The organism is Phenylobacterium sp., from assembly GCF_041691455.1.
Lineage (GTDB): Bacteria > Pseudomonadota > Alphaproteobacteria > Caulobacterales > Caulobacteraceae > Phenylobacterium.
This window is the reverse complement of sequence record NZ_JBEPUO010000002.1, coordinates 275,453-385,715: the sequence shown is the minus strand read 5'-3', so window position 1 is coordinate 385,715 and position 110,263 is coordinate 275,453. Positions and strand designations below refer to the sequence as shown.

Sequence of the window (110,263 nt, the reverse complement as noted above, 5' to 3'; positions counted from 1 at the left end):
CCGGCTTGAGGTTCTCGGCCGCGTCGGTCAGGTCCTTGAAGAGCGGCGCCCAGGCCGCCTGGCCGAGGTCGTTGGCCCGCGCCAGCGGGAAACCCTGCGCCGCCAGGTGCAGCTCGGCGAGCCCCGCGCCGGCCTCGCGGCAATGGGCGGCGGTGGGCCGGCGGACCGAGAGGCCGGAGAGGAACGAGACGATGGCGCAGGGCTTGCCGCGCACGGTCTTCAGCAGTTCGCCGTTGCGGTCGGCGATCGGCCGGGCGCTCGGAAAGCCGTGCTCGGCCAGCCAGCGCAGCAGCTCCAGGAAGAACGGCAGGTCGGCCGCCCGCACCCGGCGCTCATAGACCGTCAGGAAGAACCGCCCCTGCTCGGTCTCCAGCAGGAAGTTGGAATTCTCCACCCCCTCGGCGACGCCCTTCAGGCTGAGCGCCTGGCCCAGGTCGAAGTCGGCCAGCAGCCCTGCCACCTCCTCGTCGGTGATGTCGGTATAGACGGCCATGGCCCCGGAATGCGGTAGCTCGCCCGGAGCGTCAAGGCGGCGGCGACACTGAAACGAGACGGCAAAGTCCCGCAGCTACGCTTGGTGAGGCGCCGGCGAGGCGGGCTGACAGGCGGGGGCTCGGATGACTGGAACCCAGGATCAACTCCCCTTGGCGCGCGGTCCGGTCCTGCGCCGGACCTTGCTGGCGGCGCTGCCCGCCCTGGCCATCGCCTCGCGAGGCCTGGCCCAGACGCCGCCGGCCCCGCTGATCGGCGTCTGGGACGGCCTCCTGCAGCTGCCGGGCGGGCGGCTTCGGCTGGCGCTGGAGATCAGCGAGGCGGGGGACGGCTACGGCGTCGTGCTGCGAAGCCTCGACCAGGGCGGCGGCCCGATCCCCGCGACCATCAAGACGGCCTCTGGAAAGATCGCCATCGAAGCCGCCTCGATCAACGCGCGCCTGGACGGCGCGATGGCGGCCGACGGCCGGCTGGTGATGACCTTCACCCAGCTGGGCGCGCCGAGCCAGATCGTCTTCTCCCGGCGCCCCGGCGGCGCTGCTCCGCCGCCCTTGCCGCGGACCCTGCTGGGTCCCGTCCCCTCCGACGCCGACATCCTGGCCGAGCTCAAGTCGCGGATCGACGTCGAGAAGCGCGGCGTCGGCCTGGTGGTCGGCATCGTCGACGCCGCCGGCAAGCGCCGGATCATCGCCTACGGCGCCCGCGCCAAGGGCTCGGTCAAGCCCCTCGACGGCGACACGCTTTTCGAGATCGGCTCGATCACCAAGACCTTCACCAGCCTGCTGCTCGCCGACGCCGTCCGCCGTGGCGAGGTGAAGCTGGACGACCCGCTGGTCAAATACCTGCCGCCGGGCAGCAAGGTCCCGGAGCGCGGCGGCCGCCAGATCACCCTGATCGACCTGGCCACCCACACCTCCGGCCTGCCGCGGATGCCGGCGAACTTCGCGCCCGCCAACCGGGCCAATCCCTATGCGGACTATCCGGCCGAGCGGCTCTACGCCTTCCTCGCCGACTATCAGCTGCCGCGCGATATCGGCGTGACCTGGGACTATTCGAACTACGGCGTGGCCCTGCTGGGCCAGGCGCTCGCCCGCCGGGCCGGGACGGACTACGACACCCTGGTCCGCACCCGCGTGCTGCGGCCGCTCGGCATGACCTCAACGGCCATCAAGCTGACGCCGGCGCTCGCCGAGCGCTTCGCGACGGCCCACGACGCCGAACTCAACGCGGTTTCGGAGTGGAACCTCGACGGCTTCGCGCCGGCCGGTGCGCTCCGCTCGTCCGCCAACGACATGCTGACCCTGCTGGCCGTCGAGAGCGGCGCCAGACAAAGCCCGCTCAGCGCCGCCATGGCCGACCAGCTTCGGGTGCGCCGCCCCCGGGCCGTCCCCAACCAGGCCCAGGCGCTCGGTTGGCAGGTCGCCAGCTACCTCAATGGCGAACTGGCCAGCCACGGCGGCGCGACCGCGGGCTTCCAGACCTTCGCCGGCTTCGACCGGGGACGCAGGCTGGGCGTCGTGGTGCTGTCCAATACGGCCAATCCCGTCGAGGATATCGGCCTCTATGTGCTGGGCGGCCCGCATCCCGCCACGCTCGCCCCGCGGCCGCCTAGGCCGTCGTCGCGGCCGGCGATCGCCATCGATCCGGCCATCCTGCCGGCCTATGCCGGGGTCTATCGGCTGGGCCCCAAGTTCACGGTGACGGTGACGGTCGAGGACGGGAAGCTGATGGTCGGCCCCACCGGCCAGGCCAAGCGCGCGCTGATTCCGGTCGGCCGTGACGAGTTCGTGGTGACCGGCGTCGAAGCCCTGGTCACCTTCCACCGCGACGTCGAGGACAAGGTCTTCGGCCTCGCCCTGGCCCAGAACGGCCAGACCAGCAACGCGCCGCGCGAGCCCGACCCTCGCTAGCGGAGGTTCGAGGTCGATGAGGCCGCCGAGGTCACCATCGAGCTGATCTTTTCGGCGTCCGCCGGGGTCGCGGGATTGTAGATCAGCAGGCTGAGGTCCGGCCGGCCGTCCACCGCGAAGACCGAATACTCGAACGCGATCCGGCCGAGTTCCGGATGGCGGATGTGCTTCACCGCCTCGCCGTGGGTGAGGACCTCGTTGCCGCGCCACATCGTCTTGAACTCGGGGCTGAGCTGGCAGAGCTCGTCCACCAGGGGCTCCACCTCCGCCGCGGCCCCCGCGCGCGCCGCGTCGACCCGGAATTGGCTCACCACGAACCGCGCCACGCCGGCCCAGTCGTAGTGAGCGGCGCGGGCCCGCGGATCGAGGAAGATGAACCGCAGCGCATTGCGTTCCTGCGGCGGCACGGCTCCGTAGTCGAACAGCATCACCGTCGCCGCCCGGTTCCAGGCGACGACATCCCAGGTGGCGGTGCGGATCAGCGCCGGCGTGGGCTCCAGGGTGTCGAGGACCCGCTGCAGCCGCGGCGTGACGCCCTCGTCCTTGCGGTAGCGGGCCTCCGGCGCCCGGCCGAGGCCCAGCAGGAAGAGGTGCTCGCGCTCGGCGTCGGTCAGCATCAGCGCCCGCGCGATCCGGTCGAGCACATCGGCGGAGGGCGCGCCGCCGCGGCCCTGCTCCAGCCAGGTGTACCAGGTCGGGCTGATGGCGGCCCGCTGGGCGACCTCCTCGCGGCGCAGGCCCGGCGTGCGGCGGCGCTCCGGCGGAAATCCAAACGTCGCCGGATCGAGCTTGCCGCGGCGGTCCTTCAGATAGCTCCCGAGCCGCCTGTCGTGCCCGCCGCGCCCGCTCATCCTGTTAGTCTCTATACCCTGATAAGATCACTACTTTACCAGGATACCTCACTCGCCGACATTTGTCGCCGGTCGGGGTTGTGGAGGTCTTGGCGATGCGTGTGTTTGTCACTGGAGCGACGGGATTCGTCGGTGCGGCGGTCGTTGCGGACCTGATCGGGGCCGGCCATCAGGTGCTCGGCCTCACGCGGTCGGACGCCGGCGCGAAGGCGCTGGCCGCCGCCGGGGCCGAGGCGCACCGGGGGTCGCTGCAGGACCTGGACAGCCTGAAGCACGGCGCCGAGCGGTCGGACGGGGTGATCCATCTGGCCTTCAACCATGACTTCTCGACCTACATGGCCAACTGCGAGGACGACCGGCGGGTGATCGCGGCCCTGAGCTCGGTGCTCGCCGGATCCGACCGGCCGCTGCTGGTGACCTCCGGGACGGGCATGAGCTCGCACGGTCCGGATCAGCCGGCCACCGAGGACGACCGGCCCGCCAGCTCCGCCATGGTGCCGCGCGCCGCCTCGGAAGAGGCCGTGGACGCCGCGGTGTCCGATGGCGTCAACGCCTGCGTCGTGCGCCTGCCGCAGGTGCACGACCCGGAGCGCCAGGGCCTCATCAGCCTTGCGGTCGACATGGCTCGGGAGAAGCGCGTCTCGGCCTATATCGGCGACGGCGCCAACCGCTGGGCGGCGGCGCACCGGCTCGATGTGGCGCAGCTCTACCGCCTGGTCCTGGAGAAGGGCGAGCGCGGCGCGCGCTACCATGCGGTCGCGGAGGAAGGCGTGCCGATGCGCGCCATCGCCGAGACCATCGGCCGGCGGCTGGGTGTGCCCGTGCGGTCCCTCACGCCGGAGGAGGCGCCGGAGTTTCTCGGGTTTCTCGCCATGTTCGCCGGCCGCGACGGCTCGGCCTCGAGCGCCCTCACCCGCCGGCGGCTCGGCTGGAGCCCGACCGGGCCCGGCCTCATCGCGGACCTCGAGCAGTTGCGCGTCGACAGCTGAACGCCCGGAGCCGCCCACCCTCCTCTCTCGAAGCAAGGCCGGCGCTCTCCCTTCACGGATCAAGACCAAGGGCGTGATGGAGTTCTGCGTCGCCGAGCGACATGGCCATGTCTCTCGCCGAGACGCCGGCGTGGTTCTTCCGCTCCAGGCTGGCTCCGCGGCGGCGCAGGAGGGCGGCGGCGGCAGGCTGGTCGGCCTGGATCGCCTTCATCAGGGCGGTTTCGCCCTCGTCATCGGGGGCGTCGACGGGGGCGCCGCTGGCCAGCAGGGCGGTTACTTCGGCGGTCCGGCCAGCGGCGGCCGCGTCGCGCAGCCTCGTGGACCGCTCGGCCGGCGAGCCCGGGGACGACCTCACCGCGAGCGACGCGGCCGGGGCGGGCACGCGCTCGCCCGTCACGACGACAAGTTCCGACACCTCGGTTGAAGGCCCCGCCGACACTGCGGGAGGAGGGCCGGGCGCCGGCGCGATCTGCGGCGCCGGCGAGGGCGCGGCCCGCGCGGGGTCAGGTGACGAGGGCGTCGCGGCGCGCCGGGCGACGGTGAGGGCGGGGGCCGCCTGCGAGGGCGCCCTGGCGGCGGGCGCCGGCGAGGCTGCAATCCCTGGAGCCGCAATCCCCGGAGTCGGTGGGGCTGGGACCGCCGTCGCCGGCGGCGCGGGCCGCTGCCGGTTCGAAGCCGGCGAGTAGACCTGGGTAGCCAGGAACACGCTCAGTCCCGCCACGCTGGCCGCCGCCAGCCAGCCGCCACGCCCCCAGGCGGATCGCCGTGGCGGTAGAGAGGGCGCGGCGGGCGCCGCCGGCTCGCGCGCGACGGCGGCGAGGACCCGCGCGCGCCGCGCGGCGCGGGCGGCATCGTCGTTCAGGACCGCTTCGGCCTGGGCGTAGGCCTTGTCCATCGGATCGGGCGTGGCGTCATGATCAGACATAGGCCGACCTCTCACCAGCGAGCGACTGTCGAAGTTTGGCGCGCGCATAGCGCAACCTGCTCTTGGCCGTCTCCACGGTGACGCCGGTGACCTGGGCGATCTCTTCCAGCGAGAGCCCGGCCTGGGCGAACATGACGAAGACCCCGCGCTGCTCCAGGGGCAAGGCCTCGACCGGGCTGATGATCTCCTGGGCGAGTTCGCGCGATTGCACCTGCTCCAGAGGCGTCTGACCCGGGTCGGGGACCATCATCGCCGCATCGTCCTGAGCCGACGAAAGGACGGCGACCTTTTGCCGGCGGAAGTGGTCCCAGGTCTTGTGGCGCGCGATGGTGAAGAGCCAGGCGGGAAAGCTCGCCTTGCCGGGGTCGAAGGCGGCCGCGGTCTTGGAGATCGCGATCCAGGTTTCCTGATGCAGGTCCTCGGCGGCGTCGCCGTGCGCGGCGCCCAACAATCTGCGGATGAACTGGAAGCATGGACGATCATATCGGTCATAGAGCCGCGCGAAGGCATGTGGATCGCCGGCGCCGTGGGCGCGCAACAGGTCAGCGTCGTCCGCGGCGTCCGGCTCCATCAAGGCCAAGCCTAGTCCCTGCGCGGCCGGGCGCGCAAAGGCCTTAGGGCCTGCCCGGCGGGTCTGGCGCATATCCGGCCCCGTCGGAATTCGAGGGGAAGGGGCGCGGCCGGTGACCCCAATCCCGCGCGGGTCGGATCACGCCGCTGGCGACCAGGTTGTCGTAGGTGTCGTATTCGATCCGGCGGATGAGCTGGGGATAGGGCGTCGCCCGCTCGAACGGCACGTTGTAGGTGACCGACCATTCGCGCGCGCCGTGCCCGGTGCCCAGCTTTTCCGCGCGCCGCTCCGCGGTCACCACGATATCGGAGGGGTCGGTTGCGGGCGCCCCTGACCGCGAGGGCGGCGCTGGCGCCACGACCGGTGAAGGAATGCGCTGACCGGTGACGACCATCTCGGAAACCTCCGAGTTGGAGCGGTTCCGACCGTCAGACCTGGCCTCGGCCGGCTGGACGGGGAGCGGAGCGGCGACCCGTTCCTTGAAGGCGGCGATGCCGATGACGCCCACGTCGCCGGGCCGGCCGGTGCGCGCGGCGTAGGATTGCGGGAGCGGCGCGAAGACGAACGCAGCCACCTCGGTGTCGGACTTGCGCCACCCGCTCAGGTCATAGGACTGATAGGGGCTGAGCACATAGCCTGTCTGGCCATAGCCGGCCGTTTCGCCGCTGATGATATTGACGCCGTCGACCGACAGGACCACCAGCACGCGGCCGCCGCTGTGGTTCACGACGCGCAGGCTGTAGCGCGCGCCCGGCTGGCCGGCGACGAACAGGCGCCTGTCGTGAGGCCAGACCCGCAGCGCCTGGCCGGTTTCACGATCCACCACCTGCAGATCCACGAGATCGGGGCCGGCCTGGGCTTTCGCCGCGCCGGAAAATCCGATCGCCGAGATCGCCATCGCCAGAACCGTCCGACGTCGCAGGGACGCCATCGTTCTTTCCGCGGTCGTCATGTGAGCCTCCTGAGCCATACATGACGACCTACGCGGCCGGCCGGCGGACGGGGTTGGCGCCGCGCGATTTTTCTGACGGGGCGGTCTGAACCTCTACACCGCTGGAGCGAGCGCCCTCACCCGCCGGCGGCTCGGCTGGAGCCCGACCGGGCCCGGCCTCATCGCGAACCTCGAGCAGTTGCGCGTCGACAAATGACCGCTCGAAGCCCTGACCGGCGCTGAGGGCCGCGGGGAGGGACTCCCGCACCTCCCACGGGTTCCGGTCCGCCGCCGCATGGGCTAGGTCTTTGCGCGATGAACCTTCGAATCCTCATGGCCGCGGCTGCGGCGGCGCTCTGCCTGGGCGGGGTCGGACCCGTCCTGGCTCAGGCGCCCGACGACCCGCTTCCGCCCGGCCCCGGCAAGGACGCCGTCGTGCGCGTCTGCACGGCCTGCCATGACGCGACGCAGTTCGCCTACGCGCGCCACACGCCCGACGAATGGGACAATGAGATCGCCAAGATGCAATCGGCGGGCGCCGAGATGACCGCCGAAGAGCAGACCGCCATCTCGGCCTACCTGGCCAAGAACCTCCCGAAGCCCGCGCCGGCCCCTACGCCAGCACCCGCGGGAGCTTGAAGCTCACGGTCTCGCGCTCGGCGTCGATCTCCTCGACGGAGACCGCGAAGCGCTCGGCCAGCCGGTCGATGACGCCCTGCACCAGCACCTCCGGCGCCGAGGCTCCGGCGGTGACGCCCACCACGCCGACGCCTGCCAGCCAGCTGAGGTCCAGCCCGCCGGCGTCGTCGATCAGATAGGCCCGGGCCCCGGCCCGGCGGCCCACCTCGGCCAGCCGCACGGAGTTGGAGGAATTGGCGCTCCCCAGCACCAGCAGCACCTCGCTCTTCGCCGCCACCTGTTTCACCGCCTCCTGGCGGTTGGTGGTGGCGTAGCAGATGTCTTCCTTGTGCGGCGCGGCGATGTCGGGGAAGCGGGCCCGCAGCGCCGCGACGATCTCCGCCGTGTCGTCGACCGACAGCGTCGTCTGGGTGACGAAGGCGACATTGGCCGGGTCCCGCGGCGCGAACGTCCGCGCGTCCTCCACGGTCTCGATCAGCGCCACCGCGCCCTCCGGCAGTTGGCCCATGGTGCCGACCACTTCCGGGTGGCCGGCGTGGCCGATCAGCACGATCTCACGGCCCGCGTCGAAGTGGCGCCCGGCCTCCACATGCACCTTGGAGACCAGCGGGCAGGTGGCGTCGAGGTAGAGCATCTTGCGCTGCCTGGCCTCGGCCGGCACCGCCTTGGGCACCCCGTGGGCGGAGAACACCACCGGCCGGTCGGCGGGGCACTCGTCGAGCTCCTCGACGAACACCGCGCCCAGCGCCTTCAGCCGCTCCACCACATGGCGGTTGTGGACGATCTCGTGGCGCACATAGACCGGCGCGCCGTACTTGCCGATCGCCCGCTCGACGATCTGGATCGCCCGGTCGACGCCGGCGCAGAAGCCGCGCGGGGTGGCGAGCAGGACGGTCAGCGGCGGGCGGGCGGCGGGCGGGGGCGACATCGCCGGCAAGGTAGGGCCTCCTTCCTGGCAAGGTAAGGGGGCGTGGCCGCCAGCCGCGTTGCCGCCGCAATCTCCAGGCTGTACTAGGACGGCATCTTCACGCGAAGCTTTCGCGCCCACCCGTTCACGGACGCCCGCCATGCGCCGCCTCATCCTGCTCGCCGCCTCGGCCTTCATGGTCGCAGCGCCCTTCGCGGCCCACGCCCAGTATCCGGGCGGCGGCGGCGGCGGCTATCCGGGCGGCGGCGGCGGCGCGGGGGGCCGCGGCGGCGGCGACCAGGACAAGCAGTCGCAGGACGACGCCAAGAAGAAGAAGCGCGACAAGGACTGGGGCGACAACCAGGCCGCCCTGCCGCAGCTGCGCAACGCCGGCCCCTGCCCGTTCGTCAAGTCGCTCTACGACGCCAGCCGCTACGTCGAGTTCAAGGATGACCGCGAGGCCTCGGCCAACGTCGGCTTCTCCGGCGAGATCCAGGGCATCTCCGCGGGCTGCCAGTACAAGGACGACCAGCCGATCAGCGTCTCGATGGATGTGCTGTTCGAGCTCGGCAAGGGCCCGATGGCCCAGGGCGGGTCGAAGACCTACCGCTACTGGGTCGCCGTCACCGACCGCAATCGCGAGGTGATCGCCCGCCAGGAGTTCGATCTGCCGGTGAACTTCAACGGCAAGGACCGCGTCTACATCACCGATTCCATCGCCAACATCATCATCCCGCGCGGCACCACCACCACCTCCGGCGCCAATTTCGAGATCCTGGTGGGCTTTGACGTGACGCCGCAGATGGCGGCGTTCAACCGCCTGGGCAAGCGCTTCCGGGTGAACGCCGGGACGACCGCGGTGGCGTCCGGGGACACGACAAACCGCCGATGAGCGACCTCAAGCGGGGCTTAGGCGAAGCGGTCGAGGCCGCCTTCGCCGACCTCGGCCTGCCGCCCGAACTGGGCCGCGTCACCGCCTCGGACCGCCCCGACCTCGCCGACTTCCAGTCCAACGGCGCGCTGGCTGCCGCCAAGCGCGTGGGCAAGAACCCGCGCGAGATCGCGACCGCGGTGGCCGAGCGCCTGGCCGGCGACCCCCGCCTGGCCGCCGTCGAGATCGCCGGCCCCGGCTTCATCAACCTGAAGCTCACCGACGCCGCCCTGTCCGAGCGCGCCCGCGCCATCGCCGCCGACCCGCGTCTGGGCGCCGAGACGCTCGCCCATCCGCGCCGCGTGCTGGTCGACTACGGCGGCCCCAATGTCGCCAAGCCCATGCACGTCGGCCACCTGCGCGCCTCGATCATCGGGGAGTCCATCAAGCGGCTCTACCGGTTCCGCGGCGACGAGGTGAAGGGCGACGCCCACTTCGGCGACTGGGGCTACCAGATGGGCCTCCTGATCGGCGCGGTGATGGACGAGACGCCCGCGATCGCCGCCGCCGTCGAGGCCTTGAACGCCGGACAATCCGGTGGCGCCCCGCTTCCTGACGTCGGCGCCTTCGAGACCGTCAGCCTGGCCGACCTCGACCGGCTCTATCCGCTGGCCGCCGCCAAGGGCAAGGACGACACCGCCTACCGCGACCGCGCGCGCAAGATCACCGCCGGCCTGCAGGCCAAGCAGCCGGGCTACTACGCGCTCTGGCAGCGGTTCCGCGACGTGACCCAAGTGGCGCTGGAGCGCGACTTCCATGCGCTGGGCGTCGACTTCGACCTCTGGAAGGGCGAGAGCGACGTCGAGGACCTGATCGCCCCAATGGTGGAAGAGCTCGACGCCAAGGGCCTGCTGGTCGACGACCAGGGCGCGCGGATCATCCGCGTGGTCCGCGACGGCGACAAGAAGGAGCTGCCGCCGCTGCTGGTGGTCTCCTCCGAAGGCTCGGCCATGTACGGCACCACCGACCTCGCCACCATCCTCGACCGCAAGCGCGAGTTCGCACCCGACCTGGTCATCTACTGCGTCGACCAGCGCCAGGCCGACCACTTCGAGATCGTGTTCCGCGCCGCCTACCTCGCCGGCTACGCGACCGAGGGCCAGCTCGAACACGTCGGCTTCGGCACCATGAACGGGACCGACGGCAAGCCCTTCAAGACCCGCGAGGGCGGGGTCCTGAAGCTCAACGACATGATCGAGATGACCCGGACCAAGGCCCGCGAGCGCCTGCACGAGGCCGGCCTCGGCGAGGACCTGCCGCCGGCCGAGTTCGAGGACATCGCCGGCAAGGTCGCGGTCGCCGCGCTGAAGTTCGCCGACCTGCAGAACTTCCGCGGCACCTCCTACGTCTTCGACCTCGACCGCTTCACCAGCTTCGAGGGCAAGACCGGCCCCTACCTGCTCTACCAGGCGGTCCGGGTGAAATCCCTGCTGCGCCGCGCGGCCGACGAGCAGGTCGAGCCGGGCCCGATCACCGTCACCGAACCGGCCGAACGCGAGCTCGTGCTCACCCTCGACGCCTTCGAGAGCGCGCTCGCCGAGGCCTACGACCGCTGCGCGCCGAACGCGGTGGCCGAGCACGCCTACCGCCTCTCCCAGGCCTTCTCCAGGTTCTACGCCGCCTGCCCGATCCTCCAGGCCGAGCCCGCCACCCGCGCCTCGCGCCTGGCCCTGGCCCGCACCACGCTCGCCCAGCTCGAACAGGCCCTCGACCTCCTCGGCATCAGTGTTCCGGAGCGGATGTAGCGCCGCCGAACCTCTGTCTGCATCCCGACACAGCCCTGGCGCGTTGTCTGTCCACAGAACAAGGACATGAGACCCACGCCATGCGAAACCTGCTCGCCCTCACCGCCCTCGCGGCGGGGATATCCCTGCCCCTGATAGCGGCTCCCATGTCGGCCAGCGCCTCCTGCGAGAGCCGCAAGAACACCGGGACCCTGGTCGGCGGCGTCGCCGGCGCGCTGGTCGGCAACTCGATCTCCCACCGCGGCGCGGGCGGCGCGATCATCGGCGGCCTCGGCGGCGCGGTGATCGGCCACGAGATCGCCAAGAGCGGCTGCGGGACCTATCGCCACGCATCCCGCCGCGGCCGCGGCGCGCCGCCGCAGCAGGCCGCCGCCCCGGCCGGCCGGATGTACTACGACCAGTACGGCAATGCGGTGGTCAGCCCCGCGCCCGCCGACTATCGCCGCTGACCCCGCCGCCCAACCAAGGTGCCAATCCCCATGACCCGCCACGCCGCGACGGCCGCTCTGGCCCTGGCCGTTCTCAGCCTCGCCGCCTGCGACAGCCGCCACGACATGGCGACCAACGCCAAGCTCTGCGCCGACTTCAAACAGGCCAAGCCCGCCCCGATCGTCGCCGGCGCCGAGGGCGCGGCCCCGGTCGACGAGTGCGTGCGCCGCTGGGCCTATAGCCTCGCCCCCAGCCACGATCCCGCGGCCACCGTCGCCGAGGCCGTCGTCGCGGCCTGCAACGTCCAGCTCGCCCGCTGGAACCAGCAGACGCTCAGCCAGCCGGGCGCCGACTTCGAGGCCAACTCCATCACCACCGGCCAGCCGACCACCCCGATCGCCGAGCACGGCGTCTTCGCCGCCGGCCGGGCGCTCTTCTACGTGGTCCAGGCCCGGGCCGGCGCCTGCCCCGCCCCGCCGATCACCAACGGCGTCCCCGACGGGATCACCTAGCCCCGCCGAACCGCACTTGCCCCGCGCCACGGTCCCGCTAGGCTCGCGCCAACGGAGCGCGCCCCGCCTTGACCTCGCCGCCGCCAGCCGCCGTCCCGCAAGCCTCGGCCCTGAGAGCCGCCATCCAGGCGATGCCCGGCGCCGGAGGCTCGCCGCTCGCCCTGCCCTCGGCCCGAGGCGTGACGCTCTGGAAGGTCATGGGCAGGATGTTCGCCATCCAGACCGACGCGCCGAAGAACCAGTCGGTGATCCTGAAGTGCGACCCGCACCTGGCGGAGATCCTCAAGCAGCAATACGCCGGCGTCGGCCACCGCAGCCACCTCGACCGCCGCTTCTGGATCAGCGTCACCCTCGACGCCGACGTCCCGCTGGCCGAGACGCAGCGCCTGGTCGCCCACTCCTACGACCTCGTCCGCGCCGGCCTCACCCGCAAACAGAAGGCGGAGCTGGAGGCCTTGGCGACATGACACCGATGTTCAATGGGTTTGCGGAGGGGGCCGGGGCATGAGGATCTTGATCGGCGTCGTCGGGGGCCTGGCGCTGGCGCTGGGGCTCTTGTGGCTGCTGCAGGGCCTTGGCCTGGTGCACGTCAAGCCGATCCTTTGCGCCGCCGACTGCGCCGGGATCGAGGGCCGCTCGACCCTCTGGGCGGTCATCGGCCTGGTGACGGCCGCGGCCGGCGCGTGGGGCGTCGTCTATGGCTTCTTCAGGCGCCGGCGCTCTTAGGCCGAGCCGCGATGGCGGGCCCGCCCCGGGCGCGGCGCGACGCCGCGTCGGACAAAAAGCCACTTGATCGGCGGCCCTTCGGATGAGAAGCCAAGCTCAGTCGCCGAACGAGGGTAGGAGATCGCTGTGATGAAATGGGCTCTGGTCATTGCGGCGAGCCTCGCCGCCGGCGCAGCCGCCGCGGCGCCCTCGGAGGCCCCGCCGCCCCCGGCGACCACCGTCTCGCCCGCCACGGCGACGGCCCCGCCGGCCTCGACCCTGACCTATGCGCCGCCCAAGGCCGCGGACCAGAAGGACGACCAGCTGGTCTGCCAGAGCCAGGCCGTGCTCGGCTCACGCCTGCCGGTCCGCCGGTGCCGAACGGTGGCCGACATCAAGGACCGCCAGAGGAACGACCGGGAGATGGTCGAGCACGCCCAGTCCAATCTGCAGATTCGCAGCAACTAGTTTCCCCATCACCGCCTCCGCCGCCCGGCCGCCGCTGACGCCCGCGGGCTCAGCGCTGCGGAAAGCCATGTCCGGCGGGCTCGAACGCGCATCGGTCCGGCGCAGACATCCGCTTAACAAAGGTGGTGTGTGTTCAGTAAGATTCGCTCGCCGGACCTGTCTTCAACGTTCGCCGGTCAGTGAAGGGAACCTATTAACTTAGGCGTGTCACTATTCGGCTCATGTGGGGCGAGAGGTCCTGCCGGTGACGCATACGTTTCGCTCGTATCGCAGCTTGGACGGCCTGCACCGCACGGCTTCGACCAGCCGCGTCCTCAACCTGGCCGCGGTCGCCGACGAATATCAGAGCGACGCGCTCTATTTCAGCGCCCCCTTCTTTGAATCCACCGCCCTCAACACCGCGGTCATCGTCAAGCATCGCCTGCGCCCCGATGAGGTCGGCCTGCTCGAGTGGGACAGGCGCAGCGCCACCAAGGTGATCATCCCCTTCGAGCGGCGCGACCTGGCGCTGGGCGGGCGCTCGCTGTTCGTCGGCCAGCGCGGCTGGCTGACGCTGCTCGAGGAACTGCGCGGCGGCCAGCCCGGCGGCGAACGCGACAAGGCCGTGCTCGAGGCCCTGGATGAACTGCCCTCGCTCGATCCCTTCCTGCTGCGCGAGCACCTGCGCCGCCGGAAGTTCAGGATCGCCGAGTGCTATTTCGCCTTCTCGCGGCCCGACACCGAGCGGATGCAGCACTTCGTCTCCCACGAGATCTCCAAGCTGGTCGACCTGGCCTATGACCGCGACGGGGAAGGCGGGTCGAGCATCTCCAAGCTGGTGGCCGCGCTGCTCTCCGGGGAAGACAGCGACCGCCTGGAGCCGCTGCGGCTGACGCTCGGCCGGGAGAGCATCTTCAGCTGGAAGGGCTTCCTCTATTACAAATGGGTGCTGGCCACCCTCCTGCCCGAGCTCTCGGACCTGCTGGCCGAGCTCAACCGGATCGAGGTCGGCGGCTCGCGCGACCAGCACAAGCTCTCCCGCATCCACGACTGGCAGCGGCGCGTGAACCAGGCGATCGGCGTGCAGGTGAAGCGGGTCCGGCAGGCCCTGGAGGTCTACGACGAGGCGTTCGAGGAGCTGACCAACGCCGGCCGGCCCAAGGCCTTCCGCGACTTCCTGCTCCACGCGCCGGAGATGTTCCTGTCGCTGGGTGAACGGGCCGGCATCCTGTCCCACATCGCGAGCTTCTGGCGGTTCAGGTTCCCCGCGGGAGCGCCGCTGAAGATCGACCTCGACGAGTTGATCGACATCCTCACCGACTTCTACGACGGCCTGGGAACCGAGGACGACGTCGCCACCATCGCCCGGCCGCAAATCCGCCTGGCCCGCTGAACGGCCCGCCCGCTGAACGGCCTGCCCGCTGAACAGCCTGGTCGGGCGTCAGCGCCCCGGAATGGACTTCGGGGACTCCCGCTCCACCTGGCCGGTCTCCGGGTTCGGGCGATAGGACACCACGCTTCGCTTGCCGGTCTCCGGGTCCACCTCGACCTCGAAGTGGCGGACCGAGATCGTCTGGCGCTTCAGCGGCGGCTCCGGCTCCACGGGCTTCAGCCGATAGACCCGCGGCGCCATGATCCCGGTCATCCAGCGCAGGTGCGTCAGCCGCACGTGGGTCAGGTAGGCGGTCTCCGGCGTCGCGGCCTGCGCCATCTCCCAGCCCAGGTCCACCGCCCGCTCGGCCTGGATCTCCTTGCCCAGCCGCACCTGGTCCTCGAACTCCGCGATCCGCCGGCGCCAATAGAAGATGGTCGACAGCGACGGCATGGTCGGGTCCTTGCCGATCGAGGTCAGGCTCTCGCCGTCGCACAGCCGCTCGAACAGCGCCTCGCCCGTCGCCTCGCAATAGGTCGAGACCCCGCCGCGCCGCCCGCTCGGCCGCCCACCGGCCCGCCGCGCCTCGTCCAGCGCCGCCCCGAAGTCGGCCTTGGCCAGCGCCCACTTCCGCACCGCCTCGGCGCTCGGCATGCCCGGCTCGCGGCAGATCGCATAGACCAGCTCGCCCGCCGCCACCCGCTGACAGAGCCGCGCCCCCAGCGCCACCGACCACCGCACCGGCGCCCGCCGCCGCGGTCGCGCCACCGCCGAACCCTGCGCGTCCTCAGCCATCGAAAATCTCTCAGGAAGAAAAGGAGGAATGCCCTCCTCTCCCCCGCGCAGCGAGAGGGAGAGGGCAGGGAGAGGGCGGCTCATGAGAACGTCGGACGCCCGCAATCAATCGAGGGCCATGGGTCGAACGCTCGAAAGGCGGCAAAGGCCAGCCGCCCTCTCCCTACCCTCTCCCTCCCTCGCGACGCTCGGGGGAGAGGAGACGGCCCGGCGCCCCCATCCCTCCTCTTTAGGGGAGGGACAGATCGCGAAGCGATCAGCGTGGGGGACTCGCGTTCAAGCGCGGACGCCGGAGCCCTGGCCCCCGTACCCCCACCCGTCCGAGGCTCCGCCTCGTCCACCCTCCCCTAAAGAGGAGGGATGCGGGCGCAGTCCGTCACGCTGCCCGAAACGTCCCACAAACGCGCGCCAAAGTCAAGAACAAATGAGGAACAGAGATTCACGCAGCAGCGTCGGACTGCCCTCCCTCAACGGGGAGAGACAGATCGCGAAGCGATCCGGCTTTGGGTAGCAGACGCACCTAGCCCGCAAAATGCGGGTTATCGTTGCAAAGATTTGGACATCATCGACGACAACCAGTTTACAAATCTCTACAAGCAAATCTCGTTTAAGCGCTGGCGTTCAAAGGAACCTTACGACGATCCGAATATTATTCGTTTGGAAAATCCGCGACTACTGGGTCGAGCAATTCAGCTTGTTTTGGATGCCGGAAAAAAACATCCAGACGAAATATGCGCGGAGCTTCCGATGAGTCCACGATTAATTGAATCGTTCCTAAATCTGCCGCCGGGACACCTCACCGCTCCGACACCAATCGCGGATGTGTGTCCCACCTTGAAGTGATGCCGGGAGCTAGCCTCTACCAGATCGCGCCGGCGCGTGCGGACGAGCCCGGCTACATCGGATTGTGTGACGGCCGAGTGATCGCTAAGGGCGCCGATCGCGTCTCAGTGGCTCGCCTATTGTTGGCGTCTACCGCAAAGCGCTACTCGATTCCGGTCGCCGCGCCGGTGGGTTGAGCCAACCGGCGTCGAGATCGGCCCGCGTTACAGGCCTCAGCGACTAGCGGCTCCGCCAAGACCAAAATATGCTGCGTCGGAAACCCGACCAACTTCTGAGCGTTGGCATCCTAGCCGGGGGAATGCCATTGACGGAAGCAGCACTTAGTCGAGTCGTCCTGCTGGTCGAGGACGAACCGATAATCCAAGAGTTGATGCTGACCGCGCTCGAAGAAGCCGGCTTTGAGGTCGAAGTCGCGGCCGACGACAACGAGGCCGTTGCAGCCTTGCAGGCAGAACGGGATTGCAGTTTTGCGGCCCTCGTCACCGACGTGAACCTAGGCGGTCCAATGACCGGTTGGGACATTGGGAAGATGGCCCGCGAGCAGAACCCTGCAATTCCGGTGGTCTATATGAGCGGCGCCGCCGGCCACGAATGGCCCTCCCACGGCGTTCCGCACAGCACCCTGCTGGTGAAGCCCTTCGCGCCTGCGCAACTTATCGTGGCGCTCTCCACCCTCATGAACAAGACAGACACCGATGGGTGACGCCAAGCGACCTTCTATGCGATGGGCTCAGGCTCGCCTTTCTCCACCTTGTCGAATACCTCCAGCCCCTCCGGCCGTGGCAGGGACTCGTCGCCCGCCAGGTGGTGCAGCAGGTAGTTCACGGCCTTGACGACATCCATTGGGCTGTAGGGCTTCGGCAACGAGCCGACTGCCGCTGTGTTTGCCGACCGCGCGCGGCTGACCTGCCCGCTGATAAACAGAACCGGGATACCCATCGCCTTCAGTTCGCTGGCCAGCGCGATCCCGTCGTCGCGCCCTTCAAGCTCGATGTTCACTAGGGCGAAATCGGGGTGGCATTCCTTGGCGGCAGCGACCGCCTCCTGATGGCGGCCGGTTAGGTCGAGCACGTGAAAACCGCAGTCCTCAAGTTCGTCCCTGAGCGCCATTGCCGGGAGTAGATCGTCCTCGACGATCAGCAGGGTCACGCCCGGCTGCGCCACGTTAGCCGTGTCCATTGAAGTCTCGTTTCTCAAAACGCCACGCGCCCTCTTTTGGCCTAAGCGGCAGGTCGCTCAACAACGAGTGCGGGGCGCGGCGGCTTCGCGTCGTCGTCAACGAGCGCGATCTGAGTGTGCTCGATCGAGACCTTCGTTCCGGGGTGGGCCGGCTCCACCTCGACGCTTGCCTGTAGCTGCTTAGCGAGCGCCTGGACGATGCTCGTACCTAGGCCGGTGTGAACGAGTGCCGGGTCGCTAGGCATTCCCACGCCGTTGTCACAGACGCAGAGGGTCCAATTCGGACCCCGGAACTCGTAGTCCACCGTGATTTTACCGCGCCGCCCCTCCGGGAAGGCGTGCTTCAGTGCGTTGATCACCAGTTCGGTGACGATCAGCCCGAGGCTCACAGACACCCTCGCCGGGACCACACCATCCCCGCCCTCGACCGCGAGCGAGAGTTGATCTGGGTCGGCGATCATCGAGGACGCGATGCTCTCGCAGAGCCGCGTGAAGTAGGCGTGCAGCGGCACGTCTTCGTCGCCATCGTCGGCGGCGGAAAGCTGACGCTCCAGTGCGGCCACCGACATGACCCGATTGTGTGCGTCTCTCAGATGCGTCCGTGTCTCCTCGGAGGGCGTGCGCCGGGCGTTTTGCAGCAGGACGCTGGCGATGATCTGGAGGCTGTTAGCGACCCGGTGGCGGACCTCCTGGAGGAGCACCCTATTTTGCGCCAGTGCCTCGTCTTTGGACCGCTTGTCGGCGCGCGCCTGGGTGACGTCCGAGACCGCCACGAGCAGCCATGTGTGCTCAAGGTCGAGGTACGCAAACCGCTGCGCCTGGATGACCAGACAGCGGTCCTCGCATCCCGGCCGCCGGAGTTCCATTTCGTAGGAGTCGACTTTCGCCGCGTCGGACACCGTGGCGTCGAGCAGCGACCTGAGTTGGGGGATATTCCACTCCCCGGCGCCCAGCGCGAAGACATCGCTGCCGGGCGCGGTGGCGGGATCAATTCCGAACGCTGCGCAGAACGAGGTGCTGGCGGCGACAATGTTCAGCGTACCGTCGAGCATCAGCAGCGGCGCCGGCGACGACGCGACCACCGCCATGGTCATGCTTAGGGCTGCGTCTTCGGACTCGGTTGGCGGTTGGGCAGCCATGGCTGACCCCTTAAATGAAACCGGAGGCTCGCGGGGCGAAAGCCGATGCCGGGTAGGTTTTAAGAGAGTGGCGCGCCAGCGCTATAACTGAACGACGCCTTAGCATAACATGGATCAACCGATTTCGTTGCGCACTATCGACATGAAGTGACGCTTAGGCACTTACGCTGAAGGCCGAACCACGAGATCGGAGACGCCGCAGTCCAGCCCGACCGCGATCCGCACCAGCAGCCCGACGCCTGTTCGTCTCATGCCGTTTTCGCACGCTTGTATTTGATCCACGCTCACACCCACCGCCTCGGCGAGCGCCGCCTGGGTCACCCCGCGCGCCTTCCGCCTTGCGCGGATCACGAGAGCGATGTGAACGTCGATCTCCATACTGGTTCAGCGCGCCAGAGCGATGCCAGCACTACCCGAAATGCCGACTAAGCGTCTCGTCCAGCGACGCCAGCCGAATGAGAATAAGCGGTTGCGCTCCCAGAACGCGCATGGCGATCAACGGCTCGCCGCGCACGCCCGCGCCACAAATGAACCAGGAGCGCCCATCGGTCCGGTTCTCGAACCACAGGCTTTGAGCGAATGGCTTCGATGTCGAAGTCCGGGTTGAGTATCTGCCGCCTCAACGCTCAGACGGCTGAGACCCGAAATGCTGTTGGTCAGCACCTAGGAAAGATGACACGAGTTGGGACAGTTCATAAGAAGTCGCAGCTGGCCACGGCCATAGTGGCCGGTTGCTCCCCACCCCCTCCCGCATTGACTCCCCGCCCCCGCTCCCTCACGTTCCGCCTCGACTCTCGCGGGAGAGATCGGGACCCTGCCGACCATCGCAGACACCCCGGAGCCGAAGGCGCAACCGCCCCGGAAACGCTCAGGCAAACGGACCGCGAAAGCTGATGCACGCTGGAAAGTGGCGTCCCTCCTAAAGGGCGTCCGCCGAAGGAGCAGGGGACCGCGCAAGCGACCGCGCCGTCCGAAATCTCTCAGGCCCAAGGACAGCGGGGGCGCGGGATGCCAAGGGGTCACCCTCGGCGGACCGCCCCATCGTCAGCCGGAGTCGCCGCCTTGTCCGCCCCCACCCCGAATACCGAAGAGGGCGCGCCCCTCAAGACCACCCCGCTGCACGAGGCCCACATCGCGCTGGGCGCGCGGATGGTGCCGTTCGCGGGCTACGACATGCCGGTGCAGTACACCGAAGGCGTGCTGAAGGAGCACCTCTGGACCCGCGAGCACGCCGGCATCTTCGACGTCAGCCACATGGGCCAGGCGCGGCTGCGGGGCGTCTCACCGCTCTTCGCCTTCGAGGAGGTGGTCCCCGGCGACTTCATCAACCTGAAGCTCGGCCGCCAGAAATACTCCGTCCTCCTGAACCGCGCGGGCGGGATCATCGACGACCTGATGGCCAGCCGGCCGGTCAACTCCGAGGGCACCGGCGACGACGGCCTCTTCGTGGTGGTCAATGGCGCCTGCAAGGAGAACGACTTCAAGGTCATCGAGGGCGAGCTCGCCGGCCAGGTGGCCATCGAGCGCCTGGAGGACCGCGCGCTGATCGCCCTGCAGGGCCCCGAGGCCGCCGCGGTCTTCCAGCACTATGTGCCGGAAGCCGCGTCCCTGGTGTTCATGGACGTCCGCCTGATGACCGGCTTCGGGGTCGACCTGATCGTCTCGCGCTCCGGCTACACCGGCGAGGACGGCTATGAGATCTCGGTCCCGGGAGCGGCAGCCGACGACGTCTGGATCAAGCTCCTCTCCGACCCCCGGGTGAAGCCGATCGGCCTGGGCGCGCGGGATTCGCTCAGGCTCGAGGCCGGCCTGCCGCTCTACGGCCACGACCTCGACGAGACCGTCAGCCCGGTCGAGGGCGACCTCGCCTTCGCCATCAACAAGAACCGCCGCGAGCAGCGCGACTTCCCGGGCGCGGCCAGGATCGCCAAGGAGCTGGCCGAGGGCCCGGCCCGCGTCCGCGTCGCCCTGCGCGTGCTCGAAGGCGCGCCGGCCCGCGAAGGCGCCGAGATCGCCGACGCCTCGGGCGCGGTGATCGGCGTCGTCACCTCCGGCGGCTTCTCGCCCAGCCTGAAACAGGCCATCGCCATGGGCTTCGTCCCCCCGGCCCACGCCGCGCTCGGCGCCAAGCTGCAGGTCATCGTCCGCGGCAAGCCCCAGCCCGCCGAGGTCGTGAAAGCCCCCTTCGTCCCCCACCGCTACGTAAGGAAGGCGTGACGATGGCTGCGGCCGACGCGCCCCAGGCGCCCCTATCCAACCGCCAAGCACGCCAAGATCGCCAAGCGGCCCCGGCCGGTCTCGACCGCCTTGGCGATCTGGGCGTCCTTGGCGGTTCATTTCGCGGCGCTGACGCGCCACCAGCCCTCTAGGAGAGCCCGCCCATGCGCTTCACCAAGGATCACGAGTGGGTCGAGGTCGACGGCGACGTCGCCACCGTCGGCATCACCGCCTACGCCGCCGAACAGCTCGGCGACGTGGTGTTCGTCGAGACCCCCGACGTCGGCAAGACCGTCAAGGCCGGCGACGGCTTCGCGGTGGTCGAGAGCGTCAAGGCCGCCTCGGACGTCTACGCGCCGGTCTCCGGCCAGGTGGTCGAGGCCAACGGCGCGCTGGGCGACGCGCCCGAAACCGTCAACGCCGCTCCGGAAGCCGCAGGCTGGTTCGCCAAGGTCAAGCTCGCCAACCCGGCCGAGGTCGATGCCCTGATGGATCGCCACGCCTACGAAGCCTACCTGCAGACGCTCTGAGACGCGGCGCGGGCGCAAGAAAAACGACCACGGAAAACACGGAAAGGGCACGGAAAGAGGGTTCGATTTCGAGGCTGCGGGATGGATCGATTGCGCGCGAAACGCGCGATTCAACCTGGCTCGAACGACGGGAGCCCTAGCCCCTTTCCGTGCTCTTTCCGTGTTTTCCGTGGTTCCCCCTCTCCTCTTGGATTGACCTGAATGCGCTACCTGCCCCTGACGCCCGACGACCGCGCCGAGATGCTCAGCGTCATCGGCGTCCCCGACATCGACGCGCTGTTCGCCGACGTGCCGGCCGCCGCGCGGAAGACGGCGCTCTTCGACCTGCCGCTCAGGGCCGGCGAGCTGGAGGTCGAGCGTGAGCTGGGCCAGCTCGCCGCCCTCAACCGGCCGGCCGGCGCCGGGCCGTTCTTCTGCGGGGCCGGCGCCTATCGCCACCATGTGCCGGCCAGCGTCGACCACATCATCCAGCGCAGCGAGTTCCTGACCAGCTACACGCCCTACCAGCCGGAGATCGCCCAGGGGACCCTGCAGGTGCTGTTCGAGTTCCAGACCCAGGTCGCCGCGCTCACCGGCCTCGAGGTCGCCAACGCCTCGATGTACGACGGCTCCACGGCCTGCGCGGAAGCTGTGATGATGGCGAAACGCGTCAACCGCCGGAAGAAGGCGATCCTCTCCGGCGGCGTCCATCCGCACTATGCGGCCACCACCCAGACCATCGCCCACGCCGAGGGCATGACCATCGTGCGCCAGAAAGCGGCGATCGACGCCGAGGCCGCGGTGATCGAGGCCATCGACGCCGACACCGCCTGCGTCGTCGTCCAGACCCCCAACGTCTTCGGCGTGGTCACCGACGTGACCAAGATCGCCGAGGCCGCCCATGCCGCCGGCGCCCTCTTGATCGTCGTCACCACCGAGGCGGTCGCCTTCGGCCTGCTGAAGCCGCCCGGCGAGATGGGCGCCGACATCGCCGTCGCCGAGGGCCAGTCGATCGGCAATGCGCTGAACTACGGCGGCCCCTACGTCGGGCTCTTCACCTGCCGCGAGGCGCTGGTCCGCCAGATGCCGGGCCGGCTGTGCGGCGAGACCGTCGACGCCGACGGCCGCCGCGGCTTCGTCCTGACGCTGTCGACCCGCGAGCAGCACATCCGCCGCGAGAAGGCGACGTCGAACATCTGCACCAACTCCGGCCTCTGCGCGCTCGCCTTCACCATCCACCTGTCGCTCCTGGGCGAGGTCGGCCTGCGCCAGCTCGCCGCCCTGAACCACAGCCGCGCCCGCGAACTGAAGGCCGCGCTCGACGGGGTGGTCGAGATCCTGACGCCGCGCTTCTTCAACGAGATCGCCGTGCGGGTGCCGGGTGACGCCGCCGCGCTCGTCGAGGCCCTGCTGGCCGACGGCATCGTCGCCGGCGTCCCCTACTCCCGCCTCGACCCGCACGCGGGCCTCGACGACGTCCTGCTGCTGGCCGCCACCGAGACCACCACCACCGAGGATATCGCGGCGCTGTCTGCCGCCCTGACGCGGAGGATCGGCCGATGAGCGGGATGAGCAGCGTGGGCCGCCCCACCCAACCCGGCGCCGGCGGCGGCGCCTCCGGCCACGCCTCGCTGACCGGCGGCCGCGGCCTCCTGCAGGACGAGCCGCTGCTGTTCGAGCTCGGCGGCTGGGACAAGACCGGCGTCGACCTCGACCCCGCCCAGCACGACGCCTCCGACCTCGGCGGCCTGGTCCGCGACATGCCGATCGGCCTTGCCGGCCTCTCCGAGCCGGAGACGCTGCGCCACTACGTCCGGCTCTCCCAGATGAACCACGCCATCGACCTGGCGCTCTATCCGCTCGGCTCGTGCACCATGAAGCACAACCCACGCCTCAACGAGAAGATGGCCCGCCTGGCCGGCTTCGCCGACCTCCACCCCCTGCAGCCGCAGTCGACCGCCCAGGGCGCGCTGGAGCTCATGGACCGCCTCGCCCACTGGCTGAAGACCCTGACCGGCATGCCCGCCGTCGCCCTGACGCCCAAGGCCGGCGCCCACGGCGAGCTCTGCGGCCTGCTGACCATCAAGGCCGCGCACGAGGCCGCCGGCCACACCGACCGCCGCCGGGTCCTGGTGCCCACCTCGGCCCACGGCACCAACCCCGCCACCGCCGCCTTCGTCGGCTACTCCGTCGAGGAGATCGCCCAGACCGCCGACGGCCGCGTCGACCTGGCCGACCTCGCCGCCAAGCTCGGCCCCGACGTCGCCGCGATCATGGTCACCAACCCCAACACCTGCGGTCTTTTCGAGTGTGATATACTTGAGATCTCCCGCCTCACGCACGACGCGGGCGCGTACTTCTATTGTGACGGAGCCAACTTCAACGCGATCGTCGGCAAGGTCCGTCCGGGCGACCTCGGCGTCGACGCCATGCACATCAACCTGCACAAGACCTTCTCGACCCCGCACGGCGGCGGCGGTCCGGGCGCCGGGCCGGTGGTGCTGTCGAAGGCGCTCGCCCCCTTCGCCCCGGCCCCCTGGATCGTCCATGGCCCGGACGGCCTGGCGCTGGTCGAGGAAGCCAAGGACGAGGCCGCCCAGGCCTTCGGCCGGATGTGCGCCTTCCAGGGGCAGATGGGCATGTTCGTCCGCGCCTACGCCTATATGCGCAGCCATGGCTCGGACGGCCTGCGCCAGGTCGCCGAGGACGCCGTGCTGAACGCCAACTACATCAAGGCCCGCCTCTCGGCCGAGATGACCCCGGCCTTCCCGAATGGGCCCTGCATGCACGAGGCGCTGTTCGACGACAGCTGGCTGGAGGGAACCGGGGTGACCACGCTCGACTTCGCCAAGGCGATGATCGACGAGGGCTTCCACCCGATGACCATGTACTTCCCGCTGGTGGTGCACGGCGCGATGCTGATCGAGCCCACGGAGACCGAATCAAAGCGCGAGCTCGACCGGTTCTGTGAGGCCCTGTTGGCGCTGGCCAAGGCCGCGAAGGCCGGCGACGTCGAGCGTTTCAGCGGCGCGCCCTATCTCGCGCCCCTGCGCCGGCTGGACGAAACCCAGGCCGCCCGGAAGCCCAAGCTGACATGGCGGCCCGAGGGCGCAAACGCCTGAAAGCCGTGTTACAGATTCGTGGCGGAGTTGCATCGGACTGTGGCGCCGGCGCCATCCCTGAACGAATAGCTGGACCTGAGAGAATTTTAACCCGCTGGCGCCTTTACGACTCCTAGTGTCGTTCGCATATCAGGCTCGTACGGCGGCGGCTCGACCTCCCCTTGGGCTTGCCGCGTGCTTCCAGGTTTGCTCCCAGTGACTTTCGCCATGCCTTACTTGCGCGTGCAGCGCGCCTCCGACGAATTCGCCCGCGAACTGGCTTCGCGCGTGGGTCGCTGGCTGCTGCTTGGGCTTGGCGGGATCATCATGGCCGCAGGCTTGGTGCTGGCCCCGCTGCCGGGCCACATCGGCCTGCCGCTGCTGGTGATCGGCCTGATGATCGTCCTGCGTAACTCCTTCAAGGCCAAGCGCCAGTTCCTGCGCATGCAGCGGGCGCACCCGAAGATGGTGTTCCCGATCCGCCGCCTGATGCGCCGCGACCCGGAGATCATCCCGGTGTTCTGGCAGCAGTATCTGCGGCTGGAACGGCTAGTGCTGCCCAGGCGTGCCCGGTTCGCCGCGCGTTGCCGCCGCTATCTCGGCCGGCGGCTGCGGACCCGGACGGCTTAACCTCGGCTCATCCCCGCGAAGGCGGGGATCCACTCCGGGTCGCAATAAGAAACGCCCCGGGGACAGCCTCCGGGGCGTTCTCAATCTATGAGTCCGTGGTCGCCGCCCTCGCGGGATGAGCGGATTTTGACCTACTGCAGCTTGCCCGCGAGCTGGCCGATGGCGGCGTCGATCAGGGGATCGGTCTTGGCGCCGGCGATGCGGGCGGTGAGCACATGCTCGGCCATCTGGGCGGCGAGGTCGCCGGCGGCGGCCTTCACTTCCGCTGCGGCCTGGGCCTCAGCGGTGGCGATCCGGCGTTCGGCCAGCTGGCCGCGGCGCTCGATCTGTTCGGCGAGCCGCTCCTGGGCCTCGACCTGCATCCGCTTGGCCTGTTCCTCGGCGTTGGCCAGGATCTCGGCGGACTGCTTCTCGGACTGCTCCCGTTCCGACTGGATGCGCGCCAGCAGGGCCTGGGCTTCTTCACGCAGGCGATTGGCTTCGTCGAGTTGCGCCCGGACCTTGTCGCCCGCATCGCCCAGCGCCTTCCAGGCGAACTTGTGCACGCCGGCCATGATCAGGATGGCTAGGAAGACGACGAAGGCGATGCCGACCCAGAAGTGGGCGTCGGTTAGCAGGTCCATCTTCCTATCCTCTCGCCGCGGTGAGTTCCGCAGCCGTCGCGGCGCGTCCGGTCAGCTTGCCGACGATGGCGCCGGCCGCATCGGCGGCGATGCCCGCGACATTGGTCATCGCCGCGTCACGCGCCTTGGCGATCCGGGCCTCGGCCTCAGCGCCCTTGGCGGCGAGCTTGTCTTCTTCCTCGGCCAGGCGCGCGGCGACCTCGGCCTGAGCCTTGGCGCGGGCTTCAGCAGCCACGCGCTGGGCCGCGGCCCGCGCCTGGGCGGTTTCCGTCGCGGCGGCGGCGGCCTGGGCCTCAGCCTCGTCTTTAAGCCGGCGGGCGTCGGCGATGTCGCCGCTGATCTTATCCTCCCGCGCGTCGATCGTGCCGCCGACGCGGGGAGCCGCGAACAGCCGCACGAACAGCAGCACCACCAGGAACGTGATCAGGAACCAGGCGATCTGGCCCGGCCACCACTGGAAGTCGAACTGCGGCAGGCCGCCGGACTCGTGTTCCGCCGGAGCCGTGCCTTCTTGGGTCTCGGTCGCCATCGGCGATCAGCCTCTTGGGCTTAGGTGAAGAGGATGATCAGCGAGACCACGAAGGCGAACAGGCCCATGGTTTCGGTCAGCGCCATGCCGAGGAACAGCATGGTCTGTTGGCTGGACGCGCCCGCCGGGTTGCGGATTGCGGCTTGCAGGTAGCTGCCGAACAGGATGCCGAGGCCAACACCGGCCCCGATCATGCCCATGGCGGCGAGGCCGGCGCCGATGAGCCGCGCGGACTTGGCGAAGTCGATGACGGTGGCGGCGGTAGCGTGCGGATCCATAGAAGTCGTCCTTTGTAGAGAGCCGGGTTGGATTAGTGGCCGTGACCGAAGTTCACGACCTCGTTGAGATAGACGGTGGCCAGCGCCGCGAAGACGAAGGCCTGAAGGATCGCCACCACCAGCTCAAGGCCGGTCAGCAGCACGATCATCGTGAAGGAGAGCACACTGGGAATGAAAGCCAGCGTCGCCAGGCCGCCGGCCAGGCCGACGATGCCGAGCGCCACGACGAAGGAGCCGAACAGGCTCATCACCACGTGGCCGCCCAACATATTCCCGAACAGACGCATCGCCAGCGTCAGCGGGCGCACGAAGTAGGAAATCATCTCGATGAACACCATGGCGATGCCGCCGAAGACACCCATGCCCGGCACCCAGAAGAGGCTCAGGAACTTGGGGCCATGCTTCACGAACCCCAGGGTCAGGACGCTGACGAAGGTCAGCACCGCCAGCGTCGCGGTGACGGCGAGCTGAGAGGTCACCGCAAAGGTCAGATCCAGACCGCCGATGTTGCCGACCGCCAGGACCACGCTCATCAGGTTCAGCACCAGGATGACCAGGAACAGCGAGAAGATGTAGGGCACATAGGGCTTGCCATCGTGGCCGATGATCGGGCCGACCAGCACGCGGTCAATGATGTTGTAGAGGCTCTCGGCCATGGCCTGGCCGCGGTTGGGCACGATCTCGCGCCGGGCGGTCAGGGCGAAGAAGACGATCAGGATCGCCGCGCCGGCGATCATGCTGGCCACCGAGTTGGTGATCGACATATCGACGGTCACACCACCGACGTGGAAGACCGGTCCCTGCATGATCTTGTGGATCAGGAACTGGTGCATCGGTGCGATGGCGGGTTGTTGCGCCATGGTGGCCTTAGTCCTCGTCTTCGTCGTCGGGCGCGCTAGGCAGGGGCCCGAGCGCATCCAGTTCTTTTTTGCTCGACCTCGCCGCGGCGGTGACCGCGGTGAAAATCGAAAACCCCGTACCGATCAGCAAACCGCCGACCACGCCCCAGGGCTGGGTATGTGCGAAACGATCCAAGAGCCAGCCTAGGCCGACACCCCCGAGCACCCCGCCAACCACTTCCCCCACGAAGCGGTAACCCTGCGCCATGGCCGCGTGAGTATCGGGACTCACCTTGCGGGCTTGCGCCGCCTCGGCCGCTCCCAAGCGCTGATCGAGGCTCCGAAGGGCCTCATCTGGCGGGTCGTTGGGATGTGGCATACGTCGAAGGCCTAATGACCGCGACGTCGCCGCCACGGCTGGGGCTTCAGGTCGCGCGGAACCTATAGACCGTGCTGCGGCGCGTCAAGACTAGGCGAATGCTGTTTAGGGTGTTGTTTTTGCACGATATTTGTGAGGTCGCGACACATAGTCCGGGGCCCGGCCTCACCGCCCGCATCATTGCGCCGCCATGGCCTCGGCCTGGTGCAGATCGACGGAGACCAACTGGGAAACGCCGCGCTCGCCCATGGTGACCCCGAACAGCCGGTCCATCCGGGCCATGGTCACCGGGTTGTGGGTGATGGCGATGAAGCGGGTCTCGGTGCGCCGGCGCATCTCGTCGAGCATGTTGCAGAAGCGGTCGACGTTGGCGTCGTCGAGCGGTGCATCCACCTCGTCGAGCACGCAGATCGGCGCCGGCTGAGCCAGGAAGACGGCGAAGATCAGGGCGGTCGCCGTCAGCGCCTGCTCGCCGCCGCTCATCAGGCTCATGGTCGCCATCCGCTTGCCGGGCGGGCAGGCGTAGATCTCTAGGCCCGCCTCCAGCGGGTCCTCCGATTCGACCAGCCGCAGCTCCGCCTGACCGCCCTGGAACAGCGCCTGGAAGAGCGTCTTGAAGTGCTCGTTGATCACCTCGAAGGCAGCCAGCAGGCGCTCGCGGCCTTCGCTGTTCAGCTCGTTGATCCCCTCGCGCAGCCGGGCGATGGCGCCGGTCAGGTCCGAGCGCTCGATCTGCATCGTCTCGAGGCGGCCGGCATGTTCGGCGGCCTCGTCCTCGGCGCGCAGATTGACCGGGCCGATGGCGTCGCGCTGGCGCTCCAGGTTGTAGAGGTGCGCCTCCACGCCGCCGGCGTCGGTTGGGATGGCGACGGCCTCGTCGGCCAGCTTACGCGCCAGGTCTTCGGGCTCGATCCGGGCAGTCTCGCGGATCTGGCCGCTGACCTCGGCGAGGCGCGCGGCAGCGGCTTCAGCGTGGGCGGCCAGGCTGGCGCGAAGTTCACGGGCTTCGGAGGCGGTAGCCTCAGCGGCCCGCAGGGCGCGGTCGGCTTCGGCCCGCTCGTGCTCGGCCGTCGCCAGAGCGTCGGAGGATTTCGTGCGCCGGGCTTCGGCGACCGAGAGTTCGTCCAGCAGGGTCGCGCGGCGGGCGTAGAGTGTTTCCGGCGCGGCCTTGGTCTTGGCGAGCTCGGCTTCGGACTTGGCGCGGGCGGTCGCCAGCGTCTCAAGCCGCTTGGCGGCGGCCTGGGCGCGACGGGCCCAATCCTCGCGGTCGCCGGTCAGGAGCTCCAGGCGGCGCGCGCGACCGTCGCGGTCGCGAACCTCGACGTCGAGGGCTGAGCGGGCAGAGGCGGCGGCCTCGCGGGCCGGCCCGGCGGCGGCGCGCGCGGCGGCCAGTAGCTCGGCGAGATTCTCAGTCCCGGCTTCGGCGGAGGCGGCGACCTGGACCGCCGACAGCGCAGCCTCGAGCTCGGCGAGCTCCGCCTCGAAACGGCCGATGACGTCGTCGAGGGAGGCCGCGTGGGCCTCCTTGCGGGCGGCCTCGCGGTCGAAGCGCTCCAGGGCGGTGCGGGCCGCCAGCGCCCGCTGCTCGGCGGTAGGCGTCTCCCGGCGGGCGGCGCGCAGGGCCTCCTCGATCGCCGCGACCTTGGCGGCTGCGGCCTGGTGGGTCTGGCGGGCGGTGAGGGCTCTGGGGGTCAGGGCCTCGATCTCGGTCTCGACCTCAGCCAGCCGGGTCTTCTGCTCCAGGCGCACGGCGGCGGGCTTCGGCGCATCGGCGCGCGCCGTGAAGCCGTCCCAACGCCAGAGGTCGCCTTCCCGGGAGACCAGGCGGCAGCCGGGCGCGAGGCCGGCCTGCAACCTGTCGCCGTCGGCGCGGTCGACGAGGGCGGTGAAGGCCAGGCGGGCGGCTAGCGCGGCGGGCGCCTTCACCAGGCCCAGCATTGGCGTTGCGCCCGGCGGCCAGGCCGGCGCCTCTGCGTAGCGGCCGCCCCAGAAGGCCGGCGCTGAGCGGTCGAGCGCCGCATCGAGATCGTCGCCGAGCGCGGCGGCCAGGGCCTTCTCGTAGCCGCGGTCGGGCGAGACGTCGTCGAGCACGGGTGTGAAACCGCCGCGCTTCGCCTGAGCCACCAGGGCGGCGAGCGCCCGGGCTTCGGCGGTCAGGCGGCCCAGTTGTTCATCGAGCTTGCGCGCGGCCTCGCGGGCGGCGGCCTCGGCGCCTTGCGCGGCGGCGCGGTCTTCCTCGGCGGTCTCCAGGGCGGCGCGGGCGGCGGCGAGCGCGGTCTCGGCGGCCTCCAGCTCCGCCTTGGCCTGGGCGGCCTGCGGATTGGCGACGGCGCCCAGCGCCTCACGTTCGCTCCGCGCCTGGTCGAGGGCGCGGCGGGTGCGCGAGAGCCGGGTCTGGGCCTCCTCGACGCGGCTGCGGGCGGCCTGGCGCTGGGCCTCCTCGGCAGCGGCCCGGGCGGCAAGGCTCTCGACCTCGGCGTCGGCGGCGGCGCGGGCGGCTTCGGCGGCGCCGGCCGCGGCTTCCAGCTCGGGGATGCGTTCCGGCGCCGAGCGGATCGCCGCTTCGAGCGCGGCCAGGTCGTCAGCCAGCCGCCCCAAGGCCGCCCCGGCGTCCTCGACGATGTGGTCTTCTCGGGCGCGGTCGGCGTCGATGCGGGCGAGGTCGCCGTTCAGCCGCTCCAGCTCCGCGGCGTGGGCCTCATGCTCGCGGTCAAGCCGGTCCTTGTCGATGGCCAGCTTGTGCAGGATGGCCGCGGCGATGGTCTCCGCCTCGCGCAGCGGCTTGATCGCCTCCTCGGCCTCGGCGGCGCGGGTGGTGGCGGAGGCAGCGGCGCCTGCGGTTTCCTCGACGGCGCGGATGGCGGCGGCGGCCTCAGCGCCCAGGCGCTCGGCGGCCGTGCTGGCCTCGGCCCAGCGCGCGTAGAGCACCGCGCCCTGCAATGAGCGGATTTCAGCGGAGAGCTTCTTGTAGCGCTCAGCCTGCCGGGCCTCGCGCTTCAGGCGGCCCAGCGTCGCCTCCAGCTCGCGGGCGACGTCCTCCAGCCGGCCGAGGTTGGCCTCGGCGGCGCGCAGGCGAAGCTCCGCCTCGTGGCGGCGGGAGTGCAGGCCGGAGACGCCCGCGGCCTCCTCCAGGATCATTCGCCGGTTCTGCGGCTTGGCGGCGATCAGCTCGGAAATCTGCCCCTGGCGCACCAGGGCCGGCGAGTTGGAGCCGGTGGAGGCGTCGGCGAACAGCAGCTGCACGTCGCGGGCCCGCACCTCGCGGCCATTGATCCGGTAGGTCGAGCCCTCGCCCCGGTCGATGCGCCGCACCACCTCCAGCACCGGGTGGTCGTTGAAGGCGGCCGGCGCGCGGCGGTCGGAGTTGTCGATGGTCAGCGAGACCTCGGCGTGGTTGCGCGAGGGCCGATTGGCCGCGCCGGCGAAGATCACGTCGTCCATGCCACCGGCCCGCATGGCCTTGGCGGAATTGGCGCCCATCACCCAGCGCAGCGCTTCCAGCAGGTTTGACTTGCCGCAGCCGTTCGGCCCGACGACGCCCGTGACGCCGGGCTCGATCCGGAACTCGGTCGGCTCGACGAAGGACTTGAAGCCCGTAAGGCGCAGACGCTGGAATTGCACGGAGGGTCTAGCGGCCTCCCTTGAGGGCGGCGGCCATGACGGCGTCGAGGTCGGCCGGGGTCAGGGGCACGGTCTCGACCCGCTTGCCGTTGATGAACAGGGTGGGAGTCGAGTCGACACCATCCTGCTTGGAGGCGCGCTCGGCGCGGTCAGTCACCGCCTTGACCGCGGCCGCGTCCTGCAGGCAGGCGTCGAACTTCGCCGCGTCGACGCCGTTGGCGGCGCCGATCTCCTGCAGGATCGGCTTGATGTTGCCCTGCTGCCATCGCGGCTGGCTGCGGAACACCTCGTCGACCACCTTGAAGTACTTCCCGGGCCCGGCGCAGCGCGCCATCAGGAAGCCGGCGGCCGCCACCGTCGCGGGTTCGGTGAGCATCTCCTTCAGCGTGTAGCGGACCTTGCCGGTGTCGATGTACTTGGCCTTCAGCGCCGGGAAGACAGCCTCGTTGAAGTGGGCGCAATGCGGGCAGGAGAGCGAGGCGTACTCGATCACCTGGATCTTCGCCTTCGGGCTGCCCAGGGTCATATCGTCCGGCAGGGTGGCCGGCGCTGCGACCGCGACGCCGGCGGCGAGCACGCCCGCGACCAGGGCGGCGGCGACAAAGGGACGGCGGCTAAGCATGCGAACGACGGTCTCCTGGACCAGGGATTAAAGCGCGATTCCCGCCTGGGCCCACCAGGGCGATCGGGACGGCTAGGCGATGCGGCGTCGGGCGCGCCTAGTCAATCGCCCGGCGCTGCCGCAGAACGCCGCGGCCGAGCGCCAGGAGCGCGGTCTTCAGCGGCCCTTCCGGCGCAGCGGCCAGGTCGTTGGCGAGCCCCACTTCCTCGGCGGCGTCGAGCGGCGGCAAGCGGCGGCGGCTTTTCGCGGCCGGCTCATGCTTCTTCTGCAGCGGCCCCTGGACGATGCGCAGCTTCTGCACCGCCTCAGCGCCCAGGAAGAGGTTCACGCGAGCCAGGATCTCATGGGCCTGGTGTTGGATGATGGCGGCTGAGGGTCCCGCGACCCGGATCTCCAGCGAGGAGGGTCCGCCGTTGCGGCCGCGGATCAGCTTCACCGGCTCCGTGCGCTTGGCGATCTCGACGCCCACCACCTCGCGCCAGCGGGCCTCCAAAGCGCCTGAGCCCTGGCCGAACTTGGCGTCGAATTCCCTGAGGGTCTTGTTCAACGCCCGCCCGAGCGGTGGCGGCGGACGGCGCGGCGGCCGCGTGCGCTTCTCGCTGAGGATGCGAAGCGCCTCTTGCGGCGTCGGGAGGTCGCGGCGGGCCATGGGACAGATTTACTCCGCATCCTTCTCGCGCGCGACAGGAGGATGACGCTAGAGAGGAGGCGTGAACCCAGACGCCCTCCGCGCCCAACTCCTGGCCTGGTACGACGCCAACGCCCGAGATCTGCCGTGGCGGGTGGGCCCTAAGGCGCACGCGGCCGGCCGGCGCGCCGATCCCTACCGGGTCTGGCTCTCCGAGGTGATGTTGCAGCAGACCACCGTGCCGCACGCCACGCCCTATTTCCTCAAGTTCGTCGCCCGATGGCCGACGGTCGGCGACCTGGCCGCGGAGGCGGATGGCGAGGTGATGGCCGCCTGGGCGGGCCTCGGCTATTACGCCCGCGCCCGCAACCTTCTGGCCTGCGCTCGGGCCGTCGCGAGCGAACACAACGGGGTCTTCCCCGATACCGAGGCGGACCTGCGCGCCCTCCCCGGCCTCGGCCCCTACACCGCCGCCGCGGTCGCAGCGATCGCCTTCGATGAACGGACCAATGTGGTCGACGGCAATGTCGAGCGGGTGATGGCGCGCCTCTTCGCGGTCGAGGCGCCGCTGCCCGACGCCAAACCTGAGTTGAAGCGACTGGCCGCGGGCCTGGTCCGCGACGCCCCGCTTGAAGATGCACGCCCGGGCGATTGGGCCCAGGCCCTTATGGACCTCGGCGCCACGATCTGCCGCCCCAAGGCGCCGCTCTGCGACCGCTGCCCGGTCGCGGCCCAGTGCGCGGCGCTCTCGACCGGCGCGCCGGAGACCTATCCGCGCCGGACCGCCAAGGCGGAGCGGCCGCACCGCTATGGCGTGGCCTACGTCCTGACCCGCGGCGATGACGTGGCCTTGGTGCGCCGGCCGCCGAGCGGCCTGTTGGGCGGGATGCTGGCGCTTCCGACGTCCGAGTGGCGCGCGGCCCGATGGACCGACGCCGAGGCGCGGGCCGCCGCGCCCGCCCAGGCGCCCTGGCGAGGCGTCGGCGAGGTCGAGCACGGCTTCACCCATTTCACCCTCACCCTGCAGCTCCTGCGGGCGGAAGGCGAAGCCGCGGATGTGATCTGGACGCCGCGGCGGGGTCTCGACGCGCTTCCGAGCGTATTCCTGAAGGCGGCCAGCGCCGGCCTCTCCAACCTGATCTAGGCGAACATCCGAACCGCCAGCCAAATCAGCGCCGCCGCCGTCGGATAGAAGGTCAGCCCCAGCCCGAAGGCCCTCGCCCAGGGCGCGTAGAGATAGCCGATCCAGAACGCTGCGCGACCGACGGCGAACAGGCCCGCCAGCGCCGGGATCAGGCTCAAGTCACGGGCCGGCAGGGCCAGCGCCAGGCCGCTCCAGGCGATCGCCGCCAGGACGGTCTGCTCTAAGGTGTTGGTGTTGTAGCGCAGGTTGATCTCGAAGGCGCCCGGCCGGCTCGGCGGTTCGCCGTCGATGGCCTCGCTCGAAAAGAACCGGCGGTTGGCCGTGGCCCCTAGTCCGGCCAGCAGGCAGAGCCCGGGAACGAGCAGCCAGCGCAGGGCCATCGCCAGGCGCTCGGCCGCGCCCACTTCGGCGGCGTCGTGGGCGCCCAAGGCGCGCGCCGCCACGGCCAGGCAGACGGCCACCGCCGCGAGCATGCCAAGCGCGATCAGGATCTGCTTGCTGACCATCGTCCACCCCCGGCGCGAGCCTAACGGAGCACCGACCGAGGGGAAACGAGTTCGTGCTGAGCTCGCGCTAGGCGACCAGTTGCTGGCGCACCTTGGCGCGCAACACGTCGATAGGGGCCAGACCCTTGTCCGACTTGAAGTGCCAATAGGTCCAGCCGTTGCAGGCAGGCTGGGACTGGACCATGGCGCCGACCTTGTGGATCGAGCCCGAGAGGTCGCCGACCACCAGGCTGCCGTCGGCGCGAACCCGGGCGGCATGGCGGCCCTTGTCGTCATAGAGCACGTCGCCGGCGCGCAGCAGGCCCGCTTCGACGATCTGGCCGAAGGGGATGCGCGGTTCGGACTTCTTGGAGCCGGTGACCACCATCTCCTCGGCGGTCGCCGGGATCACCTTGGCGATGCGATCCTTGGCGAGCTTGGCATAGCCCTCTTCCCGCTCGATGCCGATGTAATGGCGGCCCAGCCGCTTGGCGGCCGCGCCGGTGGTGCCGGTCCCGAAGAAGGGATCGAGGATCACGTCGCCCGGCCGCGTCGACGACAAGATCACGCGATGCAGTAGGGCCTCGGGCTTCTGGGTGGGGTGGGCCTTCACGCCCGCCGCGTCCTTCAGGCGCTCCTCGCCGGTGCAGAGCGGCAGGCTCCAGTCGGAGCGCATCTGCAGCTCGTCATTGGCCATCTTCATGGCGTCGTAGTTGAAGGTGTAGCGCTTGCCGCCCCGTGACTTGGTGGCCCAGATCATCGTCTCGTGGGCGTTGGTGAAGCGGGTGCCCTTGAAGTTCGGCATCGGGTTCGACTTGCGCCAGACGATGTCGTTAAGGATCCAGAAGCCCAGGTCCTGCAGGGTCGCGCCCACCCGGAAGATGTTGTGGTAGCTGCCGATCACCCACAGCGCCCCGTCGTCCTTCAGCACGCGGCGGCATTCGGCGAGCCAGGCCTTGGTGAAGGTGTCGTAGGCCGCGAAGCTCTCGAAATGGTCCCAGTCGTCGTCGACCGCATCCACCTTCGAGTTGTCGGGCCGCAAAAGGTCGCCGCCGAGCTGCAGGTTGTAGGGCGGATCGGCGAAGACCAGGTCCACGGACCGGTCCGGGAGCTTCTTCAGCTCCTCAAGGCAATCGCCCAGGATGATGGTGTCTGCGGCGACGCTCATGACTGACCCTTGAAAACCCGGAGTCAGAATCCTGGGCCCACATGGTGAAGGACAGGTTTCCGAGCGTGGTGAACGAGGTCTTAAGGCTTAGCCGGAGACGGCCTTGCGCGCCTTGTCCAGCGCCATGACCGCCGCCAGGCGGCTGGGCTGGGTTTTGGGCATGCGGTTCCAGGCGTCGAGCGCGGCTACCTTGTAGGCCTCGGCGAGCGTTGGATAGTTGAAGGTGTTCTCCACGAAATAGTCGAGCGTGCCCTCGAGGTTGAGCACCGCCTGGCCGATGTGGATCAGCTCTGTCGCCCCTTCGCCGACGATGTGGACGCCGAGCAGCCGCCGCGTCTCGAGCGCGAACAGCATCTTCATGAAGCCCGAGCCGATGCCCATGATGTGGCCGCGGCTGGTCTCGCGGAAGCGGGCGACGCCGCATTCGTAGGGAATGCCGCGTTCGCGGGCCACTTCCTCGCTCATGCCGATCGTCGAGATCTCGGGCACCGAATAGATGCCGTATGGGAAGAACTCCGGCGGGGCGTGCGACGGCGCCTCGAAGGCGTGGCAGGCGGCGATCCGGCCCTGCTCCATTGAAGTCGAGGCCAGGCTCGGGAAACCGATGATGTCGCCGGCCGCATAGATGTGCGGCTGGGCGGTCTGGAAGGTCGCCTTATCCACGGCCAGACGCCCGCGCTCGTCGGCCTCGAGCCCGCAAGCGGCGAGGTCCAGGCTGTCGGTGGCGCCTTCGCGACCCGCGGAGAACAGCACCATGTCGGCGCGCAGCTCGCGGTCGTCGGCGAGCACCACGCGGCAGTTCTGCGGACCTTCGACAGTGGCCGACACCACCTTGGAGCCGAACCGCAGGATCACGCCGCGCTCGCGCAGGTCGTGGACGAACTCGTCGGCGACCTCGCGGTCGATGAAGGGCAGCAGGCCGTCGTTGGGCTCGATGACCGTGACCTTCACGTCGAGGGCGCTGAAGATCGAGGCGTATTCCACGCCGATGACGCTGGCGCCCACCACCACCAGCTGGCGGGGGATGCGTTCCAGATCGAGGATCTCGTCGCTGTCGACGATGTTCGCCCCGTCGAAGCCGATGTGGGCGGGCCGATAGGGCCGGGTGCCGACGGCGATCAGGAAGCGGTCGGCGGTGTAGTCGGCGACCCCGCCGGAGCCCAGCACCTCAACCCCGTGCGAGGCGGTGAAGCGGGCGACGCCTTCGACGGTCTCGACGCCGTTGCGGGCGAACTGGTGTTCCAGCACGTCGACCTCGTGATCGAGGGTGATGTCGAGCCGGCGGCGCAGGTCCTCCGCGCCGATGTGCTGCTTGGCGCGGTAGGCGCGCCCGTAGAAGCCGCGTTCTCGCCAGCCCGTAAGGTTGAGCACGGTTTCGCGCAGGGTCTTGGAGGGGATGGTGCCGGTATGGACGGAGACGCCGCCGACCCGCTTGCCGCGTTCGACCACCAGGACCCGCTTGTTCAGCTTGGCCGCCTGGATCGCACCGCGCCGGCCGGCCGGGCCGCTGCCGATGACGATCAGGTCGTAGTGATTGGTGGACAAGGCTCGCTCCGGCGTTCTGCGGGAGCGGAAACCATAGGGGTCGCGGGTTAAGGTAAGCTTGGCGGAACGCGGTTCGGAGCCTTCAATCTTCGAACGGCAGCTCGTCCTGCAGGTCGGCGAAGACCGCCATCGGATTGCGGCCCATCAGCGCCAGCTTGACCGGCCCCCAGCTCAGCCGATGGATCTCGCAGGGGCCCAGCGCCAGCAGGCCGTCGGCGTGGACCTGGGCGCGATAGCCTTTGTGGCCGGCGAAGCCATAGCCGGGGTAGCGGGCGTCCATCTCGACCATCAGCCGGTCGCGGGCCACCTTGGCCAGGATCGAGGCCGCAGCGATCGACTTCGACTTGCCGTCACCGCCGACCACGGTCTTCACCTCACAGGGCAGCTTGAAGCGGTAGTTGCCGTCCACCAGGGCGAAGACCGGCTGCACGGCCAGGGCCTCGATGGCCCGGCACATGGCCAGGCCCGTGGCGTGCAGGATGTTGAGGCTGGCGATCTCCTCCACCGAGGCGAAGCCGACGCCCCAGGCCACGGCCTTGGCCTTGATCTCGACCTCCAGGGTCTCGCGGGTCTTGGCCGAGAGCTTCTTGGAATCGTCCAGGCCCTTGGGGACCTTCCGCGGATTGAGGATCACGGCAGCCGCGCTGACCGGCCCGGCCCAGGGCCCGCGGCCGGCTTCATCGACACCGCAGACCGGTCCGTCGACGAAGGCGTTCTCCAGCAGCATGGAGGGTCCCTTGGCCATCCTCAGGCCCCCATCGCCTTCACCGGCGCATGGCGAAAGCAGGTGGTCTGGTGGTCGTTGACCATGCCCACCGCCTGCATCCAGGCGTAGACGATGACCGGGCCCACGAACTTGAAGCCCTTGGCCTTCAGCGCCTTGGCGACCGCCTCGGCGAGCGGTGTCTGCGCCGGAACATTGCCGTCCTCGCCCCAGCGGTTCTGGATCGGCTTGCCGCCGGTGAAATTCCAGCAGAAGTCGGAAAAGTCTTCGCCGGCGTCTTTCATGGCCAGGTAGATCTTCGCCGAGTTGATGGCCGCGTCGATCTTGGCGTTGGAACGGATGATGCCGGCGTCGGCCATCAGCCGCGCGCGATCGGCCTCGCCATAGCGCGCCACCGTCTCGGGATCGAAGTTGTCGAAGGCCGCCCGGAACGCCTCGCGCTTGCGCAGGATGGTGATCCAGGCCAATCCCGCCTGGAACCCGTCGAGCACCAGCTTTTCCCAGAGCGCGCGCGAATCGTATTCCGGCACGCCCCATTCCGTGTCGTGGTAGGCCTCATAGAGCGGGTCGCCGGCCATGCCGCGCCAGCCGCATCGGATCAGGGTTTCAGCCATCGGCGGCACTCTCATCCGAGCCGGGCCCGGGCCGCAAGGGGGACTTGTCTCGATGGCTTTCGAAGGCTTCGAACTGTCGCAGATCGACGTGGGCGAGGTGAGCCTGCGCGTGCGCCACGGCGGCTCCGGCCCGCCCCTCCTGTTGCTGCATGGCTACCCAGAGACGCACATGATGTGGGGCGAGGTCGCCGGCGAGCTGGCGCGCGACTTCACGGTGATCGCCCCGGACCTGCGCGGCTACGGCAAGAGCACGCCGCCCGCCGACAGCGACGACCATGAGACCTATTCCAAGCGCGCCATGGCCCGGGACGCCATCGGCCTGATGCGGCATTTCGGCTTTGAGCGGTTCGACGTGGCCGGCCACGACCGCGGCGGCCGGGTCGGATACCGCTTGGCGCTCGACCATCCGCAGGCGGTCCGCCGGCTCTCGATCCTGGACATCATCCCCACCGGCGAGGTCTGGGCGCGCGCCGACCGCCGGTTCGCGCTCGGCTACTGGCACTGGTCGTTCCTGGTGCAGTCGAACGCCGAGGCGCTGATCTCGCTCGATCCGGAGCTGTTCTTCTTCCGAGCCCAGTTCCGCAGCATCCTGACCGGCTTCACCGGGGCCTATGCCGACTACCTGGCCTGCGCCAAGCAGCCCTCGGTGATCCACGCCATGTGCGAGGACTACCGGGCCGGCGCGACCTACGATCGGCTGGCCGATCAGGCGGACAAGGAGGCCGGCAATTTTATCGGTTGCCCGGTGCAGGTGCTGTGGGGCGGCAAGGGCATCATCAACACCTGGTACGACGCGCTGGAGATTTGGCGTGAGTGGGCGCCGGACGTACGTGGCCAGGCCATCGGCTGCGGCCACTTCCTGCCGGAAGAGAAGCCGGCTGAAACCCTGGCGGCCCTACGCAGCTTCCACGCCGAGGGCTTCTAGGAACCAGGCTGGCCGCTCGACGCTCACCGGGCGGCCATCGACTGTGAGGCTGGCGCCCTCGGCGCGATCGAGCCGCAGCAACGCCATCGCCCGTCCCTCACCCCCCGACAGCACCTCGCCGGCCCGCAGGTCGCCGGCCAGCACCTCCGACCCGGGTGCGGGGGCGGCGCCTTCGAAGGCGATCGGCAGCATGCGGCTCTTGATCTGGCCGCGGCGCTTCATGCGCGAGGTGGTCTCCTGGCCGACGAAGCAGCCCTTCCGGAAGTCGATGCCGTTCAGGAGGTCGAAATTGGCCTCAATGGGATAGGTCTTGTCGGATCCCCAGTCGGCCGGGCCGGGCACGCCGAGCCGCAGTTTCGCCCCGTCGCGGACGCTCTCGTCGGAGGCGGCGACGCCGTCGGGAGGGCTCGCGCCGTAGCCCCGCCACCCCAGCGCGCGAAGCCGCGGATCGGGCGTCCAGCCGGCGCCGGGCGCGAAACCGGGCGCGGCGTCGCCGAAGAGAATCGCCACGGGCGCCTGGTCGGCCACGATCTCGACCTTCGCCCGCAGGCGATACATCGTCAGGCGCTGGATGACCGCCGCGCGATGCTCCGCCAGCACGTCCAGCCAGCAGCCGCCCTCGCGCCCCACGACGAAGAGGTCGTAGAGCAGCCGCCCCTGCGGGGTCAGCAGCGCGCCGAACCGCGCCTCGCCGACGGCCAGCATCTCCACGTCCTGGGTGATCAGTCCCTGCAGGAAGTCCCGCCAGTCGGGGCCCGACAAGCCGATCAGGGCGCGACTCGGCAGAAGCGCGTAAGTCAGGGTTGGCGTCATCCCATGCAATTTGGGGCGTCCAGCGGTGGAGCGCCAGCGCGGTGCATCTTATAGAGGGTCGATGGCTCGCGGCGGGTTTCCCATTCTCTTCATCACCTCGAACCGGATCGGGGACGCGGTGCTGTCATCGGGGCTGCTTAAACGCCTATCCGATGAGATCCCCAACGCGCGCTTCACGGTGGTGGCCGGGCCGGTCGCGGCCCCGCTCTTCGAAGAGGTGCCGACCCTCGACAAGATCATCGTGCTGCCCAAGGCCAAGGGCGGCCGCCACTGGGTCGACCTCTGGGGCCAGGTGCGCCGGACGCGCTGGGGGCTGGTGGTCGATCTGCGCGGCTCCGGCCTCTCGCGGTTCGTCAGCACCAGGCGCCGCGCCATCTGGCGCAAGGTCCCCGGTCCGCCGGTGCACAAGGTCATCGAGGCCGCCCGCATCCTGAAGATCGAGGACGAGCCCGCGGCGCCCTACATCTACACCTCGCCCGAGACCGAGGCCCGCGCTGAGGAACTCACCGCCGGCTTCGGACCGATCCTGGCGCTGGCGCCCGCCGCCAACTGGCTCGGCAAGACCTGGCCGATCGAGCGGTTCTCGCGCACCGCCATGCGCCTGCTCGACCCGCAGGGCCCGATGAAGGGCGGCCGGCTGATGGTGCTGGGCGGGCCGGAGGACGGCAAGCTCGCCAAGGGCATGCGCGACATTGTCATGCGCAACCAGTTCATCAACCTGACCGAGGACACCGACCTGCTCACGGCCTTTGCCTGCCTGAAGCGCGCGCGCCTGTTCATCGGCAATGATTCCGGGACCATGCACCTGGCTGCCGCGGCCGGGATCCCGACACTCGGCCTCTTCGGCCCGTCCGACGAGGCGCTGTACGGGCCTTGGGGCGACAACACCCGGGTGGCGCGCGGGCCCCGCAGCTATGAGCAGATCCGGGCGGTTGACCCGAGCTTTGGCCAGGCGCTCTGTCACATGATGGACCTGACGGTGGAGACGGTGGGCGCGGCCGCCGAGGAGCTGCTGGCGGCCACGGATGGGAGCCCGAAGTCGGGAAATGGCTGAAACCTACGACCTGATCGTCCGCGGCGGCGAAGTGGTGAACCACGCCGGCCGCGGCCTGGCCGACGTCGGCGTGCGCGGCGGCAAGATCGCCGCGGTAGGCGACCTTTCCCAGGCCTCGGCGGGCGAGGTCTTCGACGCGAAGGGCCTGACGATCATGCCGGGCGTGATCGACACCCAGGTGCATTTCCGGGAGCCCGGCCTGGAGTGGAAGGAAGACCTCGAGAGCGGCAGCCGCGCCGCGGTGCTGGGCGGCGTCGTCGCCGTCTTCGAGATGCCCAACACCGAGCCCACCACGACCGACCCGGACGCGCTCGCCGACAAGCTGGCCCGCGCCAAGGGCCGGATGCACTGCGACCACGCCTTCTATGTCGGCGGCACGCACGAGAACGCCCAGTGGCTGGGCGAGCTTGAGCGTCTGCCCGGCTGCTGCGGGGTCAAGGTGTTCATGGGCGCCTCCACCGGCACCCTCCTGGTGCAGGACGACGAGGGCATCGAACAGGTGCTGCGCCATGTGAACCGCCGTGCGGCCTTCCACTCCGAGGACGAGTATCGCCTGGCCGACCGCCGGCCGCTGGCGCGCACGGGCGACTGGACCAGCCACTACGAGGTTCGCGACGCCCAGTCGGCGATCCAGTCGACCGAGCGGCTGGTGCGGATCGCGACCGCGCTCGGCAAGCGCATCCACGTGCTGCACGTGACCACCGCCGACGAGATCGCTTACCTCGCCGCCCACAAGGACGTGGCGAGCGTCGAGCTCACCCCGCAGCACCTGACCCTGGCGGGACCGGAGGCCTATGAACGGCTGAAGGGCTACGCCCAGATGAACCCGCCGATCCGCACCGCCGAGCACCGCGCCGCGCTCTGGGCCGGCCTCGCCAACGGGGTCGCCGACGTGCTGGGTTCCGACCACGCGCCGCACACCTCTGAAGAGAAGGCCCGGCCCTACCCCGCCTCGCCGTCGGGCATGCCGGGCGTGCAGACCCTGCTGCCGGTCATGCTGACCCACGTGGCGGACGGACGGCTGACCCTGGAGCGGCTGGTCGACCTCACCAGCCACGGCGCGAACCGCCTCTTCGGCCTCGCCGACAAGGGCCGCCTGGCCGAGGGCTATGACGCGGACCTGACCATCGTCGACCTGAAGGCCCGCCGCACCCTAAAGCACGAGATGATGGCCAGCCGGGTCGGCTGGACCCCCTTCGACGGCATGGAGGCCAAGGGCTGGCCGATGGCGACCATCATCCGGGGCGTGGTGGTCATGCGCGACGACCAGGTCGTCGCCCCGCACCTGGGTGAGCCCGTGCGGTTCGGCGAGACCCTCGTCGGCTGACGAACAAACTTTCCGGGCCTTGCATCTCGGGCCGAAGCTGGCGGCCTCTATCGTACAGCAACGCCTGTTCGCAGCCTGGAGAGATCCCGTGTTTGTCGCCGTCCAAATCCTCATCGCCCTCGTCGTCCCCGCCGTGGCGTTCGTTATCACCGCCTATCTGCGGTCCCGCGAGCGGATCCGCCTGCTGGACGTCATCCTGGCTACCAGCCAGAGCGGCCACCCCGTCTCGGCGGAGCTGGTCCGATCGCTGCCGGGTGTCCGCGAAATCCCCGCGCCGCAGCTCGACTTCCGCCGCGGCGCAATCCTGATCGCCGTCGGCGCCGCCCTGGCCGCTATCGGCCTGTGCGCCTATTTCGGCATCGCCAGCGAGAACGGCGGCGGGGCCATCGCCATCGGCGTGGCTATCGCCGCGATGGGCGCCATACCGGGATGCCTCGGGATCGCCCTGGTGGTCCTGAGCCGCGAAGACCGCCGCGCCGTCGGGTCCTGAACCCTCTCCAAGGGCCCGGTCCGTGGCCTCCCCTCAGACCCGCGGCGTCGCCGCAGAGAGCGACCTTGTGTTGGCGCGCACGGCCGCTCGCGGCGACCGCGACGCCGCCGCGGAGCTGGTCCGGCGCGCCTCGGGCGTCGTCGGCGACCTGCTGCGCCGGATGGGGGCCGGCGACGCGCTCGCCGACGACATCACCCAGGACGCCCTCGTCGTCGCGCTCGGCAGCCTCGCCGGCTACCGCGGGGAGGCCGCCTTCGCCACCTGGACCACGCGGATCGCCGCGCGGCTCTATATGAAGCGCCGCAGCCGCGAGGCCCGCTACGAGCTGATGGCCGAGCCGATCGGACCCGACAGCGCGGGCCCCTCGGAGGAGACTTCCAGCATGAACCGCCTCGACCTGGACCGCGCACTGAGCCGGCTCTCGCCGCCCGAGCGTCTCTGCGTCTCGCTCTGCCACGGGGCGGGCCTGACCCATGATGAGATCGCCCTGGCCTTGTCGACGCCGCTGGGCACCGTAAAATCGCACGTGACGCGGGGCCTGCAGAAACTCAGGGTCCTGATGACAGCCGAACCGGCCGGGAGTGACGCCGATGAATGATCGTGAATTCGAAGCCCTGTTGGCCACGGCCTATCGGGCGCCGTCCGGACGGCCGGAGCGGCCGGAGCTGGCCGTCCAGGTGCTCGCGCAGGTCCAGCGCCGCCGTGCCGCTCGGCGCGGCGTCCTGGCCTTGGCGACCCTGGTGGGCGTCGGCGTGGCGGGGCTGACGATCGCCGCGACCGGCGTGATGGGGATGCTGGCCGGCGTTCTGGCGAAGATCGGGCCGGAACCGGCCTTCATCGACCCGAACATCTGCCTCTCGGTGGGTTTCTTCCTCACCCTGCTGGCCGCCGCCCGCAACGAGATCCGCGAGCTCTAGCCGGGCCTAGGACTTCTCCAGCACGCCGGCGGCCAGGGCCGCGACGAATTCGCGGCCGGCGGGCGTGGCCCAGGTCGAGCGGTGCTCCGCCAGCATCTTGACCTTGCCGGCCTCGTCCAGGGGGCGCATCGGCGTCTTCGCGCCCGGCGCCACGGGCGTCGGGGACCCGAAGGCGCGTCCGCGCACCCGTCCGCGACGGTCGATGAGCAGGTTGCAGGGGAGGCTCGCGCCGCGATCCTGTTTCGTGATCGCTCGAAGCTCTGGAGAGAATTCCTGGGTGGCGAGCGCCTGCATGACCGCATCGTGGCCACGGGGCTCCACCAGCAGGGTGGCGCCGCCCGCCCCGTACTTGGCCAGCAGGGCGCTGGCGGCCGGCAGGTCCAGTTTCTTCCCGCTGCCGGTGAGCACGAAGATCAGCTCGAAGCTGGGGCCGCCGAATTCCAGTCCGAGCGCCGCCAGGTCACCGGCCTCGGCGAGGCAGGGCGCGCACCATTCGGCCCACAGGCTGATCAGATAGGTGCGGCCCTCGAGGTCTGAAAGTTTCCGGATCCCCCGCGCGCCAGCCAGGGGTGTGTCCGGGAGGCTCAGCGGCTGGGGCGGCGCATGGAAACCCGCGGCCAGGATGTTGCCCGCCAGCGGCCCGGACCCGAACAGCGGCGCCTCGGGCGGGCCCCGCGTGCTTCCGCCAAGCAGCGAAGCGGCGGCCCCCGCGAAAACGCTCCTGCGGTCGATCATCGGCGGGCCCCGGCGAAGGGGTCAGGCTAGCCCAAGTTCCCGACGCCGCAAGCCCGTGAGCTTGGCCGCGATCAGGCCGTGGGCGTTGGTCAGCCAGTCGGTGATGTCGGCGTCGTCCGCGGCGTCGAGGTCGATGATCACCCACGCGCCCTTGTGCAGATAGGGCGCCTGCCGCGCCGGGCCGCCCTCGGTCAGGGCGACGAACCCGATCTCGGTCACCTTGAACGACAGGCCGCCGCGCAGGCCACAGATGGCGAACACCTTGCCCCCGACCTTGTAGACGTCGCTGTCGCCCCACTGGACGACCTTGGTCGTGGCCGGGAGCGCCATGGCGACCGCCTCGATCTCGTCTCGGGTCACGGGCCGGTCAACCGGCGAGGCCCAGGGCGGCGCGTTGCTTCTTGGGCAGCTTCTCGGCGACCAGGCCATGGGCGGTTTTCAGCCAGTCCTTCACCTCGTCGGGCTCGAGCGCCGACAGGTCGTCGAACATCACCCACTTGAAGCGCGCGGCGTAGAGAGCGGGCTTGGCGCGGCCGGTTTCGGTCAGCGCCTCGAAGGCGATGTCGGTGACCTTCATCGACAGGTTCGTGGCTGCGCCGTCGGTCGCCGCGAACATCTTCCCGCCGACCGAATAGACCCGGTCCTCGCCCCACTTGATGCCGAGCTCCGCGCCGGCGAGCGCCAGCGCCGCCTTTTCCAGCGCCGCTGGCGTCATGGCTTCAGGCCTCGACGCCGACGCCGATGGGGCAGGTCACGCCCGTCCCGCCGATGCCGCAATAGCCGGCCGGGTTCTTGGCCAGGTACTGCTGGTGGTAGTCCTCGGCGAAATAGAACTCCCCGGCTGGGCGGATCTCGGTGGTGATCTTGCCGAAGCCCTTGGCGCTCAGCGCCTGCTGGTAGGCCTCCTTCGAGGCCTCGGCGGCGGCGGCCTGCGCGTCGTTCTCAGGATAGATGCCCGACCGATACTGGGTGCCGATGTCGTTGCCCTGGCGCATGCCCTGGGTCGGGTCGTGGCTTTCCCAGAACACCTTCAGCAGCGCCGCATAGCTGATGACCTTCGGGTCGAACACGACCAGCACCGCCTCGGTATGGCCAGTGCGGCCGGAGCAGACCTCCTCGTAGGTCGGATTGGGGGTCAGGCCGGCGACGTAGCCGACGGCCGTCACCCAGACGCCGGGCAGGCTCCAGAACTTCTTCTCCTCACCCCAGAAGCAGCCCATGGCGAAGACCGCGGTCTCCAGCCCATCGGGATAGGGCCCCTTCAACGGATGGCCGTTGATGAAGTGCGTCTGCGCCGTCGGGATCGGGTGCGCGCGGCCCGGCAGGGCGGTTTCCTGGGTGGGCAGTTCCAGCGTCTTGTGTCCGAACATGAGGCCTCCTTGCGGTCGTGCAGGAAGATAGGCGCTCGCCGGCGATTTTGCACCCGGCAGGGTAGCTGACGCGACGTTAGTTTCATGCCAATCTGCCGTCAGAACGACGTTAGGGGAGACACTTCCATGCGGCGCGTTTTGAAAGCCACCTTGATCGGCGGATGCGTGACAATCCTGGCGTGCGGCGCCGCCTTCGCGAGCGGCGGCGGTTCCGGCGGCATGGCAGGCGGATCGGGGGGCGCCGGCGACCTGCAGAACCTCGCGCCGCGCTATGACCCGGCGACCGAGTACGCCAAGGCCATCGCCGCGATGAAGGCCCAGCAGTACAGGGACGCGGCGAGGGCGGCCGAGCACGTGACCGACGCCGTGCCGAAGAACCCCGACGCCTGGCAGCTGCTGGGGGCGGCCAAGGCCGGTACGAACGACTGGAAGGGCTCCCGCCGCGCCTATGAGAAGGCGACAAAGCTCTCGCCCGAGGACGCCCGCGCCCATGCGGGCCTGGGCTTGGCGCTCGCCAACCTGAAGGACCCCAAGGCCCAGACCGAGGCCGAGTGGCTGAAGTCCAAGATCCAGGCCTGCGGCGACAGCTGCCCGGACGCCGCGCGCCTGAAGGCCTTCACCGAGCAGGTGGAAAGCGCCATGAACCCGGCCGCGGCCGGGGCGCCCAAGCCCAGCGCCCTGCTCGACCGCTCGCTGCTGTTCGGCGGGGCCAAGACCGGCGACGCGGCCTATGTCCAGGCCGTCAGCCTGATCAACGAGCGGCGCTATGACGAGGCGCTGGCCTCTCTGGACAAGGCGGCTGAGACCTTCGGGCCGCATCCCGACATCCTTACCTACCAGGGCTACACCTGGCGCAAGAAGGGCGACTACGCCCGGGCCGAGACCTACTACCGCCAGGCGCTGGCCATCGATCCGAAGCACATCGGCGCGACCGAATACTACGGTGAGCTGAAGGCCGCCCGCGGCGACATCGCCGGCGCGCGCCTGATGCTCGCCAAGCTGGACAAACTCTGCGCCTACGGCTGCGCGGACGCCGAGGAGCTGCGCCGTTGGATCGACGCCGGCGGCGACCCGCAAAAGAACTAGCGGTCGCCAGGCTTTTTGGCGGTTTCGTCCTCGCGGGGTTCGTGGGCGTCTCGGCGCTCGCGGCGCTGGGTGACGCCCCGATCCGCGGGATGCTCTGGGTGGCTAAGGATGCGCCGACCGCGCGCGCCCTGGGCTCGGTCCCGACCGAGTGCCTGAAGAGCCCCGCCGACCCCGCCCTGGCCGCCAGGGTCGAGGTCGGGCGCGCCGCCTTCCGCACGCCCGTGCTGCTGGGCGGCCAGGCCGGCCGGGCCGGGATCAATTGCGAGACCTGTCACCGCGACGGCCGCGGCAACCCGGACTTCCTGTTCCCTGGCGTCTCCGGCGCGCCGGGCACGGCCGACGTCACCAATTCCCTGTTCTCGACCCATCGCGGCAACGGCGTGGACGACCCCAAGCCGATCCCCGACCTCTCCGGGCCCAAGGCCAAGCTGAAGATCAGCCAGGCGCCGGGCGAGAAGAAGCTGGAGCCCTTCATCCACGGCCTGATCACCGAGGAGTTCGACGGGCCGGAACCGACACCCGCGGTGCTGGACGGCCTGGCGGCCTATGTCCGCGCCCTGGATCCCGCCGACTGTCCCGCGAAACCGCGGCGCCCGCTCGGCGTAGGCCTGCTGATGGCCGACGCCCGGCGCGCCCTGAAGGCGGCGGAGGCTGAGGCCACGGCCGGCGACGCCGCCACCGCGGTGGTGATGGTCGCCAGCGCCCGCAGCCGCCTGGGCCTGATCGACGAGCGCTATGCGGCGCCCACTCTGGCCAAGCCGCGCGCCGCGCTGCGCGCCGCCGACCACCGCCTGGCCGAGGCGCAGGACGCCCTGCGCCGGCGCGACCCCGACGCCCCGAAGCGGCTCGCCGCCTGGCTCACCGCCTCCGGCCCCCTGGAGGTCGAGCTCAACGCCGGGCAGCGCCAGTCGCTGTTCAACCCAGCGCGGCTCACCCAGGCGGTCAAGCGCCGCTTGCCCGGCTAGCCCCCATTCTATATGACCCGCCTTCCGCCGGGAGGCCCGCCTCCATGGGCGTTGAGGTGCGGTGGCCGAGTGGTTGAAGGCGCACGCTTGGAAAGCGTGTTTAGGTGAAAGCCTAACGTGGGTTCGAATCCCACTCGCACCGCCACCAACCCGCGGTAGCGGTCTCCAACCACAGTACGCCCCTCCAACCCTCGTTAACTCCCCGGGTATTGGCCCGCACATCCGTTCCCCAGCACGTGGTTCCGCCCCTTCAGGGTACCCTCTTGGCGCGGTTTGGCGGGCCGTCTCCGGAGGTATGATGCTTGGGTAGGTTTGCCTCAGAACAGGGAATTATTTGCTCTACAGCATCCAGATCAGCGAAAACCTCGCGCCGGCGCTTCTCGGTAGCTGAATTTGTACCGCTGGATCAATGCCTTACATACACCCAAAGCACTTTCCTGTTCGAGGGGGAAACAGGGAAGCGCTAACGCGATATCAGGGAACGGTTTGGCGATTTACAGGGAAAATCGCTGGCGTATCAGGGGCGGCTGTGGCGCCGGCTGATCTGGAATTCCTGGACCTGATCTGCCCAGGCTGGGACCGCGGCGATCGCCATCAAATGCTCGATATTCAACCCAGCGGGTTGTCGTCCCTCAAGGATCGCGAGCTGGAGCTCCGGCGCGAGAAGCGCCAACTGAAGGATCCTGCGATGGTACGGACTGACGGGTGAGGTCGCCATTGTCGGAAGGCCGTGGCAGTCCACGTCCAACATCTCATGGGCTTGCCTGAGCACCCGGATGAGGGCCGGATCGCGCCTGGCGGTAGCCGGCGCCTGCTGGCTCGGCGTGGCGATCCAGGTCCGTCCGCCACGCGTTCGCATCCGCAGCGGAAGGACCAAACGCAGGCAGGTCGGGAGACTGGCGTCCGCCGCAACCTCCTCGCCGACGCCCAGCCGTGACTTCACGGCCGGCAGCTGCGCGATCGGAAGCAGCAGCTGGAGGCTGTTCGGGTGAACCTCAACGCGGTGCAGCCGACTTAATGGATCATCGTTGGGGCCAGCCGGGCACAGCCGATCGATGATTTGGGCCAGCCTGGTTTCGATCACCGGCGCCGGCACGCGGCGGATCGCACCTTCAGCCAGTCTCCCGCCCTGCTGCAGCGGCGCAGAGACATAGTATCGGTAGACCTGTCCACGACCGCCGTGCGCGAACGACGGGCTCATGGGATGGCCGTCGACATCGAAAATGCGCCCCTTGAGCGGGGCCTCGGCGACCCGGTTCGGACGTTCGTGATGGCGCCGCGCGTTGAGCTTGAGGCAGCCCTGCACGGCTTCGAACAGATCTTCATCGACGATCGCGGGATGGGCGCCGGGATAGGCCTTGGGCCCATGTACGATCAGTCCGAGGTAGACCCGGTTTTTCAGCAGGTGGAACAGGGCCCCTCGGCTGAACGGCAGTCCGCCCCTCTGGCGCCCCTTCGATGTGGTGACGGACTTTGAGCAGATCTGCTGACTTGCGAGCCACGTCGCCAGGGCGTGGACTGAACCCAGCTCCAGGTAGCGCCGGAAGATGAGCCGGACCTGTTCGGCTTCCACCTCGTTGACCACCAGCGCACGGGTTGTCGGATCGCTGGGGAGGTCGTAGCCGAGCGGCAGCTGTCCGCCCATCCACATGCCCTTGGCCTTCGAGGCGGCGATCTTGTCGCGGATCCGCTCGCCGGTGACCTCCCGCTCAAACTGGGCGAACGACAGCAGGACGTTGAGGGTGAGCCGGCCCATGCTGGTCGTCGTATTGAAGGCCTGGGTGACGCTGACGAAGCTGACCTTGTGCGCATCGAACAACTCGACCATGCGCGCGAAGTCCATCAGCGATCGGGTCAGCCGGTCGATCTTGTAGACCACCACCACATCGACCTTACCCGCCGCGATATCCACCAGCAGGGTGCGAAGCGCCGGCCGCTCCATCGATCCCCCGGAGAATCCGCCATCGTCGTAGAGGGTCGAGATCAGTTTCCAGCCCTCGCCTTTCTGACTGCGGACGTAGGCCTCGCACGCCTCGCGTTGCGCATGCAGGCTGTTGAACGCCTGATCGAGGCCCTCCTCTGAACTCTTGCGCGTGTAGATGGCGCACCGGGTCGCAGTCATTTGGCGTCAGCCCGCAGACCAAAGAAGCGTGGCCCGTTCCATTTGACGCCCGCGATCGCCGTCGCGACCGCAGATAGGCTGCGATAGACCCTGCCCTCCCATCGGAAGCCGTCCTGCATCACCTCGACCTCGACCACGCCGCCCTGCCATTCTCGTTTGAGTAGGGCCCCGACGCCGAGGCTCAAGCCTTCCGCCTCGAGTGCGCCGCGCCGTTTGAGCTGGCGTCGAACTTTCGGGTCGAGGCCGCCCAGAGCCTGCGCCTGGATGCGCCAGGCCAGGATAAGCCGCAGCAAATCGACGGATCGAAGTGGCGGCGGCTCGTTGTAGCGCGCACGCCAGACTTCGCGCAGACCCTCCAGGTCCAGGCGATCGAGCGCCTGGACCTCCTGCGTGAGCGCGGTCGGGTTCATTGGTCTGGCATGGCCAGGCTGTAAACCCGCACGCCATCTATCTTCTGCGAGACGATCGTCAGACCTCGCTTCTTCCTTAGCGCTCCGGCGATTGCGCCCCGAACCGAGTGCGCTTGCCATGCGGTGGCGGCCATAAGGTCGGCCAAGGTCGCGCCTTCCTGGCGCGAAAGGAGCGCGGTGAGCTGGTCGAGTTTGCTCGTCCCTGGCACCGCCGGCTGTTGGTTCGCAGCCGGCTTTGAAGCCTTCGTGGTCTTGGTCATTTTGGTCCTCTTCGGTGCGCGGTCGGCAGGGGCGCCGCCGTCACCGAGGCGAGCCCGGCTTGGCCAGGCGAGGACGACATGACCAACGCTCTGGCAGGCGACGAAGTCCAGTCGGAAGGTGGTGATGGACTCGCCCCGGGGTTGCCTTAGCCTCGTCGCCTATGGCGACCGAGTCGGGCCCACCACCGATCCACGATCAAGGCGGAGACCAGCTGGTCATCACCTATCGCGCGCCTGCGAGCCTGACGCCCGACCCCGGCAATGCGCGAACCCACGACAAGCGCCAGGTGGCGCAGATCGCGCGATCGATCACGGAATTCGGGTTCTCCAATCCGATCCTGATCGACGAAACCGGACTGATCATCGCCGGCCATGGTCGCCTGCTTGCGGCGAAGAGCCTGGGCCTGACCGATGTCCCGACAATCGTCCTTCCCGGTCTCACGGATATCCAGAAGCGGGCTCTACGGCTGGCGGACAACAAGATCGCGCTGAACGCCGGCTGGGACTTCGACCTGCTGAAGGTAGAGTTGCAGCAGCTGTCCGTCGGCGACATGGAATTCGACCTGACGCTGACGGGATTTTCGACCGGCGAGATCGATGTTGTGCGCGCAGGCTCGGTCGATCCGGATGACGACGTCATCCCCCCTACCCCCGTTAAGCCCCAGACCCGGCTCGGTGACATCTGGATCCTCGGCGATCATCGCGTGGGCTGCGGCGATGGGCGCGACCTTGGGTTTCTACGCGCTGTCGTGGGCGACGGCACCATGGTGGACGCCGCATTCCTTGATCCCCCTTACAATGTGAAAATCAGCGGCAACGCCGTGGCGAAGGGCACCCATCGTGAGTTCGCCATGGCGTCCGGTGAGATGTCGGATGCGGCGTTTTCCGAATTCCTGAAGGACAGCCTGGAGGCTTGTGTCGCGGTTTCGCGCAACGGCGCCGTCCATTTCGTGTGCATGGACTGGCGCCACATGGCGCCGCTGGAAGGGGTCGGAGCCGATGTGTACGGCGACCTTTTGAATCTGTGCGTCTGGAACAAATCCAACGCTGGTATGGGATCGCTCTATCGTTCGAAACACGAGCTGGTCTTCGTGTTCCGGGTTGGTGATGCTCCGCACTTCAATGCCGTGGAACTCGGCAAGCACGGTCGCAATCGCACGAACGTCTGGGACTACGCCTCGGTGAACTCATTCCGAGGAAGCCGCCGCGGTGACCTAGCGCTGCACCCGACCGTCAAGCCTGCCGCAATGGTGGCCGACGCCATCAAGGACGTTACCCGCTAAGGCGATCTGGTCCTCGATACCTTTCTCGGCTCTGGCACCACATTGATCGCCGCGGAACGCGCCGGTCGGCGGTTTCGGGGGCTCGATATCGATCCGGCCTATGTTGATGTGGCCGTCGAGCGTTGGACCGCGATGACGGGCCGCGAAGCCAGACTTGATACCGCCCCGCGCCCATGACGAAACCGCCCGGAGAACCAGCCGACGACTACGAGGTGGGCCGCGGCAAACCACCCAAAGGGTCCTATTTCCCGAAAGGGAAAAGCGGCAATCCCGGCGGCAGGCCAAAGGGCAGCGGCAAGGCGCCGGCGCGGACGCCCTTCGATGTCCTCTTCGAGATCACGACCATCATCGAGCAGAACGGACGGTCGCGCGAAGTCACCGCCGAGGAAGCGCTGGAGCAAAAGCTCCTGCAGATGGCGTTCGATGGCAAAGCGACGGCGATCCGCAGGATTCTGAAGATGATCGGAGAGCGCGAGGCGGCGCGGGCAGCCCTTGCGCCTCCGGCCAACCGCGTCCGGGTCAGGTACGCCAGCCATGATCCGGACAACGCCAATGCCGCCCTGGTATTTCTTGAGATTGCCGATCACACGACCAACGATGGTTGCGAACGACTGAAGCTGCATGCCTGGGCCGTGCAGGCGGCCCTTGACCGGCGGCGGCGGAAGTTGCCCGCCAAAGACCTCAGTGTCGTGAAATCGCATACGCTCAACCCTGAACTCGTCAGGTGGCCCGAAGGCCGCGACGAATGAGCCGCAAGGAACAATCGGACCCCTCTGTCGGATACAAGCGTCCGCCCGCAGATCGGCGCTTCAAGCCCGGCCATAGCGGCAATCCCAATGGTCGTCCGAGGGGCAAGCGCAGAGGGATCCCCCACGATGCTGTCCTTGGACAGATGGTCTCGATCCGCGAAAACGGCGCACTCCGTCGGGTCGAGGCGGCAGAGGCATTCCTGCTCTACCTCTATAAGACGGGCCGGTCGGGACAGTCTGTCGCTCTGGAGCAGGCCTTGAGGGCCTTCGAGATCGGACGGTCGACGACCGGAGCGTCGCTCGACCCAGTTACCGACATTGTCATCACATCCGTGGACCCGGAAAACGCCAACCTTCCGCTACTTTCCCTGAACATGGTGGTGAAGCACGACGACTTCCGACCGACCGCGCGGATTCTAATTGAGCCCTGGTTGGTGGAGGCGGCCCTGGAGCGACTGGGTGATCGCCGACTTACAGCAGCTGAGCAGATGACCGTTTGGAACGCGACGCGGACGCCACGGAAGGTGAATTGGCCTGAGTGGTGGACCCACCGCTAGTCGGCCGGACAATGTCCGCAATGCGCCAAGGGCAGACATCGGCGCGGATGCCTAAAGTGGACATCGGCGTATCCGGCGCCGAAGGGCGCATTTTTTCCGATTTGAAAAAGCCCGGCCACATGGCGCGCGACGAGAGCCGCCGCGGGGGCTCGGTTTGACCACCTATTTCACGCGTCCTTCGATACGGTTCCGGCGCCGGGAGGGCCTATGAAATTCATTAGCGAGTCGGACGCCGCACGACTGGTCACCATCGACCAGGCGATCGATCTGATGGAAGTGCTGTTCCTGTCGCTGGAGGGCGATGACGTAGTCCTGTTCCCAGTGGTCATGGGCGCTAACAGCGACGGCTTGGGCCGTTTCGGGGTGAAGTCGGGCCTGATCCGCAGTCGTCGTCTGCTCGGCCTGAAGGTCGGCAGCTATTTTCCGCAGAACCCGGCCAGAGGCCTGCCCAGCCACGGCTCGACAACCCTGCTGCTCGACGACGCCACGGGCTTGCCGACGGCCCTGGTCTCGTCGGCCTGGCTCACGGCCCTGCGAACGGCGGCCGCCGACGGGGTGGCGGTGCGGCGGCTGTCGAACCCCGACGCTGAAGTGGTCGCCATCGTCGGCGCGGGTCACCAGGCCTGGTTTGACCTGTTGGCCGTTCGCGCGGTGCGGACCGTGCGCGAGGTGCGCGTCTGGGCGCGCGAGCCCGCCAAGGCCGAACGATTCGCCTGCCGGGCGCGGGACGAACTCGGCCTCGCCGCCTGGGCCGCAGACCTGCCCGCCGCGCTTCGCGGCGCCCAGATCGTCGTCTGCGGCACCGCGGCCCGCGAACCTCTAGTCCGTCGGGAGTGGATCGATCCCGGCGCCCACATCTCCGCCATGGGCGCCGACGGCCCCGGTAAGCAGGAACTGGATATCGAGCTGGTCGCGACGGCGCGCTTGTTCGCCGATGTGGTCGCCCAGTCGGTCGCAATCGGCGAGTTCGAAGCCGCCGCGCGAGCCGGCCGGATTGAAGCCAGTATTATCACGCCGCTCGGCGAAGCGCTGCGCGACCCCACGCACGGTCGCCACACGCCCGATGAGATCACCATCTTCGACAGCTCCGGCATCGCCGTGCAGGACCTGGCGATCGCCGACTTTGCCCTGCGGGCCGCCGGCGCCAGCGCGCGCGACCTGGCGTCCGCCTGATCCCTCAGCCGGGGCCGCGGGCGAGGCGCGCCGTCCGCACGACCCGCCGCACCGCATCCACCACGATCTCCGGCCGGTCGAGCTGGATGTAGTGGCCCGTACGGGCGACGCCCTCGTGCTCGCCGCGTACGGAGTCGGCGATGAGGTCCTCATGCAGCGCCCACTGTACCCGGTCGTGGGCGGCCGTGGTTCCGGTCGCATCGGGCGCCGGAGCCTCAAGGCTCGACAGCACGATCAGCGGCCGGGCGCCGAGCGGCCGGCGCGCGGCGCGGACCTGCGCGTCGCTGACCCCTAGCGTCAGGCTTTCCACCTCCAAGACCTGCGCCAGCTGAAAGCTGCGGCGCGCTTCCAGACGCCGGCGCACCGCATTCAGGCGGGGTGAAAACCAGGCCTCGGCGGGGACCACACAGGTGGCGAAGCCCTCCGATCCTTCCGCGAAGCCCTCCGGTGGGACTCGAGCGGCGCAGGCGCGGTCCCGCGTAAGGCGGCGGGCGTTGGACGCCGCCCAAGTCGGGTCGGCGGCCGTATAGCGGGCGTCCGCGTCCTCGTGGGCGGGATCGATCAGCACCAGCCCGGCGACCTCCGCCGAATGCTCATAGGCGAACAGGCGAACGTTGAGGCCGCCGTAGGAGTGGCCGACCAGCACATAGGGCGGAGGCACGCCGGCGGCACGCAGCAGGGCGCGCAGATCGCCCACTATGTTGCGGCTATCCCCCGCGCGGCCGCTAGGGTCGCTGAACCCGATCCCAGCGCGGTCGTAGGCGCAGACCCGCAGGTCGCGGCTGAGCGCCGGCTGCACCGCCCCCCAGACCAGGGTGGGGTCCGATAGCCCGGAGTCCAGCACAACGGTCGGCCCGCCGCGACCCCGGCAGTACAGGTTGATCCGCCGGCCGCCGACATCGACCAGGCGTTGCGGATGCGAGTAGGCGGCGTCATCCAGGATCGGCGGCTTCGGCTGAGGGACCGCGGCCGTGGCGGCGAGCCCGCAAGCAGCCAGGGCGATGGCGGCGAAGCCGGACCCGCGCATCTAGCGTACCGCGCCGGATCCGGGCTTCAGCAGCGGCCGGATCGCCTTCATTACCGTGTCCACTCCGGCGATGTAGTCCGCGAACGAGATCGGCGCGGGGATGGTGGGCGAGAGGTCCCCGGCCGGCACGCCCCATTGATAGAGGAACAGATAGCAGTAGCCGATCTGCAGGATCGAGCAGCCGGTCTTCCAGTCGTGCCAGGCGGCCGTGTAATGGGCGGCGATCCCGGAGTTCGGCAGGACCATCTTCTGGCCTTCGGCCCAGAATTGTTCGCGGTCGCCGATCCGCTCTCCGACGATGTCGGCGCGCGATCCCCCATAGTATTTGAGGCGCGCGGTTGTGATGATGCCGGCCGAGAGCGTGTTGCCGGACGTGATGATGAATATCCGCCCGTCCCGGGGCAGCGCCGCCGGCAGCGCTTTGGTAAACGGCACCGGCAGGTCGCCGTTGCCGCCGGGATTGAAGCGGACGTCGACGATCGCGTCATGGGTCCCGCGGGCCTTCACCTCCGCGACGACACCTTGCAGGAACGTCGCCAGGTTTTCGCCGCCCGGGACGCTGCGCGTGGCGTTGATCTGCAGATAGAGCGTCCCGGTCTGCGGCAGGTAGGTGCGCCAGAAGAAGTCATTCGGCCGGCTGAGGTAGAGCGGCAGCGGCCGGCCATCGAGCACGTGCGCCCAGGACCGGGTGTCGCCCGGCGTCCGCACGGGACTGAGGTCGCGGCGCGGCCAGTGGTTGTCGCGCTGGATCGTCCGCAACCGGCCCGATACAGGCGGACCGTTCGCGGGGCCGGGATCGGCCACGACGGTGCGGGAGACCTGTGTCGCCCCCGGCAGCTCGAAAACAAAGGCCAAGCGGTCGTCCGCGGCGGCGAGACCCGCGCCCTGCAACGCCGCGGGCGAGATCATGAAGTGTGGCGCGTGCTCGCGCTGAAAGCTGAACGGCCCGCCGGTGTAGGGGCGGAGCGTCTCCAGCATCGCCGCAGGCGCCCGGCCTTCCTCGCTGACCACCCGGGCGCCCAGCAGGTCGGCATGGGCAGGATCGGCCTCGACCACGAACAGGCCCTCGCGGAACCAGTCCAGCCGGATCGGGATCGCGTTGAGCGACTGGCCGAAGCCGGCGCCCCGGATGTTGGTGTGGGCGTCATCCGCTACGGCCACGGCGCGGCTCACGCCCATCTCCAGGGCCCCGGGGCTGAGCTGGCCAGCGCGCCCGCGCAGGGCGTCGACCTGGGCGAGGAACTCCGCGCGCGTGGTGGATGTGAAGCTGCGATTGATATCCGCGAAGCGCCGCAGATACGTGAGGTCCTGGAGATTGGCCTCCACCGCCGAGTGTGGACGCTGGACGGCGGCCTTCGGCGGCGCGCGCAACGTCGGCCAGAGGAGCGCGTAGGCCCCCGCTCCGGCCAGAACGAGCAGGAGCAGCAGGGCGCCTACGCCCCACGAGGTGACCTTCAGCCAGGTGCTCTTCGCAATCTTGTCCGACCCGACCACTCGTCCGCCTCCGCATCACGCCGGGAAAGGCTAGCGCAGCCGCGGCGAAATGAATGGTCAAAAGTGGCGGTGAATTTCCCAGTTCAGCAAATGTTTCCAGCATTACTTTGCTCGGTGGTGATTTCTGTTGCCAAGTTCATTACAAAACAGAAAGTCCAACGGTCGCGGGCTCTTCGCGCCGCAACAGGAGGATCGCCGTGGTGGAGCTCGACAAGACCGACCGCCGGCTTCTGAAGCTGCTGCAGGAGAACAACCAGCTGACCAACCTCGAGCTGGCGGAGCGCGCGCATCTGTCGCCGCCGACCTGCCTGCGCCGCGTGCGGCGCCTGCGCGAGGAGAAAGTCATTGTCGCCGACGTCTCGCTGCTCGACCCGCAGATGGTCGGCAAGAGCCTGTTCGTGTTCATCGAGGTGGTGCTGGAGCGACAGGGCGAAGGGGTGCAGAGCGACTTCGAAAGCCGCATGGAAAAGACCGACGAGGTCATGCAGTGCTACATGGTCTCGGGCCACGCCGACTTCATCGTCGTGGTCCAGGTCAGCGACATGAACGCCTACCACCGGTTCGTGCGCAGCGTGCTCACCAACGACCCGAATATCCGGAACTTCCGGTCCCTGTTTGCGATGAACCGCTCGAAGTTCCGGACAGAGATCAATCTAGACAGCGAGTGAACCGGCGCTGAGCAGATCGCGGGCGAGGCTCTCCACGGGCTTCGCCAGCCCCGGTTGAGCCAGGATGCCGATCAGGGCTTCGTTGGCGTGCGCGCGCCGCGCGGCGTCGAAGCGCTCGCAGTCGCCGAACGCCTTCAGGAAGCGCGCGGCCAGCCGCGGATTGCCAGGATTGAGCGCCACGACGATCCGGGCCACGATCCTGTAGCCGGCCCCGTCCGCGCGGTGGAACCCGCGCATATTGAGCACGAAGGCGTCGAACACCGCCTTCACCCGCGTCGCGTTGTCGAGCCGATAGTCGGAATGACCGATCAGCGCCTCCACCCGGTCGGCTGCCTGCGGGCCGACCGTCGCCTGGATAGCAAACCACTGGTCCAGCGCCTGGGGAACGGCGCGCCAACGCTCGAAGGCCACGGCAAGCGCCGCTTTCGCCGCTTCAGCGTCACAGGCCACGAGCTGCGACAGCGCCGCGCAGGCCTCGGCCATCCGTGGCGAGTCCAGCTGACTGCGGCACCTCGCGAGGTCCTGGGGCTCGGGCGCCTGCATCAGCTGCCAGAGGCACACCGCCCGCAGACGCCGCGCGCCGACGCCCTCGTCTGTGACCGCCGCTCCGGCGAGACGAGCGTGGACAGCGCGCAGGCGATCCCGGACCCGCGGGGTCATCTCCGCGGCCAGCGCGTGCTGCGCCTGCGCCAGCGCCTCCGGATCGGCGTCGCTCAGCTCCAGCCCAAGCGCCCGGTCGTCCGGCGGCGTGAGCGCGCGGCCGACAGCGCCGGGCGCCTCGGCGGCCTGGGCTAGCAGATCGTCGAACAGGTCGCGCCAGACGAGCTGTATGTGACCGCCCGGCCCCAGCCGCAGTCGCTCGCTCACGGCGCGCCGCGCCAGGGTCTGGGCCGCGTCCCAGCGATTGGTCGGATCGCCATCGTACCGGGCCAGGATTGCGAGCTCGCCTGGGTCGAGGGCGGTGGTGAGCCGCACCGGCGACGACAGGCCGCGAAAGAGCGACGGCACGGGCGGGGCGGCGAGCCCCTCCAGGACGAAGGTCTGCCGCCCCTCGCGCAGCTCCAGGACCTGCTCCGTCGCCAACGGACCGGATTGGTCCGCGCTGCGGAACGCCAACGCCTGGCCGCCCGGCCCGACCATTCCGACCCGGACGGGCGCCAGGAGCGGACCGGGGTTGGGGTGATCGGTGACCGTCCGAACGGACTGCTCCAGCGTGAGGCTGAAGCGCTTCGAGGCGGGATCCCAGGTCCAGGCCGCTGTGACATGGAAACCGCCGACGGCCCGGATCCAGCGCCGGAATTGAGCAAGATCCAGGCCCGCGACTTCTTCGGCGATGTCGAACAACGTTTCGAAGGCGGCGGCCCGCCCGTCCAGCCGCGCGAAGAACGCGTCCGAAATCCGCCGGGAGGCGGCCGGCCCGGCCAGGGTGGCCAGCATCCGGATGATCTCGGCGCTCTTGTCGTAGATCGTGCGGCTGTAGAGATTGCTCGGTACGGCGGCGGCGGCCGGCCGCGGCGCATGGGCCAGCGGCCCGTCGTCCTCCGGAAATTGGACCTCCCGCAGCTGGATCACGTCGTCGATCCGCGCCTCGTCCGCGCCGGCCAGGTCGGCCATGAACTGTTGCTGGCGCAAGACCGTGAAGCCCTCCTTCAGGCCCAGGTCCAACCAGCTGCGGCAGCCCACCCGGTTGCCGGTCCAGTTGTGGAAATACTCGTGGCCGATGACCGCGGAGACCCGGCGCATCTGCTCGTCGGTGGAGATCGCCGGATCGGCCAGGAAGAATTCCGTCGCATAGAGGTTGAGGCCGCGGTTCTCCATCGCCCCGCCCGGATAGCTCGGCAGGACCACGACATTGAGATCGTCGAGGTCGTATTCGCGTCCATAGGCGCGCTCGTCCCAGGCCATGGCCTGCTTGAGGATTGCGAGGCCATGGCGGCACCAGGGGAGATCCTGCGACCGCGCATGGATTCCCAGGCGCACGCCCCGCCCGCTGCGGGTGACGAACCGGTCCTCCAGTTTGTCGAACCGGCCCGCCGCGAGCGCGAACAGGTAGCTGGCCTTGGGGCGCGGATCGTCCCAGACGGCGTAGCGCCGCCCGTCCGGCAGTTCGCCGGCCTCTACGAGAGCGCCGTTGCAGAGTAGATCGGGGAACGCCTCGGGATCGGCGGCCAGGGTGCAGCGGAACGCCGTCATCACGTCCGGGCGGTCGGGAAAGTAGCAGATCCGGCGAAAACCTTCCGGCTCGCAGTGGGTGATCAGCGCTTCGCCCAGGCGGATCAGACCTTCCTGGCCGGCCGAACCCACGGTCAGCTCATAGTCGAGGGCCAGGACGCCCTCGTCCGGGGCCGCGGCCAGCACCAGGCCGTGCGAGGAATGAGTCAGGCGATCATCCGCCAACACCTGACCGTCGAGACGCGCTTCGGCGAGCCGCAGGCCCACTCCGTCGAGAACAAGATCGGTGACGCCGACGCGGGCCCGCCGGAAGCGCAACTCGGCCCGGACGCGCGCGACATCCCGTTGCAGATCGATCCACAGGCTCGCATGCGGAATCTCGAACGGCGGTGGCGCATAGGCATCCTCCGCACCCGGTTCCGCCGCGGCGCTTAGGGTCACGGCCGGTCGGCGGGCGCAGCGCCGCGGCCGGCGTCGAAGCTGTAGCGGATCGGGGTGAAACGCCCGACGAGGTCGGCGACCTCCCGCGCGAGGCCCGCGGGATTCTCCCCGTCAAAGGCGCGGCGCATAAGGCGCGCGATTCGCGTCATGTCGGCCTCGCCCATGCCCAGGCGAGTCAGTTCGTGCGTGGCCAGCCGCGCACCGCTGCGCCGGCCCTCGGACATGTCACCGGTAAGCGCGCAGTCGGCCGCCAGGATATTGACCCCCTGGCAAGCCGCTTCGAACCGCTGCGCCTCATCCCCCAGTTGCAGGAAGATCTGGTGGGTGGCGGTGTAGCCGCGGTCGCGGGCCAGTATCCGGAAGCCCTCCCCTTCCAGCGCCTGGGCGTTGGCGACCATCCGGCTGGAGAGATCTCGCCCGAAGGCGGCATTCTCCGCCAGGGCGACGGCGAGCGCGGCGTATTTGTTCTGGTCGCGGGTCTGCAGAAAGCCCGGAAATGTCACCTGCAGAACCTTTGACGCAATGGCGGCGTCGTTGGTCAGCACCAGGCCGCCGACCGGGCCGCCCATGATCTTGTGGGTGCTGACGGTGACCACATGCGCTCCCTCCTCCAGCGGCCGTTGGAAGTCGCCGGCGGAGATCAGCAGACCCAGGTGTGCGGCGTCGTAGAGCAGGATCGCGCCGCAGCGGTCGGCGATCGCGCGGAGTTCCCGCACCGGATAGGGGAAGAGCACATTGCTGCCGCCGACCACGATCATCCGCGGCCGCACTTCCGCCGCCAGCGCCGCCATCCGGTCGAGATCGAGCTCGAAGGCCTCGCCGCGGCTGGGCGCCGGCACGATGCGGCGGCTGATCAGGCCGGCCGGTCCGCTGGCGTGGTAGCTGAAGTTGCCGCCGCCATCCTCGTCCTGCGCCAGGATGGTGTCGCCGGCCTCGAGCAGGCCGAAGAACACCGCGGCGTTGGCCATTGAAGTGCTGACCGGGCGCCATTCGACGAAGGCCGCGCCGAACTGCCGGCGGGCCTGGGCGATGATGATGCCTTCCAGCTCATCGACGTGGCGGTTCTGCCCCCCATGCGGATAGGCCTTGTCGCCCGGCAGGCCCTCGGACAGCCGTGCGGCCATATCGCTGGCCAGCACATCCTGCGCCCGGCGCGACAGGCCGCTTTCGGCGGGGTTCATATTGAGGCAGCGGCCGCGCCAAGCGTCGTGATCGGCGACCAGGGCCTCAACCCGCCGGACGAGGTCTTCCGGGGTCTGGTCGGCCATGGAAGCGGCGGTCCGCTCCAGGAAGTCGCGGGCGCGGGGCGTGAAAGGCGAAGTCTCGGACATGAGGACCTGTACGGTGGATCAGAAGGCGGACGGGAGAGCGGCCCCGGCGCGCGTCGCAGGCTCGGCGGGGCCCCGGGCGGCCTCGGCGCGCCGCTCGGCGGCTCGGGCCGCGGGATCCAACAGCCACAGCAGGCCTGCCGCCAAGCCCGCGACGGCGGCCATCAGGGCGAAGAAGGCGGACGGCGGCAGGCGGCTCCAGAGCACGCCGAGGGCGCCGGCCAGGAGGTTGCCGCCGAAGCCGGTCATGAACCAGAACGCCATGGCGGTCGCTGCGAACCCAGCCGGCGCCAGCCGGCCGAAGAGGCCCAGGCATACAGGCATGACGAAAAGCTCGCCCACGGTCAGGATGACGGCGAACAGCGCAAACCAGATCCAACCCGGCCGGACACCCTCGCCCTGGGCGACGGCGGCGACGCCCGCCAGCACCAGATAGGCCAGACCCAGCAGGCCGGCGCCCAGGCTCATCTTCACCAGGGGCGACGGCTCCCGGCCCGCACGCGCCTGACGCGTCCAGGCGAGCATCACGAGAGGGGTCAACAGGAAGATTAGGGCGGGGTTGATCGACTGGAACCAAGTCATCGGGATCGTCCAGTCGCCGGCCCGGCGGTCGACCCCGTTGTCCAACCACAGCGCCAGGGTGTTGCCGATCTGCTCGTAGGCGGCCCGGAACAGCACCACGACCGCGGCCACGACGGCGATCAGCGCAAAGCGCGACCCCAGGCCATCGCGGCCCCCGACGGGTCTTTGCGCCGGCGAGGGCGGCGACCTCGTCGCCGTCTCGGGAAGGTGGCGCGCGCCCAGGCAGTAGACGGTCACCCCGATCACCATCCCGACGCCGGCGGCGCCGAAGCCCCAGTGCCAGCCCAGGAGCTCGCCCAGGGTGCCGCAGACCAGGGGCGCCAGCAGCGCCCCGAGGTTCATGCCCACATAGTAGACGCTGTAGGCCGAGGCCCGGCGCGGGTCGTCGGCCGCGAACAGGCCGGCGATCTGGCTGGGAAGGCTCGGGAGATAGAGGCCGGCGCCGGCGGCGACCGTGGCCAGCGCCGGGTAAAACAGGGCCGGAAAGGTTAGCATGAAGTGGCCGAGCGCCATGATCAGGCCGCCGGCGATCACCGCGTTGCGGCGGCCTAGCCAACGGTCAGAGATCAGGCCGCCGAGGAGCGGGGTGAAGTAAGCCAGGCCAGAGTAGCCGCCATAGATCAGAGAGGCTTGCGCCTGCGGCATCATCAGCTGCTTAGTCATGTAGTAGATCAGCAGGGTCTTCATGCCGAAGAAGGAGAAGACCTCCCACATCTCGGTGAAGGCGAGCACCGACAGGCCGCGCGGCTGGCCGAACCAGTCGCGGCGTGCATTCAGGACCTCAGGCACGCGGCCTCCAGCACAGTGTCTCTTCCATTGGACGCCAACCCCTGGCCGACGGCTAGTTGTCGTCATCCTCCGGGGCGAAATGGCCGCCGAGCTTCACGCCCAGGGTCGCCATCTGCTTCGGCATGGCGGCATAGCGCAGCGCGAGCGCCTCCATCATGCCGTCCAGCTCGGCCCGCGGATACACCTTGCCGCCGACGATGACGGCGGCGATGCGCCGGGTGTTGGCGACATCTTTCAGCGGGTCGGCGTCGAGCAGCAAAAGATCCGCCCGCTTGCCGGCCTCGAGCGTGCCGCGGTCGGACGCCACCCCTAGGTATTGCGCCGGTACGCGGGTCGCGTCTGCCAGGATCGCCTTGCTCGGCAGGCCAAGCTTCGCCAGAGCCTCGAGCTCGTCATGCAAGGCGAAGCCCGGAACCATGCCGCTCACCAGGGAGTCGGTGCCGACGACCATGGGCACGCCGGCGGCCTGGAAGGCCGGCACCAGCTTGGCGTTGAAGTTCACCACCGCCTGGCGCCTGCCGAGCTTGTCCTTGCTGGCGGCGTAGGAGTTGCGCGTCGTCCAGGTCTGATACGTCAGCGGATTGACGTAGCGCATCTCCGGCCGGCCCTTCAGGGCGTCGACCGATTCCGTCTGGTCCACGATTCGCTGGTTGAGGCTCACCGTGGTGATCAGCCAGACCCCCCTCGCCTTCGCGAGGTCCGTGAAGCGCGGAATGGCGTCCACCGACACCTGCGGCGTCTGGTAGGCGAATTCCTCGGCATGGGCGACCATGCCGTAACCCGGCTGGAACAGCTCCGCGGTGCGATCTTTTCCCCGAAGCGGGATGTGGCCCAGCACCTTCAGATGACGCGCCCGGGCCTCGTCGACCATGGCGCTGAAGGTATCGAAGGTCAGGTTCGAGTAGGTCTTGAGCGCGTCATAGCCGCCGTCGAGGATCTGATCGACGATCCGGCGCCCCTCCACCGGCGTGGCCGCCACCGTCGCCAGCGGCCCTTGGATGGGCGGATCGCCGTCGACCATGACCGCCAAAGCAATGTGCGGGCCCAGCACCTTTCCGGACTCGATATCGTCGCGCTGGGCTTTACCCGCCGGCGAGGCGGACAGGTTGAAAACCTGGAGCACGCCGTTGGCCACATAGGGCAACGTCAGGTCGGCGGTGTTCAACAACCCCGGCGGGACGTGACCGCCCATCATCTTCGCCAGGATGTCGTCGTTCTCCATGTGCACGTGCATGTCGGCGAGCGCGGGCATCAGGTACTTGCCGCGCCCGTCGATCCGCGGGGCCCCGCCCGCGCCGTGGAACCCGGCCGATGGCGCGATCTTCTCGATGCGGCCGTCGCGGACGACGACCGTGCGGTCGCGCAGCACGGGTCCGGCCGCCGTCATCGGCAGCACCGTGACGTGCTCGATCACCTCGCTGTCGGACCGCGCGGCCGGACCTTCCGCTGCCACGGCCGCGGCCGCGAACCCCGTCGCGGAAGAAAGGACGAGGGCGGCTGTCGCCACCCTCGCCAGGCGTCCGGGGAGGCTCGTCGGTCGTCGTGTCAAACTCATCAGAAGGTTGCTCGCAGTTCGACGCCGTAGGTTCGCGGCGCGCTGATGTGGTAGGCGGGCGGATTGCCCGCATTCCCTGGCGTGAAGTTGGCGAAGCGCTGTTCGTCGTTGAGGTTGTTGGACCACAGATAGATGCCCAGCCCCCCGCCGATCTTCTGGGCGCCCAGCCGCGTGTTGAGCACCGTCAGCGGCTCGGAGGCGAGGAAGTTGGCCGTGCCCGGCGCGTTGGTGTTGAGGTTGATCGTCGAGCGGTAGGACACGGTGGCCGCGCCCACGCCCTCCCAGCCGCTCCACAGGTCATGCCGGTAGTGCAGGCTGAAGCTGGCGGTGGCTTTCGGCACGAACTGGAAGACGCGGCCCACCAGGGCGCCGCTGACGAACTTCGAATGCTGCAGCCCGAGGTTCGCGTCGACGGTCAGATCATCGGTCAGGAGCGCCGTGCTTTCGAACTCGACGCCCTCGGCCCGGGCGCTGCCGAAATTGCCGACCACCTTCTGCAGGGTGGCCGGGTCGGTGATCTGGACCTGGGTGTTCGCGTAGTCAGTGTGGAACGCCGCTGCATTGAACCGCACGCGCCCGTCGAGCAGTTCGGTTTTCGCCCCCACCTCCACCTGCTGCGAATTCTCCGGTCCGAAGGGTTTGAAGGGATTGTAGGTCGGGCTGAAAGTCGCCGCCTGGAAGCCACCCGCCTTGAAGCCGGTGGAATAGCGGCCGTAGAGCAGGAGGTGCTCGGCGGGATGCCAGCTCAGCGAGGTGGTGTAGCTGAGCTTGTTGAAAGAGGCGCTGGCGGTGTTCTGAGCCAGCGGGAAGAGGCCCAGAATATTGACGGCGATCGCCGTCGGCAGCGCCTGTTCAACCGCGTTGCCCACGGAGGAATAGGCGAAGTCCTTGTGGTCATCGGTGTAGCGCAGGCCGAGTTCGGCGGTGAGGTCGGGCAGGATGTCGAACTGGCCCTGCCCGAACACCGCGTAGCTGGAAGTCTTCAGGCGTGAGTTGGTGAGCAGGATGGCATTGCTGGGGGCGCTCCCGCCTACCGCCGCGACGAAGGCCGGGGTGAACACTTCCGGAATGATCGTCGTGCGATCCTCGCTGAAATAGTAAAGGCCGGCGATCCCGCGCAACCGGGCCTTCTGATCAGTGGTGAGGCGCAGCTCCTGGCTGAACTCCCGATCGTGCGGCACCGAATAGCCGCTGCGGATATAGTCGATCGGCGTGTAGTCCTGGTCCTGATCCTGATGGACTTTCAGGCCGCTCAGCGCGGTGATCGACGTCAGGTCGATTCCGTGACTGACATGCCAGTTCGCCTTGATCGACCCTGCCGCGATCGTCCGCGAGGTGGTCGAATTGTTGTCCGCCGCGACGTTGTTGAAGACATCCCCCCGGGTGGCGTTCGGACAGCTGAAGCCTGGCGCGGCAGAGCAGGAGTAGACGTCCTGGTGGTCGTGGTTGCGGTAGTATTCCGCGGTCCCCAGGATATCGAAATTGTCGGTCGGCTTGACCAGCAGTTGCAGCCGCCCGCCGGCGAAGTGCTCGTCGTTGAGGTCCTGCTTTCCGGTGAGACTGTTCTTCTGATAGCCGTCGCGGTCCCGCGCGATCCCCGAGAACTTCAGAGCGGCGATGTCCGACAGCGGGATGTTGACCAGCAGCCGCTCCTCGAAGAGGGCGTAATTGCCCACCCGCTCGTCGGCGGTGGCGAAGAAGTGCGTCGTGTCAGGCGCGGTTGTGTGGACGGAAATCGCGCCGGCCGCGGCGTTGCGGCCGAACAGGGTGCCCTGCGGCCCTTTCAGGATTTCGATCCGGTCGATGTCGAGTAGCGCGGAGTTGAAGCCGAACTGATTGGCCACATAGACATCGTCCACATAGATCGCCACGCCCGGGTCGAATCCCTGGGAGGTGGCGTTGGAGTAGATGCCGCGCATGGTCACCTTATTGGTGAAGGTGCCGCCGCCGGCATCGGACCAGACCAGGTTCGGCGCCAACGCGCTGAGGTTCGACAGCTGTTCGACCCCCTTGTCCTCCAGGGCCTTGCCGGCCAGCACATTGACCGTGAGCGGCACATTCTGGACGTTCTCGGACGTCTTGCGGGCCTCCACCACCACTTCCGACAAGGTGTGGGTCGGGGCGTCGCCGGCCGCGTCGGCCGCCATGGCGTGGCTGCCGAACAATGCCGACGAGCAGAGACAGAATGCCCTTAGGCTTCGAATGGCCGGAGCAGCTTTCTTCATCTTAAGCATTGAATTCCCCCATGATTTGTTGTCGGAAACCCCAGCGGGCTTCCGCACCCCAACTAATTTCCTCTGTCGATGGCCTCATGCGCCCGGCTCCGCCGCGAGGCGCAGCATGGTGTGCAGCAGGACGTTCGCGCCGATCTCCAGGTGCTCGATCCGGGTGTCCTCGCGCGGGTTGTGACTGACCCCGCCGATGCTCGGGACAAAGATCATGGCGGCCGGCGCGATCCGGGCGATCATCTGTGCATCGTGGCCGGCGCCGGAGGTCATGCGGCGGATCGGCTGGCCGAGATCGGCCGCGACGGCTTCGATGACCGTCAGGACATCCAGGTCGAAGACCACCGGCTCGGTGCGCGCCAGCGGACGAGACTCGATGGTCACGCCTTCGCGCAGCGCGAGCAGCGCCAGGAAATCCGTAAGCTCGGCTTCGGCCGCCTGCAGCCGCAGGTCGTCGGTATTGCGAAGGTCGACGCTGAGACGCGCTTCCCGCGCGATGACGTTGACCAAGTTGGGGGACAACTGCATCTGGCCGACAGTCGCGACCTGGGCGCCGCCCATTCGCTGCGCCAGCTCCCGGACAAACACGGCGACGGCCGCGGCGCAGAACCCCGCGTCGCGCCGTAGGTCCATCGGGGTCGTTCCCGCATGGTTGGAGACGCCGCGGATGGTCAGCTCCTGCCAGGAGATGCCCTGCAGGTCCGCCACGGAGCCCAGCACCTCCTCGGCGCGATCAAGGACGGGTCCCTGCTCGATGTGCAGCTCGACGTAGGCGTGAGGGCGCGGCTCGCCGCAGGGGGCCGCGCCGGCGTAGCCGCCGCGATGCAGTTCCGCGGCCAAGGTGACGCCCTCCGGGGAGGTGGCCGCCAGCGCCTCTTCCAGGGGCAGGCCGCCGGCGAAGACCAGCGAGCCCATCATGTCCGGCTGAAAACGAACGCCTTCCTCGTTGGTGAACACCACGAGGGCGAGCGGTCTTTCGGTGAGAATTCCGGCGTCGTTGAGGGTCTCGACCACCTCCAGCCCGGCGCAGACGCCCAGGACGCCGTCGAACCGCCCGCCCGTCGCCACGGTGTCGATATGCGAGCCCGTCATGACGGGGGCGCCGTACTGGCGGCCAGCCCGCAAGCCGATGATGTTGCCGATGGGGTCGATGCGGACGTCGAGCCCGGCGTCCTTCATCCAACTCACCAGCAGGTCACGCCCGGCCCGGTCGGAGTCGGTCAGCGCCAGACGGCAGCAGGACCCGTCGTCGCGCCGATCTACCGCCGCCAGCGCCTCGATCCGGCGCATCATCCGGCCGGCGTCGACGCCCAACGCGCCGACCGATGCTGGGCCGGTTCCGCCATCGCGTGCGCCCCTGGTGTTCGCGGCGCTCATGCCGCAATCCCCAGCCGGTCGGCGCGTTCGTCCCCGACCAGTCGGCGCCAGATCTCGGGGTCGGTCGCCCCTTCGCTGCCGATCAGAAGCACGAGGGAGTCCGCGTCCAGGCGCAGGCGCCGCCGGCTCTCCTCCGCGCGACCGGCCGCCAGCAGCGCAGCCAGGCCCGCCACCGCTGACTCCCCGGCGACGATCGGCGGCGCACCGAGCGCGCCGTCCGCCAGCAGGCGCATCGCCTCCACCGCCGCTTCGTCCGGAATGGTCATGAAGAATTCGACGCCGGCCGCCAGGATCGGCCAGGCCACCTGTGAGACCTCGCCACAGGCCAGGCCGGCCATTAGCGTTTCGAGGTCGCCGCTGGCGGGCGTCGGCCGGCCGGCCACCGCCGATTGATAGAGGCAGTCGGCGCGCTCCGGCTCGACGACCACGAAGATCGGCGCCTGCTCCGGGCCCAAACTCTCCCACAGCTGGGCGACGACCGCGGCCGCGAGCCCTCCGACCCCGCCTTGCAGGAACACGTGGGTCGGCGTCCGCTCGGCCATCGTGTCGAGCTGCGTCTGCAACTCGAGCATCATGACGCTGTAGCCCTGCAGAACCATCGCGGGCACCGGGTCGTCGGCGCTCTGCGCGGTGTCCGAGACCAGCGTCCAGCCGCGCGCCGCGGAGGTCTCGCGGGCGATCAGCACCGACGCGTCATAGTCGCCGGGCGTGCGAACGACCTGCGCGCCCAGCGCCGTCACGGCGGCCTCACGGCCCGCGCTGACCCCCTCATGCAGAAAGATGACGCAGGCGCAGCCGAAGGCCTTCGCGCCGGCGGCGACGGAGCGTCCGTGGTTGCCATCGCTGGCGCAGGCGACGGTCACCGCGGCGGCGCCGCCGGCGTGGTCGCGGCGAACCAGATCGGCCGGTCCGACCGGTCGATCCAGGCGCGCCGAAAGCTGATCGGAAAGTAGGCGGGCGACCGCGTACGCGCCGCCGAGCGCCTTGAAGCTGTGCAGGCCGAACCGCGGCCCCTCGTCCTTGTAGATCACCCGCCGCACGCCGTTGCGTTCGGCGGCGAGCGGGAGGTCCGCGAGTGGGGTCGGCGCATAGAGTGGACAGCGCGAAATCTCGGCGAAGGCCAACTCCGCCCGGTCCGCCGACAGCGTCGCCTGGAACGGATAAGGCCCCCGCCGCGCGGCGCGGGCGTTGTGATGCAGCGAGATGCGCAACTCCGTCAAACCTGCCCCCCAGGACCTTCGCGGTCAGAGCGTCAGCCTACGGGAGAAGTCGCGGAATTAATGGCCAATATGAAGCCGCTAAGACGGAATTATAGGCGGGTTTATCGCTACTGATTTTTCATAGTGACCAATTTTTGGCATTGCAGTGGCACTTCCGGAAACTCAGATCTGATCATCCGGCCGGAGCCCGTTCACCAGCCCCCGAAGCGGTCCCAGACCGCGCGCACCGCGGGATCCGTTCCCGCGACGAGATTGTAGCGGGCGTGCTGCGCGGCGGTGGCGCAGGCATGGTTGGGCAGGATGCGGACACGCGCGCCGATCGGCAGGTCCGGCAGGGTCCCGCCGGGCCGGACCGACAGCACGCCGTGCTCCTGGTTCGCCTCGGCGACGATGAGGTCCGGATACGGCCGGCCCGCGAGATCGCAGACCACGCCATAGCCCTGGTCCACCCGTTGCCGCGCCGTGCCCCGGTCGCGCGACAGCGCCATCCAGCCGGCGTCAACGAGGATCCAGCCTTTGTCGAGCCGGTGGCCGATCACCGTGGCCAGGACGGACAGGGCGATGTCCTGCGGTAGGCAGACGCCGATCCCGGCCATGACAAGGTCGAAGAACACGAAGACGCCAGCCCGCACCTCCGTCACGCCACCAAAGTTTCGGGCGAAATGGGCCGTCGGCGTGGATCCAACGCTGACCACCGGGCACGGCAGGCCGGCCTCGCGCAGGACACCGGCCGCCGTCACGGCCGCGGCGCGCTCCTGTTCGGCCATGGCCTCCAGCGCCGACGGGGTGTCGCACCCGTAACTGCCCCCGGCATGGGTCAGCACGCCGCGCAGCTTCGCCCCGCCCTCCTCCAGGCGGCGGCCGATGGCGACCAGGGCTGCACGGTCCTGCGGCACGACCCCGGCCCGGTGGCCGTCGCTGTCGACCTCGATCAGGGCCGGGATCGACTGGCCATGTCGCCGGGAGGCGTCGGCGACGGCGACGGCCTGCTCCGGACTGTCGAGGATAACCGTCAGGTCCACGCCGGCCGCGCGCAACGCCGCCACCCGCTCCAGCTTGGCCGGCGCGATCCCAACCGCATAGAGGATGTCGCGCACGCCGGCGGCGGCGAAATGCTCCGCCTCGTTAAGGGTGGAAACGGCGCACGGGCCGGCCGGCCCGGACATCAGCAGACGCGCGACGTCGACCGACTTGGCGGTCTTCAGGTGCGGTCGAAGCGGAACGCCCAACCCGTCGAGGCGCGATCGCAGGCGCGCGATGTTGGCCTCCATGCGCGCCTCGTCGAGAAGCAAGGCGGGGGTTTCCAGGTCGGCGATAGTGGGAGCGGCCACGGTCATCCAGGTCCTCGCGAGTTGCGATCGAAGAAGCCGGCGCAGCGGTAACCGATCCCGTCTGAAATGAATGGTCGATCGCAAGCCTCCGACAAGGTGATCGTCGAAGCAGCGGGTCAGATTTTTTTTCATTCTGCAAAATCTGCGGTTCAGGCGTGGAATTCGCAGGTCTCGCGGCCGGCGGCGCCTATCCTTCTGCAACGGAACCCCCGGCGCGGAGGCAAAGCCATGTTCGGCTCGATACCTGAGAGAAACTGGCCCACCACCGACGCGATCATTTTCGTACGCCGGATTCTCGTCAGGCTGCGATCGCTGTCGGCGGTGAAAGCTCGGCGCTGATTGCGTGGGGCGGGCATTCCAGCCCGCCGAAGAGGGGCGCGACGCCGGCGAATAAGCTGCGAAACGATAACAGGGAGACACTTCCAGCGGCGGGTTTGAGAGCTTCCTCTGTGACCGACTGAACCCGTGGTCGTGGACGCCGCACCGGATAGAGGCTCGAGCGCCGCTCCACCAGCGGACCTCCCGAACATCCGCAATGAGTCACGAGCGGTCATTCGTGACGCGCGTCAGCCGCGCCTAATCTGGATCGTCCGAAATTGAAGCGCCTGGAACCGGTGGTCCATCGGCTCCTCAGCCCGCACCCCCTGCTCCAGATGCTGCGATCCCCGAAATCTGCCCCGGGGGAACCTGCCCGACCAGCGCCTGTCTAGCCATTGCCAGGCTCCGAAACCGAGAGGACCCGCCAGAGGGCTTCGGCAATTTCTCGCGCCAACAGGGGCGGCACCGCGTTTCCAACCTGAACGTATTGCTGGGTGCGGTTGCCGAGAAACAGGTAGTTGTCGGGAAAGGTCTGAAGCCTCGCAGCCTCCCGGACCGTAAGCGACCGGCATTGCTGAGGATCGGGGTGGATGAAGTAGTGGCCATCCTTCGAGATGTGGCTCGTGATGGTCGTCGCCGGCGAATTCCACGGCTGTGCCCGGAACCGGTCGGCGAACGCGCCAGACGACCAGCTGGAGTGGGCTGGCGCCAGGTCGTTCGGAAACTCATACGACTTGGGCGCGCGGCCGACGACCTGTGCGAAGATCGCACAGAAGAAGTAGCGGGCGAGGTCATCGGCCATATGCTTGCGGCTTGTGTGGTTTGGGGTGGTCTCCAGCAGAGGATCAAAGATGAGATCCCTGAGCATTTCCGGGCAGTCGGCTGAAAGAGGCGAAGCTCGTTCTTCCGGCAGGAGGGCAAGGCCACCATCAGACCTGAACTTCTCCATCTCTGTCGTGGCGGCAGCGAGGACCTCGGAGCCATGCCGCAGCCCTTCAGACCTGGCGAGGGCATCACATGCCCTTTGCATCTGGAGCTGCGCGACAACCCGCCAGTTCCCATCTCCGTCGTTCTTGCTGAGGCCGCTTCTAAGCCTGGGCATTCCCTCAAGGACATGGCGCAAAACAGCCGCGGGTGCTGGCTTGTATGCCGCCTGCGGAGCCGTCCGGGCTTTCCCGACGAGATCACGGCGCAGGCCGATAATGATCACGCGATGTCGAGCCTGGGGCACGCCAAAGGTCTCGGCCTTGACGAGGTAGTCGGCGTGAACATCCGCGCGCTGGAGCCACATCGCGCCATTCGGGTCGCGGCCAAGTGCAAAGAGTTCGTAGCTGTCAGGCTCTCCGCCAGCGCCGCGCAGATCCATCAGGATCTTTCCGAAGATGCGCGAGCCCTGGACGGACGACGACAGCATCCCCTACCTCAACTGCTGCGAGGGCAAGGCTCACCTTGATCTGACCGAGCATCAGGAGGTCAAGCAGAAGCTCCGCGACCACGGCTTCGACACGAACTTCGCCGAGAAGCGCTTTGTCCGAAGCCTGATGGACGATCTCCGCGCCGCGGTCCTGCCTGACCCCAGCAAACCGGACGCCTCGATCTTCGCGCGGTACTTTTCAGCGCCCAAGGCTCCCTCTCCGAGCGGGCCGAAGAAGACCGCCAAGAAGAACAAGAAATCCGTCGTCGTCGAGCCCAGGCCAGAGCCCCGGATCCCGATCATGAGGGTCGACACTCTTTCGGACGGATTTCGACTGCGGGCCAACCCCGAGTTCAAGGCGTGGCCGGCAAACGTCCGCGTCCAGATCGCCTACGCCGACGGGGGGCAGCGACCAAAATGGAGCCGCTTCGACTTCAAGCTTGCGGATCTGAACGTCCAGATTTCCGGCGGCTCGAAACCTCAGTACAAGGACAATGTGATCGTGCTGCAGGACTGCGGCGCAGACTTTGCCCTCGAAGTCACGGGCTTCGATGCGAACAGGGAGCTCGTGACCACGGTTAGCGCGCATCGTGCGGCCGCCACCGAGAAAGGGACGGCCGATGCGTAGATCGATCAGGCTGACGGGTCGCGTCCAGCTGGCGGTGTCTTCCTTCGATCTCCAGCTGCGTGATGTCGGAGATCGCCAGGTTGCGACCCTGGTGCTGACGGACCCGGATATTCAGAGGAACTTCCCTCCCGACGCGGCCGTGCGCCTGAAGCTTGTCGAAAACAAGCGCGTGGAAATCCTTCGTTTCGGCACACTCGGACAGGGGAAGATCGACGTCGATGTCCCGTCTCCACGATTTCAGGCGCCCTCCTGTCAGATCCGGATCGCCAGAAATTCGGCGCCGGAAGGTCTCCTTCTCGGGAGCACGACGTCATGGACGTACAAGGCCGGCGACGTTCAGGACGGCATCCTGCAGTTCGCTACGGACGACATACATCCGAGAATATGGAAGCTCGATCTGAGGCCCAAGGAATTCCCGATCGTGTACTTCGACCAGAAGCTCGCGAACGCGATAACATGGGCAACGAGTCCGATATTTCTCGCATTTGCCCTGCCCGAGGTCATCAGGGAGGTATTCCGGTACATCTTCAGAAACACGGACGCTTCGCGCGAATCCGAAGACTGGATGAAGCACTGGATAGGCTGGTCCGAGAACATGATACCGGGCACCGCTATGCCGATTGGTGATGAAGACGCGTTCGAAGACTGGGTCATCGGCCTCGTAGATACATTTCTTCAGAAGCACGACATCGCGCGACACGCGATCGCGGAACTCGGCGAAGGTTCATGACACCTCAGAGCTACGCCACATTGTATCAGCTCACCCCCCAGGGGCTGGAGCTGTTCACGCGCATCATGCACGGCAGCGCGCCGGAAGAGTCGCTTGCCCTGAACGACAGGGCGTTCCTGGAGCCCCTGCCCGGCACGGGCCCCTTCGAGGCGCGGGACTACGGAAGCGCCCGGGAGCTGGCCGCTGCCGTGTGCAAGTCATTGCGGGAGCGATCACCCCACGAGCTCGCGGATCGGACCGGTCTCTGGGCGTGGCTGACATTTGTCCTTCGCGACTGCCTGTTCGCGAAATCCGGCGGCATCCGCAAAGTCGGCGAGATGCACCGCTGGTATCCGTCGCCGCCGGGCGACTATCAGAAGGCTCAGCGCCACCTCGTGCGGATGCCGACTCTCCTCTACGCCTCGCTGGCCGAGGATGCCGATCACCTGCTGCTGGGCAAGCCGAGCGTTCATGGCGAACTGCGCGAGCAGCTGACCGCGCAGCAGGACATGCTGAACCGGAACTTTCAGAAAGTCGCCCGACAGCTCTACTACGTCGACGCCACCGACTCCTTCAAGCGCGGTGCTGCTGGCAGTGGCGGCGGCAGTGCACGTCGACTCGGAACGATCAGAAAGCAGCTGGACGTCACGTGGGACATGACGGACATGAGCGCCGGCCAGATCCTGAAACTCCTGCCACCCGAGTTCGACGCCTACAGGTAATGACTACGCCCGGGATGCCGGAGCGAGCCCCTGCGATCGACCTTCTCGGGGGCATACGTATGGATGAGCCTCCGCGGTCGGCCAGAGTTGCCTATTTCCACATCGCGGCCGTCTTCGCCACGCAGTGAGCCGGGAGCGGCTTCTCACCGTCCTTCCTGTAGCCGAGGGTCTGCATGAGCTGACCCACCAGCCATCCGGCCGTGTTTGTCCCCTGATTGTGCGAGCCATAGTCGACCCCCAGCGCCACCTGGAGGAGAGGGTCGATGCCAGCCATGGCTGGCAGGCCGGCCTTCGTCGCTTCGATTGCCGCTGCGCGGCCCTCCGGCGAATTGATCACCTCATGCATCCGGACGGAGATCGGGTCGTCCAAGGTAAGGGCGGCGGCTTCCGAAAAGGGCAGGCCTGCCGCCTCGAGCAGCTTCTTCAGCGCCGCGCCCTGCGGCGTGTGGGCCAGGCGACAGGCGTTGCGATAGAGCCCGGCGCGGTCATGCACCGGCATCGCCCGCAGACGTTCGAGGTTCCATTCCTGCGCCATCACTTCGCCTCCACGATCTTGCGGTCAAAGCTGCGCATGGGCGTGTAGCTCTGGATCACCTCGCCCAGCACCTTCTCAAGGACCGGCTTGCCGTCTGCGCCCGTCTCGACATGCCCTCCGATCGCCGCGCGGATCCGGAAGCCGATCTCGCGGTTGATGCCCTTCAGTGGATTGCCGTGCTTGAAGATATCGTCCTTCACGTAGGTCCGGTAGTCGGCGGCCCAGACCGGGTCTTTCGCGCAGTCTTGGAAGGTTTCCACGGTGATCGCGCGGCTGAAGCGCCCGTCGAGGCACCGCTGGCGCGCCACCTCGACAGCCCGCGCGACGACCCTGCGGCCGGCCCGGATCCGCTCCCGGCTTTCGAGATCGAGCGTCTCGCGGGCGATCAGGCCTGCGTCTCGCGAGCGTGATCGCCAAAGTCCCGCCAATCACGGATACGATCAGCCTCCCATCGGAGGAGGCCTTTTGCGCTTCAGGTTCGCGGCGATCGCGGGACCGAATTTGATCGTCCAACAGCGGATCGTCTCATAGTTCACCTCGATCCCCCGGTGAGCGAGCAGTTCTGCGACGTCGCGGAAACTCAGCGTGAAGCGGAAATACAGCCAGACGGAGTAGCGAATGACGTCCGGGGGACTTCGGTGCCGCTTGAAGGAGATGGGGCGCATCGAACGTGGGCTCCACACAGCCCCGCGGGGGGCCAGGGTGGAGACAAGCTAGCGCTAGCCTGACAGCACCGCCATTTCACGCACCCGGTCGGGCTCGGCGCGGGGGTCACGCCTCTGGCCGCGATGGAAGGGTGGATGGGCGCCTACTTCGACTTGTAGCTGAGCTTGACACCAAAGACCGTCTCCTGCCGGTTCAATTTCCCATGGAGAGGGTCGTCGCCCTTGACGTAGGAAATCCCGATCGATGGCGACCAGCCCGGCCCCGCGTCGAACGAGCGCAGACCGAAATCGTAGTCGAGAGAGACCTTCGTGAGGGTGCTGTCGCCCGCGAACCCGGTCTTGCGGCTCGCCGGCCGCTGAAAGGCCTCCGTCTGCTGGACGGACGCGCGGAACACGAAGCGGTAGTCCAGGATCTTGGGCGACAGGGTGAGGTTGAGCGAGGCCGCCGCGCCCGACACCACGCCTTTTGGCTTGAGGCCGTTCTTGGCCTTCGCGTCCACGAGGTCGTCGGCGAAGAGCGTGAGCAGCGGCCCAAAGGCATAGGCGACCGCCGGGCTCGCGGCGGTTGGCGCGCCGTCGAGGAAGCTCGGCGCGGTGTCCCAACCATAGTGATAGGGCTGCAAGGTCCATTTCAGCCGCAATGAACTCTGGTGAGACCGAACACAGGCCGCCGGCCTTGGGGTCGCATCACACCCGTCCGCCTCGTCGTCGAAGTTCGTCTCGTAGACATAGGCAAGCGAGAGATCGTGGAAGAGATAGTAGGCGTTCTTGAAGTCGTCCGGGTCCGTGGAACCGCGCGGCGCCGTGTTCTGTTCGAAATGCAGGCCGGCCTCAGCGGCGTAGTTCTCCGTCTGGCTTCCCGCCGCCGTGTTTCGGTGCGCGACCAGGCGGGCGAAGCCGGTGTTGGCGGTCGTCGGGCCGAGGGCCCAGTCCAGTCGGCCGGCGAGGTCGGCGGCAATCGCGGCCTTGCTCCCCTTGTCCTTCGTGTAGCTGAACGAAGCCGGATCCGACCAGGGCTGCGGGTCCGGAGCCTCGTCGGCGTTGAGAGTGAATGTCGGCGCGGCGTTGTCCGCGCGGGCCTGCATGCCAGTCAGGCAAAGCGCGGCCGAGAGCACGAGGATAGATTTCATCATCTACTCCAAGGCGGCTTTGCGAAACCGAGCCCAAGTCATTGTGGTCTTGAGGTCGCCGCTCACGAGAAACGGCAGCCCATTGGGCTTGCGGAACTTGGCGTTGATCCATGTCCGGATCGGGAAATCTAGATTGCTGGGCGAGACACCGATCGCGCCCAGTGTTTCATTGTCGCGCGGCGGGTTGGCGTGAAGATCGCGTCCCTTCACGAACACCGCGACGCCCGCGATGAGCACATGCTCGTCGGTAAGGTCCGGCAGCTTCGGCATTGGATCGGCCTTTTTTGAAATTGGTGGAAAAGCCGGCTTGTGCAGGCTTGGCGCGGGGCGGAAGGGCCGCCGACAGACGACCTTCCGCCCGGGCCTTGCGGCTAGGCGCCGACGTGGGCCGTAATGCAGCCAACGATGGGCGCGCATACCTGCACGTCGACGCAGATGAGCGCGGTGTTCTGGCGCAGGGTGGCGGTCAGGTTCGAGAGTTCGACCTTCTCCGCCTCCCCCACCTTGACCGCATCCGACTTGGACGCCTCGCGCATGATGAGTTCGGCGACTTGACGGCCGAAGGTCTCGTAGTCGGCCTTGTCCGTGCCGCGGCCGTTCCGAGCCGAGTCCGCATGCTGTTCCAGATAGGTTTTCGATAGGCTCATTTTAGATCCTCCATTCGGGTCGGCCCAATGGGCCGGGGTTGAGTTTTCGATCGGGTTGGGGTGGGCCGGCGAAGGTCAGCAGTGCCGCTTGCACTCCTGGCGGGCGGCTTCCGTGGCCGCGATGCACAGGGCCGTCGCCGCGCCGCCAGTGTTCGCCGTGCACCAGGCCAGCGCCGCGCCAGCCGCGACATCGCAAGCCGCGTTGCACAGGTCCTTGATGGGATCCCAAGAGGCGACGGCGAGCGACGCCGCGGCTTCAGGGGACAGGCTGTCGTCCTTGCCCAGCGCTCCGACCCCGCGCAGGCCTTCCTCGATTCTGCGGCGCTCCGCCTCGGACACGGCGTCCCAGCGCTCTTTAGGCACGCTTATCGCAACCATTGTTCTACCTCCTTGAGAATTTGCCTTCCAAGACATCCGATGACTTGGAGCTGTGGACAGATTTACTTGGTTCGCAGGGGGAGATTGCCCGCCCCGCCCCTGAGCGGCGGTAGCGGAGCGCACGGCGCGATGGTGATAAAAGTCACAGCCGCGTCTGCGCCGACCACGGCCCCGGCGTCCGCCGCCACACGATGAGGTCTCGACGGGCCGCGGGTCGTCGCGAACGCCCCACGGCAATTCGCCCGTGAGTTGCAAGTCAGCGGCAGAACATGCCAAATTGACTTGGGTGGGGGACGATGATGCCGGGGCCGGGGCGAGGCGACCTCCTGGATGTGCTGGAACTCCCGGCGCGCCGGGAGTTGCTCGCCAGCGCGCGGGTCGTGCGCGCCCGCAAGGGCCAGACGGTCATCGCGCGCGGCGAAGTCTCCACGGACGTCTTCATCGTGCAGGAAGGACTGCTACAGGCCGTCCTCTATGCGGCCGACGGTCGACAGGTGTCCTTGCGGGAGCTTTCCGCCGGGCAACTGTTCGGGGAGCTCTCAGCCCTCGACAACAGCCAGCGTTCGGTCGGAATCCTGGCCGCGACCGACGCGCGCCTGTTGGCGATAAGCCAGGAGGCGTTTCAGGCCGCCCTCTGGAAATCGCCGGCCGCCGCCGACTGGCTCATCAGGCGCCTCGCCAGCCAGGTGCGCAGCCTTACCGACCGCATCTTCGAGCTAAGCGCGCTCAATGTTCAGACCCGTCTTCACTGCGAGCTGCTCCGGCTGGGGAGGGCTCAGGGGGGCGAGATAGATCCCGCGCCCACGCACGCCGAGCTCGCAAACCGGATCAGCACTCACCGCGAGGCCGTGACGCGCGAACTGAACGCGCTCGAGGCGCGCGACATTCTGCGCAGCGGTCGCCGCCGGCTAACCTTCGTGGACTTCGATCGCCTTGAACGGGAGGTCATGGCCAAGCTGCGATCTCCGATCGACGGCGAAGGCTGGTGGTAGCGGTGGCGGCCGCCGGGCGGGGGGCGGAGCGACGGGTCATCACCCTTCTCGCGGTCGATATCGTGAACTCCACCGTGCACATCGCCGCCGCGGACCCGGAAGACGCACAGGAGTTCTTCGACCGCTGCTTCGCCCATCTGAAGCGGTCTGTGGAACGCGCCGGAGGCCGGCTCGTCAGCTACGAGGGAGACGGTGGGATCGCCGCCTTCGGATGGCCGCTCGCCTTCGAGGATCATGCGGACCGCGCCTGCGCCGCGGCCTGGGACATCCAGCACGGGCGTCATGAAGCCGGACCCGACGGCAGGCCGGCGCGTTTCCGGGTCGGCGTCCATTCGGGATTGACCGCCGTCCGCCACTTTCGGCGAGGCGACCGTTCGCGCCTGAACACCGTGGGCGCGGCGGTGCATGTCGCCGCCAAACTGCAGCAGTGCGCGCCGCCGGGCGAAATCCTGGTGAGCGCCCAGGCGGCGCGGCTATGCCGCTCCTCTGTCGAGTTGAAGCCGTCCGACGGCAAGGTCATCGTGGGCGACGCGACGATTGAGGCCCTCCGGCTCGCAGCAAGACCCGAAAGCTTGGGGACGACCAACTTCACGCAACGGTACGGCGCGCCGCTGATCGGCCGCGCTGACGAGCTCGCCACGCTGCGGCGCTGCCTGGCGATCGCGGCGGGTCAGGCCAGTTCCATCGCCCTGATCGGAGAAGCCGGCATCGGCAAGAGCCGGCTCGCGGCGACGGCGCTCGGCGAGATCGAGCCCGATGCCGCGCGGGTGCTCGTGTTCCGGGGGGACGCCCACAGGCGTTCCACCTCGTTCGCCGCGGCGCGCGCGCTCATCGGCGACCTGCTCGCGGATCGATCTTCCGAGGATCGGGCGGCGGTCCTGCGCAGCTCGCGGCTGGAGCCGGCCGAGGCCGACGCGCTCGAGGTGCTGATCGCCGAGCGCCCCGGGCGCTCACGTCAGGGCGCAGGCCGGCTCACCCAGACCCAACTGGCCCGGGCCCTCGTCAAGCTGTTCATCGCGCTCATGGAGGCCCGACCCACGGTCATCCTGATCGAAGACCTGCATCTTCTGGACAGCGAGAGCCGCCAGTTCCTGGCCTTGCTCGCCGCCACCCGGCCGCAGCCTCCGTTGCGCCTCGTGCTCACCGGACGCCCAGAGGCGATCGACGATGCGCGCGGGATCGCCGAGGCGCTGGTTCGTCTGGACCCCCTGCCTCGCGACGAGATGAAGAAACTGGCGCACCAGCTCTGGCCCGAGGATCATCGCAATGCCTCGGTCCTGGACCGCGTTGTGGATCGCGCGGACGGCATCCCCTTCGTCCTGGAAGAGCTGATCCACGCCCTGGCCAGCGGCGAGGTCTCGGGGATCCACGCGCTACCGCAGAGCGTCAGCTCCGTGATCCACGCGCGCCTCCATCACCTGTCGCCGCCGGCGCGGGCCCTGGTGCAGGCGCTGAGCCTGTTGGAGGAGAACGCCGAACCCGAACTGGTCGCGACCATGATGGGCGAAACGGTCGCCGGCTTGCGCGAACGGTTCCTGGAGCTTGAACGCTTCGCCTTCACCCACCCGCTAACCGGCGAGACCACGCGCCTGCGCCACCAGATTATCGCCGAGGCTTGCGCCGAAACCATCCCGCGGGATCAGCGCCGGGACCTTCACCGTCGCGCCGGCGCCGCCATCCGAGCGGTCTATGGGGCCGCGGCCGGGCGCTTCGAGCAACTCGCCTTCCACGCCGAGGCCGCGTCGGACCTGACGGACGCCCTCGACTATTTGTTCCAGGCCGCCGGCGAGGCGCGTCGCAACGCCGCCGCCGCCTCGCTCAATGCGCTCTTCGACCGCGCCATGGGGATCATCGAGCGCGTGGGCGACAGCGCCCAGCAGCGCTACGTCGACTTCGTGTTGATGGCCTTCGCGCTTCTGGTCCAGCTCGGGGAGTTCGAGAAGGTGAACCGGTACCTGCCACGCGTCATGGAGCTTGTCCGGGCGACCGGGCGGCCGGACTTGGTCGGCAGCGCACTCTCCCAGCTGGGGATGATCTGCTGGTTCGAGGGCCGTTACGAGGAGGGCGTCCGGGCGTCCGAGGAAGCCCTGGCGATCGCGAACGAGCTGAAGTCACCCGCGCTCGTCTTCTCAAGCACCATCATGCTCACCAACATCCTACACGACATGGGGCGGGTCGAGCGGGCGATCGCCGAGGAGCGAAAGCTCTGCGACCTTCTGACGGGTGAGCTCGAGACGGCGCGCCTGGGGGCGACCGGCATTCCCAGGGCGACGGCGCTCGCCTTCATGAGCTGGTTCGTGGTCGAGGTCGGGCGCTATGACGAGGGTCTGGACCTCGCGCTTCACGCGCTCGAGCTCGCCGTGCGAGAAGCCGATCCCTATGCCGAGGTCCTGGCTCGCAACGCCTTGGGGCGCACCCTCGTCTACCTGGAGCGGAACTTCGAAGCCGCCGAATGCTTCGCCGCGGCGCGGCGAATCTGCGACCGGGACGGCTACGATGCGATCAAGGCGCATCTCGCCGGCCGCGCCGCCACGGCGCTTTCGCGCCTGGGACGGTCGGACGAGGCTATTTCGCTGGTCGAGAATTGCCTGAGACAGGGATACCATCGCCGAACCGGCCAGCTTGAAGTTTTCTGTCTGCACGCCGGCTATGCCGAGGCCCTCGCGGCGCGCGGCGATCTCGAGCGAGCCCTGGAAGAGTTGGCCGAGGCGATCGCCCTCGCCCGCCGTATTGCGAGCCCCTGCATGCTGGTCGAAGCGCTCGGCCTGAGATCCCGGATTCTTGCCGCCGCTCGCCCATCGGATCCCGCCATAGCTGAGGATCTCGCCGAGCAGGCGAGGCTCTGCGCAGACCACGGGATCTTCGCGTGGTCTCCCCGGGGGGCCTAGGGACGGATCAGCGGAGCGACAACCCGGGTAAATCGCGCCGCAAGACCGACGGTCACCCCTCCAGCCAGCTTGGCGGGTTCGCCCGCGGCTCCGGCGATGCGCCGCAGCCCTTGAAGTCGTCCGGCGGTCCAAAGGCATTCCTCCAACACCGGCATCGCGACCTTGTCGCGGCCCCAGCATTCCTTGTGGCTGCCGCTGACCCCGAACATCAGGTAGTCCTTCGTCGCGCGGGGCGGCCCGTCGAAACGACCCGGCGCCTTCGGATCGACAGGCGGAAGGCCTGCGAGCGAGAGGCGCATCGGATCCTCAAACACCTCCGGATCGATGTTCGCGCCCGCGACCAGCGCGGCCACGAGGTCCTCGGCCTCGATCCGTCCGCCCTTCTTCAGCGTCGTTCCGGCCGTGCAACGCCGCATGCGGACGGGAATGTTGGCGTTGAGTCGCTCGCCCTCATAGATCAACCGCTGCACCCCCGGATCTCCGATCAAGGGCAGGAGCGTGGTGAGGTCGACCCGGAACTTCAGAAGCGTCTGGAGCGCCGAGGCGAAGGTCAGAGGGATGACCGCAAGCGTCGAGCCGATGATCTCGAGCAGGATCAGCGAGACCTCCTTGTAGTAGAGCTTGTCCAGGTCGTCCCCGTAGGCCCTGACGATCGCCGGCGATTTCTCGTTCTTCACGAAAGCCTCGATCAGGGTCATCGGGCCGCGGGCCGAGCCGCCGGGATCGGCGGCGAGCGCGCGGGCCTCGGCGATCTTCGAATCGATATGGGCCAAGAGCTCCGACGCCGCCTGCCGGGAAAGGGCATGGAGCGGCTGCAGCGCCTGCAGATTGCCGATGAGATCCAAGACCATCAGCGCCGACCAGATCTGCATCGAGGTGAAGCCCGGATCGGCGGGGGCCTCGCCCCGCGCCGCCGCCAACCAGTCGCGCGGCAGGTCTCCGACGTGCTGGCGCGCAAACGGCAGGGACATGGCGAGCTCGGTCAGCCAGTCGGGACCGGGGGTCCCGAAGATGTCGGTCAGAACACCGTAGGCCGCCTGGGCGGCGAGATCGTCGACCAAGTCGACCCGCTTCGTCGGGCCGGTCCGGCGCAGGGCCATGTCGAGCCGGCTCCTCGCCGCGGCCCTGACGCGCTTGTAGAGCTTTCCCCCCGAGGCGTGGTTGAGCGTCCTCCAGGCGAGGTTGAGCGACAACCGCATGCGGCGGCGGGTGTCAGCCGTCGGCCCTTGGCCTTCGGTGGCGATGAGCATGAGATCGCCGCGCGTCATCAGCTCCGAGGCGTCTGCGTAGGGCGAGACAGAGAAGACCGGACACTTGGCCTTCGGATCCGGGGCTGGGTCGTTGCGAAGCACCTCCGCGACATCGGCATGGCGTCCGACGAAGGCCACGACCTCGGGACTCGCCGTGTTGAAAGGCGCAACGCGGATCACGCGACGGCCGCCCAGGGTTTCGCCGATATACCGGGTGATCCGATCCTCCGAAAAGAGCGAGGGGGTCGCGGCGTCGCCCATGCTGAAGCCGGCGAACGGCACGTCAGCGTCGACCGCCGGGAAGGTCTTGCCGTCCGCCAGGTCTCGGATCGCGCCTATGCCGGGCGCGTAGAAATAGTCGCCGCCCTTTGTCGTGACGAACCGCGGCAGGTTCGTCACCGGCGCGACGGCGTGCGGCTCCAGGAAGCTGTCCTCGCCGCCGCCGGTGCGCGCGCCGGTGACCGGGCAACGGCCCAGTCCGGCCTCGCCGAGCAGTTCGCCGCCGTTGATCCAGTCGGCCTGGATCACCTCGAACTGCAGGTCGATCCGCGCATTCGCCGCGATGAACAGCAGACCCCGCGGCTCTCCATCGTCCGGCGCATCCTCGGGCAGGAGCGGTCCGCCATAGCTGATGCCCCGTCGAAGGATCCTATGGCGGCTGACCTCGTGGCGACCGCCGGTGTCGCGCGGATTGGTGCGGCGGACATGGGCGCCAAGCGGGCATTTCCCACCGTCCGGATCGTCGGCGAGATAGCGGAAGTCGTTGAGCGCGGCTTCGCTGCCGAGATCGCGCTCGGTCCTGGGCGACAGGACAAGCGGCGCGCCGTTTTTCCAACGCCCCACGAACCGCGCCGCCAGGGCCTGTTGTTCCTCTCCGTCGTCCGGTCGCTGTTCGTCCAGGAAATTCCGGAGACCGATCACGTCCTGCTCAAGTTTGCGGAAGACCAGATAGGTCGCCCCGGCGCGCAGCGCCGGATTGTCGGGCGCCAGTTGAAGCTCGCCGCCCTCGTCGGAGAGATTGAGGAAGATCTCGCCGGGCGCGACGGGAGTCCAGGTGCTGTTGCGCGAAGGCGTCGCGCCGCCGGCAGGCGGGTCGCCGAGACCCATGTCGACGAACGGCTGACTCAAGCCATCCCGGAAGCCAAAATGCTCAAGGCGATGGTCGAGCGCGGTGACGTTCCCACGGAACTCCTCGTAAGGATTCTGCCCAAGTTCGATCTGGACGATCTCCATGCCCAGCATCCGGAATAGCAGGCCGATCCACAGGCGCAGCTCCTGGCCGCGTTGCGAGGCCGGCTCGTTGAACGCCCGGATGTCGGCGCGAAGCGCGCGCCAGAACGCCTCTTTCGCCGGGCGCGGCTCGCCGAAGCCGCCGGTGAAGTAGCCATGCACGCTCGGCAGGCCCAGCTCACCCTCCCAGAACTCCGGCGCGCTTGGCCCGAGGTCCTGCAGGCGTTGCGCGCGGGCGGCCATGCCCTGGCGGAAGACATCCGGGAATGAGGCCAGCGTCGTCCCGTCGATCTGCAGGGCGGCCAGGCCCGGGAAGGTGAACGCAAGGGTGATCGGCGTCGGATCGTAGCCGCGGGCGTCGGCAAGGTCGGCCCGGAAGTTCTCCGCGCGCACGATGCCGTGCCGCTCTTCCTCCCTGGCGGCCGGGGGTCGCCGGAACGCGGGCGCGGCCTGGCGAAGCAATTCGTAGAGCACCAGCATGGGCAGCGGGCCGGCCTCAGCCTTCTCCGACAGCAGGTAGTTGGCCAGGAACCCCATCACCTCGGCATAGGCCTCAGGACCCAGGCCCAGGACCCCCAGACCCGCCTGGATCGCGGCGCGCAGATCGAAATCCGACCTCGCCGAAATGGCGCCCGGCGCGGCCGGCAGGCGGTCGAGCAGGACCGACAGCTCGGTGCGCGCGACGCTAAGGCGCTCCGTGGACGTCAGGCGCGGTTCGGCCGCCTTGGCGCCGGGTCGGAGGCCGGCCGGCGTGAGGAGCTCGCCGGCGCTCATCAGGAGACCTTGCGGATCGCTCTCGACCAACACCTTCAACCAGTTGCGGAACGCCGTGGCCGCGGGCTTTCCGTCCGCGCCCTGCTCGGCGAGCCCGGCGTTGGCCAGCCCAGGGTTGATCAGATCCATCTTGACGCGCGGCCAGGCCGACGGACCGTCCTGCAGGCGCAGCAAGGCGGCGCCCATCTCCGCCTGCGTCAGGATCCGGAAGAAAAAGAACAGCGACCAGTCCCGCGGCTGCCTTCCGAACTTGGAAGCCCTCAGGAGATGGGCCTGGATGTTGTCGAGCGGCCGCGGGTCGGCCTGCGGGATCGGCATCAGCGGTCCCCCCTGTTCTGGACGGTCTCGAAGATCCCGCCGGACGACGGGAAGCCGCCCGCGTACTGGGCGTTCTCCCTGAGAAATTCGTCGAAAAGCTCATCCATCGAATCCGCCCTGCCCCCGTCGGGAGTTCGGACCCGCCTGACGAAGGCGTCGAATTGCGCCTTGAAGAATTCGAGCTGCTTCAGCCGCGCGACCGTGAGATCGGAATAGGTCGCGTAGAATAGCTGGGTGGTGATCTGGTACCGGCGGATCCACGCCCAGAACGGTTCGAAGTGGGCCGTTCCCGGGTAGTGCTCGCAGTTCATGAAGATGCTGTCGAAATCCTTGCCCAGCTTGACCGCGATGTCGCGCATATAGACCTTCAGGTCTCCGTCGAACTCCACGAGCGTGAGCACCCAGGATCGCAGGCCGAGGTCCGTCTTCGGCTGCTGGGTCGAAACCATCTCTCCGAAGTCGTCCATCGGCAGCGGCACCTGATCGCCCCCCGAGCCGCCCGTGGGTCCGACGCCGCTGGTTGCGTAGTAGTCGACGCCCGGGATCTCCGAGCCGACCAGGTACTGCTCGGGCCGGATGATGATCATCCGGCCGAAGTGGATGGTCGGCACTCGACTGAGCTCGGTGGGAAGGCCGTGCATGTGGCGCTGGGCGACGCTGTTGATCGCTTGGCGCAGCCGCTCTTCGTAGGTTCGCCGCTCGCCAGGAGGGCATCCCTTGCGGATCGGCGACAGGACCGCGATCTCCGAGACCCGCCCGATCGACTTGGATCCGGCCCAGGCGAGAGGACCTCTTGGCGGTTTCACGGCGGCCGACGGCCCCCTCGGTTTCTCCATTGTCCGGCTCCTGTCCAGTGTCTGGCGATCAAGCTTCACTTTGAGGTCGAGGCTCCAAGGACGCCAAGCCCCGGCAGGGCCGCCGAGCGAGGCGATCCGCGTTCATGTCGCGCCCGAGACTGCAGCCTTGCGCAGGCCACCGCTGTGGCCTGGACCACCGAACCCCCGTGCGAAATGCCACGCTTCGGACCGCCGGCCGCAGGGGCGGCCCTCGCCCGCCATGTGAGGAAGCTCACAATGGCGCCGTGTGATCGCGCACCGCGTAGAAAGCCATGCGGGCTGAACCTATGGGGGAAATCCGAATGCAGACGGATCGGCGCACCGGCTGTTGTTCCCAGAACTGCGCCCCGCTAACTTTCAACCTGGGGGCGATATCATGATCGACACCGGTCCGCATGCAAACCGCCATCCTGCGTTGGCGAACGAACAGAGCCCGTCTTGGGGAACCAGCAGTCGAAGGGAGATGCTGCTATCCGTCGCGGCGACACTGCTCGCGGGCTGCGCGACGGTAAAGCCCTGTCCGCCTCCAGCTTTGCCGACCTCAAGCCTTGCGAATGCGCTGATCGATGGACACTGCCACCTGTTCAATGCCCGCGATCTCTCGACGGTCCGATTCCTGAGCTATGTCGTCGCCAAACACTATCCGACACAGGCAGCACTACGGGCGCTAAGCCCCGAGGACCCGGACGGGGTGGATCTCTTCATGGAACTCGTCCTGGCGATCGCCGGGGCCGATCGCGCGCCGTCTGCGGTCACCGAGCTGAAGCTGTTGCAGGGGCGGCCCCTCTCGCCGCGTGCGGGCGAGGAGGTGCGCACCACGGACCGGTCCACGACATCGGAGGACTTGGCGAACCGGGTGGCGAAGTTCCTCGGCGGGAAATCCTTCTGGCGCTCATCACCGACAAGGGGCCAGCAGAACGCCGAGGTCCAGCTGCGGCGCCTGATCTTCCGCGCCGCCGGCGATACCCGAAGCACCGATGCGCGGGGCATGATCGAGCTGCCCCCGGCCGAACTCCGAGCCATCGCCGGCCGCGCGCTCTCGACCGAGCCGCCGGGCGAATCGACACCCCGGGCGGGCGCCCTGGCAGGCGTCTATCTGCCGGGGCTCTTCGAGTTCGTCAGGCAGCTTGAGGGCTACCGACACTGCCTCGTCGACGAACTTGCTCACCTGCATCGGGACGATTCCAGGCAAAATCCGCTGCTCATGGTCCCTGCTATGGTCGACTTCGGCCGCTGGCTTCGCGACGACCCGGAAGAGGGTTCGACCTTCGTGCAGCAGGCGGCGGTCTGGCGGGAGATCGCCCGCCGCCCGGGGGGCCCCGCGGTTCACGGCTATGTCGCCTACTGCCCGCTTCGCCAAGTGCAGTTCCAGCGCGGGCGATTCGGCGATGGACCCGGCCAGATCCGCACGGCTTGCGGCGCCGCAAATCCACTGGAATTCGTCGAGCACGCCCTGCGCCACCAGGGGTTCATCGGCGCGAAGGTCTATCCGCCCATGGGCTTCCGTGCGGCGACCAACGCGGATCGCGGACCGGACGACCACCCCTTTCCCGAGGCGGTCCTCGCGGACGTCTTCGGGCACGCGCCGATAAGCGACGCCGAGCGGCGAAGCATGAGCCTGACCCTGGGCCATGAATTGGACGCCGCGCTGCAGGACCTGTTCGACAAATGCGCGGAGATCGGCGCCCCGGTGATGGCCCATGGCGGCAACAGCGTCGCCGCGAACTGCCACACCGGCGAACTCGCCGACCCGTTCTACTGGAAGCCGATCTTCGAACGGTCGAACGCGCCGCCGATCATGCTCGCCCACTTCGGCGGTTTCTCCTATTGGTCGGCGGATCCCAAGGCGCCAGGCCACATGAAGTCCCTCGGCGCGCGCTGCGATGTCCGGACCGACTCTCCACCTTTCGAGAACACCTGGGAGTATTGGCTCGCGAGCTATCTTCAGAAGCCGGAAAACGCGTCCAAGCCGATCTTTGCCGACATCAGCTATTTCAGCGAAGCCTTGGCCACGGACACCGCGCCGGCGCTGAAGAATTTCAAGAGACTCGCTGACGAGGGGCTGACGGTCATCAAGGACCATCTGGTCTTCGGCACCGACTGGGTGATGCTGGCGCAGGAGAAGAACCCCGGCGTCTATAGCGCTCGCGTTCGGGAATTCGTTCGCGCCGCATTCGGCGACGCCTATGTCGAACCGATCATGCGGACGAACTTCCTGCGGTACGCCGATCTCCTGAAACGAGGGACCGCTTTCGACCGGATCGCCAGCGTCTACGAAGGAGACGCGCTCCTCACCGCGCGCCTGGAAGCGGTGCGCCGCTGAACCGCCGCCGCCTGCCGACAGAGTTCAGGAGACAAGTAGGCTCCTGCCTGCGCGCACCGCCACCTCTGGCGCCGGCGGCTAGGAAGGCCCCGGCCCGCAGCGGACGGCGGGCAAGGTGGAACGGCCGCCTTTTCGAAGCACCCAGACCTCGGGATTGGCGGCCACGGCGGCGAAGTTCGCCTCCAGGACGCCGGCGACCTGCGGCGCGTAGCAGACGATGTTGGCCCGCGGATCGGGGCCCATCTGGAAGGGCGGCTGGAGGAAGACGTAGCGGAGCGCCGGCCTGGCGAGGCCGGCGAGCAGCTGCGCCTGGCTGTTGGCGCGCTGCTGGTTGTACGGCAGGAAGTTGATCTGCGGGCTGGGCAAGGGCCGCCGCAGCAGGAAGTTGACCCCCGGCGCGAACGGCAGGCTCGCCAGCGGCTCCGTCGGCGCGAGGTCCCGGCTGAGCAGGGCCAGGGCCTCGGGCAGACCCTGCGTCGAGGCGATGCGGACCGCTTCGCCCGACAGCGCCATTGGGCGTCCGGGCTCGCGGGCCGCCGACAAGGCCGAGCCGCCGGCGGTCGCCGACCAGGCCGCATAGACCGCCAAAGCCGCGAACGCGCCCGTCTGAACCAGGCGTCGGTTGCGGGTCCCGAGCCCGCCGACGGCGGCTGACAGGGCCGGCGCAGAGATCAGGGCCATCGCCAGCAACACGAAGACGAAGGCGTGGTCGGCCAGGTGGTCGGCGTCCGGCCGCTCGATCAGGAACTGCGGCAGGTTCACTGCGCCCAGGACCGCGAGCAGGGCGAAACACCGCCACTCGTCGGTGAGGGTCTTTTGGCGCGCCCGCCACGCAACGGCGGCGGCGGCGGCGCTCAGGAGCGCCGCCGAAACCATGAGGGCCGGCAGGATGTCGGCCCCGAGATGGCTGGAAAAACCGGGGAACGGCAGCTTGTACCAGGCGACGGACCGGCGGGTCGCGAAGGGGACGAAGGCCGCGAGCTGCGCGAGCCAGCCCTGCAGGACGCCGGTATAGGCGAAGAGGCCGCCGATCGCGGCCGCGGCCGCGGCCGCCCCCGACGCGCCGGCCATGACCGCCGGGGCGAACTGCCGCCCCCGTTCCTCGGCCTTCAGCAGGATGACGACGAGCGTCAGGGCGGCGGCGGCGGCGGCGGCGTCGATCCGCAGCGCGGCGCCGAGGATGACCAGCGCGCCAAGCCCTGCCAGCCAGATCCGCCATCGGACGCTTCGCAAGGCCTGCAGGGCCAAGAGCAGGGCGGCGAGGTTGATCAGCGGGATATGGCCGCGGAACAGGCAGGGATAGCCGACCAGGATCACCGCCGCCGCGAAAAGCGCCGACAGCCGGCCGGCGCCCACCGCCCGGGCCGCCCGATAGGCCAGGGCGGCATTGCAGGCGCCCAGCAGGACGCCCAGGCCTCGCGCCGTTCCGACGGAGACGCCGAACAGGTGGAACCACCCCGCCCAGAGGTAGAAGAGGCCCGGGGCGTAGGTGAAGAGCTCGATGTCGCGGAAGGGTTGGTCGCCAGCCTGTACCCGCCAGGCGATGTAGTCGAGGTAGCCCTCGTCTGCGAGACCGAAGGGCGTCCAGTGGGCGAGCACGGCGAAGTAGACGGCCGACGCCGCGGCGAGGCCGATGAGCCAGAGCCGGTTGGCGATCATGCCGGCTTCTCGCATCGCAAGGTATCCTGGACGACCAGGGCGCTGAGCGTCGACCGCCCTTCGGCCGCCGTGGACCGCGGCCGCCGCGCCGCGCGCCAGGTCGTGAACGCCCGTAACGCGGCTTTGAGCCGGGCGCTTTGGGTGTAGCTGGAGGTTCCGACCTCGCGGGCGGCGCGCTCGACCGGAATGCTTCGGGTCCGGAGCGTCGCGGCGATGAGGCCGATCACCGACGGGTCCGGTACGAGGCGCTCCAGCAGTCGGTCGCGGCCGGCGCCGGTGATCAGGAAGAACATGCCGGCGTCGCGGGGGAGGCCCAGCCGCGCCAGGATCACGCGCCGATAGAGGCCGGAGGTGATCATCGCGCCAAAGGCCTGGTACCAGCCGCGCCGGCCCGCGAAGACGACATCGGCGTCGCCGAGCGCCGCGCGCAGGGCCGGGGCGGCTTCCGGCGCGTCCTGCAGGTCGCCGTCCAGCGAGACGAGCCATCCTCCGCGTCCCAGCGAGAACCCCACCAGCACGGCGAAGTGCTGACCGCGGTTCTTCGCGAGACGCACGCCGCGCACGCAAGGCATGACGCCGGAAAGCCGCTCGATCTCGGCCCAGGCGCCGTCGGGCGAGGCGTCGTCCACCAGGATGATCTCCAGAGCCTCCTCCGGCCAGGCGGCTGCGGCCGTCGCCTGGATGCGCTCGCACAGCAGCCGGAGCGTCTCCCGATTCCGATAGACCGGCACGACGAAGGTCACGGCGGGCGCGTTCAAGGTCGCACGCCGACGCTCTCGGCCGCCTGCATGTGTCGCAGGACGTCGGCCAGGCCCTCGTGCAGGCCGATGACACGGTCGATGCCCAGTCTGGCGGCCATGCGCCCGGTGTCCGCCCGCCAGTGGCCGGTGTCGGCCGGGCGGGGCGGAAAGTCCGTGGAGAGGATCGCGGGACGCCCCGCGCATAGGGATTGCACGATCGACACCAGCTCATGGTTGTCGACGCCCTGGCCCGTGCCGACGTTGATCGTCTCGCCTGGCTCCAGATCGAGTGCGCCGGCGCGCAGGCAGGCGGTCACCACGTTGTCCACATGGACATAGTCGCGCATGAACCCCGGCGGCGTCAGGCGGACGCCCTCGTCGGCGAGAGCCGCGCGGCAGACTGTTGGAATGAAGCGGCGGGGATCGTCGCCCGGGCCATAGGCGTAGAAGATCCGCAGGACGACGGCGTTGAGGCCCTGGGCGGCGAGCTCGCGGACAGCCGCGGTGAGCGCCGCCTTGGTGCGGCCGTGGAGCGAGACCGGGGCGTCGGCCATGTCTTCGCGCAGCGGCGCGTCATGCGGCCCGTATTCGCTGGAGCTGCCGAGCAGCACCAGTCGCCGGACGCCGTGGCGCGCGCAGCGTCGGACGAAGGCCTCGCCGCCCTCGACGGTGAGCCGCAAGGCCAGCGCCTCACCCTCCGCGCCCTCGGGCTCCACGGAGCCGCCGGCGGCGCTGCGGTGCACCGCCCCGTGGAACACCACCTCGGGCTGGATGTCCGCCAGCAGCCGCTCCGACGCCGCGTCGTCGTCGAGCGCCCACCGGTGCTGCGTCACATTGCGGTCCTGGTCCATCGGCAGGCCGCGGCGCGGCGTGCGGACTAGGGCGTGAACCTGGGCTCCCGCGAGAGACAGGGCCGCGACCAGGTGCGAACCGATGAAGCCGCTGGCGCCGGTGATCGCCACCGGCCGTCCGTCCCACCAACCCGGCGCGTCCTGGACCGCGGACGCGAATGTCACGCGGCCTCCAGCGTCCTGATAAGCGCATGCAGGTCGGCGCGATCGCGGCGGACGGTCTCGGTGTTGCGCTCCAGGAGCGCCGTCCAAAGCTCGGCGATCCGTGCGAGCTCGGCGGGAATCTCCCGGCCGACGATGTCCTTGCGGAACGAGCGGCGCGCGAAGGTGAACTGCGCGCCGAGCGCGGCGAGCTCCGACATCAGCAGATAGCAGGGGATCGGGGCGCCGCGATCGATGCAGGTGATTCCGCCGAACCCGAACTGGACCTGCGGCAGATCGCGGCGGATCTGGTCGATCGTCCCGTCGCCGAGCGCCGAGAAGATGAAGCTCTGGCCGCGGCTGATCGCCAGGTCGTTCAGCCCGATGTAGATGGCGTCCAGGCCCAGATGCGCATACCGCGCCGCGCTGGCCGCCGCGGACTGGGTCTCGATCAGGATCGCGGCCTCGGCGCGGCGGTCGACAGCGCGGACGAACGCCTCGGCCTGGCCGGGGTCGCTGACCATCGGGAGATAGATCCGCGTGGCGCCCTCGCCGATCGCGGTCTCCACCTCTTCGCGGGTCCAGGCCCCCCAGTCGTTGATTCGGCAGTGAACCCGCACGCCGGGCAACCGGGCCAACGGGCGAATGGCGCTGAGCGGCGTGGCGTTGATCTCGGTGTCGAAGCCGAGCTGCCGGCGTTCTTTCCCGCGTGTCTCATGATCGACCATGAACTCGCGCACGCCGCCCTCATGGAGCGGCAGGACGCGCGCCATCTCGTGCTCGAACATCACGAGGGTTAGTGAAGCCTGCTTGTCCAAAGCGACTCCCCGGTATTGAAGAACGTCGGCCACCCGACACTCTCGCACGCGCAATACTTCAGAAACCTTACCTGCCCGCCGCGGTGCGGCTGGACCAGGCGGCCCACAGCCCGCTGGCGGCGAGCAGGCTCTCCGCGGTCAGCCTCGCCGTCAGGATTCCCCGCACGCCATGCGCGGCGAGACCCACGCTGAGCGCGACGGTGAGACCGGTCACCACGAGGGTCGCCAGGAAGAGACCCTGCCCCTTGCCGGTCAGCGACAGGTAGCCGCCGAGGCAGAGCCCGTTGAACGTGCTGAGGGTGTAGATCACCGCGAGCAGGCCGAAATAGCTCGCGGCGCCGGCATAGGCCGGTCCGAACAGGACGCGGCAGATCGCGCTGGCGTCGAACGCGGCGAAGCCGAACACCAGGCCGAAGCCGCCGGTGACCGCGCCCGCCAGCGTCGCCCAGATCCAGAACCTTCGGCGTGGCGCGCGGCTGTAGAGCCGGGCCAGGAGGGGCGAGAGGGCGGCGACACCGATCAGGGCGAGGTTCGCGAATACCGCGAACAGGCGCTCGGCGACGCCATAGACCCCGGCCTCGCCCCTTCCCACCAGGACGGCGGCCAGCGGCACGGCGGCCTGCGACTGCGCCTGGCCCAGCGTCCGCATGGTCAGGAGCCGCCATCGGCGGCGCACATGCCAGCGCAACCGATCAAAGACCTTGCCGAATCCGGACGGCCAGCCGGGGCGTTCGATGGCGATCTGCGCCAGGTGCCCGACCAGGAGCGAGGCCACGAAGCAGCCCAGGGCCACCCCGGCCGTCGGCTGGCGGGGAAAGACGACGATCATGCCGGCCGCGTAGGCGAAGATGGTCGCCGCGTCGCACGCGATCAGCAGCGGCAGGGGTCCGCTGAACTGCCGCAGCACAGAGAGGCCGCTGCCCACCAGCCAGCCGCCGAGCAGCATCATCAGGACCATCGCGGCGTTCGCGCCGAGCGCCCACGCGACCAGCAGCACCACCGCCGAGAAGGCGGCGTAGAGCCCCAGGCGCGCGGTGTAGTCGGTCCAGAACAGCAGCTTCATGCGGCGCGGGCCGCTCTTCGACAGGACCTCGAAGAGATAGAGCGTGGCGCCGAACTCCGCCGGCAGGGCAAACCAGGCCGCCAGCTGCATGTCGGTCGGGTAGACGCCGGTCTCGGCCGGAAGCATCTGGCGGGTGATGGACGGCAGGAACAGCAGCGGCAGCGCGAGCCGGGCGACCTGCGAGGCTCCGCTGGCCACGGCGCGCGGCATCATCGCCAGCGTCGGCGCGACGCCGGGCCGCTCGATGCTGGAGGCCGGCGTCATGCGGTCCAAGGTCCGTGGGCGATCGAAGGCTTGCCCGGTTAGCCCGGCTCATCGCGTCCACCGTGATTCGGCGAACGGCGTCCCAAGGCGAGCTTAGCGCCTGCGATGGCGGCCACCACCATCCTGTGAGCCGCGGGCGGGCCGTTCCCGCCATCCGGCGCCGCCCATTTGGTTACCGAAATCCTAAGATCTGGCCCACCGCGTGCATAACACGTTCGGTCAGACGGGCTCTCCGTCTCAAAACGGGATTTGGTCCAATGACCGACGCTCTCAACTCCGCGACCTTCTACGCATCGGTCTTCTTCGGCCACATCGGCGCGTGGGCGGGCCAGGCGATCGATCTGGCCATGGCGCATCCGGTCATCACCTTCCAGACCTTCGCGCTGCTCTCGATCGTCATCCATCGTCGGGGCTCGCAAGTCGGATGAGCGCTTCATCGGTTCCCCTCACCTCCTCGACCCTCCTGGCCAACCTGCCCTGGCGGACCGCCAAGCGGGACACGCGCGCGGTGGGCAAGCTGCTGGACACCGCCGAACTCGATCGCAAGACCGAACTCGGCGCAGCGGTCGAAGCCATGCTTTGCCAGCGGGTCAGCGAATGCCGCGACTTCTTCGTCCTGCGCGGCGTGCGCCCAAGGCGGCCGACCGTCCTGACCATGGCCGGCCGCTCGCTCGCCGCCGACCGCCAGGAGATCGCCCGGCTCGACGCCATAACGCCTGGCATGGGCTTCGCCCTGCTACGCGCCATCTCGCAACTCATCGAGGTCTGGGCCGGGACCGGCAAGCTGTCGCTGGCCTGACCCACGCGAACCTGATTTCGTAGGCGCGAGCACAAGCGGGGCGCGCGCCGATGAACGACATCTCCGATCGCAGGAACCGGCCGGACCTCGACGCCTATTGGATGCCGTTCACCGCCAACCGGCAGTTCAAGGCCGCGCCGCGCCTGCTGGTAGCCGCCAAGGGCATGTACTACCGCACCGAGGACGGCCGCGAGATCATCGACGGCGCCTCGGGACTCTGGTGCGTCAACGCCGGCCACGGACGCGAGGAGATCGCCTCCGCGGTCGGCCAGCAGCTCCTGACCCTCGACTACGCCCCATCGTTCCAGATGGGCCATCCGCTGGCCTTCGACTTCGCGACCGCGCTCGCCCGGATCGCGCCCGAGGGCCTCGACCGGATCTTCTTCACCAATTCCGGATCGGAGTCCGTCGACACAGCGCTGAAGATCGCGCTCGCCTACCACCGCTCGCGCGGCGAGGGGCAGCGCACGCGGCTGATCGGGCGCGAGAAGGGCTATCACGGGGTGGGCTTCGGCGGCATCTCGGTGGGCGGCCTGGTGAACAACCGCCGCGCCTTCCTGACCCTGCCCGGCGCCGACCACCTGCGCCACACCCACGACCTGGAGAAGAATGCGTTCTCCAAGGGCCAGCCGGCGCACGGGGCCGAGCGCGCCGATGACCTGGAACGGCTGATCGCGCTGCATGGGGCGGAGACCATCGCCGCGGTGATCGTCGAGCCGGTGGCCGGTTCGGCCGGGGTGCTGCCGCCGCCGGTCGGCTATCTGGAACGGCTGCGGGCGCTCTGCACCAAGCACGGCATCCTGCTGATCTTCGACGAGGTGATCACCGGCTTCGGGCGGCTGGGCGCGCCGTTCGCCGCGCAGTTCTTCGGCGTGACCCCGGACCTGATGACGACGGCCAAGGGGGTGACCAACGGGGCCTTCCCGATGGGCGCGGTGTTCGCCGCGCGCCCGGTGCACGACGCCCTGATGCAGGGGCCCGGGAACGCCATCGAACTCTTCCACGGCTACACCTATTCCGGCCATCCGGCGGCCTGCGCGGCGGGGCTCGCGACACTCGAAATCTACCGGCGCGAAGGGCTGCTGACCCGGGCGGCCGAGCTGTCGCCAGCCTGGGAGGCGGCGGTTCATGGGCTGCGCGACTGCCCGAACGTGATCGACATCCGCAACATCGGCCTGATGGCGGCGGTGGAGCTCGCGCCGCGGCCGGATGCGCCCGGCGCACGCGGGTATGAGGTGCTCGTCCGTACGCTGAAGGCGGGCGCCCTGATCCGCACCACCGGCGACACCATCGCCCTGTCGCCGCCGCTGATCGTCTCGGTCGAGGAGATCGAGAAGCTGGTCGCGACGCTCCGTTCCGTCCTTGAGGATCTGGCATGAGCTTGGGCATGATTTCGCGCCGCGCGGCCCTGACCGCCTTCGGCGCCGCGCTCGCCGCGGGGGCCTGGCCGGCGGCCGCCCAGCAGGTCTTCGACCCCAAGGGCGGGGACAACGGACTGAAGCTCAGCGAGGCTCAGATCAGGGCCGGCGCGACCTTCCTCGGCCGGCATCCGTCCGTCGATATCCATGCCCACCCGGGCCGGTTCTTCCTGCGCGACCTCGGCCGTCAGAACGAGACGACCCGGGCCATGGGCGCGCCGTTCGAGCCCAAGGCGCTGGCCGACATGGCCGCGGGCCAGGTGACGGCCGTCCTCTTCAACTGCGTGTCCGACGCCGTCCTGCTCGAGCAGTCGCCGGCCAAGGGCCTGGTCGCCGCGCGCGAGTTCGATCCGGGCGAGGCCTGGGCCGACTACCAGCGCCAGATCGCGACGCTGAAAGCTCTGGTGGCGCGCGGTGACGTCCTGCCCGGCCGCGACGGTCGCGACATCGCCCGCGCGCTCGCCGCCCGCCACACGGCCTGCGTCTTCGCGGTCGAGGGCGGCGACTTCATCGAAGACCGGCTGGACCGCGTCCACACGGCCCAGGCCGACGGCGTGCGCTCGATCACCATCGTCCACTATCACCCCAACCAGATCGGCGATCCGCAGACCGAGACCCCGCGCTTCCCCGGCCTGACGCCGGTGGGCAAGGCCATCGTCCGCGAGATGAACCAGGCCGGGATCGTCGTCGACCTGGCCCATGCCTCCCTGGGCGTCACCCGCGACGCGGTCGAGGTCTCCACCCGGCCGATGATGATCTCGCACACCAACTTGAAGCGCCCCGACGTCGACCACCCGAGATTGGTCAGCGTCGAGCACGCCAAGCTGGTCACCGGCCACGGCGGGATCGTGGGTTCGGTGCCCTCCGGCATCGGCCAGAAGACCGTCGCCGACTGGATCGCCTCGATCCTGCGCCTCGCCGATGCGGTCGGGATCGACCACGTGGCGATCGGCACCGACATGGACGCCAACTACATGCCCGTCTTCAGCGACTACGCCGACTGGCCGCTGATCCCCGCCGCGCTCTTGGCGCACGGCATGCACGAGGGCGAGGTCGCCAAGGTGATGGGCGGCAACTTCCTGCGGGTGCTGGCGGCCCAGCGCGGCTGACGCGGGGACGCCGGCTTCCGCAAACATTCCGTGACGCCCCTGGCGCGCCCGCGCGGGGCGCCCCATCTGGGGGCCACAGAAACCTTCGCATTTGGAGAAACGCCCTTGTCGCTTTCGCTCTATGACGCCTCGATCGCCGTCTACCTGCAGATGCTGAAGAACCTCAGCCATTTCCTCGACAAGGCCCAGACCTACGCCGCCGAGCAGCACGTCGAGCTCTCGACCTTCACCGAGGCCAGCCTCGGCCATGGCATGGCGAACTTCGCCCGCCAGATCCAGCTCGCCAGCGACGGCGCCAAGAGCGGCGCCGCGCGCCTGGCCGGCGTCGAGGCCCCGTCGATGCCCGACACCGAAACCACCTTCCCGGAGCTGAAGGAGCGCATCGCCAAGACCATCGCCTTCGTGGAGTCGGTGGAGCGCAAGCAGGTCGACGGCCAGGAAGCCCGCGCCATCGTGCTGACCTTCCCCGGCCGCACCATGGAGTTCACCGGCCAGACCTTCCTGCTGACCTTCTCCATGCCGAACTTCATCTTCCACGTGACGACGGCCTACGCGATCCTGCGCAGCCAGGGCGTGCCGCTGGGCAAGATGGACTTCCTGGCCGGCGGCCAGATGCCGCAGACGGCCTAAGCCCTCAACCGGCCCTCGAACACGAACCCCGCCACCGGCTCGCGCCCGCTCGGGACTTCGCGGGCGCGGTAGCTTTCCGGCAGGACGTGGGCGTCGGTCGGGCGGCCGATGGCGATGGCGGCTTCGATCCGGTAGTGGGATTCCGGGACGTCCGTCGCCTCGTGCGCCTTGGCGACGTGGAAGCCGCCCATGGCGTGGGCGGCCCAGCCGATGTGCTGGGCCTGCAGCGCCAGCAGCGCCCAGGCAGCCCCGGTGTCGAAGCTGTGGCTGCGGTTCTCCGTGGGCTCGACGCCGGGCCGACGGCGGAACCGGTCGGAAATGACGTAGGCCAGCACCGAGGCGCGGGCGACCCAGGGCTGGTTCATGTCCATCAGGGCGTGGAACAGCGGCTCCCATTGCGGGCTGTCGCGGTGGGCGTAGACGAAGCGCCAGGGCTGGATGTTGCTGGCCGAGGGCGCCCAGCGCGCCGCCTCGAACAGGCTCATGAGGAGCGCGTCCGGCATGGCCTCGCCGGTGAAGGCGCGTGGCGACCAGCGGGTCAGGAACCGCGGGTCGATGTCGTGGTCGGCGGTTCGTCCGTTGGCGGAGGGCGCTCCCGTTTCTTCGGCGGGCATGGGGCCCTAGCGCTTGCCGATGTGGGCGACGGAGGCGATCTCGACCAGGAAGTCGGGTTTCACCAGGCCGCACTGGACGCAGTAGCGCGCCGGCTTCTCGCCCGGGAAATATTCCGCATAGACCTTGTTGATGGTCGCGTAGTCGGCCCAGTCCTTGAGGAAGATGTGGTTCATGGTGACGTCGTCCATGGTCCCGCCGGCGGTTTCCACGACCGACTTGATGGTCTCCAGCACCTGGCGCGTCTGGGCCTCCACGTCGCCGACGTGGGCGACATTGTTGTCCTTGTCGAAGGCGAGCGTGCCGGAGACGTAGACCACGCCGTCGGCGAGCGTGCCGGGCGAGAAGGGCGCGATCGGCTTCTGGGTCCCGGGCGGCAGGACGATGGTCTTGGGCATGGGTTGGCTTCCTCTAGAGTTGGTCGACGGGCGGCGCCTGGCCGATGGTCCCGCAGAAGTCGGCGGTATTGGACACCCAGCCGAAGAACTTCTCGACGTTGTAGACGCTGGCTTCCTGCAGGAAGGCCGGGCCCGCCTGGTGGGTGGCGTCCTCCAGGAGCACGCCGAAATATTCCAGGAAAAAGCCGTCGCGCAGGGTCGATTCCACGCAGACGTTGGTGGCGATGCCGCAGAAGGCGAGGGTCTTGATCCCGCGGGCCCTGAGCATGGAGTCGAGGGCCGTATTGTAGAAGGCCGAGTAGCGCGGCTTCTCGATGACGATGTCGCCCTTCCGGGGCTGCAGCTTGTCGACGAGCGCGTAGTCCCAGGTCCCCTTGGCGAGCAGGGTCCCTTCGAGCTCAGGGCGGTCACGCATGGTCTTCAGCGCGTTCGACTTCCACCAGTTGGGCGAACCCGGGCCGCCGGCCTCGACATAGTCCGGGTCCCAGCCGTTCTGGAAGAAGACCACGGTGACGCCGGCCTTGCGCGCGGCCTCGACCGCGAGTGCGATGCGGTCGATGACGCCGGCCGAGCCCTCGATGTCGAAGCCCGCCAGGTCCAGGTAGCCGCCGGGCGAGGCGTAGGCGTTCTGCATGTCGACCACGATCAGCGCCGTCTCGCTGGGATTGATCGGCAGGCTCTCCGGCCGCGCCGGCAGGGTGACGACGCCGTCTCGGGGGACGGTCGGGTGAGGTCTGGAACTCATATGAAAGGCCCGCTAAGCCGCAACGACATTGGCGCGGCTCTTCATCTTGGGTTGGATCCTTGTCCCGAAGGCTTCGACGCCCTTCACGAAGTCGTCGAAGGTGAGGAGGACGCCGGCGGTGTCGGGGACGGCGGCGACCTCGTCGAGCATGGCGGCGACGGTCTCATAGGAGCCGACCAGGGTCCCCATGTTGAGATTGACCGCGGATTCCGGCGCGGCGAGCTGGGTGGTGTTGGTGTTGCTGGTGCCGCCGCGCGCATTGGGCGCGGCTTGGTTGGTGAGCCAGGAAAGCGCCTCCTGGTCGGCGCCGTCGCGGTAGAGCTGCCACTTGGCCATGGCCTTCACGTCGGTCTCGTCGGCGATGATCATGAAGAGGATGTAGGACCCGACGTCGCGGCCGGTCTTGGCCTTGGCCGCCGCCAGCCTCGAATTGACCGAGGCGAAGGCGGTCGGGGTGTTGGTCCCCTTGCCGAGCGCGAAGGAATAGTCCGCATACTGAGCTGTGAAGGCCAGGCCCTCGTCGCTGGAGCCGGCGCAGATGATCTTCACGCCGTGCGGCCGGGGGCTGACCCGGCAGTCCTCCATGGTGAAATACTGGCCCTTGAAGTCGCTGCGGCCGGTTTCCATCAGCTCCTTCAGCACCGTCGCGTACTCGCCGAGGTAGTTGTAGCGGTCGGAATAGTGCTTCTCGCCCGGCCACAGGCCCATCTGGTCGTACTCGGCCTTCTGCCAGCCGGTGATCAGGTTGATGCCGAAGCGGCCCGGCGCGATGGAATCGATGGTCGACGCCATGCGCGCCACGATGGCGGGGGGGATGGTCAGGGTCGCGGCGGTGGCGAAGATCTTGATCTTCCGGGTCACGGCGGCCAGGCCCGCCATCAGGGTGAAGCTCTCCAGGTTGTGCTCCCAGAACTCCGTCTTGCCGCCGAACCCTCGCAGCTTGATCATCGAGAGCGCGAAGTCGAAGCCGTATTTCTCGGCCTTCTGGACGATCTCCTTGTTCAGCTCGAACGTCGGCATGTACTGCGGCGAGGTCTCCGAGATGAGCCAGCCGTTGTTGCCGATGGGGATGAAGACGCCGATGTCCATGCAAGACCTCTCCAGGGGACGCGCGGACGCCGATCAGGCGCGCATTTGCGCGGGTTTTGCAAGCCGCCGGGCCGCCCGCGCCTAGGCCTTCACCGTGACTGTCGCGCCTTTGTGCGACGGGCGGACAAAGACGTAGGCGACACGGCCGTCGGTGGCCTGGAGGCATTCGGTGATCTCGACGATCGCCGCGTCGATCGAGGTGCTGGTCGCCTTGGGCCGGAAGGCCAGGGTGAGCGCCACCAATATGGCGCCGGGCCCGAGGTGCAGGGTGGCGATCTCCTCCAGTTCGGTGATGCAGGTGATCCGGTCCAGGGTCTCCTTCAACCGCACCATGACGATCGGGGCCACGGATTCACCGGCGATCAGGCTGCGGGTTTCGTTGGCGAGGGTGAAGGCGACGCCGGTGAGCAAAAGGCCGATGGCGACCGAGGCCGCGCCGTCCGCCCAGGCCAGGTGGAAGAAGCTCGCCGCGATCACCCCTGCCGCGGCCAGGACGATGCCGATCAGCGCCGCGGAATCCTCCAGCAGGACGGAGACCAGGCCGGGATCCTTGGAGCCCTTGATGAAGGCCCACAGGCGGATCGGATTGCCGCGCACCACGCGCTTATATTCACGGTAGCCGATCCGGAAGGAGGCGCCCTCGAAGACGGCGGAGACGGCAAGGACGCCGAGGCTGATCCAGGGCGAGACCACCGGCGCCGGCTCCAGGATATGGCGCACGCCCTCGTAGATCGACAGCATCCCGCCCAGCACGAAGACCATCAGGGCGACGACGAAGGACCAGAAATAGGTCTCCATGCCGTAGCCGAGCGGATGGCTCTCGTCGGGGGGTCGCTTGCCGCGCCGCTGGCCGATCAGCAGGAACAGCTGGTCGCCGGTGTCGACCAGGGAGTGGATCGCCTCGGTGAGCATCGCCGTCGAGCCCGAGACGCCGGCGGCGATGAACTTCGCGAGGGCGATGGCCCCGTTCCCCGCCAGCGCGGCCAGGACGACGCGCGTCGAACCCTCGGCCATGCCTGTTCCTCTCCGCGCCCGCCGCGGATCAGGCCGCGATCCCGGCCTCCGCGTCAACGCGCGAGCCGCCGGGTTGGCTTCGGCCTTGGCAATCGTCGGTGGGCCAGTCTAGCGTGACGGAAGGGAAACGGGACATCGGGGGCGCTGCCGTGACGACCATGGGCGATTCGACGGGCCAGCTCGATATCGGGCGGGTGATCCAGCTGATGTTCGGCGTGCTGGGCCGCAACTTCGTGACCTTCCTGGTGCTGGCCCTGGCTCTGGTCGGCCTGCCCAGCCTGTTGGTCGGCATCGCCCAGCTGAACTTCCTGAAGGCCGGCGACCCGTTCAGCTGGCAGACCTCGGTCAGCGGGATCATCTCGGGGCTGGGCGCCCTCATCCTGCAGGCGACGCTGATCTACGGCGCGGTGACCGACCTCAACGGCCGGCACGCCACGGTCGCCGACTGCCTGAGCATCGGCCTGCGGAGTTTCCTGCCGCTGATCGCCATCGGGATCATGTTCTACCTGGCGATCTTCTTCGGAACGATCCTGCTGATCGTGCCGGGCCTGATGATCGCCACCGCATGGTGCCTTTGCATCCCGGTCTTCGTGGTCGAGCACCCCGGCCTGCTCGCGTCGTTCGGGCGCAGCGCCGAACTGACCCGCGGCAACCGCTGGCGGGTGTTCGCGGTCTTCGTGCTCTACATCGTCGCCCTGCTGATCATCGAGCTGGTGTTCGGCGTCGTCAACAGCGCCATGCGGGTCGCGGGCGGCGGCTCGCCGACGGCGATCGTCGCCCTGGTGGTCAACCCGCTGCTCTATGTGGCCAACGCCCTGATCGGCTCGACCGGCATCTCGGTGCTCTATGTCGAGCTGCGGCGGGTGCGCGACGGCGTGGGCGCGGAGGGCCTGGCGGCGATCTTCGACTAGACCCTAGGGCCGGTCGAACTTGTCCGCGCGGCGGTGGCCGAACAGCAGGCGGGCCTCGAGCCGCGCCCTGAGGCCCGCGTAGTAGGCGGCGAGGAAGGCCTTGTCGGAGATCTCCAGCGGGGCGTCCCAGCCGATCTTGGCGCGGATGCGGGCGGCGACCTCGGCGACGGTGCGGCGGTCGGCCCTGCGCAGCACGTCCTCCAGCACGTGCAGCTCCTTGACCCCATAGGCGTCGAGCTGGGTTTCGGTGAAGGCCGGACCGCCGACCATGGCCTGGCCGTCCTGGGCGAGATCGGGCCGCAGCACCCGGCGCGGCGTCTTCAGCACCATGGTCCCCGCGGCGAGGTCGCCCAGCCGCAGGCGGTCGCGGTTGAACAGCGGGAAGAGCACGAAGACCCCGCTCCAGATGGCGCCGAGCGCGATCAGGCCGCCGTCGACGCCGAGGCCGGACGAGAAGAGGAAATTGGCCGGCAGGAAGACCTCCAGCTCGCGCATGGCGTTGCGGGCGAAGACCGCGTTGGCGGTGAGCCGGCCGCCGTCTCGGGCCACGACCCTGAGGCCCAGCGCCCGCTTGCCGGGCGTCGCCGAACCCGGGCGCATCTCGAAGCCGATGAAGTAGAAGTTGCGCAGCAGGAAGGCGCCCAGCATCCAGATCACCAGCGCCGCCTGGCCGCCGAAGTCGGCGCCGACGGCCGTGATCCTCCAGGCGGCCAGCAAGGCCAGGAGGCTGAGCGCGATCAGCACGCCCAGGATGATCAGGCCGTCGAGAATGAAGGCCGCGCAGCGTTCGCCGTAGCTGGCGATCCGCAGGCGCAGGTCAACGCCCTCCGGGGTGACGAATTCCCGCCAGCCGTCGTCGGGCGGACGGCGGGGCCGGAGCGGGCGGCGCGGACGGACAGGCGGGGCGGCCGCGGTCATGCCGGCCTCGCGCGGCGTGGAAGGTAGAGGTAGAGGCCCCAGGCGAGCGCGCTGCCCGCAGCGATCGAGAGCCGGACGATGTCGTCGCGGATCAGCTGGCGCGCGAAACCCTCCAGCATGCCGGCCACGAACAGCATGACGATGACCCCGGCCATCACCGTCGCGCCGCGCCGCCCGGCGTCGGCGGCGGCGTCGACCCGGGTCCGCTCGCCCGGAAAGGCCACGGCCCAGCCGATGGAAAAGCCCGCCGCGCCGGCGAGGGTCACGGCGAAGAGCTCCGTCACGCCATGGATCATCAGCCAGCCGGTCGCCTGGAACGCCAGGCCCCGGCCCGCGAACAGCGCCAGGAAGGCGCCCAGCATGCAGCCGTTGAACAGCATCAGGCCGGCGGTCGGCAGGCAGAGCGCGAAGCCCAGCGCGAAGGCGAAGATCGCGATCTGGGCGTTGTGGGTGAACAGGAACGCCGCCAGGGCGCCGAGCGTCTCGTGCAGCTTGGGCTGCTGGTAGAGGGTGTCGTGCAGGAACGTGGTCGACGCCGTGGGGTCGCGGCCGGACGCCATCGCTTGCGGTATGAATCCGTAGAACCAGTCGGGGTCGCGGCTGACCAGGATGAAGGCGCCGATCGTGCCGGCGATCATCAGGCCGCCCGACGCCAGGGTCTCGCGCCACAGCGCCTGGACGGCGCGCGGCCAGTCGCGGGCGAAGAAGCCGGCGATCCGCTCCAGGGGCCGCGAGCGCGTGCCGTAGACGAAGAAATAGGCCCGGGTGCAGAGACTCTCCAGATAGCCGATCAGGCCCTGGTCGAGCGAGATGGCGCGGGCCATCGACAGCGACGAAAGCGCCTGGCGGTAGAGCACCGGCATCTCCACCAGCTCGTCACGGTTGAGCTTGCGCGCGCCGCCCTTTTCGACGCGCGAGAGCAGGGTCTCCAGCCGCCGCCAGTCGGCCTCACGCTCGGCGCGGAAGCGGTGGCTCTTGAGCTGCAGCTCGGCCATCAGATCAGCTCCCGGCGCTTGACGTCGAGATAGGCGTTGAGCAGCGAGATACCGAGGTCCTCGGCGCGGGCGTCGACCAGTTGGGCGCCCAGCCGCTGCAGCCGGCCGATGACGATTTCGCGCTGGCGAAGCAGGCCTGCGGCGATCACCGCGCGGGAGACGTCGTCGGCCTCGACTGGCTCGGCGTCGGCGAGGGCTTCCAGCTCCTCGTCCCGGAACACCACGAACAGCACCAGGTGGGTCCGCATCAGCCGCCCGACGTTTTCGATCATCAGTTCGGCGCTGGTCGGATCGGCGAAGTCGGTGAACACCACGACGAGCGCGCGGCGGTCGAGGCGGCCGGCCAGCGTCGTCAGGCCCAGGGTGAAGTTGGTCTCCTCGGTGGAATAGTCGATGCCGGCGGCGAGCCGCTGAATCAGCGGGAAGGCCTGGGCGCCGGCCACCACGCCGCTCGACACGCGCGGCTTGGCGTCGAAGGCGAAGAGGCCCACCCGGTCGCCGATCTTCAGGCCCGCGAAGGCCAGCAGCAGGGCGGCGTTGATCGCCTGGTCGACGCGCGGCCCGCTGGAGGTCGGCGCGCACATCAGCCGGCCAGTGTCGATGGCCAGGATGACGTGGTGGTTACGCTCGGTGCGGAACTCGCGCGCCACAAGCTTGCCGTGCCGGCCGCTCTGCTTCCAGTCGATGGCGCGCAGGTCCATGCCGGTCTGGAAGTCGCGCAGCGCGTGGAAGTCGCCGCCCTGGCCGGTCTCCATCTGCGCCTTCAGGCCGAACAGCGCGTCGCGCGAGAAGAGGCGCAGCGCCTGCTCCTTCACCCGCTCGACATCAGGGGTGATGGCGATGGCGCGGTCGGGCGTCTCGGTCCGTTGCAGCCACATCAGGCCGAGCGGTCCCCTCCAGCGCGCCCAGACCTGCTCCAGCCGCCCGTCGCCGCGCCGCTGGGCGGTGAGCGAGACGCTCGCCCGGCCCCAGCCGCCGCCGAGTGTCAGCCGCTGGCGGACGGGGCTCGCGACCAGCCGCGCGTTGACGCCGAGGGCGAGTTCGATCTCCCGCGGACCCGGCCCGGTGAAGGCCGCCTCGACTGAGGCTTCCTCCGGCCGGCCAAGCCCCATGACCCCTGGCGCGGCCAGGGTGAGCGCCAGCTGCGACGGCCGCGCGGCCAGGAGCGCGTCGGCCAGCAGCAGGCCCGCGGTCATCAGCATCCAGGCAGCGGCTGCGCCCCAGAAGCCGGGCGCGGCCAGCGCGACCGCCAGCGCCACCGGGGCGCCCAGGGCGGCCAGGGCGACCGCGCGCTTGGTGGGATAGAGCTTCACGCCGGTCAGCGCGGCGCCGCGGCCCGCTCGACGAGGCCCTGGATCACCTCATCGGCGCGGCGGCCCTCGATCTCGGCGGCCGGCGACAGGATCACCCGGTGGCGCAGCACCGGCAGGGCCAGCGCCTTCACGTCATCGGGGATGACGTAGTCGCGGGCGTCGAGGGCGGCGCGGGCCCGGGCGGCAAGGGCGAGTTGGGCGGCGCTGCGGGGGCTCGCGCCGCTCTGCAGGTCGGCGGTCTCCCGCGTCGAGCGGACCAGGTCGAGTACATAGGTAACCACCTCGTCGCTCAGCGTCACGGCGGCCACCGCGGCGTTGGCCGCCGCCAGGACCTTGGCGTTGACCACCTTGGCCACCCCCATGTCGGCGGGCGCGGTCTGGCCGCTCTGGACGCCATAGGTGGCGACGATCCGGCGCTCTTCGTCGCGGCTCGGATAGCCCAGGGTCTGTTTGAACAGGAACCGGTCGAGCTGGGCTTCGGGCAGCGGATAGGTGCCCTGCTGCTCCAGCGGGTTCTGGGTCGCCACCACCATGAACCGGTCGCTCAAGACGTGCGGCTTGCCGTCGATGGTCACCTGCCGCTCCTGCATGGCTTCCAGGAGCGCCGCCTGGGTCTTCGGCGGGGTGCGGTTGATCTCGTCGGCCAGCAGCAGCTCGCAGAACAGGGGCCCCTTGCTCAGCGTGAAGCTGGAGGTCTGGAAGTTGAACAGGTTGGCCCCGATGATGTCGGCGGGCATCAGGTCCGGCGTGAACTGGATCCGCCCGAAGTCGAGGTCGAGCGTGCGGGCGAAGCACTGGGCCAGGAAGGTCTTGGCCGTGCCGGGGGCCCCCTCCAGCAGCACGTGGCCGCGGGCGAAGAGCGCGGTCAGCAGGAGATCGACGGTCTCGGTCTGGCCGACGATGGCCTTGCCGATCTCGGCCCGCACCTTGGCGGCGAGCGCACTCACTTCATCGACGTTCACGCGTGATCTCCAATCGCCAGTGATAGAGGCTTCGTCCGACGGCCAGCAGGTCGTCAGCGGTCTTGGCCCGTTCGGCCTGCGCCGTCAGGTCGGCGGGGGCGGCCGCGCCCCGCTGACGCGCCAGCTCGGTGAGCCAGCGTTCGTTGTCGCCGCCGGCCGCGGTGCGTTCCCCGCCGCCGGCCACCTTGCCGACCATGGTCTTGGTCAGCGCCGCATAGGCCGGCGCGAGCTCGGCCTCGCGTCCCGCCATCCGCACCAGGCCCGCCGAATTGTCCACCAGGGCGCGCTTGCCGAGCGCGATGGCGCGGCCCCTGGCGAGCGTCGGCCCGAACCGCGCCAGGCCGTGCAGCCCCATCAGCAGAGCCGCGGCCACGCCGCACAGGGTGGCGGCCAGCCACGGCGGCTCCAGCATCATCCGGCCGATCCCGCGACCGCGGGCATAGCCGTTGAGCGTGACGTCGAAGCGCAGGCCGGACTCGTCGCGCAGGGTGTTGAGGATGGCCATCCCGGCCCGCGCATTGCCGAGCCCCGCCAGGCCCTGATTGTTCAGGAGATCCGGGTCGGCGAGGACCACCACCTCGAAGTGCTTCTTCGACCGCGCGAGCACGACGCTCCCTTGCTCATCCACAAGCATCGGCTCCCAGCCGGAGCCGGAGATGGTCTGCAGGCCGTCGATCGCGTCCAGGCGCAGGAACGTGCCTGGTGCGAACACGGCCCCAGCGCCGTAGAGCGAGGGTCGCGAGCGGCCGGTGCGATGCCCCACTTCGGTGGCGGGCGAATAGGCCGAGAGCATCTGGGTGGCATGGTTGCTGTTCTCGCTGATCCCCGCCTTGTCGACGAAGCCGGGATGGAGCGGCTGCGGCTCGGCGAGCCATTTGGGCAGTACGATCAGCATGCTCGGCTGGTTCGCGAAGGGCGCGAGATCCTTGGCGGAGGTCTCGATTGTCGGCGTCAGGACGAGCAGCGCCGGGTCGGGTCGGCGCCCGCGCGGCGATGTCCGGCTGATCACCACCGGCGCGCCTTCGGCCTTCAGCATGACGGTGACGCCCTTGAAGCCCACCGCGGAGGCCGAGAGCGCATGGGCCGCCGGATCGGTCGCGCCGCGCAGCTCCGGCGCATAGGCCGCCAGCACCGCCAAGGCCGAGAACGACATCAGCCCCACGATGACCAGGGCCAGGATCGTGCGCGGGGAGAAGGCCTGCGGCGGTCCGGCCGGCGCCTCGGTCGCGCTCATGACCAACCCTCCGAGAAGGCGAAGGTCTCGTAGTCGCCCCGCGCTTCGGCGAAATCCTCCGACCCCACGGGACGGCCGCCGAAGAAGCTGCGTTCGACCCGCTCGGCGATGCGGGCGAAGGCGCCGCGGGCCGGGGGCGGCATCTGGTCGAGGCGGGCGATGTCGCGGCTGGTGAAGGCCGGTCGCACCAGTCCCGGCCGGCGGCCGGCGATGTCGTCGATGCTGCGGAACAGCAGTAGATGGATCGCCTCGCCGAAGCGCCCGGCGGCGGCCAGCCGGTCGGCCTCCTCCAGCAAGGCGCGCGCGGCCTCGGGCTCGGGCCGCCAGTCCGCCGGCGCGACGGTGGGCGGCCGCTTGCGACGCCGCGTCTCCCAGATCTCGCGCCCGATGAACCAGAGGATCAGGGCCGCGCCCAGGGCCAGGCCGCCCCAGAAGACGAACTTGAAGATCGGCGCGAGGTCGCCGATGGCCCGCAGCACGTCCCCGACCCACGAAGGCGTCGGCGGCGGCGGCGGCGCGGCCTTGAAGTCGAGCTGCAGGCCGCGGGTGTGCAGCAGCGCCTGGTGCGCCGCCGCCAGCTTCTGTTCCGACGCATTGAAGGCGTCCGACGCCACTAGGCCCCCTTCGCCGCGGAACAAGACGCGGGCACAATCGAACCTAGCAGCGGCGAAGGCGAGCGCGAAGAGGCGCGGCTCAGCTCGCCGGCAGCATCGCCACCACCGAGTTGGTCTTGGCGAAGAACTTCACGCCCTTGAGATGGTCGGCCGGATAGCCCGCCCAGGCTTTCTTGATCTCGATGGGCGTCACCGCGGCTGCGCCCGGCGCGGCGGGCTTGTCGGCCACCACATCCACCTCATAGACGCCGTCCTTCGGCGGGGCGGCGTTGATCCGCGGCAGGAAGGCGGCGTTCTTGTAGCCGGCCATGCCGACGCTGCCGGCGGCGGTCATCTGGAGCTTGCCGGGCTCGCTGACCTTGATGGCGGCGCTGTCGATCTTGGCGATCTGTTCCTGGCCGGCGTACATCTGCTGCGGACGGGCCATGGATTTCGGCGGCGGCGGCGGCGCGGCGGCCTCTTCCTTGGTGTCGCAGGCGGACAGGCCGATGAGAGCCGCAAGGCTCGCGGCCATAAGCATTCCACGCATAGGCATCCTCCCCGGTGTTGTTGCCGCGAGTGTGCCTACGGTCGCGCTTGCGCCGCAAGCCTAAGTGGCAGGGCGCACAACTGCCCTCGAAACGGTGGGCCCGCGGGGTCGCGTACGGCGTCAATTCAGGTGCTGTGGGACCGCGCGGCTTGCGGTACGACTCGCCCAACGAAAAGCGGAGGGCGCGGCTGTGGGACATGGGTTGAAGATCGGTGCGTGCGCCGCGGCGCTGGCGCTGGCGGCGCCGGGGCTGGCGCTGTCGGCGGGCCCCAAGACGCCTCCTAAGGCCCCCGCGAAGACCGCTGCGGCCCGGCCCTGGATGAACGCCAAGCTCAGCCCTGACCGCCGGGCCGACCTGGTGATCGGCCAGATGAACCTCGACGAACAGGTCGGCCTCTTGCATGGCGTCTTCCCCAGGCTGATGGCCAAGCCGCCGGCCGGTTCGATCCCCTCCGCCGGCTATGTCCCCGGCCTGCCGCGCCTGGGGATCCCGGCGCTCAGCGAGAGCGACGCGAGCCTCGGCGTCGCCAACGCCGGGCGGAAGGACGATGACGCTACCCCGTTGCCGTCGGGCCTGTCGCTGGCCGCCACCTGGGACGCCAAGACCGCCTTCGCGAGCGGGGCGATGATCGGCAAAGAGGCGCGCCAAAAGGGCTTCAACGTGCTCCTGGCGGGCGGGGTCAACCTGCTGCGGGACCCGCGCAACGGCCGCAACTTCGAATACCTCGGCGAGGACCCCCTGCTGGCCGGGACCCTGGCCGGGGCCTCGATCAAGGGCATCCAGTCGAACCACATCGTCTCCACCACCAAGCACTTCGCCATCAACGACCAGGAGACCGGCCGGATGGTGCTGAGCGCCGAGATCGACGAGGCGGCGTTCCGCGAGAGCGACCTCCTGGCCTTCGAGATCGCCATCGAGACCGGCCATCCGGGCTCGGTGATGTGCGCCTACAACCGGGTCGGCGGGACCTACGCCTGCGAGAACCCGTTCCTGCTCACCGACGTGCTGCGCACCGACTGGCGCTATCCCGGCTGGGTGATGTCCGACTGGGGGGCGGTGCACGGCGTGGCCGCGGCCAAGGCCGGCCTCGACCAGGAATCCGGCCAGCAGCTCGACAAAAAGGTTTTCTTCGACGCGCCGCTGAAGGAGGCCGTGCAGTCGGGCGAGGTGCCCGCCGCGCGGATCCGCGAGATGACCCACCGCCTGCTGCGCAGCATGTTCGCCCAGGGCCTGTTCGAGCATCCCGTCCAGGCCGGCGGCCTCGAC

Annotated in this window: 112 protein-coding genes, 1 tRNA gene, 1 pseudogene and 1 riboswitch (2 of these 115 cut by a window edge); of the genes and pseudogenes, 46 read left to right on the top strand and 68 right to left on the bottom strand. The window is 69.0% G+C overall.

Annotated elements, in window-relative coordinates; genetic code table 11:
* Window positions 1–493, bottom strand: partial view of a homoserine kinase gene (thrB, locus tag ACESMY_RS05565; RefSeq protein ID WP_372783038.1) — the 5' portion only. 473 nt of this gene lie to the left of the window's left edge; the window shows 493 of its 966 coding nt (coding positions 1–493); its start codon is at window positions 491–493; the stop codon falls past the left edge of the window.
* A 151-nt stretch (window positions 494–644) separates the two neighbouring features.
* Between thrB and ACESMY_RS05560 the strand changes: the two genes are divergently transcribed.
* Window positions 645–2,402, top strand: a complete 1,758-nt coding sequence (locus ACESMY_RS05560; RefSeq protein ID WP_372783036.1) for a serine hydrolase — start codon at window positions 645–647, stop codon at window positions 2,400–2,402.
* On the opposite strand, the gene ACESMY_RS05555 is transcribed toward ACESMY_RS05560, so the two are convergent.
* On the bottom strand, window positions 2,399–3,253 hold the full coding sequence (locus tag ACESMY_RS05555) for a helix-turn-helix transcriptional regulator (RefSeq protein WP_372783034.1): 855 nt from the start codon (window positions 3,251–3,253) through the stop codon (window positions 2,399–2,401). The genes ACESMY_RS05560 and ACESMY_RS05555 overlap by 4 nt on opposite strands.
* A gap of 95 nt (window positions 3,254–3,348) precedes the next feature.
* Between ACESMY_RS05555 and ACESMY_RS05550 the strand changes: the two genes are divergently transcribed.
* The gene (locus tag ACESMY_RS05550; protein WP_372783032.1) at window positions 3,349–4,242 is read left to right on the top strand and encodes an SDR family oxidoreductase; all 894 of its coding nucleotides are present in this window, start codon (window positions 3,349–3,351) and stop codon (window positions 4,240–4,242) included.
* A 52-nt stretch (window positions 4,243–4,294) separates the two neighbouring features.
* On the opposite strand, the gene ACESMY_RS05545 is transcribed toward ACESMY_RS05550, so the two are convergent.
* The 3 genes from ACESMY_RS05545 to ACESMY_RS05535 are packed head-to-tail and all read right to left on the bottom strand — an operon-like array spanning window position 4,295 to window position 6,669.
* Window positions 4,295–5,167 carry an ankyrin repeat domain-containing protein gene (locus ACESMY_RS05545; protein WP_372783030.1) on the bottom strand — a complete coding sequence of 291 codons (873 nt, stop codon included), beginning with the start codon at window positions 5,165–5,167 and terminating at the stop codon, window positions 4,295–4,297.
* Window positions 5,160–5,738 carry a sigma-70 family RNA polymerase sigma factor gene (locus ACESMY_RS05540; RefSeq protein ID WP_372783394.1) on the bottom strand — a complete coding sequence of 193 codons (579 nt, stop codon included), beginning with the start codon at window positions 5,736–5,738 and terminating at the stop codon, window positions 5,160–5,162. Before ACESMY_RS05540 ends, ACESMY_RS05545 begins: the two co-directional genes overlap by 8 nt.
* 43 nt (window positions 5,739–5,781) lie before the next feature.
* On the bottom strand, window positions 5,782–6,669 hold the full coding sequence (locus tag ACESMY_RS05535) for a hypothetical protein (protein ID WP_372783028.1): 888 nt from the start codon (window positions 6,667–6,669) through the stop codon (window positions 5,782–5,784).
* Between the two features lie 315 nt (window positions 6,670–6,984).
* Here ACESMY_RS05535 and ACESMY_RS05530 point away from each other — a divergent pair, with 315 nt between their 5' ends.
* Entirely contained in the window at window positions 6,985–7,308 is a 324-nt protein-coding gene (locus tag ACESMY_RS05530; protein ID WP_372783026.1) for a hypothetical protein, read from the top strand.
* On the opposite strand, the gene ispH is transcribed toward ACESMY_RS05530, so the two are convergent.
* On the bottom strand, window positions 7,283–8,236 hold the full coding sequence (ispH, locus tag ACESMY_RS05525; protein ID WP_372783392.1) for a 4-hydroxy-3-methylbut-2-enyl diphosphate reductase: 954 nt from the start codon (window positions 8,234–8,236) through the stop codon (window positions 7,283–7,285). The genes ACESMY_RS05530 and ispH overlap by 26 nt on opposite strands.
* A 139-nt stretch (window positions 8,237–8,375) precedes the next feature.
* Between ispH and ACESMY_RS05520 the strand changes: the two genes are divergently transcribed.
* The 8 genes from ACESMY_RS05520 (at window position 8,376) to ACESMY_RS05485 (ending at window position 14,377) form a co-directional block, all read left to right on the top strand.
* Window positions 8,376–9,107 carry a Tat pathway signal sequence domain protein gene (locus tag ACESMY_RS05520; protein ID WP_372783024.1) on the top strand — a complete coding sequence of 244 codons (732 nt, stop codon included), beginning with the start codon at window positions 8,376–8,378 and terminating at the stop codon, window positions 9,105–9,107.
* Window positions 9,104–10,891, top strand: coding sequence for an arginine--tRNA ligase (locus ACESMY_RS05515; protein ID WP_372783022.1), 1,788 nt, complete (start codon window positions 9,104–9,106; stop codon window positions 10,889–10,891). The genes ACESMY_RS05520 and ACESMY_RS05515 overlap by 4 nt, the downstream gene beginning before the upstream one ends.
* A gap of 80 nt (window positions 10,892–10,971) precedes the next feature.
* Window positions 10,972–11,340 (top strand): glycine zipper 2TM domain-containing protein, encoded by a 369-nt coding sequence (locus ACESMY_RS05510; protein WP_372783020.1) that lies wholly within the window; start codon window positions 10,972–10,974, stop codon window positions 11,338–11,340.
* Between the two features lie 30 nt (window positions 11,341–11,370).
* Complete coding sequence (locus ACESMY_RS05505; RefSeq protein WP_372783018.1) at window positions 11,371–11,832, top strand: hypothetical protein; 462 nt, start codon at window positions 11,371–11,373, stop codon at window positions 11,830–11,832.
* A gap of 68 nt (window positions 11,833–11,900) precedes the next feature.
* Entirely contained in the window at window positions 11,901–12,299 is a 399-nt protein-coding gene (locus ACESMY_RS05500; protein ID WP_372783016.1) for an MmcQ/YjbR family DNA-binding protein, read from the top strand.
* Between the two features lie 37 nt (window positions 12,300–12,336).
* Window positions 12,337–12,558, top strand: a complete 222-nt coding sequence (locus ACESMY_RS05495; RefSeq protein WP_372783014.1) for a hypothetical protein — start codon at window positions 12,337–12,339, stop codon at window positions 12,556–12,558.
* Between the two features lie 129 nt (window positions 12,559–12,687).
* Window positions 12,688–13,005, top strand: a complete 318-nt coding sequence (locus tag ACESMY_RS05490; protein WP_372783012.1) for a hypothetical protein — start codon at window positions 12,688–12,690, stop codon at window positions 13,003–13,005.
* A gap of 244 nt (window positions 13,006–13,249) precedes the next feature.
* Window positions 13,250–14,377, top strand: coding sequence for a hypothetical protein (locus ACESMY_RS05485; protein WP_372783010.1), 1,128 nt, complete (start codon window positions 13,250–13,252; stop codon window positions 14,375–14,377).
* Window positions 14,378–14,425: 48 nt separating this feature from the next.
* On the opposite strand, the gene ACESMY_RS05480 is transcribed toward ACESMY_RS05485, so the two are convergent.
* Window positions 14,426–15,151 (bottom strand): hypothetical protein, encoded by a 726-nt coding sequence (locus tag ACESMY_RS05480; RefSeq protein WP_372783008.1) that lies wholly within the window; start codon window positions 15,149–15,151, stop codon window positions 14,426–14,428.
* A gap of 360 nt (window positions 15,152–15,511) precedes the next feature.
* On the opposite strand from ACESMY_RS05480, the gene ACESMY_RS05475 reads away from it, so the two are divergent.
* Window positions 15,512–15,994, top strand: a complete 483-nt coding sequence (locus ACESMY_RS05475) for a hypothetical protein (RefSeq protein ID WP_372783006.1) — start codon at window positions 15,512–15,514, stop codon at window positions 15,992–15,994.
* Window positions 15,995–16,298: 304 nt separating this feature from the next.
* Window positions 16,299–16,697, top strand: coding sequence for a response regulator (locus ACESMY_RS05470; protein ID WP_372783004.1), 399 nt, complete (start codon window positions 16,299–16,301; stop codon window positions 16,695–16,697).
* 14 nt (window positions 16,698–16,711) lie between these two features.
* Here the strand turns inward: ACESMY_RS05470 and ACESMY_RS05465 are convergent, their stop codons facing one another.
* From ACESMY_RS05465 to ACESMY_RS05455, 3 genes are all read right to left on the bottom strand, one after another.
* Complete coding sequence (locus tag ACESMY_RS05465) at window positions 16,712–17,173, bottom strand: response regulator (RefSeq protein ID WP_372783002.1); 462 nt, start codon at window positions 17,171–17,173, stop codon at window positions 16,712–16,714.
* A 41-nt stretch (window positions 17,174–17,214) separates the two neighbouring features.
* Window positions 17,215–18,312, bottom strand: coding sequence for a sensor histidine kinase (locus tag ACESMY_RS05460; RefSeq protein WP_372783000.1), 1,098 nt, complete (start codon window positions 18,310–18,312; stop codon window positions 17,215–17,217).
* Between the two features lie 162 nt (window positions 18,313–18,474).
* A complete protein-coding gene (locus tag ACESMY_RS05455) occupies window positions 18,475–18,690 on the bottom strand; it encodes a helix-turn-helix domain-containing protein (protein ID WP_372782998.1) in 216 nt (71 codons plus the stop codon).
* A 409-nt stretch (window positions 18,691–19,099) separates the two neighbouring features.
* A riboswitch (glycine riboswitch) is annotated at window positions 19,100–19,206 on the top strand.
* Window positions 19,207–19,374: 168 nt separating this feature from the next.
* On the opposite strand from ACESMY_RS05455, the gene gcvT reads away from it, so the two are divergent.
* From gcvT to ACESMY_RS05430, 5 genes are all read left to right on the top strand, one after another.
* On the top strand, window positions 19,375–20,529 hold the full coding sequence (gene gcvT / locus ACESMY_RS05450) for a glycine cleavage system aminomethyltransferase GcvT (protein ID WP_372782996.1): 1,155 nt from the start codon (window positions 19,375–19,377) through the stop codon (window positions 20,527–20,529).
* Between the two features lie 164 nt (window positions 20,530–20,693).
* Complete coding sequence (gene gcvH, locus ACESMY_RS05445; protein ID WP_372782994.1) at window positions 20,694–21,059, top strand: glycine cleavage system protein GcvH; 366 nt, start codon at window positions 20,694–20,696, stop codon at window positions 21,057–21,059.
* A gap of 201 nt (window positions 21,060–21,260) precedes the next feature.
* On the top strand, window positions 21,261–22,601 hold the full coding sequence (gene gcvPA / locus ACESMY_RS05440; protein WP_372782992.1) for an aminomethyl-transferring glycine dehydrogenase subunit GcvPA: 1,341 nt from the start codon (window positions 21,261–21,263) through the stop codon (window positions 22,599–22,601).
* Window positions 22,598–24,160: an aminomethyl-transferring glycine dehydrogenase subunit GcvPB gene (gene gcvPB, locus ACESMY_RS05435; protein ID WP_372782990.1), complete on the top strand. Its 1,563-nt coding sequence runs from the start codon at window positions 22,598–22,600 to the stop codon at window positions 24,158–24,160. Before gcvPA ends, gcvPB begins: the two co-directional genes overlap by 4 nt.
* 207 nt (window positions 24,161–24,367) lie before the next feature.
* Entirely contained in the window at window positions 24,368–24,769 is a 402-nt protein-coding gene (locus ACESMY_RS05430) for a hypothetical protein (RefSeq protein ID WP_372782988.1), read from the top strand.
* Between the two features lie 131 nt (window positions 24,770–24,900).
* On the opposite strand, the gene ACESMY_RS05425 is transcribed toward ACESMY_RS05430, so the two are convergent.
* From ACESMY_RS05425 to ACESMY_RS05390, 8 genes are all read right to left on the bottom strand, one after another.
* Window positions 24,901–25,392 carry an ATP F0F1 synthase subunit B gene (locus ACESMY_RS05425; RefSeq protein ID WP_372782986.1) on the bottom strand — a complete coding sequence of 164 codons (492 nt, stop codon included), beginning with the start codon at window positions 25,390–25,392 and terminating at the stop codon, window positions 24,901–24,903.
* Between the two features lie 4 nt (window positions 25,393–25,396).
* The gene (locus tag ACESMY_RS05420; protein WP_372782984.1) at window positions 25,397–25,921 is read right to left on the bottom strand and encodes a hypothetical protein; all 525 of its coding nucleotides are present in this window, start codon (window positions 25,919–25,921) and stop codon (window positions 25,397–25,399) included.
* Window positions 25,922–25,941: 20 nt separating this feature from the next.
* Complete coding sequence (locus ACESMY_RS05415; protein WP_372782982.1) at window positions 25,942–26,199, bottom strand: F0F1 ATP synthase subunit C; 258 nt, start codon at window positions 26,197–26,199, stop codon at window positions 25,942–25,944.
* A 32-nt stretch (window positions 26,200–26,231) separates the two neighbouring features.
* Window positions 26,232–27,059, bottom strand: coding sequence for a F0F1 ATP synthase subunit A (locus tag ACESMY_RS05410; protein WP_372782981.1), 828 nt, complete (start codon window positions 27,057–27,059; stop codon window positions 26,232–26,234).
* A gap of 7 nt (window positions 27,060–27,066) precedes the next feature.
* Window positions 27,067–27,363: an AtpZ/AtpI family protein gene (locus ACESMY_RS05405; RefSeq protein ID WP_372782979.1), complete on the bottom strand. Its 297-nt coding sequence runs from the start codon at window positions 27,361–27,363 to the stop codon at window positions 27,067–27,069.
* 231 nt (window positions 27,364–27,594) lie between these two features.
* Window positions 27,595–31,038: an AAA family ATPase gene (locus tag ACESMY_RS05400; protein WP_372782977.1), complete on the bottom strand. Its 3,444-nt coding sequence runs from the start codon at window positions 31,036–31,038 to the stop codon at window positions 27,595–27,597.
* A 7-nt stretch (window positions 31,039–31,045) separates the two neighbouring features.
* A complete protein-coding gene (locus ACESMY_RS05395) occupies window positions 31,046–31,660 on the bottom strand; it encodes a DsbA family protein (RefSeq protein ID WP_372782975.1) in 615 nt (204 codons plus the stop codon).
* Between the two features lie 97 nt (window positions 31,661–31,757).
* Complete coding sequence (locus ACESMY_RS05390; protein ID WP_372782973.1) at window positions 31,758–32,309, bottom strand: DUF721 domain-containing protein; 552 nt, start codon at window positions 32,307–32,309, stop codon at window positions 31,758–31,760.
* Window positions 32,310–32,370: 61 nt separating this feature from the next.
* Between ACESMY_RS05390 and mutY the strand changes: the two genes are divergently transcribed.
* Entirely contained in the window at window positions 32,371–33,432 is a 1,062-nt protein-coding gene (mutY, locus tag ACESMY_RS05385; RefSeq protein ID WP_372782971.1) for an A/G-specific adenine glycosylase, read from the top strand.
* On the opposite strand, the gene ACESMY_RS05380 is transcribed toward mutY, so the two are convergent.
* The 5 genes from ACESMY_RS05380 to ACESMY_RS05360 form a co-directional block, all read right to left on the bottom strand.
* Entirely contained in the window at window positions 33,429–33,938 is a 510-nt protein-coding gene (locus ACESMY_RS05380) for an MAPEG family protein (RefSeq protein ID WP_372782969.1), read from the bottom strand. The two genes, mutY and ACESMY_RS05380, sit on opposite strands and share 4 nt — an antisense overlap.
* A gap of 67 nt (window positions 33,939–34,005) precedes the next feature.
* Window positions 34,006–35,085 (bottom strand): site-specific DNA-methyltransferase, encoded by a 1,080-nt coding sequence (locus ACESMY_RS05375; protein WP_372782967.1) that lies wholly within the window; start codon window positions 35,083–35,085, stop codon window positions 34,006–34,008.
* Between the two features lie 87 nt (window positions 35,086–35,172).
* On the bottom strand, window positions 35,173–36,630 hold the full coding sequence (sthA, locus tag ACESMY_RS05370; protein WP_372782965.1) for a Si-specific NAD(P)(+) transhydrogenase: 1,458 nt from the start codon (window positions 36,628–36,630) through the stop codon (window positions 35,173–35,175).
* Window positions 36,631–36,712: 82 nt separating this feature from the next.
* A complete protein-coding gene (locus ACESMY_RS05365) occupies window positions 36,713–37,375 on the bottom strand; it encodes a ribonuclease HII (RefSeq protein ID WP_372782963.1) in 663 nt (220 codons plus the stop codon).
* A 2-nt stretch (window positions 37,376–37,377) separates the two neighbouring features.
* Window positions 37,378–37,968, bottom strand: coding sequence for a DNA-3-methyladenine glycosylase I (locus ACESMY_RS05360; protein WP_372782961.1), 591 nt, complete (start codon window positions 37,966–37,968; stop codon window positions 37,378–37,380).
* Window positions 37,969–38,020: 52 nt separating this feature from the next.
* On the opposite strand from ACESMY_RS05360, the gene ACESMY_RS05355 reads away from it, so the two are divergent.
* Window positions 38,021–38,893 carry an alpha/beta fold hydrolase gene (locus ACESMY_RS05355; protein ID WP_372782959.1) on the top strand — a complete coding sequence of 291 codons (873 nt, stop codon included), beginning with the start codon at window positions 38,021–38,023 and terminating at the stop codon, window positions 38,891–38,893.
* Here the strand turns inward: ACESMY_RS05355 and ACESMY_RS05350 are convergent.
* A complete protein-coding gene (locus ACESMY_RS05350) occupies window positions 38,864–39,706 on the bottom strand; it encodes a folate-binding protein YgfZ (RefSeq protein ID WP_372782957.1) in 843 nt (280 codons plus the stop codon). The two genes, ACESMY_RS05355 and ACESMY_RS05350, sit on opposite strands and share 30 nt — an antisense overlap.
* A 61-nt stretch (window positions 39,707–39,767) precedes the next feature.
* Between ACESMY_RS05350 and ACESMY_RS05345 the strand changes: the two genes are divergently transcribed.
* The 5 genes from ACESMY_RS05345 (at window position 39,768) to ACESMY_RS05325 (ending at window position 43,494) form a co-directional block, all read left to right on the top strand.
* Window positions 39,768–40,760, top strand: coding sequence for a glycosyltransferase family 9 protein (locus ACESMY_RS05345; protein WP_372782955.1), 993 nt, complete (start codon window positions 39,768–39,770; stop codon window positions 40,758–40,760).
* The gene (locus tag ACESMY_RS05340; protein WP_372782953.1) at window positions 40,753–42,087 is read left to right on the top strand and encodes a dihydroorotase; all 1,335 of its coding nucleotides are present in this window, start codon (window positions 40,753–40,755) and stop codon (window positions 42,085–42,087) included. Before ACESMY_RS05345 ends, ACESMY_RS05340 begins: the two co-directional genes overlap by 8 nt.
* A gap of 88 nt (window positions 42,088–42,175) precedes the next feature.
* Window positions 42,176–42,577, top strand: a complete 402-nt coding sequence (locus ACESMY_RS05335; protein WP_372782951.1) for a DUF6249 domain-containing protein — start codon at window positions 42,176–42,178, stop codon at window positions 42,575–42,577.
* A gap of 22 nt (window positions 42,578–42,599) precedes the next feature.
* Window positions 42,600–43,175 (top strand): RNA polymerase sigma factor, encoded by a 576-nt coding sequence (locus ACESMY_RS05330; protein WP_372782949.1) that lies wholly within the window; start codon window positions 42,600–42,602, stop codon window positions 43,173–43,175.
* A complete protein-coding gene (locus tag ACESMY_RS05325; protein WP_372782948.1) occupies window positions 43,168–43,494 on the top strand; it encodes a hypothetical protein in 327 nt (108 codons plus the stop codon). Before ACESMY_RS05330 ends, ACESMY_RS05325 begins: the two co-directional genes overlap by 8 nt.
* 6 nt (window positions 43,495–43,500) lie before the next feature.
* Here ACESMY_RS05325 and ACESMY_RS05320 read toward each other — a convergent pair whose 3' ends face one another.
* From ACESMY_RS05320 to msrA, 4 genes are read right to left on the bottom strand one after another with little or no spacing between them, the layout of a single operon-like run.
* Window positions 43,501–44,229 carry a TlpA disulfide reductase family protein gene (locus tag ACESMY_RS05320; RefSeq protein WP_372782946.1) on the bottom strand — a complete coding sequence of 243 codons (729 nt, stop codon included), beginning with the start codon at window positions 44,227–44,229 and terminating at the stop codon, window positions 43,501–43,503.
* Between the two features lie 21 nt (window positions 44,230–44,250).
* A complete protein-coding gene (locus ACESMY_RS05315; protein WP_372782945.1) occupies window positions 44,251–44,589 on the bottom strand; it encodes an MmcQ/YjbR family DNA-binding protein in 339 nt (112 codons plus the stop codon).
* 7 nt (window positions 44,590–44,596) lie between these two features.
* On the bottom strand, window positions 44,597–44,944 hold the full coding sequence (locus ACESMY_RS05310; protein WP_372782943.1) for an MmcQ/YjbR family DNA-binding protein: 348 nt from the start codon (window positions 44,942–44,944) through the stop codon (window positions 44,597–44,599).
* 4 nt (window positions 44,945–44,948) lie between these two features.
* Complete coding sequence (msrA, locus tag ACESMY_RS05305; RefSeq protein ID WP_372782941.1) at window positions 44,949–45,599, bottom strand: peptide-methionine (S)-S-oxide reductase MsrA; 651 nt, start codon at window positions 45,597–45,599, stop codon at window positions 44,949–44,951.
* A 126-nt stretch (window positions 45,600–45,725) separates the two neighbouring features.
* Here msrA and ACESMY_RS05300 point away from each other — a divergent pair, with 126 nt between their 5' ends.
* The 3 genes from ACESMY_RS05300 (at window position 45,726) to ACESMY_RS05290 (ending at window position 47,795) form a co-directional block, all read left to right on the top strand.
* Window positions 45,726–46,685 carry a tetratricopeptide repeat protein gene (locus ACESMY_RS05300; RefSeq protein WP_372782940.1) on the top strand — a complete coding sequence of 320 codons (960 nt, stop codon included), beginning with the start codon at window positions 45,726–45,728 and terminating at the stop codon, window positions 46,683–46,685.
* A complete protein-coding gene (locus tag ACESMY_RS05295) occupies window positions 46,649–47,650 on the top strand; it encodes a hypothetical protein (protein ID WP_372782938.1) in 1,002 nt (333 codons plus the stop codon). Before ACESMY_RS05300 ends, ACESMY_RS05295 begins: the two co-directional genes overlap by 37 nt.
* 55 nt (window positions 47,651–47,705) lie before the next feature.
* Window positions 47,706–47,795: transfer RNA gene (locus ACESMY_RS05290), tRNA-Ser, on the top strand.
* A 372-nt stretch (window positions 47,796–48,167) separates the two neighbouring features.
* Here ACESMY_RS05290 and ACESMY_RS05285 read toward each other — a convergent pair.
* From ACESMY_RS05285 to ACESMY_RS05275, 3 genes are read right to left on the bottom strand one after another with little or no spacing between them, the layout of a single operon-like run.
* Window positions 48,168–49,772, bottom strand: coding sequence for a recombinase family protein (locus tag ACESMY_RS05285; protein ID WP_372782936.1), 1,605 nt, complete (start codon window positions 49,770–49,772; stop codon window positions 48,168–48,170).
* Window positions 49,769–50,182: a DUF2924 domain-containing protein gene (locus ACESMY_RS05280; RefSeq protein ID WP_372782934.1), complete on the bottom strand. Its 414-nt coding sequence runs from the start codon at window positions 50,180–50,182 to the stop codon at window positions 49,769–49,771. The genes ACESMY_RS05285 and ACESMY_RS05280 overlap by 4 nt, the downstream gene beginning before the upstream one ends.
* A complete protein-coding gene (locus ACESMY_RS05275; protein WP_372782932.1) occupies window positions 50,179–50,442 on the bottom strand; it encodes a DUF3489 domain-containing protein in 264 nt (87 codons plus the stop codon). Before ACESMY_RS05275 ends, ACESMY_RS05280 begins: the two co-directional genes overlap by 4 nt.
* Before the next feature lie 161 nt (window positions 50,443–50,603).
* Between ACESMY_RS05275 and ACESMY_RS05270 the strand changes: the two are divergent.
* From ACESMY_RS05270 to ACESMY_RS05255, 4 genes and pseudogenes are all read left to right on the top strand, one after another.
* Window positions 50,604–51,902, top strand: a pseudogene (locus ACESMY_RS05270) (site-specific DNA-methyltransferase).
* Window positions 51,899–52,474: a DUF5681 domain-containing protein gene (locus ACESMY_RS05265; protein WP_372782930.1), complete on the top strand. Its 576-nt coding sequence runs from the start codon at window positions 51,899–51,901 to the stop codon at window positions 52,472–52,474. The pseudogene ACESMY_RS05270 and the gene ACESMY_RS05265 overlap by 4 nt, the downstream one beginning before the upstream one ends.
* The gene (locus ACESMY_RS05260) at window positions 52,471–53,031 is read left to right on the top strand and encodes a DUF5681 domain-containing protein (protein WP_372782928.1); all 561 of its coding nucleotides are present in this window, start codon (window positions 52,471–52,473) and stop codon (window positions 53,029–53,031) included. The genes ACESMY_RS05265 and ACESMY_RS05260 overlap by 4 nt, the downstream gene beginning before the upstream one ends.
* Before the next feature lie 207 nt (window positions 53,032–53,238).
* A complete protein-coding gene (locus ACESMY_RS05255) occupies window positions 53,239–54,204 on the top strand; it encodes an ornithine cyclodeaminase family protein (RefSeq protein WP_372782926.1) in 966 nt (321 codons plus the stop codon).
* 4 nt (window positions 54,205–54,208) lie between these two features.
* Here the strand turns inward: ACESMY_RS05255 and ACESMY_RS05250 are convergent, their stop codons facing one another.
* Both ACESMY_RS05250 and ACESMY_RS05245 read right to left on the bottom strand, forming a co-directional pair.
* Window positions 54,209–55,231, bottom strand: a complete 1,023-nt coding sequence (locus ACESMY_RS05250) for an alpha/beta hydrolase (RefSeq protein WP_372782925.1) — start codon at window positions 55,229–55,231, stop codon at window positions 54,209–54,211.
* Complete coding sequence (locus ACESMY_RS05245; RefSeq protein ID WP_372782923.1) at window positions 55,232–56,725, bottom strand: hypothetical protein; 1,494 nt, start codon at window positions 56,723–56,725, stop codon at window positions 55,232–55,234. It abuts the gene before it with no gap.
* A 197-nt stretch (window positions 56,726–56,922) separates the two neighbouring features.
* Between ACESMY_RS05245 and ACESMY_RS05240 the strand changes: the two genes are divergently transcribed.
* Complete coding sequence (locus ACESMY_RS05240; RefSeq protein ID WP_372782921.1) at window positions 56,923–57,393, top strand: Lrp/AsnC family transcriptional regulator; 471 nt, start codon at window positions 56,923–56,925, stop codon at window positions 57,391–57,393.
* On the opposite strand, the gene pepN is transcribed toward ACESMY_RS05240, so the two are convergent.
* From pepN to ACESMY_RS05195, 9 genes are all read right to left on the bottom strand, one after another.
* Complete coding sequence (gene pepN, locus ACESMY_RS05235) at window positions 57,379–60,006, bottom strand: aminopeptidase N (protein ID WP_372782919.1); 2,628 nt, start codon at window positions 60,004–60,006, stop codon at window positions 57,379–57,381. The two genes, ACESMY_RS05240 and pepN, sit on opposite strands and share 15 nt — an antisense overlap.
* Window positions 60,003–61,337, bottom strand: a complete 1,335-nt coding sequence (locus ACESMY_RS05230) for a hypothetical protein (RefSeq protein WP_372782917.1) — start codon at window positions 61,335–61,337, stop codon at window positions 60,003–60,005. The genes pepN and ACESMY_RS05230 overlap by 4 nt, the downstream gene beginning before the upstream one ends.
* 18 nt (window positions 61,338–61,355) lie before the next feature.
* On the bottom strand, window positions 61,356–62,705 hold the full coding sequence (locus ACESMY_RS05225) for a peptide MFS transporter (protein WP_372782915.1): 1,350 nt from the start codon (window positions 62,703–62,705) through the stop codon (window positions 61,356–61,358).
* 52 nt (window positions 62,706–62,757) lie between these two features.
* Window positions 62,758–64,158, bottom strand: a complete 1,401-nt coding sequence (locus tag ACESMY_RS05220; protein WP_372782913.1) for an amidohydrolase family protein — start codon at window positions 64,156–64,158, stop codon at window positions 62,758–62,760.
* A 101-nt stretch (window positions 64,159–64,259) separates the two neighbouring features.
* A complete protein-coding gene (locus ACESMY_RS05215; protein ID WP_372782911.1) occupies window positions 64,260–66,407 on the bottom strand; it encodes a TonB-dependent receptor in 2,148 nt (715 codons plus the stop codon).
* 162 nt (window positions 66,408–66,569) lie between these two features.
* Complete coding sequence (locus ACESMY_RS05210; protein WP_372782909.1) at window positions 66,570–67,862, bottom strand: Zn-dependent hydrolase; 1,293 nt, start codon at window positions 67,860–67,862, stop codon at window positions 66,570–66,572.
* Window positions 67,859–69,073, bottom strand: a complete 1,215-nt coding sequence (locus ACESMY_RS05205; protein WP_372783390.1) for a diaminopropionate ammonia-lyase — start codon at window positions 69,071–69,073, stop codon at window positions 67,859–67,861. Before ACESMY_RS05205 ends, ACESMY_RS05210 begins: the two co-directional genes overlap by 4 nt.
* 200 nt (window positions 69,074–69,273) lie before the next feature.
* Entirely contained in the window at window positions 69,274–70,419 is a 1,146-nt protein-coding gene (locus tag ACESMY_RS05200) for a DSD1 family PLP-dependent enzyme (RefSeq protein ID WP_372782908.1), read from the bottom strand.
* Between the two features lie 700 nt (window positions 70,420–71,119).
* A complete protein-coding gene (locus ACESMY_RS05195; RefSeq protein ID WP_372782906.1) occupies window positions 71,120–72,145 on the bottom strand; it encodes a DNA cytosine methyltransferase in 1,026 nt (341 codons plus the stop codon).
* Here ACESMY_RS05195 and ACESMY_RS05190 point away from each other — a divergent pair.
* Genes ACESMY_RS05190 through ACESMY_RS05180 form a run of 3 tightly spaced genes read left to right on the top strand, consistent with a single transcriptional unit; the run spans window position 72,114 to window position 74,204 of the window.
* Window positions 72,114–72,773, top strand: coding sequence for a hypothetical protein (locus ACESMY_RS05190; protein ID WP_372782904.1), 660 nt, complete (start codon window positions 72,114–72,116; stop codon window positions 72,771–72,773). The genes ACESMY_RS05195 and ACESMY_RS05190 overlap by 32 nt on opposite strands.
* Window positions 72,766–73,503 (top strand): hypothetical protein, encoded by a 738-nt coding sequence (locus tag ACESMY_RS05185; protein WP_372782902.1) that lies wholly within the window; start codon window positions 72,766–72,768, stop codon window positions 73,501–73,503. Before ACESMY_RS05190 ends, ACESMY_RS05185 begins: the two co-directional genes overlap by 8 nt.
* A gap of 20 nt (window positions 73,504–73,523) precedes the next feature.
* Window positions 73,524–74,204, top strand: coding sequence for a hypothetical protein (locus ACESMY_RS05180; protein WP_372782900.1), 681 nt, complete (start codon window positions 73,524–73,526; stop codon window positions 74,202–74,204).
* Window positions 74,205–74,295: 91 nt separating this feature from the next.
* Here the strand turns inward: ACESMY_RS05180 and ACESMY_RS05175 are convergent, their stop codons facing one another.
* From ACESMY_RS05175 to ACESMY_RS05145, 7 genes are all read right to left on the bottom strand, one after another.
* Complete coding sequence (locus tag ACESMY_RS05175; protein ID WP_372782898.1) at window positions 74,296–74,739, bottom strand: hypothetical protein; 444 nt, start codon at window positions 74,737–74,739, stop codon at window positions 74,296–74,298.
* On the bottom strand, window positions 74,739–75,167 hold the full coding sequence (locus tag ACESMY_RS05170) for a hypothetical protein (RefSeq protein ID WP_372782896.1): 429 nt from the start codon (window positions 75,165–75,167) through the stop codon (window positions 74,739–74,741). Before ACESMY_RS05170 ends, ACESMY_RS05175 begins: the two co-directional genes overlap by 1 nt.
* A 12-nt stretch (window positions 75,168–75,179) precedes the next feature.
* Entirely contained in the window at window positions 75,180–75,404 is a 225-nt protein-coding gene (locus ACESMY_RS05165; RefSeq protein ID WP_372782894.1) for a hypothetical protein, read from the bottom strand.
* Window positions 75,405–75,547: 143 nt separating this feature from the next.
* Window positions 75,548–76,519 (bottom strand): hypothetical protein, encoded by a 972-nt coding sequence (locus tag ACESMY_RS05160; RefSeq protein WP_372782892.1) that lies wholly within the window; start codon window positions 76,517–76,519, stop codon window positions 75,548–75,550.
* 18 nt (window positions 76,520–76,537) lie between these two features.
* A complete protein-coding gene (locus tag ACESMY_RS05155; protein ID WP_372782890.1) occupies window positions 76,538–76,804 on the bottom strand; it encodes a hypothetical protein in 267 nt (88 codons plus the stop codon).
* Window positions 76,805–76,905: 101 nt separating this feature from the next.
* Window positions 76,906–77,181, bottom strand: a complete 276-nt coding sequence (locus ACESMY_RS05150) for a hypothetical protein (protein WP_372782888.1) — start codon at window positions 77,179–77,181, stop codon at window positions 76,906–76,908.
* A 75-nt stretch (window positions 77,182–77,256) separates the two neighbouring features.
* The gene (locus ACESMY_RS05145; protein ID WP_372782886.1) at window positions 77,257–77,559 is read right to left on the bottom strand and encodes a hypothetical protein; all 303 of its coding nucleotides are present in this window, start codon (window positions 77,557–77,559) and stop codon (window positions 77,257–77,259) included.
* Window positions 77,560–77,855: 296 nt separating this feature from the next.
* On the opposite strand from ACESMY_RS05145, the gene ACESMY_RS05140 reads away from it, so the two are divergent.
* Both ACESMY_RS05140 and ACESMY_RS05135 read left to right on the top strand, forming a co-directional pair.
* Entirely contained in the window at window positions 77,856–78,551 is a 696-nt protein-coding gene (locus ACESMY_RS05140; RefSeq protein WP_372782884.1) for a Crp/Fnr family transcriptional regulator, read from the top strand.
* Window positions 78,545–81,439 (top strand): AAA family ATPase, encoded by a 2,895-nt coding sequence (locus ACESMY_RS05135; RefSeq protein ID WP_372782882.1) that lies wholly within the window; start codon window positions 78,545–78,547, stop codon window positions 81,437–81,439. The genes ACESMY_RS05140 and ACESMY_RS05135 overlap by 7 nt, the downstream gene beginning before the upstream one ends.
* Here the strand turns inward: ACESMY_RS05135 and ACESMY_RS05130 are convergent.
* Window positions 81,436–85,011: a hypothetical protein gene (locus ACESMY_RS05130; protein WP_372782880.1), complete on the bottom strand. Its 3,576-nt coding sequence runs from the start codon at window positions 85,009–85,011 to the stop codon at window positions 81,436–81,438. The two genes, ACESMY_RS05135 and ACESMY_RS05130, sit on opposite strands and share 4 nt — an antisense overlap.
* Window positions 85,011–85,847 carry a hypothetical protein gene (locus tag ACESMY_RS05125; protein WP_372782878.1) on the bottom strand — a complete coding sequence of 279 codons (837 nt, stop codon included), beginning with the start codon at window positions 85,845–85,847 and terminating at the stop codon, window positions 85,011–85,013. The genes ACESMY_RS05130 and ACESMY_RS05125 overlap by 1 nt, the downstream gene beginning before the upstream one ends.
* Window positions 85,848–86,310: 463 nt before the next feature.
* Between ACESMY_RS05125 and ACESMY_RS05120 the strand changes: the two genes are divergently transcribed.
* Window positions 86,311–88,170: a hypothetical protein gene (locus tag ACESMY_RS05120; protein ID WP_372782876.1), complete on the top strand. Its 1,860-nt coding sequence runs from the start codon at window positions 86,311–86,313 to the stop codon at window positions 88,168–88,170.
* Between the two features lie 78 nt (window positions 88,171–88,248).
* Here the strand turns inward: ACESMY_RS05120 and ACESMY_RS05115 are convergent, their stop codons facing one another.
* The 5 genes from ACESMY_RS05115 to ACESMY_RS05095 all read right to left on the bottom strand — a co-directional run bounded on the left by ACESMY_RS05115 (window position 88,249) and on the right by ACESMY_RS05095 (window position 93,706).
* Complete coding sequence (locus tag ACESMY_RS05115) at window positions 88,249–89,844, bottom strand: hypothetical protein (protein WP_372782874.1); 1,596 nt, start codon at window positions 89,842–89,844, stop codon at window positions 88,249–88,251.
* Complete coding sequence (locus ACESMY_RS05110; protein ID WP_372782873.1) at window positions 89,826–90,587, bottom strand: glycosyltransferase; 762 nt, start codon at window positions 90,585–90,587, stop codon at window positions 89,826–89,828. Before ACESMY_RS05110 ends, ACESMY_RS05115 begins: the two co-directional genes overlap by 19 nt.
* Window positions 90,584–91,585 (bottom strand): NAD-dependent epimerase/dehydratase family protein, encoded by a 1,002-nt coding sequence (locus ACESMY_RS05105; protein WP_372782871.1) that lies wholly within the window; start codon window positions 91,583–91,585, stop codon window positions 90,584–90,586. The genes ACESMY_RS05110 and ACESMY_RS05105 overlap by 4 nt, the downstream gene beginning before the upstream one ends.
* Window positions 91,582–92,379, bottom strand: a complete 798-nt coding sequence (locus ACESMY_RS05100) for a hypothetical protein (RefSeq protein ID WP_372782869.1) — start codon at window positions 92,377–92,379, stop codon at window positions 91,582–91,584. The genes ACESMY_RS05105 and ACESMY_RS05100 overlap by 4 nt, the downstream gene beginning before the upstream one ends.
* A gap of 67 nt (window positions 92,380–92,446) precedes the next feature.
* On the bottom strand, window positions 92,447–93,706 hold the full coding sequence (locus tag ACESMY_RS05095; protein WP_372782867.1) for a lipopolysaccharide biosynthesis protein: 1,260 nt from the start codon (window positions 93,704–93,706) through the stop codon (window positions 92,447–92,449).
* A gap of 257 nt (window positions 93,707–93,963) precedes the next feature.
* Here ACESMY_RS05095 and ACESMY_RS05090 point away from each other — a divergent pair, with 257 nt between their 5' ends.
* The 5 genes from ACESMY_RS05090 (at window position 93,964) to ACESMY_RS05070 (ending at window position 97,662) form a co-directional block, all read left to right on the top strand.
* A complete protein-coding gene (locus tag ACESMY_RS05090) occupies window positions 93,964–94,134 on the top strand; it encodes a hypothetical protein (protein WP_372782865.1) in 171 nt (56 codons plus the stop codon).
* Window positions 94,131–94,505 (top strand): hypothetical protein, encoded by a 375-nt coding sequence (locus ACESMY_RS05085; protein WP_372782863.1) that lies wholly within the window; start codon window positions 94,131–94,133, stop codon window positions 94,503–94,505. Before ACESMY_RS05090 ends, ACESMY_RS05085 begins: the two co-directional genes overlap by 4 nt.
* Before the next feature lie 50 nt (window positions 94,506–94,555).
* Window positions 94,556–95,884: an aspartate aminotransferase family protein gene (locus ACESMY_RS05080; RefSeq protein WP_372782861.1), complete on the top strand. Its 1,329-nt coding sequence runs from the start codon at window positions 94,556–94,558 to the stop codon at window positions 95,882–95,884.
* Complete coding sequence (locus tag ACESMY_RS05075; protein ID WP_372782859.1) at window positions 95,881–97,032, top strand: dipeptidase; 1,152 nt, start codon at window positions 95,881–95,883, stop codon at window positions 97,030–97,032. The genes ACESMY_RS05080 and ACESMY_RS05075 overlap by 4 nt, the downstream gene beginning before the upstream one ends.
* Before the next feature lie 105 nt (window positions 97,033–97,137).
* The gene (locus ACESMY_RS05070; protein WP_372782857.1) at window positions 97,138–97,662 is read left to right on the top strand and encodes a DUF1993 family protein; all 525 of its coding nucleotides are present in this window, start codon (window positions 97,138–97,140) and stop codon (window positions 97,660–97,662) included.
* Here ACESMY_RS05070 and ACESMY_RS05065 read toward each other — a convergent pair.
* From ACESMY_RS05065 to ACESMY_RS05045, 5 genes are all read right to left on the bottom strand, one after another.
* The gene (locus ACESMY_RS05065) at window positions 97,659–98,276 is read right to left on the bottom strand and encodes a nitroreductase family protein (protein ID WP_372782855.1); all 618 of its coding nucleotides are present in this window, start codon (window positions 98,274–98,276) and stop codon (window positions 97,659–97,661) included. The genes ACESMY_RS05070 and ACESMY_RS05065 overlap by 4 nt on opposite strands.
* Window positions 98,277–98,282: 6 nt before the next feature.
* Window positions 98,283–98,672, bottom strand: coding sequence for a pyrimidine utilization protein C (rutC, locus tag ACESMY_RS05060; protein ID WP_372782853.1), 390 nt, complete (start codon window positions 98,670–98,672; stop codon window positions 98,283–98,285).
* Between the two features lie 13 nt (window positions 98,673–98,685).
* The gene (rutB, locus tag ACESMY_RS05055) at window positions 98,686–99,417 is read right to left on the bottom strand and encodes a pyrimidine utilization protein B (RefSeq protein ID WP_372782851.1); all 732 of its coding nucleotides are present in this window, start codon (window positions 99,415–99,417) and stop codon (window positions 98,686–98,688) included.
* A 12-nt stretch (window positions 99,418–99,429) separates the two neighbouring features.
* Entirely contained in the window at window positions 99,430–100,506 is a 1,077-nt protein-coding gene (gene rutA / locus ACESMY_RS05050; RefSeq protein ID WP_372782849.1) for a pyrimidine utilization protein A, read from the bottom strand.
* A gap of 81 nt (window positions 100,507–100,587) precedes the next feature.
* Window positions 100,588–101,520 carry a cation diffusion facilitator family transporter gene (locus ACESMY_RS05045; RefSeq protein ID WP_372782847.1) on the bottom strand — a complete coding sequence of 311 codons (933 nt, stop codon included), beginning with the start codon at window positions 101,518–101,520 and terminating at the stop codon, window positions 100,588–100,590.
* Window positions 101,521–101,669: 149 nt separating this feature from the next.
* On the opposite strand from ACESMY_RS05045, the gene ACESMY_RS05040 reads away from it, so the two are divergent.
* Entirely contained in the window at window positions 101,670–102,431 is a 762-nt protein-coding gene (locus ACESMY_RS05040) for a hypothetical protein (RefSeq protein WP_372782845.1), read from the top strand.
* A 3-nt stretch (window positions 102,432–102,434) separates the two neighbouring features.
* On the opposite strand, the gene ACESMY_RS05035 is transcribed toward ACESMY_RS05040, so the two are convergent.
* The 7 genes from ACESMY_RS05035 to ACESMY_RS05005 all read right to left on the bottom strand — a co-directional run bounded on the left by ACESMY_RS05035 (window position 102,435) and on the right by ACESMY_RS05005 (window position 108,996).
* Window positions 102,435–103,349, bottom strand: a complete 915-nt coding sequence (locus tag ACESMY_RS05035; RefSeq protein WP_372782843.1) for an RDD family protein — start codon at window positions 103,347–103,349, stop codon at window positions 102,435–102,437.
* Window positions 103,346–104,344 (bottom strand): stage II sporulation protein M, encoded by a 999-nt coding sequence (locus ACESMY_RS05030; RefSeq protein WP_372782841.1) that lies wholly within the window; start codon window positions 104,342–104,344, stop codon window positions 103,346–103,348. Before ACESMY_RS05030 ends, ACESMY_RS05035 begins: the two co-directional genes overlap by 4 nt.
* A complete protein-coding gene (locus ACESMY_RS05025; RefSeq protein ID WP_372782839.1) occupies window positions 104,344–105,657 on the bottom strand; it encodes a DUF58 domain-containing protein in 1,314 nt (437 codons plus the stop codon). Before ACESMY_RS05025 ends, ACESMY_RS05030 begins: the two co-directional genes overlap by 1 nt.
* A 5-nt stretch (window positions 105,658–105,662) precedes the next feature.
* Window positions 105,663–106,619: an AAA family ATPase gene (locus ACESMY_RS05020; RefSeq protein ID WP_372782837.1), complete on the bottom strand. Its 957-nt coding sequence runs from the start codon at window positions 106,617–106,619 to the stop codon at window positions 105,663–105,665.
* Complete coding sequence (locus ACESMY_RS05015) at window positions 106,606–107,853, bottom strand: DUF4350 domain-containing protein (RefSeq protein ID WP_372782835.1); 1,248 nt, start codon at window positions 107,851–107,853, stop codon at window positions 106,606–106,608. Before ACESMY_RS05015 ends, ACESMY_RS05020 begins: the two co-directional genes overlap by 14 nt.
* Window positions 107,850–108,467: a DUF4129 domain-containing protein gene (locus tag ACESMY_RS05010; RefSeq protein WP_372782833.1), complete on the bottom strand. Its 618-nt coding sequence runs from the start codon at window positions 108,465–108,467 to the stop codon at window positions 107,850–107,852. The genes ACESMY_RS05015 and ACESMY_RS05010 overlap by 4 nt, the downstream gene beginning before the upstream one ends.
* Window positions 108,468–108,546: 79 nt before the next feature.
* Window positions 108,547–108,996 (bottom strand): hypothetical protein, encoded by a 450-nt coding sequence (locus ACESMY_RS05005; RefSeq protein WP_372782831.1) that lies wholly within the window; start codon window positions 108,994–108,996, stop codon window positions 108,547–108,549.
* A gap of 319 nt (window positions 108,997–109,315) precedes the next feature.
* Here ACESMY_RS05005 and ACESMY_RS05000 point away from each other — a divergent pair, with 319 nt between their 5' ends.
* Window positions 109,316–110,263, top strand: partial view of a beta-glucosidase gene (locus tag ACESMY_RS05000; RefSeq protein ID WP_372783388.1) — the 5' end (the start) only. The gene runs 1,164 nt beyond the window's last position; only the first 948 of its 2,112 coding nucleotides appear in the window; its start codon is at window positions 109,316–109,318; its stop codon lies off the right edge, out of view.

Bases quoted from the DNA above. Each gene is read 5' to 3' on its own strand.
- ACESMY_RS05390 (WP_372782973.1), bottom strand. From the start codon at position 32,309: ATGGCCCGCCGCGACCTCCCGACGCCGCAAGAGGCGCTTCGCATCCTC.
- ACESMY_RS05035 (WP_372782843.1), bottom strand. From the start codon at position 103,349: ATGACCGCGGCCGCCCCGCCTGTCCGTCCGCGCCGCCCGCTCCGGCCC.
- ACESMY_RS05420 (WP_372782984.1), bottom strand. From the start codon at position 25,921: ATGGCGACCGAGACCCAAGAAGGCACGGCTCCGGCGGAACACGAGTCC.
- rutA (WP_372782849.1), bottom strand. From the start codon at position 100,506: ATGGACATCGGCGTCTTCATCCCCATCGGCAACAACGGCTGGCTCATC.
- ACESMY_RS05120 (WP_372782876.1), top strand. From the start codon at position 86,311: ATGCTGCTATCCGTCGCGGCGACACTGCTCGCGGGCTGCGCGACGGTA.
- ACESMY_RS05165 (WP_372782894.1), bottom strand. From the start codon at position 75,404: ATGCGCCCCATCTCCTTCAAGCGGCACCGAAGTCCCCCGGACGTCATT.
- ACESMY_RS05285 (WP_372782936.1), bottom strand. From the start codon at position 49,772: ATGACTGCGACCCGGTGCGCCATCTACACGCGCAAGAGTTCAGAGGAG.
- ACESMY_RS05125 (WP_372782878.1), bottom strand. From the start codon at position 85,847: ATGGAGAAACCGAGGGGGCCGTCGGCCGCCGTGAAACCGCCAAGAGGT.
- ACESMY_RS05530 (WP_372783026.1), top strand. From the start codon at position 6,985: ATGAACCTTCGAATCCTCATGGCCGCGGCTGCGGCGGCGCTCTGCCTG.
- rutC (WP_372782853.1), bottom strand. From the start codon at position 98,672: ATGCCCAAGACCATCGTCCTGCCGCCCGGGACCCAGAAGCCGATCGCG.
- ACESMY_RS05360 (WP_372782961.1), bottom strand. From the start codon at position 37,968: ATGGCTGAAACCCTGATCCGATGCGGCTGGCGCGGCATGGCCGGCGAC.
- ACESMY_RS05255 (WP_372782926.1), top strand. From the start codon at position 53,239: ATGAAATTCATTAGCGAGTCGGACGCCGCACGACTGGTCACCATCGAC.
- ACESMY_RS05080 (WP_372782861.1), top strand. From the start codon at position 94,556: ATGAACGACATCTCCGATCGCAGGAACCGGCCGGACCTCGACGCCTAT.
- ACESMY_RS05005 (WP_372782831.1), bottom strand. From the start codon at position 108,996: ATGCGTGGAATGCTTATGGCCGCGAGCCTTGCGGCTCTCATCGGCCTG.
- ACESMY_RS05375 (WP_372782967.1), bottom strand. From the start codon at position 35,085: ATGAGCGTCGCCGCAGACACCATCATCCTGGGCGATTGCCTTGAGGAG.
- ACESMY_RS05115 (WP_372782874.1), bottom strand. From the start codon at position 89,844: ATGCGAGAAGCCGGCATGATCGCCAACCGGCTCTGGCTCATCGGCCTC.
- ACESMY_RS05200 (WP_372782908.1), bottom strand. From the start codon at position 70,419: ATGACCGTGGCCGCTCCCACTATCGCCGACCTGGAAACCCCCGCCTTG.
- ispH (WP_372783392.1), bottom strand. From the start codon at position 8,236: ATGTCGCCCCCGCCCGCCGCCCGCCCGCCGCTGACCGTCCTGCTCGCC.
- ACESMY_RS05520 (WP_372783024.1), top strand. From the start codon at position 8,376: ATGCGCCGCCTCATCCTGCTCGCCGCCTCGGCCTTCATGGTCGCAGCG.
- ACESMY_RS05550 (WP_372783032.1), top strand. From the start codon at position 3,349: ATGCGTGTGTTTGTCACTGGAGCGACGGGATTCGTCGGTGCGGCGGTC.
- ACESMY_RS05140 (WP_372782884.1), top strand. From the start codon at position 77,856: ATGATGCCGGGGCCGGGGCGAGGCGACCTCCTGGATGTGCTGGAACTC.
- ACESMY_RS05190 (WP_372782904.1), top strand. From the start codon at position 72,114: ATGCGCGAGCCCTGGACGGACGACGACAGCATCCCCTACCTCAACTGC.
- gcvPA (WP_372782992.1), top strand. From the start codon at position 21,261: ATGCGCTACCTGCCCCTGACGCCCGACGACCGCGCCGAGATGCTCAGC.
- ACESMY_RS05260 (WP_372782928.1), top strand. From the start codon at position 52,471: ATGAGCCGCAAGGAACAATCGGACCCCTCTGTCGGATACAAGCGTCCG.
- ACESMY_RS05410 (WP_372782981.1), bottom strand. From the start codon at position 27,059: ATGGCGCAACAACCCGCCATCGCACCGATGCACCAGTTCCTGATCCAC.
- ACESMY_RS05515 (WP_372783022.1), top strand. From the start codon at position 9,104: ATGAGCGACCTCAAGCGGGGCTTAGGCGAAGCGGTCGAGGCCGCCTTC.
- ACESMY_RS05505 (WP_372783018.1), top strand. From the start codon at position 11,371: ATGACCCGCCACGCCGCGACGGCCGCTCTGGCCCTGGCCGTTCTCAGC.
- ACESMY_RS05015 (WP_372782835.1), bottom strand. From the start codon at position 107,853: ATGAGCGCGACCGAGGCGCCGGCCGGACCGCCGCAGGCCTTCTCCCCG.
- msrA (WP_372782941.1), bottom strand. From the start codon at position 45,599: ATGTTCGGACACAAGACGCTGGAACTGCCCACCCAGGAAACCGCCCTG.
- ACESMY_RS05545 (WP_372783030.1), bottom strand. From the start codon at position 5,167: ATGTCTGATCATGACGCCACGCCCGATCCGATGGACAAGGCCTACGCC.
- ACESMY_RS05265 (WP_372782930.1), top strand. From the start codon at position 51,899: ATGACGAAACCGCCCGGAGAACCAGCCGACGACTACGAGGTGGGCCGC.
- ACESMY_RS05250 (WP_372782925.1), bottom strand. From the start codon at position 55,231: ATGCGCGGGTCCGGCTTCGCCGCCATCGCCCTGGCTGCTTGCGGGCTC.
- ACESMY_RS05045 (WP_372782847.1), bottom strand. From the start codon at position 101,520: ATGGCCGAGGGTTCGACGCGCGTCGTCCTGGCCGCGCTGGCGGGGAAC.
- ACESMY_RS05510 (WP_372783020.1), top strand. From the start codon at position 10,972: ATGCGAAACCTGCTCGCCCTCACCGCCCTCGCGGCGGGGATATCCCTG.
- ACESMY_RS05380 (WP_372782969.1), bottom strand. From the start codon at position 33,938: ATGGTCAGCAAGCAGATCCTGATCGCGCTTGGCATGCTCGCGGCGGTG.
- ACESMY_RS05230 (WP_372782917.1), bottom strand. From the start codon at position 61,337: ATGTCCGAGACTTCGCCTTTCACGCCCCGCGCCCGCGACTTCCTGGAG.
- ACESMY_RS05425 (WP_372782986.1), bottom strand. From the start codon at position 25,392: ATGGACCTGCTAACCGACGCCCACTTCTGGGTCGGCATCGCCTTCGTC.
- ACESMY_RS05320 (WP_372782946.1), bottom strand. From the start codon at position 44,229: ATGATCGACCGCAGGAGCGTTTTCGCGGGGGCCGCCGCTTCGCTGCTT.
- ACESMY_RS05455 (WP_372782998.1), bottom strand. From the start codon at position 18,690: ATGGAGATCGACGTTCACATCGCTCTCGTGATCCGCGCAAGGCGGAAG.
- ACESMY_RS05065 (WP_372782855.1), bottom strand. From the start codon at position 98,276: ATGCCCGCCGAAGAAACGGGAGCGCCCTCCGCCAACGGACGAACCGCC.
- gcvPB (WP_372782990.1), top strand. From the start codon at position 22,598: ATGAGCGGGATGAGCAGCGTGGGCCGCCCCACCCAACCCGGCGCCGGC.
- ACESMY_RS05415 (WP_372782982.1), bottom strand. From the start codon at position 26,199: ATGGATCCGCACGCTACCGCCGCCACCGTCATCGACTTCGCCAAGTCC.
- ACESMY_RS05195 (WP_372782906.1), bottom strand. From the start codon at position 72,145: ATGCTGTCGTCGTCCGTCCAGGGCTCGCGCATCTTCGGAAAGATCCTG.
- ACESMY_RS05480 (WP_372783008.1), bottom strand. From the start codon at position 15,151: ATGGCTGAGGACGCGCAGGGTTCGGCGGTGGCGCGACCGCGGCGGCGG.
- ACESMY_RS05350 (WP_372782957.1), bottom strand. From the start codon at position 39,706: ATGACGCCAACCCTGACTTACGCGCTTCTGCCGAGTCGCGCCCTGATC.
- ACESMY_RS05130 (WP_372782880.1), bottom strand. From the start codon at position 85,011: ATGCCGATCCCGCAGGCCGACCCGCGGCCGCTCGACAACATCCAGGCC.
- ACESMY_RS05210 (WP_372782909.1), bottom strand. From the start codon at position 67,862: ATGAGCGCCGCGAACACCAGGGGCGCACGCGATGGCGGAACCGGCCCA.
- ACESMY_RS05540 (WP_372783394.1), bottom strand. From the start codon at position 5,738: ATGGAGCCGGACGCCGCGGACGACGCTGACCTGTTGCGCGCCCACGGC.
- ACESMY_RS05090 (WP_372782865.1), top strand. From the start codon at position 93,964: ATGACCGACGCTCTCAACTCCGCGACCTTCTACGCATCGGTCTTCTTC.
- ACESMY_RS05355 (WP_372782959.1), top strand. From the start codon at position 38,021: ATGGCTTTCGAAGGCTTCGAACTGTCGCAGATCGACGTGGGCGAGGTG.
- ACESMY_RS05490 (WP_372783012.1), top strand. From the start codon at position 12,688: ATGAAATGGGCTCTGGTCATTGCGGCGAGCCTCGCCGCCGGCGCAGCC.
- ACESMY_RS05465 (WP_372783002.1), bottom strand. From the start codon at position 17,173: ATGGACACGGCTAACGTGGCGCAGCCGGGCGTGACCCTGCTGATCGTC.
- ACESMY_RS05460 (WP_372783000.1), bottom strand. From the start codon at position 18,312: ATGGCTGCCCAACCGCCAACCGAGTCCGAAGACGCAGCCCTAAGCATG.
- ACESMY_RS05310 (WP_372782943.1), bottom strand. From the start codon at position 44,944: ATGACGCCAGCGGCGCTGGAAAAGGCGGCGCTGGCGCTCGCCGGCGCG.
- ACESMY_RS05475 (WP_372783006.1), top strand. From the start codon at position 15,512: ATGCGGGCGCAGTCCGTCACGCTGCCCGAAACGTCCCACAAACGCGCG.
- ACESMY_RS05185 (WP_372782902.1), top strand. From the start codon at position 72,766: ATGCGTAGATCGATCAGGCTGACGGGTCGCGTCCAGCTGGCGGTGTCT.
- ACESMY_RS05555 (WP_372783034.1), bottom strand. From the start codon at position 3,253: ATGAGCGGGCGCGGCGGGCACGACAGGCGGCTCGGGAGCTATCTGAAG.
- rutB (WP_372782851.1), bottom strand. From the start codon at position 99,417: ATGAGTTCCAGACCTCACCCGACCGTCCCCCGAGACGGCGTCGTCACC.
- ACESMY_RS05300 (WP_372782940.1), top strand. From the start codon at position 45,726: ATGCGGCGCGTTTTGAAAGCCACCTTGATCGGCGGATGCGTGACAATC.
- ACESMY_RS05345 (WP_372782955.1), top strand. From the start codon at position 39,768: ATGGCTCGCGGCGGGTTTCCCATTCTCTTCATCACCTCGAACCGGATC.
- ACESMY_RS05325 (WP_372782948.1), top strand. From the start codon at position 43,168: ATGAATGATCGTGAATTCGAAGCCCTGTTGGCCACGGCCTATCGGGCG.
- ACESMY_RS05095 (WP_372782867.1), bottom strand. From the start codon at position 93,706: ATGACGCCGGCCTCCAGCATCGAGCGGCCCGGCGTCGCGCCGACGCTG.
- ACESMY_RS05275 (WP_372782932.1), bottom strand. From the start codon at position 50,442: ATGACCAAGACCACGAAGGCTTCAAAGCCGGCTGCGAACCAACAGCCG.
- ACESMY_RS05430 (WP_372782988.1), top strand. From the start codon at position 24,368: ATGCCTTACTTGCGCGTGCAGCGCGCCTCCGACGAATTCGCCCGCGAA.
- ACESMY_RS05150 (WP_372782888.1), bottom strand. From the start codon at position 77,181: ATGAGCCTATCGAAAACCTATCTGGAACAGCATGCGGACTCGGCTCGG.
- gcvH (WP_372782994.1), top strand. From the start codon at position 20,694: ATGCGCTTCACCAAGGATCACGAGTGGGTCGAGGTCGACGGCGACGTC.
- ACESMY_RS05280 (WP_372782934.1), bottom strand. From the start codon at position 50,182: ATGAACCCGACCGCGCTCACGCAGGAGGTCCAGGCGCTCGATCGCCTG.
- ACESMY_RS05365 (WP_372782963.1), bottom strand. From the start codon at position 37,375: ATGGCCAAGGGACCCTCCATGCTGCTGGAGAACGCCTTCGTCGACGGA.
- ACESMY_RS05535 (WP_372783028.1), bottom strand. From the start codon at position 6,669: ATGGCGTCCCTGCGACGTCGGACGGTTCTGGCGATGGCGATCTCGGCG.
- ACESMY_RS05495 (WP_372783014.1), top strand. From the start codon at position 12,337: ATGAGGATCTTGATCGGCGTCGTCGGGGGCCTGGCGCTGGCGCTGGGG.
- ACESMY_RS05145 (WP_372782886.1), bottom strand. From the start codon at position 77,559: ATGGTTGCGATAAGCGTGCCTAAAGAGCGCTGGGACGCCGTGTCCGAG.
- ACESMY_RS05215 (WP_372782911.1), bottom strand. From the start codon at position 66,407: ATGGCGGCCGACGCGGCCGGCGACGCCCCGACCCACACCTTGTCGGAA.
- ACESMY_RS05030 (WP_372782841.1), bottom strand. From the start codon at position 104,344: ATGGCCGAGCTGCAGCTCAAGAGCCACCGCTTCCGCGCCGAGCGTGAG.
- ACESMY_RS05155 (WP_372782890.1), bottom strand. From the start codon at position 76,804: ATGCCGAAGCTGCCGGACCTTACCGACGAGCATGTGCTCATCGCGGGC.
- ACESMY_RS05085 (WP_372782863.1), top strand. From the start codon at position 94,131: ATGAGCGCTTCATCGGTTCCCCTCACCTCCTCGACCCTCCTGGCCAAC.
- ACESMY_RS05340 (WP_372782953.1), top strand. From the start codon at position 40,753: ATGGCTGAAACCTACGACCTGATCGTCCGCGGCGGCGAAGTGGTGAAC.
- ACESMY_RS05075 (WP_372782859.1), top strand. From the start codon at position 95,881: ATGAGCTTGGGCATGATTTCGCGCCGCGCGGCCCTGACCGCCTTCGGC.
- ACESMY_RS05175 (WP_372782898.1), bottom strand. From the start codon at position 74,739: ATGGCGCAGGAATGGAACCTCGAACGTCTGCGGGCGATGCCGGTGCAT.
- ACESMY_RS05395 (WP_372782975.1), bottom strand. From the start codon at position 31,660: ATGCTTAGCCGCCGTCCCTTTGTCGCCGCCGCCCTGGTCGCGGGCGTG.